86 protein-coding genes and 16 pseudogenes (1 of these 102 running past the window's edge) are annotated in these 115,343 nt (G+C 58.5%); 58 read left to right on the plus strand and 44 right to left on the minus strand.

Annotation, left to right across the window (positions count from 1 at the left end):
* Positions 1-136: 136 nt before the first annotated feature.
* Positions 137-472 (minus strand): hypothetical protein, encoded by a 336-nt coding sequence (locus G3N96_RS39050; RefSeq protein ID WP_241022440.1) that lies wholly within the window; start codon positions 470-472, stop codon positions 137-139.
* Between the two features lie 975 nt (positions 473-1,447).
* Complete coding sequence (locus G3N96_RS02560) at positions 1,448-2,395, minus strand: LysR family transcriptional regulator (RefSeq protein WP_174985390.1); 948 nt, start codon at positions 2,393-2,395, stop codon at positions 1,448-1,450.
* Positions 2,396-2,533: 138 nt separating this feature from the next.
* On the opposite strand from G3N96_RS02560, the gene G3N96_RS02565 reads away from it, so the two are divergent.
* Positions 2,534-3,514, plus strand: a complete 981-nt coding sequence (locus tag G3N96_RS02565; protein WP_174985392.1) for an amidohydrolase family protein — start codon at positions 2,534-2,536, stop codon at positions 3,512-3,514.
* Positions 3,515-3,849: 335 nt separating this feature from the next.
* Entirely contained in the window at positions 3,850-4,203 is a 354-nt protein-coding gene (locus G3N96_RS02570; protein WP_206136140.1) for a hypothetical protein, read from the plus strand.
* Here G3N96_RS02570 and G3N96_RS02575 read toward each other — a convergent pair.
* From G3N96_RS02575 to G3N96_RS02605, 7 genes are all read right to left on the minus strand, one after another.
* The gene (locus tag G3N96_RS02575; RefSeq protein ID WP_241022441.1) at positions 4,197-5,210 is read right to left on the minus strand and encodes an alpha/beta hydrolase; all 1,014 of its coding nucleotides are present in this window, start codon (positions 5,208-5,210) and stop codon (positions 4,197-4,199) included. The two genes, G3N96_RS02570 and G3N96_RS02575, sit on opposite strands and share 7 nt — an antisense overlap.
* Before the next feature lie 33 nt (positions 5,211-5,243).
* Complete coding sequence (locus tag G3N96_RS02580; protein WP_206136141.1) at positions 5,244-6,398, minus strand: acyl-CoA dehydrogenase; 1,155 nt, start codon at positions 6,396-6,398, stop codon at positions 5,244-5,246.
* A gap of 38 nt (positions 6,399-6,436) precedes the next feature.
* A complete protein-coding gene (locus G3N96_RS02585) occupies positions 6,437-7,759 on the minus strand; it encodes an MFS transporter (protein ID WP_206136142.1) in 1,323 nt (440 codons plus the stop codon).
* A gap of 10 nt (positions 7,760-7,769) precedes the next feature.
* Complete coding sequence (locus G3N96_RS02590) at positions 7,770-8,822, minus strand: porin (RefSeq protein ID WP_206136143.1); 1,053 nt, start codon at positions 8,820-8,822, stop codon at positions 7,770-7,772.
* A gap of 81 nt (positions 8,823-8,903) precedes the next feature.
* The gene (locus tag G3N96_RS02595; RefSeq protein WP_206136144.1) at positions 8,904-9,704 is read right to left on the minus strand and encodes an enoyl-CoA hydratase-related protein; all 801 of its coding nucleotides are present in this window, start codon (positions 9,702-9,704) and stop codon (positions 8,904-8,906) included.
* A complete protein-coding gene (locus G3N96_RS02600) occupies positions 9,701-10,921 on the minus strand; it encodes a CoA transferase (RefSeq protein WP_206136145.1) in 1,221 nt (406 codons plus the stop codon). Before G3N96_RS02600 ends, G3N96_RS02595 begins: the two co-directional genes overlap by 4 nt.
* Before the next feature lie 64 nt (positions 10,922-10,985).
* Positions 10,986-11,768, minus strand: a complete 783-nt coding sequence (locus tag G3N96_RS02605; RefSeq protein WP_206136146.1) for a crotonase/enoyl-CoA hydratase family protein — start codon at positions 11,766-11,768, stop codon at positions 10,986-10,988.
* 134 nt (positions 11,769-11,902) lie between these two features.
* On the opposite strand from G3N96_RS02605, the gene G3N96_RS02610 reads away from it, so the two are divergent.
* On the plus strand, positions 11,903-12,652 hold the full coding sequence (locus G3N96_RS02610) for a helix-turn-helix domain-containing protein (RefSeq protein WP_206136147.1): 750 nt from the start codon (positions 11,903-11,905) through the stop codon (positions 12,650-12,652).
* A gap of 329 nt (positions 12,653-12,981) precedes the next feature.
* Positions 12,982-13,983: an AraC family transcriptional regulator gene (locus tag G3N96_RS02615; RefSeq protein WP_206121406.1), complete on the plus strand. Its 1,002-nt coding sequence runs from the start codon at positions 12,982-12,984 to the stop codon at positions 13,981-13,983.
* Positions 13,984-13,992: 9 nt separating this feature from the next.
* Here the strand turns inward: G3N96_RS02615 and G3N96_RS02620 are convergent, their stop codons facing one another.
* From G3N96_RS02620 to G3N96_RS02665, 10 genes and pseudogenes are all read right to left on the minus strand, one after another.
* A complete protein-coding gene (locus G3N96_RS02620) occupies positions 13,993-14,730 on the minus strand; it encodes an SDR family NAD(P)-dependent oxidoreductase (RefSeq protein WP_206136148.1) in 738 nt (245 codons plus the stop codon).
* A 729-nt stretch (positions 14,731-15,459) separates the two neighbouring features.
* Positions 15,460-16,554, minus strand: coding sequence for a porin (locus G3N96_RS02625; protein ID WP_206136149.1), 1,095 nt, complete (start codon positions 16,552-16,554; stop codon positions 15,460-15,462).
* Positions 16,555-16,763: 209 nt separating this feature from the next.
* Positions 16,764-17,464: pseudogene (locus G3N96_RS02630) on the minus strand (Asp/Glu racemase).
* Positions 17,465-17,545: 81 nt separating this feature from the next.
* Complete coding sequence (locus G3N96_RS02635) at positions 17,546-18,919, minus strand: MFS transporter (RefSeq protein WP_206136150.1); 1,374 nt, start codon at positions 18,917-18,919, stop codon at positions 17,546-17,548.
* Positions 18,920-18,930: 11 nt separating this feature from the next.
* Positions 18,931-20,070, minus strand: a complete 1,140-nt coding sequence (locus G3N96_RS02640; protein ID WP_206136151.1) for an FAD-dependent monooxygenase — start codon at positions 20,068-20,070, stop codon at positions 18,931-18,933.
* 21 nt (positions 20,071-20,091) lie between these two features.
* A complete protein-coding gene (locus tag G3N96_RS02645) occupies positions 20,092-20,577 on the minus strand; it encodes a thioesterase (protein WP_241022442.1) in 486 nt (161 codons plus the stop codon).
* Positions 20,574-22,241: an AMP-binding protein gene (locus G3N96_RS02650; protein WP_206136152.1), complete on the minus strand. Its 1,668-nt coding sequence runs from the start codon at positions 22,239-22,241 to the stop codon at positions 20,574-20,576. Before G3N96_RS02650 ends, G3N96_RS02645 begins: the two co-directional genes overlap by 4 nt.
* 21 nt (positions 22,242-22,262) lie before the next feature.
* On the minus strand, positions 22,263-23,144 hold the full coding sequence (locus G3N96_RS02655) for a VOC family protein (protein ID WP_174985423.1): 882 nt from the start codon (positions 23,142-23,144) through the stop codon (positions 22,263-22,265).
* Between the two features lie 63 nt (positions 23,145-23,207).
* A complete protein-coding gene (locus G3N96_RS02660) occupies positions 23,208-24,491 on the minus strand; it encodes an alpha/beta hydrolase (protein ID WP_206136153.1) in 1,284 nt (427 codons plus the stop codon).
* A 130-nt stretch (positions 24,492-24,621) separates the two neighbouring features.
* Positions 24,622-25,347, minus strand: a complete 726-nt coding sequence (locus tag G3N96_RS02665; protein WP_174985427.1) for a TetR/AcrR family transcriptional regulator — start codon at positions 25,345-25,347, stop codon at positions 24,622-24,624.
* A gap of 937 nt (positions 25,348-26,284) precedes the next feature.
* Between G3N96_RS02665 and G3N96_RS02670 the strand changes: the two genes are divergently transcribed.
* Complete coding sequence (locus tag G3N96_RS02670) at positions 26,285-27,784, plus strand: helix-turn-helix transcriptional regulator (RefSeq protein ID WP_206136154.1); 1,500 nt, start codon at positions 26,285-26,287, stop codon at positions 27,782-27,784.
* A gap of 134 nt (positions 27,785-27,918) precedes the next feature.
* Here G3N96_RS02670 and G3N96_RS02675 read toward each other — a convergent pair whose 3' ends face one another.
* The 4 genes from G3N96_RS02675 to G3N96_RS02690 are packed head-to-tail and all read right to left on the minus strand — an operon-like array spanning position 27,919 to position 32,131.
* Positions 27,919-28,680: an IclR family transcriptional regulator C-terminal domain-containing protein gene (locus G3N96_RS02675; protein ID WP_174985431.1), complete on the minus strand. Its 762-nt coding sequence runs from the start codon at positions 28,678-28,680 to the stop codon at positions 27,919-27,921.
* Between the two features lie 46 nt (positions 28,681-28,726).
* A complete protein-coding gene (locus G3N96_RS02680) occupies positions 28,727-29,563 on the minus strand; it encodes a VOC family protein (RefSeq protein WP_174985433.1) in 837 nt (278 codons plus the stop codon).
* Positions 29,560-31,245, minus strand: coding sequence for a bifunctional 3-(3-hydroxy-phenyl)propionate/3-hydroxycinnamic acid hydroxylase (locus G3N96_RS02685; RefSeq protein ID WP_206121409.1), 1,686 nt, complete (start codon positions 31,243-31,245; stop codon positions 29,560-29,562). The genes G3N96_RS02680 and G3N96_RS02685 overlap by 4 nt, the downstream gene beginning before the upstream one ends.
* 25 nt (positions 31,246-31,270) lie before the next feature.
* The gene (locus G3N96_RS02690) at positions 31,271-32,131 is read right to left on the minus strand and encodes a fumarylacetoacetate hydrolase family protein (protein ID WP_174985437.1); all 861 of its coding nucleotides are present in this window, start codon (positions 32,129-32,131) and stop codon (positions 31,271-31,273) included.
* Positions 32,132-32,983: 852 nt separating this feature from the next.
* Here G3N96_RS02690 and G3N96_RS02695 point away from each other — a divergent pair.
* Positions 32,984-33,405, plus strand: a pseudogene (locus G3N96_RS02695) (biotin carboxylase N-terminal domain-containing protein); the annotation flags it as partial.
* Here the strand turns inward: G3N96_RS02695 and G3N96_RS02700 are convergent.
* Both G3N96_RS02700 and G3N96_RS02705 read right to left on the minus strand, forming a co-directional pair.
* On the minus strand, positions 33,406-33,786 hold the full coding sequence (locus G3N96_RS02700; RefSeq protein WP_206136155.1) for a transposase: 381 nt from the start codon (positions 33,784-33,786) through the stop codon (positions 33,406-33,408).
* Between the two features lie 408 nt (positions 33,787-34,194).
* On the minus strand, positions 34,195-35,529 hold the full coding sequence (locus G3N96_RS02705) for a sigma-54 dependent transcriptional regulator (protein ID WP_206136156.1): 1,335 nt from the start codon (positions 35,527-35,529) through the stop codon (positions 34,195-34,197).
* A gap of 1,246 nt (positions 35,530-36,775) precedes the next feature.
* Here G3N96_RS02705 and G3N96_RS02710 point away from each other — a divergent pair.
* The gene (locus G3N96_RS02710; RefSeq protein WP_206136157.1) at positions 36,776-37,201 is read left to right on the plus strand and encodes a hypothetical protein; all 426 of its coding nucleotides are present in this window, start codon (positions 36,776-36,778) and stop codon (positions 37,199-37,201) included.
* 176 nt (positions 37,202-37,377) lie between these two features.
* Positions 37,378-37,563: a hypothetical protein gene (locus tag G3N96_RS02715; RefSeq protein ID WP_206121412.1), complete on the plus strand. Its 186-nt coding sequence runs from the start codon at positions 37,378-37,380 to the stop codon at positions 37,561-37,563.
* A 658-nt stretch (positions 37,564-38,221) separates the two neighbouring features.
* On the opposite strand, the gene G3N96_RS02720 is transcribed toward G3N96_RS02715, so the two are convergent.
* Positions 38,222-39,580: a helix-turn-helix domain-containing protein gene (locus tag G3N96_RS02720; protein ID WP_206136158.1), complete on the minus strand. Its 1,359-nt coding sequence runs from the start codon at positions 39,578-39,580 to the stop codon at positions 38,222-38,224.
* Between the two features lie 632 nt (positions 39,581-40,212).
* Here G3N96_RS02720 and G3N96_RS02725 point away from each other — a divergent pair.
* From G3N96_RS02725 to G3N96_RS02765, 9 genes are all read left to right on the plus strand, one after another.
* A complete protein-coding gene (locus G3N96_RS02725) occupies positions 40,213-41,403 on the plus strand; it encodes a low temperature requirement protein A (RefSeq protein ID WP_206136159.1) in 1,191 nt (396 codons plus the stop codon).
* Between the two features lie 263 nt (positions 41,404-41,666).
* Complete coding sequence (locus G3N96_RS02730) at positions 41,667-42,518, plus strand: oxidoreductase (protein WP_241022443.1); 852 nt, start codon at positions 41,667-41,669, stop codon at positions 42,516-42,518.
* 214 nt (positions 42,519-42,732) lie between these two features.
* Complete coding sequence (locus tag G3N96_RS02735) at positions 42,733-43,470, plus strand: SDR family oxidoreductase (protein ID WP_206136160.1); 738 nt, start codon at positions 42,733-42,735, stop codon at positions 43,468-43,470.
* A gap of 52 nt (positions 43,471-43,522) precedes the next feature.
* Complete coding sequence (locus G3N96_RS02740) at positions 43,523-44,422, plus strand: SDR family oxidoreductase (protein ID WP_174985449.1); 900 nt, start codon at positions 43,523-43,525, stop codon at positions 44,420-44,422.
* A 247-nt stretch (positions 44,423-44,669) separates the two neighbouring features.
* The gene (locus tag G3N96_RS02745) at positions 44,670-45,443 is read left to right on the plus strand and encodes an SDR family oxidoreductase (protein WP_206121415.1); all 774 of its coding nucleotides are present in this window, start codon (positions 44,670-44,672) and stop codon (positions 45,441-45,443) included.
* 85 nt (positions 45,444-45,528) lie between these two features.
* Positions 45,529-45,846, plus strand: coding sequence for a hypothetical protein (locus G3N96_RS02750; RefSeq protein ID WP_174985453.1), 318 nt, complete (start codon positions 45,529-45,531; stop codon positions 45,844-45,846).
* 97 nt (positions 45,847-45,943) lie between these two features.
* On the plus strand, positions 45,944-47,320 hold the full coding sequence (locus G3N96_RS02755) for an aldehyde dehydrogenase family protein (protein WP_206121417.1): 1,377 nt from the start codon (positions 45,944-45,946) through the stop codon (positions 47,318-47,320).
* A 296-nt stretch (positions 47,321-47,616) separates the two neighbouring features.
* Positions 47,617-48,822 carry a low temperature requirement protein A gene (locus tag G3N96_RS02760; RefSeq protein WP_206136161.1) on the plus strand — a complete coding sequence of 402 codons (1,206 nt, stop codon included), beginning with the start codon at positions 47,617-47,619 and terminating at the stop codon, positions 48,820-48,822.
* 27 nt (positions 48,823-48,849) lie between these two features.
* The gene (locus tag G3N96_RS02765; protein ID WP_206121431.1) at positions 48,850-49,401 is read left to right on the plus strand and encodes a DUF924 family protein; all 552 of its coding nucleotides are present in this window, start codon (positions 48,850-48,852) and stop codon (positions 49,399-49,401) included.
* A gap of 162 nt (positions 49,402-49,563) precedes the next feature.
* Here the strand turns inward: G3N96_RS02765 and G3N96_RS02770 are convergent, their stop codons facing one another.
* Positions 49,564-51,234, minus strand: a complete 1,671-nt coding sequence (locus tag G3N96_RS02770; RefSeq protein WP_174985459.1) for a GMC family oxidoreductase N-terminal domain-containing protein — start codon at positions 51,232-51,234, stop codon at positions 49,564-49,566.
* 358 nt (positions 51,235-51,592) lie between these two features.
* Between G3N96_RS02770 and G3N96_RS39055 the strand changes: the two genes are divergently transcribed.
* Positions 51,593-51,736, plus strand: a complete 144-nt coding sequence (locus G3N96_RS39055; RefSeq protein ID WP_241011400.1) for a hypothetical protein — start codon at positions 51,593-51,595, stop codon at positions 51,734-51,736.
* Between the two features lie 817 nt (positions 51,737-52,553).
* Entirely contained in the window at positions 52,554-52,892 is a 339-nt protein-coding gene (locus tag G3N96_RS02780; protein ID WP_206136162.1) for a hypothetical protein, read from the plus strand.
* 1,439 nt (positions 52,893-54,331) lie between these two features.
* Here the strand turns inward: G3N96_RS02780 and G3N96_RS02795 are convergent.
* Entirely contained in the window at positions 54,332-54,886 is a 555-nt protein-coding gene (locus G3N96_RS02795) for a TetR/AcrR family transcriptional regulator (protein ID WP_346778869.1), read from the minus strand.
* A 348-nt stretch (positions 54,887-55,234) separates the two neighbouring features.
* Here G3N96_RS02795 and G3N96_RS02800 point away from each other — a divergent pair, with 348 nt between their 5' ends.
* The 5 genes from G3N96_RS02800 (at position 55,235) to G3N96_RS02820 (ending at position 60,923) form a co-directional block, all read left to right on the plus strand.
* On the plus strand, positions 55,235-56,038 hold the full coding sequence (locus G3N96_RS02800) for an SDR family oxidoreductase (protein ID WP_206136165.1): 804 nt from the start codon (positions 55,235-55,237) through the stop codon (positions 56,036-56,038).
* 34 nt (positions 56,039-56,072) lie between these two features.
* The gene (locus G3N96_RS02805) at positions 56,073-57,194 is read left to right on the plus strand and encodes a DUF5938 domain-containing protein (RefSeq protein WP_174985465.1); all 1,122 of its coding nucleotides are present in this window, start codon (positions 56,073-56,075) and stop codon (positions 57,192-57,194) included.
* Positions 57,195-57,221: 27 nt separating this feature from the next.
* On the plus strand, positions 57,222-58,763 hold the full coding sequence (locus G3N96_RS02810; RefSeq protein ID WP_206136166.1) for an AMP-binding protein: 1,542 nt from the start codon (positions 57,222-57,224) through the stop codon (positions 58,761-58,763).
* 77 nt (positions 58,764-58,840) lie between these two features.
* Positions 58,841-59,716, plus strand: a complete 876-nt coding sequence (locus tag G3N96_RS02815) for a transporter (RefSeq protein WP_206136167.1) — start codon at positions 58,841-58,843, stop codon at positions 59,714-59,716.
* A 19-nt stretch (positions 59,717-59,735) separates the two neighbouring features.
* Complete coding sequence (locus G3N96_RS02820; RefSeq protein WP_206136168.1) at positions 59,736-60,923, plus strand: lipid-transfer protein; 1,188 nt, start codon at positions 59,736-59,738, stop codon at positions 60,921-60,923.
* A 407-nt stretch (positions 60,924-61,330) separates the two neighbouring features.
* Here the strand turns inward: G3N96_RS02820 and G3N96_RS02825 are convergent, their stop codons facing one another.
* On the minus strand, positions 61,331-61,927 hold the full coding sequence (locus G3N96_RS02825; protein WP_241022444.1) for a response regulator transcription factor: 597 nt from the start codon (positions 61,925-61,927) through the stop codon (positions 61,331-61,333).
* Positions 61,928-62,367: 440 nt separating this feature from the next.
* Between G3N96_RS02825 and G3N96_RS02830 the strand changes: the two genes are divergently transcribed.
* From G3N96_RS02830 to G3N96_RS02840, 3 genes and pseudogenes are all read left to right on the plus strand, one after another.
* Positions 62,368-62,691, plus strand: a complete 324-nt coding sequence (locus G3N96_RS02830) for a flagellar transcriptional regulator FlhD (protein WP_174985475.1) — start codon at positions 62,368-62,370, stop codon at positions 62,689-62,691.
* Positions 62,688-63,230, plus strand: a complete 543-nt coding sequence (locus G3N96_RS02835) for a FlhC family transcriptional regulator (protein WP_307873421.1) — start codon at positions 62,688-62,690, stop codon at positions 63,228-63,230. The genes G3N96_RS02830 and G3N96_RS02835 overlap by 4 nt, the downstream gene beginning before the upstream one ends.
* 116 nt (positions 63,231-63,346) lie before the next feature.
* Positions 63,347-64,424, plus strand: a pseudogene (locus tag G3N96_RS02840) (IS3 family transposase).
* 164 nt (positions 64,425-64,588) lie between these two features.
* Here the strand turns inward: G3N96_RS02840 and G3N96_RS02845 are convergent.
* Positions 64,589-65,110 (minus strand): annotated as a pseudogene (locus G3N96_RS02845) (ATP-binding protein); the annotation flags it as partial.
* A gap of 796 nt (positions 65,111-65,906) precedes the next feature.
* On the opposite strand from G3N96_RS02845, the gene G3N96_RS02850 reads away from it, so the two are divergent.
* The 7 genes and pseudogenes from G3N96_RS02850 (at position 65,907) to G3N96_RS02880 (ending at position 72,783) form a co-directional block, all read left to right on the plus strand.
* Complete coding sequence (locus tag G3N96_RS02850) at positions 65,907-67,502, plus strand: DUF2957 domain-containing protein (RefSeq protein WP_174985477.1); 1,596 nt, start codon at positions 65,907-65,909, stop codon at positions 67,500-67,502.
* Between the two features lie 71 nt (positions 67,503-67,573).
* A complete protein-coding gene (locus G3N96_RS02855; RefSeq protein WP_206136170.1) occupies positions 67,574-68,827 on the plus strand; it encodes a DUF2957 domain-containing protein in 1,254 nt (417 codons plus the stop codon).
* Positions 68,828-68,900: 73 nt separating this feature from the next.
* The gene (locus G3N96_RS02860; RefSeq protein WP_071332061.1) at positions 68,901-69,725 is read left to right on the plus strand and encodes an OmpW family outer membrane protein; all 825 of its coding nucleotides are present in this window, start codon (positions 68,901-68,903) and stop codon (positions 69,723-69,725) included.
* Positions 69,726-69,846: 121 nt separating this feature from the next.
* Positions 69,847-70,350 carry an activator protein gene (locus G3N96_RS02865; protein ID WP_174989822.1) on the plus strand — a complete coding sequence of 168 codons (504 nt, stop codon included), beginning with the start codon at positions 69,847-69,849 and terminating at the stop codon, positions 70,348-70,350.
* Positions 70,351-70,737: 387 nt separating this feature from the next.
* Positions 70,738-70,986 (plus strand): CsbD family protein, encoded by a 249-nt coding sequence (locus G3N96_RS02870; RefSeq protein WP_174989823.1) that lies wholly within the window; start codon positions 70,738-70,740, stop codon positions 70,984-70,986.
* 53 nt (positions 70,987-71,039) lie between these two features.
* Positions 71,040-71,411 (plus strand): phage holin family protein, encoded by a 372-nt coding sequence (locus G3N96_RS02875; RefSeq protein ID WP_174989824.1) that lies wholly within the window; start codon positions 71,040-71,042, stop codon positions 71,409-71,411.
* A gap of 424 nt (positions 71,412-71,835) precedes the next feature.
* Positions 71,836-72,783: pseudogene (locus tag G3N96_RS02880) on the plus strand (IS481 family transposase).
* Positions 72,784-73,313: 530 nt separating this feature from the next.
* On the opposite strand, the gene G3N96_RS39060 reads toward G3N96_RS02880, so the two are convergent.
* Together G3N96_RS39060 and G3N96_RS02885 are read right to left on the minus strand one after the other, a co-directional pair.
* Complete coding sequence (locus G3N96_RS39060; protein WP_254603412.1) at positions 73,314-73,541, minus strand: hypothetical protein; 228 nt, start codon at positions 73,539-73,541, stop codon at positions 73,314-73,316.
* Positions 73,542-73,813: 272 nt separating this feature from the next.
* Positions 73,814-74,313 (minus strand): annotated as a pseudogene (locus tag G3N96_RS02885) (integrase core domain-containing protein); the annotation flags it as partial.
* An 897-nt stretch (positions 74,314-75,210) separates the two neighbouring features.
* On the opposite strand from G3N96_RS02885, the pseudogene G3N96_RS02890 reads away from it, so the two are divergent.
* Positions 75,211-81,411, plus strand: a pseudogene (locus G3N96_RS02890) (ESPR-type extended signal peptide-containing protein); the annotation flags it as partial.
* Between the two features lie 6 nt (positions 81,412-81,417).
* Positions 81,418-81,591, plus strand: a pseudogene (locus G3N96_RS39820) (YadA-like family protein); the annotation flags it as partial.
* Between the two features lie 28 nt (positions 81,592-81,619).
* Here G3N96_RS39820 and G3N96_RS02895 read toward each other — a convergent pair.
* Entirely contained in the window at positions 81,620-81,844 is a 225-nt protein-coding gene (locus tag G3N96_RS02895) for a hypothetical protein (RefSeq protein ID WP_206122939.1), read from the minus strand.
* Between the two features lie 51 nt (positions 81,845-81,895).
* Between G3N96_RS02895 and G3N96_RS02900 the strand changes: the two are divergent.
* The 3 genes and pseudogenes from G3N96_RS02900 to G3N96_RS02910 form a co-directional block, all read left to right on the plus strand.
* Positions 81,896-82,045 (plus strand): annotated as a pseudogene (locus G3N96_RS02900) (integrase); the annotation flags it as partial.
* Positions 82,021-82,353, plus strand: a complete 333-nt coding sequence (locus G3N96_RS02905) for a porin (RefSeq protein ID WP_254603411.1) — start codon at positions 82,021-82,023, stop codon at positions 82,351-82,353. The pseudogene G3N96_RS02900 and the gene G3N96_RS02905, both read left to right, overlap by 25 nt.
* On the plus strand, positions 82,346-82,495 hold the full coding sequence (locus G3N96_RS02910; protein ID WP_174989826.1) for a hypothetical protein: 150 nt from the start codon (positions 82,346-82,348) through the stop codon (positions 82,493-82,495). The genes G3N96_RS02905 and G3N96_RS02910 overlap by 8 nt, the downstream gene beginning before the upstream one ends.
* A gap of 32 nt (positions 82,496-82,527) precedes the next feature.
* Here the strand turns inward: G3N96_RS02910 and G3N96_RS02915 are convergent, their stop codons facing one another.
* Positions 82,528-83,445, minus strand: coding sequence for a LysR substrate-binding domain-containing protein (locus G3N96_RS02915; RefSeq protein ID WP_206136171.1), 918 nt, complete (start codon positions 83,443-83,445; stop codon positions 82,528-82,530).
* 164 nt (positions 83,446-83,609) lie between these two features.
* On the opposite strand from G3N96_RS02915, the gene gtdA reads away from it, so the two are divergent.
* The 6 genes and pseudogenes from gtdA to G3N96_RS02945 all read left to right on the plus strand — a co-directional run bounded on the left by gtdA (position 83,610) and on the right by G3N96_RS02945 (position 88,843).
* Positions 83,610-84,653 carry a gentisate 1,2-dioxygenase gene (gene gtdA, locus G3N96_RS02920; RefSeq protein WP_206136172.1) on the plus strand — a complete coding sequence of 348 codons (1,044 nt, stop codon included), beginning with the start codon at positions 83,610-83,612 and terminating at the stop codon, positions 84,651-84,653.
* 97 nt (positions 84,654-84,750) lie between these two features.
* On the plus strand, positions 84,751-85,449 hold the full coding sequence (locus G3N96_RS02925) for a fumarylacetoacetate hydrolase family protein (RefSeq protein WP_206136173.1): 699 nt from the start codon (positions 84,751-84,753) through the stop codon (positions 85,447-85,449).
* Between the two features lie 25 nt (positions 85,450-85,474).
* Complete coding sequence (gene maiA / locus G3N96_RS02930) at positions 85,475-86,116, plus strand: maleylacetoacetate isomerase (RefSeq protein ID WP_206136174.1); 642 nt, start codon at positions 85,475-85,477, stop codon at positions 86,114-86,116.
* Between the two features lie 19 nt (positions 86,117-86,135).
* On the plus strand, positions 86,136-87,344 hold the full coding sequence (locus G3N96_RS02935) for a 3-hydroxybenzoate 6-monooxygenase (RefSeq protein WP_206136175.1): 1,209 nt from the start codon (positions 86,136-86,138) through the stop codon (positions 87,342-87,344).
* Between the two features lie 16 nt (positions 87,345-87,360).
* Positions 87,361-87,639: pseudogene (locus G3N96_RS02940) on the plus strand (HU family DNA-binding protein).
* Positions 87,636-88,843: pseudogene (locus G3N96_RS02945) on the plus strand (PDDEXK nuclease domain-containing protein). The pseudogenes G3N96_RS02940 and G3N96_RS02945 overlap by 4 nt, the downstream one beginning before the upstream one ends.
* Positions 88,844-89,220: 377 nt before the next feature.
* Here G3N96_RS02945 and G3N96_RS02955 read toward each other — a convergent pair.
* Complete coding sequence (locus G3N96_RS02955; protein ID WP_206136177.1) at positions 89,221-90,699, minus strand: sensor domain-containing diguanylate cyclase; 1,479 nt, start codon at positions 90,697-90,699, stop codon at positions 89,221-89,223.
* 234 nt (positions 90,700-90,933) lie between these two features.
* Positions 90,934-91,398 (minus strand): annotated as a pseudogene (locus G3N96_RS02960) (integrase core domain-containing protein); the annotation flags it as partial.
* Between the two features lie 22 nt (positions 91,399-91,420).
* Here G3N96_RS02960 and G3N96_RS39825 point away from each other — a divergent pair.
* The gene (locus G3N96_RS39825) at positions 91,421-92,785 is read left to right on the plus strand and encodes a porin (RefSeq protein WP_346778870.1); all 1,365 of its coding nucleotides are present in this window, start codon (positions 91,421-91,423) and stop codon (positions 92,783-92,785) included.
* Between the two features lie 98 nt (positions 92,786-92,883).
* Here G3N96_RS39825 and G3N96_RS02975 read toward each other — a convergent pair whose 3' ends face one another.
* Complete coding sequence (locus G3N96_RS02975) at positions 92,884-93,834, minus strand: LysR family transcriptional regulator (protein WP_206136178.1); 951 nt, start codon at positions 93,832-93,834, stop codon at positions 92,884-92,886.
* A 1,087-nt stretch (positions 93,835-94,921) separates the two neighbouring features.
* On the opposite strand from G3N96_RS02975, the gene G3N96_RS02980 reads away from it, so the two are divergent.
* The 5 genes from G3N96_RS02980 (at position 94,922) to G3N96_RS03000 (ending at position 102,846) form a co-directional block, all read left to right on the plus strand.
* Positions 94,922-95,983, plus strand: coding sequence for an efflux RND transporter periplasmic adaptor subunit (locus tag G3N96_RS02980; protein ID WP_346778871.1), 1,062 nt, complete (start codon positions 94,922-94,924; stop codon positions 95,981-95,983).
* Positions 95,984-95,994: 11 nt separating this feature from the next.
* Positions 95,995-99,153, plus strand: a complete 3,159-nt coding sequence (locus G3N96_RS02985) for an efflux RND transporter permease subunit (RefSeq protein ID WP_206136179.1) — start codon at positions 95,995-95,997, stop codon at positions 99,151-99,153.
* Positions 99,150-100,598, plus strand: coding sequence for an efflux transporter outer membrane subunit (locus G3N96_RS02990; RefSeq protein ID WP_206136180.1), 1,449 nt, complete (start codon positions 99,150-99,152; stop codon positions 100,596-100,598). Before G3N96_RS02985 ends, G3N96_RS02990 begins: the two co-directional genes overlap by 4 nt.
* Positions 100,599-100,755: 157 nt before the next feature.
* The gene (locus tag G3N96_RS02995; protein WP_206136181.1) at positions 100,756-101,361 is read left to right on the plus strand and encodes a TetR family transcriptional regulator; all 606 of its coding nucleotides are present in this window, start codon (positions 100,756-100,758) and stop codon (positions 101,359-101,361) included.
* A 275-nt stretch (positions 101,362-101,636) separates the two neighbouring features.
* A protein-coding gene (locus G3N96_RS03000) for an IS3 family transposase (protein WP_206136182.1) occupies positions 101,637-102,846 on the plus strand; the annotation gives its coding sequence in 2 pieces (ribosomal slippage) (positions 101,637-101,962 and positions 101,961-102,846; 1,212 coding nt in all).
* Between the two features lie 270 nt (positions 102,847-103,116).
* On the opposite strand, the gene G3N96_RS03005 is transcribed toward G3N96_RS03000, so the two are convergent.
* Together G3N96_RS03005 and G3N96_RS03010 are read right to left on the minus strand one after the other, a co-directional pair.
* The gene (locus G3N96_RS03005; RefSeq protein WP_206136183.1) at positions 103,117-103,557 is read right to left on the minus strand and encodes a Wadjet anti-phage system protein JetD domain-containing protein; all 441 of its coding nucleotides are present in this window, start codon (positions 103,555-103,557) and stop codon (positions 103,117-103,119) included.
* Positions 103,558-104,022: 465 nt separating this feature from the next.
* On the minus strand, positions 104,023-104,910 hold the full coding sequence (locus G3N96_RS03010; RefSeq protein ID WP_206136184.1) for an SDR family oxidoreductase: 888 nt from the start codon (positions 104,908-104,910) through the stop codon (positions 104,023-104,025).
* A gap of 99 nt (positions 104,911-105,009) precedes the next feature.
* On the opposite strand from G3N96_RS03010, the pseudogene G3N96_RS39065 reads away from it, so the two are divergent.
* A pseudogene (locus G3N96_RS39065) lies at positions 105,010-105,333 on the plus strand (helix-turn-helix transcriptional regulator); the annotation flags it as partial.
* A 56-nt stretch (positions 105,334-105,389) separates the two neighbouring features.
* On the opposite strand, the pseudogene G3N96_RS39070 reads toward G3N96_RS39065, so the two are convergent.
* Positions 105,390-105,815, minus strand: a pseudogene (locus tag G3N96_RS39070) (transposase); the annotation flags it as partial.
* A 72-nt stretch (positions 105,816-105,887) separates the two neighbouring features.
* Between G3N96_RS39070 and G3N96_RS03020 the strand changes: the two are divergent.
* Positions 105,888-106,064 (plus strand): annotated as a pseudogene (locus G3N96_RS03020) (recombinase family protein); the annotation flags it as partial.
* 183 nt (positions 106,065-106,247) lie between these two features.
* Here G3N96_RS03020 and G3N96_RS03025 read toward each other — a convergent pair.
* A complete protein-coding gene (locus tag G3N96_RS03025; protein ID WP_206136186.1) occupies positions 106,248-107,138 on the minus strand; it encodes a DMT family transporter in 891 nt (296 codons plus the stop codon).
* Between the two features lie 11 nt (positions 107,139-107,149).
* A complete protein-coding gene (locus G3N96_RS03030; RefSeq protein ID WP_206136187.1) occupies positions 107,150-108,205 on the minus strand; it encodes a hypothetical protein in 1,056 nt (351 codons plus the stop codon).
* A gap of 326 nt (positions 108,206-108,531) precedes the next feature.
* Between G3N96_RS03030 and G3N96_RS03035 the strand changes: the two genes are divergently transcribed.
* The gene (locus G3N96_RS03035) at positions 108,532-109,050 is read left to right on the plus strand and encodes a MarR family transcriptional regulator (protein WP_206136188.1); all 519 of its coding nucleotides are present in this window, start codon (positions 108,532-108,534) and stop codon (positions 109,048-109,050) included.
* Positions 109,051-109,170: 120 nt separating this feature from the next.
* Positions 109,171-109,383 (plus strand): annotated as a pseudogene (locus G3N96_RS03040) (contractile injection system protein, VgrG/Pvc8 family); the annotation flags it as partial.
* Here the strand turns inward: G3N96_RS03040 and G3N96_RS03045 are convergent.
* Together G3N96_RS03045 and G3N96_RS03050 are read right to left on the minus strand one after the other, a co-directional pair.
* Positions 109,358-109,663: a complement resistance protein TraT gene (locus G3N96_RS03045; RefSeq protein ID WP_241022446.1), complete on the minus strand. Its 306-nt coding sequence runs from the start codon at positions 109,661-109,663 to the stop codon at positions 109,358-109,360. The pseudogene G3N96_RS03040 and the gene G3N96_RS03045 overlap by 26 nt on opposite strands.
* Positions 109,664-109,914: 251 nt before the next feature.
* On the minus strand, positions 109,915-110,085 hold the full coding sequence (locus tag G3N96_RS03050; RefSeq protein WP_206136189.1) for a hypothetical protein: 171 nt from the start codon (positions 110,083-110,085) through the stop codon (positions 109,915-109,917).
* A 1,087-nt stretch (positions 110,086-111,172) separates the two neighbouring features.
* On the opposite strand from G3N96_RS03050, the gene G3N96_RS03055 reads away from it, so the two are divergent.
* The 3 genes from G3N96_RS03055 to G3N96_RS39830 all read left to right on the plus strand — a co-directional run.
* Entirely contained in the window at positions 111,173-111,652 is a 480-nt protein-coding gene (locus G3N96_RS03055) for a DUF2844 domain-containing protein (RefSeq protein ID WP_206136190.1), read from the plus strand.
* A gap of 121 nt (positions 111,653-111,773) precedes the next feature.
* Positions 111,774-112,382, plus strand: coding sequence for a hypothetical protein (locus tag G3N96_RS03060; protein ID WP_206136191.1), 609 nt, complete (start codon positions 111,774-111,776; stop codon positions 112,380-112,382).
* Positions 112,383-112,391: 9 nt separating this feature from the next.
* A protein-coding gene (locus G3N96_RS39830) for a matrixin family metalloprotease (RefSeq protein ID WP_206136192.1) crosses the window boundary here: on the plus strand, positions 112,392-115,343 show its 5' portion. The gene runs 909 nt beyond the window's last position; only the first 2,952 of its 3,861 coding nucleotides appear in the window; its start codon is at positions 112,392-112,394; its stop codon lies beyond the right edge, outside the window.

The raw sequence follows: 115,343 nt of genomic DNA on the forward strand, positions 1-115,343 counted from the left end.
TTCTTGAGCGCATCGCTGACCATCCGATCAACCGCATCGACGAGTTGTTGCCGTGGAACGTGGCGTCGGCGCTGCCGTCTACTGCCCACGTCGAACCCATCCGATAGCATCGCGCTCCCGTCGTCAACGACCTACGCTACGGTGCTGGTCGAGTGCTTACGAACAATCGCAGCGCGCCGTTGATCTGGCCCAGTGCGCGTACCAAAGGCTTGTAGGTTCTCTCAGAGTCGGGTTTGCAGCGAGCGCCACGCGACACGTCTTGCTTCCCTTGATAGCGCGATTTCGGCAGACCCATCCCGATGTCGCACTTGACCTGACTGAGGCAACCACTAGTCAGTAGCTCGCTGCCCTCGACAACGACCGTCTCGACGTTGCCATTGTCGTGCTGCCCCGTGATGTCAACGTCGATCGGCGCATTGCGAAGCGCAAGCTGTTGAAGAGTCGCATGGTCGCCGTCACGTCTGCGAAGCATGCGCTGGCTCGTCGCCTGTGCGCTCTGTGCCGCTTGCTGCGCTCGCGCGCGAGCCATGGATTTTGTTTCCACCGACGGAAGGGCCCGGCTTGTATGCGACGCATCCTCGATGCGTGTGCTGAGGCCGGATTTGTTCCGCGCATGGTACAGCGTGCAACGCAAATGGACACTATCATCGGACTTGCGGCTGCGAACCTGGGCAATTGGCTCGTACCGGAACCGCTTGCGTTTGAGGAAGCGTCGGACGTGAAATTCAGGCGACCTGCCAAATACGGGACGCCGGGGACATACGAAGTGGCACTTGCGTGGCGGAGTACAGACAGCAACCCAACAGTGGCGGCATTAGTGGATTCGTGCGCGATGTGAAGGCGTTAATCGATCATTGCGGTAGCAGAAGTGAAGGTGCCATCCGATACAGAAGTGACGTCTGACTGGTTGCGCCACGGAGGGAGCCAGTGACGCGTCATGGCCGACTGCCGCCTGATGAAGTTGCGGCTGCTGTCCCTTGCTATCCGCAGGATCACCTCTCGATCACCAGCAAACCGTGCCTACACTAGATACAAGGCCCAAATTCCCATCTTAAATCAACGGTTAGACATCGATGCGGCGGATTGTTGACGAACCCTATCAGACACCAGTCGCTGGCGTCCGTCACCTATTCGACTGGCCTGCGACAGGCCAGGTCGTGTCGGCCAATCCGGCCGGCATCGGTGCATGGGCGGAGCTACGCGGCGCGTCGGCGCTTCGGCCGTGCTGGATCGTACCGAGGCGCCGCAACTGCTCGACCGCATCGAGATGTTGACTCCGATCAGCTAAGGGACTGTAAGCTGGCCGCGATGGTGGTGTTTCCTTTCGTGGGTTCGGCGCGGCGCCGTTTTGACGGACTTGGGACCCATACTCCAGAACAGTGCAGCGAGAATTCCTTACAGAAGTGAAATGCATGTCGACCCGGTCAAGTTTCGATTTGCGGTGAATTCATGGCACCGCGCTACGACGATGGTCGCGAAATAATTCGTAAACGAGCGTGCGCAGCCATTGATGCCCTTCATCTCGCTGATAGCGTTCGTGCCAAAATTGAGAGATATCGACCGGCTCGATATCGAACGGAAGTGGGACAGCGCGTACGTCTGGCAGCTGGCCGAGCACGTACGCAAGACGGCTCGGAACACAAGCGACTAAATCACTTGCGGACACAATGCTTTCCAGGCCGAAAGAGTGTGCAAGCTGTATTGCGATATGGCGCGTGGTGCCAGATTCCGGAGATAGTGCATCAAGCGCTGCTTCGAAATTCGCATGGCTGCCTGCAGTGGGTGCATAGATGACATGGTCGGCTGAGAAGAATTGCTCAGCGGTGAGCGTCGGACCGATCGTCGGATGGTCGACGCGCACGAGAGCTACGTAAGTTTCGTGGAACAGCCGTTGCTGGTGGAAATCGGCATGTAGCCCGCTGAACATTCCTAGCGCAAGGTCGATTTCACCGAGCTTCATCATTTGCTGTGCGGCATCGAGTGGTAGATCGGTTGTAACAATGCGCAGGCCGGGGGCTGACTGATGCAGGTGTGCGACGAGAGGCGGTATGAAAATCGCTTGCCCGAGATCGCTTGTATATAGACGGAACGTGCGCGTTGATGTGGCCGGCTCGAAAGAGCGGCCCGCCTGCAACGCGGATTGCAGCGATGCAAGCCCCTCGTCGACGAGGACCGCGATCGCATCCGCGCGTGGAGTGGGTTGCATGCCGTCGGCCGTCTTAACGAACAACGCGTCGTCGAACAGCGCGCGCAGCCGCTTCAGAGTGTTGCTTACCGCTGGCTGCGTGAGATGCAGCACCTCTGCCGCGCGAGTTGTGCTTCGCGTCCGATAGAGCACATCGAACACCCGTAGCTGATTGAGATCGATGTTGTGTCGGTCAGAATCGTGTTCCATTGCGTCGATAGGTTGTAATAAATCCGGTGAATAGCGTCATTCGTCGCCGCAATTTCACATGGGACCGCAGTCTTCATATCCTAGCCGGGAAACGCTTCGCTAGGGTGGCGCGGCGTACAGGACATCTCGGGAGACACCATGCGAGACAAGATTGCACTCGAAGAGCACTTTGCTACGCTGGAAACGATCGGCGACTCTGAACATTATTTTACGTCTGATATTTGGCCGTCGAGACGCCGCCAACTGCTTGATGTCGAAGGGGAACGCATCGAGCGCATGGATGCGTGTGGTATCGACTATGCAATCCTGTCGCTGAATGCGCCGGCCGTCCAGGCAATCACTGATACGGATCGTGCGATCGACGTCGCTCGCCGCGCGAACGACCTGCTGGCCGAACAGATCGCGCGTCGCCCCGATCGCTTTGGGGCTTTCGCAGCGCTTCCGCTGCAGGACCCGGACGCTGCTGGACGCGAGCTTGAGCGCGCGGTGACTGAACTGGGTTTCAAAGGTGCTCTCGTCAATGGCTTCTCGCAGGTCGGCCACGTCGACAACGCGACTTACTACGATCTGGCGCAATTTCGACCGTTTTGGGCGGAGGTCGCACGTCTCGACGTACCGTTCTACTTGCACCCGCGCAATCCGTTGCCGAGCCAGCAACTGGCAATCGAAGGTCATCCATGGTTGATGGGACCGGCATGGGAGTTTTCGCGCGAAACGGGCGTTCATGCCCTCCGCCTAATCGGCAGCGGCCTGTTCGACGAGTTTCCGAACCTAACCGTCATTCTCGGGCATCTTGGCGAACTTGCACTGCATAACATCTGGCGCACTTCGCACTGGGCGTCAGCCGGTGGGAAGAATCCGATGGGTGTGAAGGCGAAGCGCACGTTCATCGATACGTTCCGAGCGCATTTCTACGTCACGACGAGCGGCAACTTTCGGACGATCGCCATGCGGAACGCGATCGATGAGATCGGCAGCGATCGCGTGCTGTTCTCGGCCGACTATCCTTTCGAGTCGATGGAGGAAGCGAGCGCATGGTTCGACGCTGCTGAGATTGGCGATAACGATCGACAGAAGATCGGGCGGGACAACGCGAGCCGGCTGTTCCGACTGGGTTGAGCCAAGCTGGTGTCGCCGATTCATCAGAACACCGTGGGGAAACATGGTGGCGCCCCGTCCGGGCGTCACCAGAATGAATTTGTTGTATAAGTAAGGGATTTGATCAGGCTGACCGGGTATGTTCACATACTGGGGCGTCGAGTCGTACCTAAGTCGGACAGATTGACATCGAATGGACCGCTGGGCCAGGCTAAGACGGCCGGCTCGGACGCAAGCGCCTGCTGGTCGGTTCGGTCCTGTCGTTCGGCTGGTAGAGTACGTTTCCCGTGGTAGCAGCGGAGATGCATGCTGTAGCGGTCCCGCGTTTTTTCACCGGGGTACGGTTCGGCGCCGCGATGTCAAACACAATCGCGATGACGTCTGCGTACGGTCCATGCATAGGCGATGCACCGGTCGTTACGACGATGTCTTGTTGCTTCACGTTCGGCTCCACGGCGGCGGGGTTCATCGTCGCGCACGTGATTACGCGTTACGGCTGGCATGGGATATCCGGCATCGACGGCGTGCTGCCGATCGCGCTCGGGCTAGTGATGCTCGCTGCGCCGGCCGAGTTGATGCGTTTCTTGGTTCATCCACACCCGTCGACCGCATCGGTTTCGGGTGTGCTGCGTGTATGTCTTTTGGCGTGCGAGCTGGCGCGCAGCGTGCTACCCGACCGCTACCGCCACAATAGTCCCTCCTTTCAGTGAACGCGAAAGTAACCACGGCACTCGTTCGAAATCCTACGGTGGGTCGAAAGGCTGACCTCGCTGCGTCGTTCATTCGAGTAGGAAGCGGCGCGCGCGTCGTGGCTGAGGCGGCGTGCCGTTTCGGATACGCGCGCGCCGGGCACGATGTCGAAGCCGTGCACGCCGCCGGGGAGCACGTGCAGTTCGGTCGGCACGCCTGCGCGAAGCAGGCGCTGCGCGTAGTCGAGACTCTCGTCGAGGAACAGGTCGAGCGAGCCGACCGACAGGAACGCGGGCGGCAGGCCGTCGAGCCGCGTGGCGCGTGCGGCGGCGGCATACGGCGATACGCCGTCGATGCCCGGCGCGTGACCGAGCAACGCGCTCCAGCCGAACCGGTTGTTGGCCGCATGCCAGACGAACTCGCCGGCATGCGGATGCGGCGCGCGCGTGCAGGTGCGATCGCCGAGCATCGGATAGATCAGGTGCTGGAACGCGAGCCGGTATTCGCCGCGGTCGCGTGCCAGCAGCGCCAGCGCAGCGGCGAGCCCGCCGCCCGCGCTTTCGCCTGCCACGCCGATCCGCGTTGCATCGATGCCGAGTGCATCGGCGTGGCGGAACACCCACGCGAGCGCCGCGTAGCAGTCCTCGATCGCGCCGGGAAACACGGTTTCCGGCGCGAGGCGGTAGTCGATCGAGATCAGCGCGCAGCCGAGCTGCATCACGAGCGACCGGTGCACCGCCTCGAGATCCTTCGCCGCGCCGCGCACGTAATCGCCGCCGTGCATGTGGACGATCGCCGGAAGCGGGCGTGCGCCAGCGTCGGGCAGGTAGACGAGGGCCGGGACGTCCGGCGCGCCGGTGGGACCGGGCACCGTGCGGCGTTCGAGCGTGCTGCCGGCGAGGTCGGGCGGTGGCAGCGGCAGTACGCGTTCGCGTGACTGCGCGAGGTTGTCGGCGCTGAGCGTGACGGTCGGCCAGGCCGCGAGCAGCGGGCAGATTTCAGGATCGACGAGATGCAGGGTATCCAACGCATGACTCCATCATGACGGTGGATCACGTGATCACAGCACGCTGCGCGCGATGACCCAACGGTGTACCTCGGTCGGGCCCTCGAAGATGCGCATCAACCGCGCTTCGCTGGCCATCTGTTGCAACGGCATTTCCTTCGTCATGCCCATCGCGCCGAGTGTCTGCATCGCATGATCGATGACGCTCGATGCCATTTCGGTCGCGAACACCTTGACCATCGAGATCTGCGTGCGCGCGTCCTGCCCGGCATCCACGCGCGCGGCCGCTTCGTAGGTCATGAGGCGGCACGCGTGGATCTGCGTGAGCGCGTCGGCGACCCACCACTGGACAGCCTGGCGTTCCGCGAGCGGCGCACCGAAGGTCGTGCGCTGTTTCGCATGGTCGCACAGCATCGCCACCGCGCGCTCGGCGCGGCCGATGCACCAGGCCGCCATTTCCAGCCGCCGGTTCGCGAGCCGTGCCTGCATCGGCGCGAAACCGGCGCCTTCCCGGCCCAGCAGTTGCGTGGCGGGAACACGGCAGTTCTCCAGCAAGATTTCATACGTGGACAGCCCGCCGATCATCGGGATCCGGCGTTCGATGATGAAGCCCGGCGTGTCGCGCTCGACAATGAATGCCGACATGCCGCCGCGCTTGCCTTTGCTTCGATCGGTGAGCGCCATCACGATCGTCCAGTCGGCTTCGATCGCATGGCTGATCCAGATCTTGCGGCCGTTCAGCACCCAGCCGTCGCCGTCACGCACGGCCGTCGTGGACAATGCGGCCGGATCGGAGCCGGCGCCCGGCTCGGAGATCGCCATCGCGGCACGCGTTTCGCCGCGTGCGTACGGGTCGAGATAGCGTGCGCGCTGCGCATCGTCGGCCACTTCGCACAGCATCCGCAAGTTCGGCGAGTCGGGCGGCAGGATGTACGGAGTCACGGTCGTGCCGATTGCTTCGTTCACGCCGACCATCGCAACGGCCGGCAGGTCGGCGCCGCCTGCATCGAGCGGCGCGTCGAGCCCCCACAGGCCGAGCTGTCGCGACCGCTCGTCGAGGTGTGCGCGCTCGTCAGCGAGCAGCCCGAAGCGCTGGCCGTCGGCCTCGCGCGCCATCACGGCCGATTCGAGCGGAATCAGTTCGTCCTTCACGAAGCGTGTGACGAGGTTCTGGATCATCCGGTGGTCGAGTTCGAGTTCGAAATTCATGGGAGTCGATGAGGGTGAGGGAGGAAATGCCGACGCGGTCAGCCCGCGTTCGGGCGAGACGATGCGCGGGGGCGCAGCGTGAAGCGCAATGCGATGGCACCGGCTGCGAGCAGTGCGGCGTTGAAATAGAGCCCGCCGCGCATCGACCCGGTGGCCGTGTTGAGCACGCCCATCAGGAACGGGCTCGCGAACCCGCCGATCGCGCCGGACATCGTGATCGCCGCGATCGCCACCGCCATCGAGCGCTTCGGCAGCGCGAGCCCCGGCAATACCCAGAACGCCGGTAACGCGGCGGCGTGCATAGCGACCGCGATGCAGAGAGCGAGCATCAGGTGTGTCGTGCCGGTGACGCTTGCCAAACCGATAAGCGCCGCTGCGCACACGATCATCGCGAACGCACCGTGGCCGCGCCATTCGCGCCGGCGTTCGGTGCGCCAGCCCATCCCGAGCATGCCGACGATGCCGCACAGGTAGGGCAGCGCGGAAAGCAGCCCGATCTGCATCGCACCATGCGGGCCGCCGCGATGCAGGATCACGGGCATCCAGAACACCAGCGCATAGCCGGCGGCCGCGATCGCGAAGTTGGTCGCGCACAGCAGCCAGAAATCGCGGTGCGCGAGCAGCCGGCGAGCGGTGTTTGCCTCCGGCTTGGCGGCTTCGGCCTGCGTGTGTGCAGCGCGCAGCGCTGCCTTGTCGGCATCCGACAGCCAGCGCGCGTCGTCCGGCCGGTCGTCGAGAAACCGAAGCGCGACGAAGCCGAGCACGCTGCTCGGCAATCCTTCCACGAGGAACAGCCATTGCCAGCCGCTCAAGCCGGCGGCGCCGTCGAAGTACGACAGGATGGCGCCCGACACGGGGCCGGCAATCATCCCCGCGAGGTACAGCGCAGTCATGAAGAGCGCGAAGGCCTTCGCGCGCTGCCGCGGCGGGTACCACGCACCGAGATAGAACAGGATGCCGGGGAAGAAGCCGGCCTCGAACACGCCGAGCAGGAAGCGGCACGCGTAGAACTGCGCGGGCGTCGTGACGAACATCGTCGCGGCCGAGCCGAGCCCCCACAGCACCATGATCCGTGCGATCGTCCGGCGCGCGCCGATCCGCACAAGCAGCGCGTTGCTCGGAATCTCGAACGCCATGTACCCGATGAAGAAGATGCCCGCGCCGAGCCCGTACACGGCATCGGAGAAGCGCAGCTCGGCCGCCATCTGCGCGTGCGCGAAGCCGATGTTGATCCGGTCGATGAACGACAGCGTGTAGCAGAGGATCAGGAACGGCAGCAGCCGGCGCGAGATCCGGCGGTAGAGCGCCGGCGTCGCGCCTTCGTCGGCGGCGGCCGGATGGGTCGAAAGGGTCGGGGTCATGGGCACTCCGTCAGAAGCGGTGAACGATGCCGAGCGCGAACACCTGCTCGGTGCCGCCCGGTGGCGGCTGCAGGCCGACGACGACCGTGTTGCGGGCGTCGCCGCCGTTCTTCATGTAGAGATAGCGTGCGTAGAGCGATGTCCGCTTCGACAGCGGATGGTCGTACCCGATGCCGAGCGCGGTGGCGTCGTTCGCGGAACCTTTCACGTCGCGGCGCACGACCGAGACGAGCATGCGATCGAGCGCGCCGACGTCGATCGACGCACCGGCGCTCGCGGTCGAGAACGCAGGCAGGTTGCGCGCCGTGCTGACGCCATAGAGAAACGCGGCGTACAGCTTGACGTGCGCGAATGCGTAGTTGGCCGCGAACACGTAGTGGCGGGTCGTCGACGGGGAGACGACGGGCGCCAGGTTGCCGGCCGACGTGTCGCCCTGGAAGCCGGCGCCGACGTAGAGCCCGCCGATCCGGTACTGGAGTCCCGCGCCGTAGTTGCGGCCGGCCTGCGTGGACAGCGCGTTCGGCGTCGGGAAGCCGTACGTGGCCATCACGCGCAGGCCGTTCCAGTCGGGGCTCAGATACGACACCGCCTGGTTGAAGCGCGGAATCGGCGGCGTCGTGTTGCTGGTGATCGTGTCCGTCGACGTCGCGAGCAGCGCGAGCGGCGACAGCCGTTCGTTGAGCCCGAACGGATCCCCGTCATAGGCGATGTAGAACGCGGGTGTGTATTGCCGGCCGAGCCGGAGGTCGCCGTAGCGCGTGTCCTGCAGCGATACGTACGCCTGCCGGTAGAACAGCGTGCCGCCCTGGAACGAGCCGTCGGCCGGCGAGAAGCCGCTTTCCAGCACGAACTTCGTCGACGTGCCGCCACCGAGATCCTCGACGCCCGTCAGCCCGAACCGGCTCGTCGACGATCCGCCGCCGCTTTGCCGCACGCTCGACAGGCTGCCGATGCGATCGAATTCGACGTAGCCGTCGACGATCCCGTACAGCGTGACCGACGACGCGTGCGCCGATGTGGCGCATAGCACGCACGCGCCGACCACGAATGCTTTCCGTTGCATGAAGGTGTCTCCGTCCATGTTTTTTCGCGCGCCCGCGTTCTGGGAGCGGTTGCGCGCGTGATGCCGCCTGTTGCGTCGGGCTCAGCGCCCCTTGAATACCGGCTTGCGCTTCTCGAGGAACGCGCGGGCGCCCTCGATCCGGTCTTCGCTCGCATAGACGTCGGGGCCGACGTCCAGCCGCAGCGCGGCGGCCACCGGCAGCCCGTGGCTGCGGGTCGCGGTTTCCTTGATGCGGCGAATCGTGAGCGGCGCGTTCCCGGCGATCGTCTGCGCGAGTTCGCGCACGGTGTCGTCGAGTGCGGCGCCGGGGACGACGCGGTTCAACAACCCGGCGCGCTGTGCCTCGTCCACGTCGAAGCGGCGGCCCGTGAACAGCAGCTCCATCGCGATCGCGCGCGGCAGCAAGCGCGGCAGCAGCACGCTCGCGAAGTTCGCGCCCATGCCGACGCGCGCTTCGGGCAATGCGAAGTACGCGTGGTCGGCGGCGATCCGCAGGTCGCACGCGAGCGCGATCTCGAAGCCGCCGCCGATCGCGTAGCCGTTGATCGCCGCGATGGTCGGCTTGCGCAGCTCGAGGATCAGCTCGTGCACGTTGCGTGCGAGCCCGCGCATCGGCTGCATCCCGCGCATTTCGGGGTCGCCGAGATCGACGCCCGCGCTGTACGCGCGTTCACCTGCGCCGCGGATCACGATGACGCGGATCGACGGGTTGTCGTCGAGCGTGACGAGTTCGTCGCACAGCCGCCGGATCGCTTCGGCGGACAGCGCATTGGCGACGTGCGGACGATGGATCGTCAGCCATGCGATGCCGCTTTCGTCGTTGCGCAGGATCGACGGGGCGTCGTCGCCCGTCAGCGAAGAGAACGAGCCGGATGGGGTCATGACGCGCTCCCGGCGGCGTTCGCGCGCGTGTCGTGGAGCACACCCGCTTGCCGCAGCGCGTCCCGTTGCACCGCGTCGATGCCGAGCGCATCGAGCACGGCGTCGGTGTCGGCGGCGAACGGTTGCGGCGGCCGGCGTATCGATCCGGGCGTGCGCGAGAGTCTGGCGGGGACGCCCGCGCCGGTGTACGTGTCGGTCTGGACGAACATTGCGTTGTGCGCGGCTTGCGGGTGGCCGAACGCATCGGCGACGGTGTTCACCGGGCCTGTCGCGACGCCGGCGTTCAGCAGCCGCTCGACGATGTCGTCGGCATGCAGTTCGGCGGTCAACTGGCCGAGCAGCGTATCGAGCGCATCGCGGTGTGCGACGCGCTTCGCGTTGGTCGCGAACCGCGGATCGCGCGCCAGCTCGGGCACGCCGAGCGTTTCGACGAGCCTCGCGAACGTGCGGTTGTTGCCGGCGCCGGTCGAGATCGGCTTGTCCTTGCACGGATAGACGCCGTACGGCGCGATCGCGCCATACACGTTGCCGGTCGCTACGGGCACGTCGCCGGTTGCCATCCAGGTCGTGCTGATCGGATGCAGCATCGACAGCGCGGTGCTGAACAGGTCGATGTCGACGTGCTGCCCGAGACCGGAGCGGGTCCGTTCGACCAGCGCGAGCAGGATGCTCGACACGGCGCTCAGGCCCGCCGCGAAATCGACGACCGGGAACGGCACCTTGAGCGGCATGCCGCCCGGCTCGCCGTTGATCGACATGAAGCCGGCGAGGCCCTGCGCGACGGCGTCGTAGCTCGGAAACCGCGCCAGCGGGCCGTCGGTGCCGTATCCGGAGATCGAGCAGTGGACGAGGCGCGGGAAGCGCTCGCGCAGGCAGGCTTCGTAGCCGATACCCCAGCGTTCGAGCGTGCCCTGCTTGAAGTTGTCGATCAGCACGTCGGCCGTGTCGAGCAGGCGGAACAACACGTCGTGCCCGTCCGGATGCGACAGGTCGAGTGCGAGGTTGCGCTTGTTGCGGTTGAGCCCCCAGTAGTAGCTGGAGATTCCGCTCGGCATCGCGGGCCCCCAGTCGCGCGTTTCGTCGCCTTGCGGCGGTTCGATCTTGATGACGTCCGCGCCGTGGTCGGCGAGCGTCTGCGCGCAGAACGGCCCCGCGTAGACGCGGCTCAGGTCGACCACGCGCACGCCAGCGAGTGCGCCTTCGTGACTGCTTGTCATGACGATGTTTCCTTCGATGTGGGATTCGGCTGGCCGGCATGCCGGCATGCGATGCGTCGCGGGTTCAACCGCGCGCGGCGAACAGTGCGTTCACGGCATCGCGGTGTTCGGGGGTGGCGTGCGCGAACGCCTGGTACGACGCCGACAGGTCGAGCAGCGTGTCGAGGCTCGCGTGGCGGCCTTCGCGCAGCAGCCGCTTGGTCAGGCGCAACGCGGTGCCCGAATACCGGGCGATACGGCCGGCCAGTTCGTGCGCGTGCGCAAGGAGGTCGCCATCGGGAACGACGCGCGAGACGAGCCCGCAACGCAGCGCCGCCGGTGCGTCCAGCGCATCGCCCGTGAACGACATTTCCGCGGCGACGGCGGCGCCGACGACCCGCGGCAGGAACCACGCGCCGCCGTCGCCGGGCACGAGGCCGAGGGCGATGAAGCTTTCGGCGAAGCGGGCGCGATCGGAGGCGATGCGGATGTCGCACATGCACACGAGATCGGTGCCGGCGCCGATGGCCGGGCCGTTGATCGCCGCGATGGCCGGCACTTCGAGGTGCAGGAATGCGTGCGCAATGCGCTGGATGCCGCGGCGATAGCTCGTCCGGATCGCGGCGAGGTCGTGCGAGCCCGATTCCATGAATGCGCGCATCGCCTTCACGTTTCCGCCTGACGAAAACGTGGTGCCGGCGCCGGTCAGCACCAGCACGCGGATCGACTCGTCGCGATTCGCGTCGTCACAGCATTCGGTCAGCGCATCGATCGCATCGTTGTCCGAAATGGCGTTGCGGGTTTCCGGACGATTCATCGTGACGGTCAGGATCGGTCCCTGCCGTTCACGGATCAGAAAGGCTGTCATGGTGTCTCCGAGTGTTCTGTACCGCGGGACTTCACGCCGCGGGCCGAAGCCTAGTATCGTCACGACGGTTGGCGGCGGGAAATTCCGTTCCACATATGTGGAAGGCTCGCCCGGTAGCGTGAGGAGACGGCTGGATGAGCAGAAACGTGGTCAAGAGCGCGGCACGCGTGTTTGAAGTGCTGGAGCTGTTCAGCGCATTGCAGCGACCGCTGAGCGTGCGTGAGATATCCACGCGCTGCGGCTATCCAGGCTCGAGCGCGGCGGCGTTGCTGACCAGCATGAAGGCGCTCGGCTTTCTCGCGTACGACGACGCAACGCATACGTATGCGCCCACTGCGCGGCTCGTCAATCTCGGCGAAGCGCTCGTCGATTCGACGGCAGGCAGCCGGCGGCACTGGCATGCCGTCGCGAAGCGGCTGGCGGTCCGCACGCGCGAGGCCGTCGTGATCGCGGTGCAGAGCGACCTGTACGTGCAGTACATCGATGCGGTCGAGGGCGCGCATGCGATTCCGATCCAGTTCTACGCGCCGATCGGCACGCGTCGCGAGATCTGCATGTCAGGCCTTGGCTGGGCCCTGCTGAGTCTCCAGCCGGACAGCGCGATCCGCCGGCTCGTGTCGCGCAGCATCCGCCGGCTCGGCAAGTCGGGCCGGACGATCGACGAGGATGTCGTGCTCGACAAGGTCGAACAGACGCGCCGGTGCGGCTATTCCTATTCGGCGCATACGGTCACGCAGGGTGCCGCGATGATCTCGATGGTGATCGCGGACGGCTGGAACGGCCTGCCGCTGGCCATGGGCGTGGCCGGCCCCGTCGAGCGGATCCATCCGCAACGGGACGCGATTCTGGAAGCGATGCGTGACGTATTGGGTGAGCGCACCTAAGAAGCATAACTTCCGAGCTGAAATTTCAAGATGTTCCGGCGAAATTCTTGATGGGAATCGGAATCGTTGCAGCTATAAGGATATCTGTTGTAAGCCCGACGCCTGGCATTGCACCATGCGAGAAGGCGGATTTTCAATTATTTGACGAACGTGTCAAAAAAACTATACTCAACTCAAAGTCGGGCTACAAGGGTTGCCGATAAGTGACGCGGCTAAAGGATAAATGTTTTGCGAGATCGGCATTGTGTGAAGCTATCCCGATGTGGCGCGGCTTGCATCGATGGCGAGTGTCGGTTCCCAAGTTCCAGTCGCGTCCACGTAAATTCAGCATGCTGACTCTACCTTCGGCGCGTCTCGCTGCGCGCTTCCTGGAGTTGTCTGTCAATGAGCTCGAAGCAGCTCATTCCGCCATCGCCAACCGGTATTGCAATTACCGCGTTTGCGCTCAGGCGGCCGATGCGATTGCACCGATCGTGCTGCACGGCGTGGAGTGCGGGCTCTTTGCTGTATCCACGCTGGCATTTGGGCGCACCATCGAGATCGAGCCCGACGACCTCGGCGCTTGCCTGCTCATTACGACGACCATAAGGGGGCGGGCGGGGATGACTGCAGGGCAAGCGCAATACTACGGCGGTGAGCCGGGGGCGACCGTCCTTAGCTTAGCGTCGGACTCGCCGCGGTTCCATTACGAACCGACGGCGGAGGTCCTGAAGGTCCAGCTTGATCATCGGCGCGTGTCCGCAGCGTGCTGGCGCATGATGCGCCATCCGGGCCGCGCGCCGCTACGTTTCGAGATTGCGATGCGCGATTCCCATGCATTGACGCGATGGTTCATGCTGCTGGATTTCGTCGTGACGACGCTAAACGAAAGTGATGCCGTACTGAGAGATTATCTTGCGCCGAGCGTCGAGGAAATGCTTATCGTAACGTTGCTTGACACGCAACCTCACAACTACACGGCTGAGTTACATCGATCGAGCGGCGTGATTGCTCCCAAGCAGTTGCGTCGAGCTGTCGAGTTCATGGAGGCGCGGCTTGGACAGGCGCTGACGCTCACGGAAATTGCCGCGGCGGCGGATTGCAGCATCCGGTCGCTATCGCGAGCGTTCAGCGCATTCCGCCAAACGACACCGATGCAGCACTTGAACCATCTGCGACTGGAAAAGATACGTACCGAACTGATCTCGAACGTCGGTTCCGCGGCAACTATCTCAACGATTGCGCTGCAATACGGGTTCACTCATCTGAGTGCATTTAACCTGCAATACCGGCGGCGGTACGGCGAAACGCCATCGCAGACCCGTAGGCGGGCGCGCGATAGCTCGGGCTAGCAGTCGGGGTCACGAGATTTTGTACATTCCCCCGTCGACTGCCAGTGCCTGGCCGGTCACGAAGGCGCCGTCGTCGCTGGTGAGAAACAGGATCGGCCCGACGATATCTTCAGGCGTCGCGAAGCGCTTGATAGCCTGCTGCTGCCATACGCTCCGTGCAAGCTCGTCTGGAATGCCACTCGTGCCGGGAGTGCGAGTGAGTGCCGGCAGGATAGCGTTCACGGTGATGTTGTCGCCGGCCACTTCGTTGGCGAGCCCACGAACGAAACCGATAACGCCCATTTTTGCCGCCATGTAGTGGCTGAGTCCCGCGAGCGGCGTGCCGATCGAATTCGACGAGAAATTCACGAAGCGTCCCCACCGGTTCGCACGCATCAGCGGGACGAATGCCTTTGCTGAATGGAAATGCGAATCGAGGTTCACTCGTAGCGTGCGCGACCACAGATCGAAATCGAGATCGTCGAACGCAGCGAACGGATAAATGCCGGCGTTGTTCACGACGATGTCTGCGCGTCCGTAACGTTCGTCGACCGCCCGCGCGAAACCGATCCATGCCTTTGCGTCGCTGACGTCCCCGGTTAGCATAAGCGGATCGCCGCCGATCAGCGCACGCGTTTCTGATGGGGCGTCGAGATCGATCAACACCACTTGCGCGCCGCGCGCTGCTAGACGCGTGGCGACTTCTTGCCCGATTCCGCGGGCGGCGCCAGTTACGATAGCCACCCGCCCTTCATGGGTGTTGTTCATGACATCCCCTTCGATTTGAGGTTAGTAAAGGACCGCAATGAGTTAAAGCAGAAATAACGCCTCGATCGAAAAAGCATCGAACTCCGCACCGTTCCAGAGTGCCAATTCGCGTTGCTAGTTGGCCGTCACGAACCAAGCCCGGCGACTCACTTATTTGATGCTCAGACCAATCGCGACCACCCGATGACGATTGCTCCAAACCGCCGGGCCGTCGTCTTTGTCCGGCCAGGAGTCTGAACCGTCACATGGCCACCCACACCGGGGGGTAACTCCGATTTGGCGACCCAGCGGAGTGAATTGGCAGCATATGGGTATGCATGGTTCGTCCGGTTGTATAGGCGCCCCGATTTTTTGCCGGCGTCGCTTGGTGTCCACATGCCGTCGATGAAATGACCATACTCGTAAGGAAATCCTGCGCTTGCATTCGCGTTTGATGGAGCATTCTCGGTCATTGAGATCTTTTCCTGGATACTGTCTGTTCGCGGGTTCCGCGCTCGAGGCTCCTCACATGAACTGCGGTTGCTCACGTCAGACGTCAAGGTAGGCGCGTGCGGACTATGTCGCTACCATCCGCTGGCCAGCGCCAATACATTCTTGCCAAAACGTGGTTCGCGCCGCGCGCAAACCCCGGGTGCCCCGGAGAGGTGGGGAAGAAGCGAGGGGCTCTCATAGACAATCGGCTTCCGTCTTCCCGGCCACGTATGACAGCAACAAAGGGACGCCGCTACGTCAGAACTTCTGCTGGACGCCAATCATGGCGCCGAGTTGGTTCATACCTGTCCCCACCGTTCCGCCTGCGGCAACTGGGTTGGCCGCCAGCTTGCTGTTGAACATGTACGCGACCGACGTATAGGCGATCGTGCGCTTCGACAACGCGTAGTTCGCGCGCGTAACGAGCAGCGTTGAGTTTGCGTCGTGGCTTCCAGCATCGCGGCTGCGCTGCAGGTAGCGGACGCCCTGGGCGTCGACGGAAAAAGCCGGCGTGACCGAATATGTTGCACCGGCGAAAAAGATGTCCGATTGCAGGTGGGAGGCGGCCGATATGTTGTTTCGTATCCAGCCGATACCGAGCTTGGCCGTGCCCGCGACCAGGTAACCGTCGATGATATTCCGCGTTGCAGTGGATGTGCTTCGATTCAATGGAGCGGATGCTCCGGTGCCGCCTCGCATCACGTCGAAGGACGCCGCCACGCCGAAAGTAGCAGTATCGTAGGCGACGAGCGCGGTGTATTGCCGGCACGCCAAGATGTCCCCTGCTACCTGTCCGGCGCAATTTGTCGCACTCGGTCCCGCGGGGCCGGCTGCGTCTCGACCGAAGCTGTATGTGGCTCCGACGGTGATGCCGCGGAAGTGGCCGAAGTAGCCGATAGCATTGTCGCTGCGTGCATTCGGCAGGTACCCGTCGAGCACGTACAACGAATGAATAGACGGCCCGATTACGTCGGCCTTCGCCAACGCGTAGGTTGTCATGTTCATCTGCCGGCCAAGCGTCAATGCACCGTAATCGCTGTCGATCCCAACGTTGGCCTGCCGGCCGAATAGGCGGCCGCCGTAATTCAGTGCGCCGGTGCCTGGCTGGAACCCCGATTCGAGCACGAAGAACGCGCGGTAGCCACCACCAATGTCTTCAGTACCCCTAAACCCGAAGCGGGAGGGTAATTCACCGGTCAGAATGGGCAAGCCAACCCACGATCCATCATGTGGAGTCGCGTGGTTGTAATAGGATATGCCCGTATCGACAATTCCGTAGAGCGTGACGCTGCTTTGCCCGTATGCGAGCCCTGACGCCGCCGCGAACACGGCGGCGCTCCATTTGATTTTCATGACGGTTTTATCTCCATTCTGGCGTTGCAACGCCTTGTTTAGAATATGTTTACTTCGCATGCGCGATCGGCGCTCTATTCGAAAACACTTGTGTGCGCCAATCAATTTGTAGGACTGGATTTGGCCCGGACGAGCTGGTCGGATCGGTCGCCGCTCACCCGAAAAATGTGGCTTCATAACGGCCGGAATGCAAGCTCGCGTGCGACGAATCAGTGTGCCTGCAGCAGAGCGCCCGCGTCAGGGATCTTGGGTGCCGGAACCAGATGGTCGGGCATCCGGCGGACGGTACACATCGCGGTGGAGACCGTCCGAATCCCGGTCGCATCATCGATGCGTCGGACAGCCGGCAGCGACTGCATTTTTACGCAGGCGGACGAGACGATCACGTCAGCTCCCGCTGTATTCAAACGCTTTACGTCGTTCAGCAATTGCAACGGATTCCGCCTACCGACTTCGAGGTTGTCGGGAATCTCGAATCAGATCGCATCGACGACCTCGATGCCCCTCGAGCTCGATGTACTGGACGACGAGGTTGGTCAGCCGCTTCACATACGGCGCCATCAGCGCGATGCGGCATGCACCCAGCATCTTCAGTCCGTCCAAGAGCGCCGGCAGACGTCATTACCGGGACCAGGCAATGATTGGCTCGCGCGACCTGTGTCAATCGACGTTCGGTCATGCGGTGATAGCCGAGGCCCATGGACACGATTGTGAAGAGGCATGCCGTGCTCATCACGTCCACGCGCGCGTCGGTGAGTTCGGCGGCACAGCGCAGGGCTCCCCTCTCCATCGCGGTCAGTTCCTCCTTTGCGACCTTGTACATACGCATGCGGCGCGAATGGAAGGTGAAGCGCTCAGCCGAACGGACAAACTCGCGAGCGCGAAGCAACGCCGGAATCTCGGTATCCATCGTCGTGCTGGAACTGGGCACGATCTGTCTGTTGCGGAAGTGTCTGGTCAAGGTATGGTCCTTTTCGTGCGGTGTGCAGGGTCAGCTGCGGGAGGCGACGTCGCGTGGCGTTGGTTCAAGCGTTTGTGCCCGACCCGGCAGGTCGCCGGCTCGCCAGAAGGCGAGAGTTGCGAGTAGAGCCGCGACGCACGGCGCGGCCGCCGCCATGAGTAGGCTGGAGGACGGCCAGTTCAATCGCACAAGTTCGCCGCCAACTACGGGGCCGAGGATCGAGCCGAGGCGGCCTACGCCGAGCGCCCAGCTCATGCCAGTGGAACGCAACGCGGTCGGGTAAAACACCGCGGCTAGCGCATTCAGCGCGGTTTGGCCGCCGAGTACACCGAAGCCAGCGATCGCAATGGCGATGAAAGCGCTCGTCAAGGAGCCGGCCACCTGACCGATCGCGGCGACCGCCAGCGCCGAGCCGATAAAGGTCAGCGCTAGCGTGGGCCCGAAGCCGTACCGGTCCACCAGCCAGCCGAGAAGAAGGTTACCCGCGATGCCCCCGACCCAGAAGACCATGCCGGCGAACACGGCCTGAGAGGTGGTGTGTCCCGCACCGTTCATGATCATCGGTAGCCAGTTTGCGAGAAAGTAAACGGCCAGCAAGTTCATAAAGTTAAGGACCCAAAGCAGCGCGGTGCCAGTTCCGAGCGCATGACGGAATAAGTGCAAGAAAGGCATGCCGGCGGCTTTCTTCTCAGGAACGAAAATTTCGACGTGCGGGCCAATTGCGAGCGCGGGATCAATGCGTCGCAGAAGTGCTCGAACGCGGTGACGGCTGCGGTGTTGCATTGCCATGAACTGAGGCGATTCAGGCATACCCACAATCATCGCGATGGCCACCAGCAATGGTGCAGCTGCGCCGACGATAAACACGGATCGCCAGCCGAATGCCGGAATCAGCGGCGCGGCTACGGCGCCACCGATCGCGCCGCCGACGATGAAGCCAGAGGAAATGATCATCATCGTCGTAACGCGAATGCGCGTCGGGCTGAACTCCCCAGCAAGGGCGACCGCGTTCGGGATAATTGCGCCCATGCTCAATCCTGCAGCGAACCGAAGCAGTAGCAGCTGCGGCACTGAGCCAGCTTGGGCCGTCGCATACACGCTCGTCGCAAGGAATGTCATGGCGCCGATTAGCACCGGCCGTCGGCCGATGCGGTCCGCCACGGGGCCGAGTAACAGCGCACCGATCGTCATGCCGACAAGGCCCGCTCCGAACACGTGTCCGAGGTCGGCACGGGCGATGCCCCATTGTTTGATGATGGCGGGCGCGACATAGCCGATTGCCTGCACGTCGAAACCATCAATAATTAGGCATAGTGTGCAGAGGCTTAGTACGAAATACTGCAGAGCCCCGAGACGACTGCTCCCGATAACGTCGGCAACATTGATTGTGGTTGTCTTGGTCATAGTATTTTCCTTTATTGCGCGCGTTCCTGAAGCGTGTCGTAGGCGTCGACAAACAACGGGTCGCGTCGCCGAAGGTCGTCGCGGGTCACCTTTTCGGTTCGGCACATGTAGTCATAGGCGAAGCTGACCGGGTCGAGATGCAACTTGCTGGCGACGCTCTCGTACCAGTCGAGGCTCTTTGCCGCCGCGCCTAGAAAGCTGAACGACGCGGGCCGGCGCGCTGCCTCGAAGGCAGCGAACGCGGCCGGTAGGTCGCATGGCGTCGCCGCTATTGCACGGTGGAGCGCGATCGCATCCTGCATCGCCATGCGGGTGCCGGAGCCGAGCGAGAAGTGCACAGTGCGCAATGCGTCGCCGAGCAAGACAATATTGTCGTGATGCCAGTTTGCGGTGTTGACGATGTTGGCTTCGAACCAGAGCGAGCGGTTGGTCAGCAGTACATTGCTGCCCAACTCGGAGCGGAACACGTCGGTGCAGAACCGACGGCTTTCGTCCTCGCTGGCGTGGTCGAGCCCGGCACGGCGCCACGTATCGGGGTCCGTTTCGATCAAGAAGGTCGACAGGTCGGAGCTGTACTGATAGCAATGCGCAATGAACACGCCGAGCAGCGTTTCGCGAAAGATCAGCGAAACGGGATGGAAGAGCTGGTGCGTTCCGTACCACGCGAATTTGTTGCGGCGCTGAACGAACTGCGGGCGAAAGTGATCGGCCAGTTGAGTGCGTATCGAGCTGTTGCCGCCGTCGGCAGCCACCAGCATGTCGCAGTCGGCCGCGAGCGCGTGCACATCCTCGATGCGCCGGCCGTATTCGATCCTGATACCTTCGCGCTCGCAAGCACGCTGCAGGACTCGCAGCATGTCGATGCGCGACGTGCGCGAAAAATGATTACCGTGGACCTGAACATGAGTGCCACGGTGAACGATTTCCATGTAGTCGCAACGTTCGTGATGCGCGATGAATTCGTCGAAGAACGTCAGATCGGCTTCCTTCAGGAACGACAACCCGATATCGGAGAACACTACGCCCCAGCCGTAGGTCGCACCCTCCGGATTCTGTTCATAAATCGTGACGCGATTAGATGGATTGTATTTTTTGGTTAGTAATGCGAAGTACATGCCGGCAGGGCCGGCGCCGACAATGTCGATTTTCATGATGCGTTATCCTTGACGAATTCATTCGAAGTGGCGCCGGTATAATCTCGCTGGTGGTCTAGCAACGCCTGGCGGAAAGCGGGCGGGATAACGATCGAGCTGCGCTCGTCGTGCGCGGCGCATACGGTTGTGCGGCGTGCGGTGAAGGCGTGCGTTGACGGCGGTCGGGCGTTGCGGCGTGCGGGACGCGATGTCCAGCATGTACGAACGATTGCGCACGTCCGCCACTCGCGTGGTCATGTCGAATTCGTCGTCGGGTCGCAGCGCGCCGATGCAATCGAAGGACAGCGCACGGCTTGGCGTGCCGAAGCCGAGTGCGCGTTGTGCACACTGTGGCGTACCGCCGAGCAACGCTCCGGAGAGCAGTTCGCCTGCGCAGATTACGAAATCGGCGAAGGTGGCGGCGTCGACCACGCAGGCGGGCTCGCATCCGTTCCATTTCATTCGACGGCGCACCGTGGGCGGCCGTTCGCCGATCAGGTGTTCGATTGGTGCGGGCGCGTTCATTGTCCAGCTTCCTGCGCGATGAGATCGACGATGATCCGTTTCATCGCAGGCTTATCGACCTTCCCCACGCGCGTGACGGGAAATGCGTCGATTACCTCGACTCGCTCGGGGCACTTGTACCGGGCCAGGCCCCGCTTAACGAGGAACCGCCCGAGCGCCTGCACGTCGGGCGCTTGCATGCCCGGGCGAGGGATGATGAAGACGCAGCCTTTTTCGCCATAGAACGGGTCGGGCATGGGCACCAGCTTGGCGTCGGCGACCGACGGATGCTGACTGATGTGGCTTTCGACTTCCTCGCAGCCGATCTTTTCGCCGCCGCGGTTGATGTTGTCCCGCAAGCGCCCTTCGAACGTGTAGTAAAGCGCGCCGTCCACTTCATGCGCGGTTGCCATGTCCCCTGTGCGGTAGAAACCGTCGGACGTAAAGGCTTGCTCGTTGGCCTCCGCGTTCGCGAAGTACCCCGTAAGCGTCGACGGCCCGCGGAAGCATAGTTCGCCGATCCGGCCGCGTGGGACGGGCTGTTCTGAGCCTGGTTCCAGCAAACGGATCTCGTCATCGTCGCACCCGGAGCGCCCTTGCGTCTGATGTCGTACCCGGTCTGGAGCATCGGCCGGCGAGCCGAGCAGTAGACCTTCCGTGGTACCGTACAGGTTCGAGCACGGCACGCCCAAGTGTGTTTCCAACGTATCGGCGCGGCTCATCGTTGCGAACAACTCGAGCGACGACAGATCATGCCGCGCGATATCTGCATAAGCCATCAGTTGCGGTGCGATCGGGCCGATCGACAGCGCATGCGTAATACGGTGCCTGCTGATTAGGTCGAGCATCATCGGAATGTCGACCTGTGGCATCAGAACGACCGGCAGTCCGATGAGCACCGCTGGAATCAGGGCGTAAAGCTGGCCAGCGTTGTGCACCAGTGGCAGTGACCAGATCAGCCGGCTGTTAGCGTCAACGCGATAACGTCGCATCCAACCCGCCGAGTGGCCGAGATACTCGGCATGGAACCGCGGAATGATCTTGGGGACGCCCGTCGTGCCGCCGGAGAGCTGGAAGCTGAGTACGTCCGACAAGCCGATCCGCACACGCGCTAGGCGTTCGCGCGCTTGCCCGAGCGGTATGCCATCGATCAGCGTCTGCATAGCGACTGCGCCAGCATGTTCGCCGCGCACGATCACCCGATGCTCAATCCACGGATGACGCGCCGACATCGATTCGGCGAAGACCGGCAGGTCGAAGCGGGGGCTGAAATCCGCCTGAATGAAGTAGCCGCGTGCACGGGATAGGTGCGACAGCTGACCGATTTCGATCTCGCGATGCTGCGGTAGCGAACACACCGGCACGATGCCGGCCTTGAAGCAGGCGAGCAGAGCGATTGCGGTTTCTACCGTAGTACCGAGTTGAAAGATCGCACGGTCGCTTGGGGCGAGGCCCAGCGCGAGCAATGCGGCACCGAGGCGTTCGGTGGCCTCGTCGAGTTCGGCGAAGCTGATCTTTCGGTCATGACCGACAAACGCGAGTCGATCCGGATAACGCAGTGCGGTGGCGCGCAGTGCGTCGCCGACGGTACTGGCGATCCACGCGCCGCTGGCGAGTGCCGCTTCAGCACGGATTCGGCAGGGATAAACGACACCGCTAATCGGTTGTTCGATTCGTATCTCCATTATGTCTCCTCTCGCCGCGGCTCAGGACTGTAACGGTGCGATGCGTACGATGTCGTGGTCGTACTGCTCAATGCGCCCGTGCAAGCCGCCAGTGAGCATGCTGTACCAAAGCGCGGGCTTGAAGCCGAGCGCGCGGCGCTCGAACTCGATCGGCCCGTCGGCTTCGATAGAATCGTATTCTTCACCTTCGTGCACGCGGCAATTGGGATGCTGCAATGCTGTGCGCACCAACGGCGCGAATTCCGCCACGCGGGGCACGGAGATGCGCACCGGCGCGGCGGAGGCATTGCCGCGTTCAGCGACCAGCTCCGCCTTGCGGTTCCATATCGCGTCGATGGTATCCATCGGGCGACCAGCCGCGCGTGCGGCGTCCTCCAGCGTCATCGCCGCTTCGAGTGTGAGCTGTGCATCGGTGGCATCAACAGTTGTCAGCGAGCGCAGCTTATGCGTGAACTCCACGAAGTAGCCGTTGGGATCGCGTACGTAGACGGATTCGATCACTTCGTGCCGGGTTTCCATCGATACGTCGAGCCCTTGAGCATCGAGATGTCGCTTCCACGCGCGTAGCTCGTCCGGGCCGTCGACAAGCCACGCGGTATGTGTGGCGTCGGCGACATGATCGTCTGGAAGCGGGCGAGCGGTCGTGCGTGCCGGGATCTCGGCTGGCTCTTCGCTGCCGAGGTAGTAGAAGAACGCGATGGTGCTGCCGTTGCCGCTGTCGAAAAAGAAATGCAGGAAGTCCGGGTGCGTCGCAGGTCCCCAGCCGCGTGCGGAAATCACGTGCACGAGCGGCAGCCCGAGCTTGTCGCGGTAGAACTCGACGGTTTCACGCAGTCGCCAGGTGGGCCGTGCGGTGTGGTCGACACCGTGTAGCTTTAGCGGGGGAAGAGGGTGAGCATGCATGACTTGTGTCGTCCATTGAAAGTCGTGATGACGAAGACGGGCCGGGAACAGCTGGCTGTCCGGTCAGGGCGAAAAGTGCTCGCTCAGCCATAGAGCGAGCAGACGTCCCGCCTCGAGCCGCCCGGGCGCTTCGTGTGCGCTCAACGCGCGGCCGTGGTGATCGCCGCGTACGCGGTGGTGGCGTTTGGATGGTGACGCGATCGCATCGACGATGGTCTTCACGTCGCTCGGAAAGCACGCTTGGTCGCCGGTGTATTCGATGATGAGCACAGGCTGGACGATCGAGCGCGCAGTGCTGGCCAGTGACGCGTTGGACGACAGCGCCGACCAAGTCGAAAGCCAGCTCTCCGGTGTGCACTGCCGTGCAAAACCGACCGCGCCGTAGTTGGACACGTACGGATCGGCGCCCCACAGAGAGCCGAACTTGCGATCCGACGCATCGAGGCCGAGATCGAAGCAGCGTAGGTCGGCGTCGGTGCGCCAGATGTTGAAGATCGGCGTGTGCGCGGCGACGCGCCGGTCGTCTGGTTTGACCGAAATGCCGCTCGCGCCGTTTTCCTTTACGCGCCGACGAGCGTCCTGACGACGTGCGATCAACGATCGCGCGTACGCGTCGAGGCGCGCTACGCGTGCACGCTGTGCCGCGCGATATCGGTCGACAAATTCAGCGCTATAGCGGGTGTTGCCTTTGCCCAAGTACCCATTCGCCGGTGACAGGGGATCGAGCGACGGATCGACGGAGAGCGGATCGTTCTCGTTCGAGACGCTCGGATCAATGCAGTTGAGTAACAGCGCACCCTGCCCGGGGTGCGGACCGACTAGCGCGAAACCGTCGACGGTGGGCATGTCGAGTTCGGCGAGCTGTGTTATTCGTCCGCCAGGCGTGCATGCAATGCGCTGCGCGCCCGGCAGCTCGGACTGCTGCACATAAAGGGCATAAAGTCCGGCGCCGCCCGAATTGCCGAGCAGCACGATGCGCCGGAACCCTGCCGCGCGCAGGTATTGCAGCCCGGCGGCCACGTCGTGCAGCGCGAACTCGTGTTCCAGCCGCAGGTCGTTGCCAACAGCGCGCGGTGACTGCGACCACGCAGCGTAGCCGGCGCCCACGATATCCGGAATCAGGTAATGGCAGGCCATGAACTCGCGCGGATGCATCACGCACACCACCGTGTCCGTCGCGATCGGCGGACGGTACAGTGAGCCGCCGGTGGCTGCTTGGTCGGCGGTGCGCAGCACGACGTTCGTCGTGACCGTGCTCGGCGGAACGTCACGCGGATTCCAGTCAGCGTTTAGAAAGCCTGCGATGGCCTGGGCGGTCGGCTTGCTGGATGAAGGCAAATCGTTCATCGGACGAATCGCGCGTGCGCGCTCCTGACATTGACCATGCGCCAATGCTAGGGAGTGTTGACGACTACGTCAAATATTTGACGTAGATGTAAACACTAACTGAAACGCAGATGAGAAACTCGCGGCTGGTCTAGTCCTTACCGCCGAGCAGCGTGTTCTCGAGCGTGGAGAGCGCGTCATGCATTTCCGTCAGTGCACGGCGAATGTCAGCGCGTTCGTTCGAAGGCCGGGCGCTGTCGTCGGTCTCGACGCAGAGCATGCGCAGCCCGAGCGAGGCGATGAGTTCAGCAACCGCTTCGGCAGACTTTTGCCTGCGGGTATCGAACCACCACGCGGACCAGTTGCACATCCCGATGATGGCGAAAGCCGCTATGTCGGCGTCGACGGCTTGGAATGTGCCAAGGTCGATACCACGCCGGATGACGTTCACGAAATTGTTTCGCACAGCTCGGCGGGCAGTCTGAGCGGCGGCGCGCTGCGGATCCGGCAGGCTGCTCTCACTGCGTTCGACGACGCGAAACTGCAATGGGTGCGAGAGGATAAGGCCAGCGTGGCCGAGGATGAGCTGTCGAAGTCCCTCCTGTGGCGGAAGCTCTGGGCGTTGAGCGACAACTTTCGTGAGATCGCTCGCGCGCTCAGTCACGTCGCGGGTGAGCGCTTCAAGCATCGATTCCTTGCTAGGAAAGTAGTAGTACAGCGCCGTGCGGGTCATGCCGACCGCGTCTGCAATATCGTTGATATTGGTACCGCCGAAGCCTTTTTCGATGAACAGCAGCGATGCGGCATTGAGTATGGCCTGCCGCTGAGCGTCGCTACGGGTCGGGCGCGATTTAGCCGGGGCTGTCGTTTTGCTCATGCGTAGTTTGGGAGGAGTCGCTTCAGGTTGACGAATGTTAGCATCGGCCATCGACGCGCCGGAACTAGCGGCCGGTGTGCACAACAAGCAAGCGATGCAAGTGGCGGCGTCGGTCGTTAAGACTGCGTCCCACACTCGACCGGAAGTCGTGGGGCTGCGCGATTGACGCATGAAGCACGCAGGGAGTGCGCGTCACGAGGACAGCCGCGTGCACAGCGGCCTTCGTCTCCAGCGTGCCTGTCACCGCGACGATACGCTCGCTCGTTTTCACGCTGATGTCAAACTTCGTGCCACCAGCCGTTGCCAAGTCAGCCATCAACCTCGCCTCGATTCCCATTTTCGTGGGGAGAGTCCAGATGAGGCGGTAGCTTCAACCGGTCGATGCAAACGCTCGATCGAATCGTTCAGCCGGCGTATCGAAGTTTAGTGTCTTGCGTGGACGTTCGTTGAGCCGTCGCGCGATAGCGTTGAGCTTGGCTTGCTCCCTAATCAACCTACCCAATCGAAGTTCTGGCGAGGTTTCCCTGACGAGTTAATCCGGCATTGTGCCGGTCACTAAACGGCGCTTTCGTGGAGGTGTCCTGCACCTTGGTTTTCTTGCGTTGCTTGAAAGCGAACCATACGGTGGCGGGATATCGATGTGCTTGAGGACGAGCATCGCGCAAATACGCGGTATCGATTAGAGCGTTTGCATGCACGACGGAACCCGTTAGTGAAAGCAGTGCATGGCCCGATCGCTATGATCGGTACGCGCGTGGCGCAACTCCGTTTGGTGAGGAGCCGCACGGTATCGGTGCGGTATGTGCTCGTACTATGTGGATAGTCGGTCAATGCTTCGCGACAGGGCCTGCGGCGTGTGATCAATTTCGGGCTGTGACCGGGCGTCCCAGCACAGACGAACGGCGGATACTAAATCGGCGATAGGGAAAATACTTCAGTGAGCGAATTGACAGATGAGCAAACGCTGAAAGAATATACCGATAGGCACCAACTGCACCAGATCATCGCGGGGCTCACCGCGGGTGTGATCCTGGTCGAGCCTGACCAGCGGATCGTCTGGGCGAACGACGCCGCGCTCGCGATGCACGGCGTGACCGAGCTGAAGGCGCTCGGCGCGACCGTCACCGATTACCGCGAGCACTTCCGGCTGCGCTACCGGAACAACCACCCCGTGCGCGATGGCCACTATCCGATGGATCGCGTGATCGCGGGCGAGGAGTTCAGCGACGTGACGGTCGAAGTTGAATCGGTCGCCGACGAAACCGTGAGTTGGGTCCACCGCATCCGCAGCCTGGTGCTGACGAATGCGGCCGGCGAGCCCGATTGCCTCGCGCTCGTGCTGCACGACGCGACCGAATGGGCGAGCGCCGAGGAACGCTTCGAGCGCACCTTCAACGCGAACCCGGCGCCGGCGGTGATCTGCCGGCTCGACGACCTGCGCTACGTGAAGGTCAACCAGGGCTTTCTGGACCTGACCGGCCACGCGCGTGACGACGTGCTCGGCCGCTCGGTGTACGAGATCGACGTGCTCGACCAGGCCGACCGGCGCGACCTCGCGATCGAACGGCTCGGCGAAGGCGCGACGATCCCGCAGATGGAGGCCGTGCTGAAGCGCGCGGACGGCAGCACGAAGGCCGTAGTGGTCGCCGGGCAGCCGATCGACATGAACGACGAGGCGTGCATGCTGTTCACGCTCATGGATCTAGAGCCGCGCAAACAGGCCGAGCGCGCGCTGCGGCAGAGCGAGGAACGCTTCGCGACGGCGTTCCGGATGGCGCCGGTCGCCACCGCGATCGTCACGGCCGACCGCTTCGAATTGCTCGACGTGAACGACGCGTTCGCCGCGATGACGGGCCACGCGCAGGACGACCTGCTCGGCAAATCCGCGGACGAGATCGGGCTGTGGGCCGAACGCGGCGCGTGGCAGCGCATCGAGGGCCAGCTCGCGCGCGACGGCAGCGTGCGCAACGCCGACGTGCAGATCCACACGCGCGAAGGCGACGTGCGCGATTGCGTCGTGTCGGCCGATCCCGTCGCGATTCACGGGCGCGACTGCCTGCTCGTCGCGCTGCTCGACATCAGCGACCGCAAGCGCACGGAGATGGAGCTCGTCTACGCGATCGAAACGGCGATGCAGGATGCATCGTGGTTCAGCCGCACGCTGATCGAGAAGCTCGCGAACGTGCGGCGTGCGAATGCGCCGGATGCGGGCGCCCAGCTGTCGAACCTGACCGCGCGCGAGCGCGACGTGTTCGACCTGCTTTGCCACGGTCTTGCCGACAAGGAAATCGCCGGCCGCCTTGGGCTTGCTCCGAACACCGTGCGCAATCACGTCTCGACGATCTACGCGAAGCTCGACGTGCACAGCCGCGGCGAGGCGATCGTGTGGGCGCGCGAACGCGGATTGGTTGGTGGGGCCGGCATACGCGGTAATTGACGTCTTGAGTGGATCGAGCGTAATTTCAAAGATGGTGGAAGATGCGCAGGCAAGTGCTTTGTTAGCTCTTACGTTCAACGGACCGCTAAATCTCAATACAAGGCGACATCTGTGATTTAAGCGGCACGTCCAATTCAGACAGGGACTCCATTGTTCACAAGCACTCCCTCGATCTCTCTGGCACCTGCACTTACAAGGGTCGCTAGTCGACCAACCACACGTTCCTCTGTCGTGTGCGGAACGACATAACTCAGACTGCCGATTGCGGTCCGGGCTTCGTTCAGGATGGGGGCTGCGATACCGGTTCTGCCAGGGTCAACGTCAGAGTGTGTAACCATGCACGCGGACTTACGCCACGCCGCGAGCGTATCGCGAAATTCTGCGAAGGACGTTCCCAGACCCGCCTGTTCAATTGCGCGCACGTGCTGGGCATAAATCGCCTTCATGCCTCTTGCCGGTTGATTGGCGAGAATAACCTTCGACGTGGCACCGAAGAATAAAGGCATCGGCCTCCCGCGCTCGTAACTAACAGGTTCTTGCGGTCCGGTGGTTAGGACTTGATGAATGCACAGGACACAATCTGCGGCGGGCCGGCAAAGCAAAATCGCAGATCCGTCTGGGGCAAATTTCGATAGGTCAGCCATGACAGGTCGAGCCGCTTTCAACAACGGATCCGTCAATTGAATTTGGCGATCGAGCTGAACGATTGCCGGTCCGAGCCCGTAGTGCCCTACGGTGGCAGCTGCAACGAGTCCCGCCTCGTCCAGCGAGGCGAGATAACGATAGGAAGTAGCCAACGAAACCGAAAGTGCGGTGGAGATCTCCTCCGCTGTCCATACCGGCTTATCGATTGAAAACAGTTTCAGTACTGCAAGCGACCGATCCGAAGTACTCATGATCCTAGGTGTCAAGATTCGTTGGCAGTCTATTATCGCGTATGATTTAGCTACGCATCCATGCTCGCCCCCAGCTATTCAGCGTGCGTTCACTTGCAGGCCACACACCAGCTGTAGAATCGATCGACACTTGTTGCAATTCTGCCGAGAACTCTAGACGGTTGCCATCAGGGTCGGTGACCATAAAGAACAGATTGTTGCCGGGGCCGTGGCGTCCCGGGCCGAAGAAAATGGGGATCTCAGCTGCAGCGAAACGATCGCCCCAATCCCGGATGTCGTTCCACTCGTTCGTTTCGTAACAGTGATGATCCCATTCATTGCGACTACCGCGAAAGAATGCAAGCGTGTGGTGATCGTCGTCGGAACGCAGGAACACTGCGGCTGCGCGCGAATCGTCGCTCACCACCTCGTCAGATACAGTAAAGCCAAGCTTGTCGACGTAGAAGCGCACTACATCGTCCAGCTCAGTTGTCTGAAAGACGCAATGTTGAAGACGTGCCGGCGCTCCCGAATGGGGCAGAGTGTGGCATGCGACACCAAACGCAGTTTGGCGTCCCTGCGGGTCAGCCACTACAAACGAGCCCGGTTCCAGCAAAGGATCGTGTAGTGGTTCGCATGCGATATCGTTTGCCGCAAGGCGGCATCTTAGAGTCTGGAGCTGAGAGTCGGTGGAGATCCGATAGGCGGCGTAAGCGAGATCTGCGGTCGCACCCGGTCGAATCAATATCGATCGACGTGGCCCCGATAACAAGCGGAGCTCATTGAGTGGTGTTTCGGCGCAATCCATCATCTCGCAGTAGAAGCGGGCCAGCCGCTCCGGCTGGGGTGAATCGACGCAAAGATGGTTTAGTTGAGCCGGGGTTTCTTTCTGCAGGCTGGTCATCGTGATATCCAGTTGATTGCTGGTGGTAACGTGATGGATGAGTCGTCGGGAGATACCCCCGGTACGCTGATAGTGGCATCGACGCCCAACACCGTGGCGAATTCGTCAGCGAATGTGTGCTCTTGTGACGGAAGGAATGCGCCCGCAGCGTAACGGTCTGGCCGTAGCACAATGACCCGGTCGCAGTTGTGAGCGAGCGCGTTTACGAATGCAGAGTCGTTGCTCACAGCTACGGTCCAGCCACGCTGTTCCAGCATGCGTTCCGACACGCCGTTGGGCTCAGGAAGAATCCATACAGTTGCGGCGCCTAGATGACGCCAAAGTTGATGAGCGGGCCGCAGGCTGGTCCCGACCGATGGTCGTCCAAAGCGGAGGAGGGCAAAACGTGGTCCAAGAAGATCATCGAGCGGCATCGATCGACCGCGGGACGTCACGAATGGTTGCGGAAGCATTCGCCCCCGAACGCTGTGACGCCCGAGTTCGTCAATAGGTCCGAGCAGTCCGCAGGCATACCTTGGTTTCGGCTTGAACTTCATTTGCAGAAAGTAGTCGCGGACAGGTGGTACGTATGCTGCGATCCGGAAAAACGACTGCCATGCCCATGCGCTGCAGCGCGACTTCGGTGCCATGACCATGCCTAGATTCAGCGCCAGGCGAATTAGTGCCCATGCGTGCTTTCGACGCTCGATCTCGTATGAAAGAAGCACTGATTCCGGCAGTTGCCCGCGCACGACGGCGGATAGCTTCCACCCCAGATTGTGCGCATCACGTACACCACTGTTCATTCCTTGGCCAGCATAGGGTGGGGTCAAGTGCGCAGCGTCGCCGGCCAGATAAACTCGGCCGACTTGCCAGTGCTCCGCTACTCGTGCATGGAAGGTGTAGACGGTTTTGCGCACAATGTCAGTTTTTCGACTCCCTCGAAACGGGAACAGCCATTTGCGAACCTGTGCTTCTGTTACGACGTCGTCTGCGGACTCGTGCGAGTGAATGAGAATTTCGAAGCGGCGAGTTTTGTGTGGACCGGGAACGTCAACGACTGCCCGGCGGGGATCACAATAGACCCGCATCTGAGAGAAGCTGTCGTCGTCATTTTCAGTATCGATCACTAGCCAGCGAGACTTGAACGTCGAGCCCACCATCTTGACACCCAGTAGTCCGCGTATGGGACTACGGCCGCCGTCGCATCCTACAAGATATCGAGCCCGTATTGAGAGTGCGGTACCGTCGGGGCAACGGACAGTGGCATGTACTCCGTGTTGCTCTTGGTAGAACGATTCCAAAATATGGCCGAATAGTGCTTGCACGTTCTTGAATCGATTCAAACCTTCATGGACGGAGGCTTCAAACAACGGCTGCCTGAACGCGTTACGGCGTGGGTAGCCATATTCGCTCGCAGTTGGCTCAACACGTCCAAAGCACCGGCCACCTACACGGGTCAAATAGTGCACACCATACCCAGGAACGACGTCCCGCATTACGGGCTCTATCAAGCCGATTGCCTGCATGGTTCGCAAGGATTCGTCATCGATGGAGACGGCCCTGGGTTCCGCTACGGTACTAGTCTTTCGGTCAAGTAAGATGCATTCGATCCCGTCTTGCCCGAGGACGTTAGCGAGCGAAAGACCGGTGGGTCCACCGCCGACGATCAATACGCTAGTGTTGATTTCTTTGAGATCCATTCGTTTTCTCCGCCGTCGAATTGGCTCAATCTGCGGGCGCCTCATCAACAATATGGTTCCGCAGTGTGCCAATACCGGAAATTTCGACCTCGACTACGTCACCCGGCTTCATCCATAGGGGGGGCTGACGGAACGCGCCCACTCCACCGGTAGTTCCGGTGATGATCACGTCGCCTGGATTGAGCGTCGTGAAGGTCGAGCAGTATTCGATTAGACGGGGGACGGAGAAGATTAGATCGTCTGTGGTCGCTTTCTGAACGATTTGGCCGTTGAGCCTTGTGACGAGAGTCAAAGTCGACGGATCAGGAATCTCCTCCGACGTCGCGAGCCATGGCCCGAAACCACCGGTGGACGGGAAGTTTTTCCCAGGCACAAATTGAATACTGTGCTTCTGCCAGTCGCGCAGGCTGCCATCGTTGTAGCAGGCGTATCCGGCGACATAGTCAAGCGCGTCTTTGGCTTTGATGTGACGCGCACGCGCACCGATGACCACCGCGAGCTCACCCTCGAAGTCCAAGCTGTGAGATGTAGACGGTCGGACAATTGCTTGGTTGTGGCCGGTTTGCGAGTCGGCGAACCGTGTGAAGATCATAGGCCAGATGGGCACGTCTCTACCGGTCTCTTGAACGTGACTCAAATAATTGATTCCAACGCAGAGGATCTTTGAAGGATCTGGCACAACGGGCAGGAAATCCACGGAATTAATCGCATGCGTCGCTACCTGAGTTTCCGCCCACGCGCGGACACGATCCAGCGAGCGTCGTTCCAGCGCGGATTTCAGGGTGTGACCGACATCGTCGGCAATCGGAGCAACATCAACGATATCGCTATCCCGCACAAGGCCCCACGAGCAACGCCCGTGTTTGCTAAAGCTAACTAGATTCATGGTCTCTCCGTAGACGTTCCACGGAGCATAGTGTTGCATTTTTCTCTAAATATGAGAAATTATGGTATACGAGTAGTAAAAATTATCCCATAGTGAAAATTTAGGCATGAATGATGCTGAAGAATGGTCTACGCTGTCCCGGTCGATGGCGAGGACCGGGTGTCAGAAACAGGCGCCAGATGGCGCTGCAGCATGCATGCCGTTCTTGTCGACATGGGCTGGCCGACGCACGAGTCAGTCGAACCGATTTAAGACCCGGGGCGTGTGCCGATGCTATGTGCCATCCGCGGGTGCTTTGTTATCCGGTTGTTTCGGGGCAGGGATGCGATTCTGACCGACCGGCGATTGAGCCGGGCTCAGCGACGCGGCGACGCGAATTGTGCGTGGGCGGGAGGCGTTCCGGGCCACGACTGGATGGATTACGCGTCGCCTTTCGATCGCCACAATTGACACCGTTGCGGGGTGAGTAGTGGTGTGCCCCCGTACACTGAACGACGACAAGCCGAACTCTCTCCCGATTGCCATCCTGGTTGGGCGGGGAATGTTATTTGTCGTCGTGATGTCGAGAGTGAATGTCGGTCAATCTGATGAATCTGTTGAGCGGCGAATGCGGGGACGATGCAATCTTGAACGACATACGTAACAATTCCCGAACTGCTTCACTGACTAAGCGGGTGGAAGAGGGCGCGTGGGAAAGCCAAATGCAACGATGAACCATCTATGGATGGCGTGACTACAATCTCCATTCAGTCCATCCCGATTGCGAACCATTCGGAAATCTCGATTCGCGTGACCCGTGTCGCTGCCGAGCTGAACGTCCACATGGTGGCGATCTAATCGAAGGGAGACCGCCTGGCGGTGCATCGCTTCGCGGTGACGAATGCTACCTGATCGGATAAGGCAAGAAGCCGCTCGCCGCGCATCTCGACATCGACGGCATCCTGGGCGTCGCACGGCAGGTCAACGTCGACGCGATTCACCCCGGCTATGGCTTCCCGTCCGAGACCCCCGGAATTCGCGCAGACGGTAAATCGATGAGGGCATCTGCAGGGTCGACCCGTCGCCGGACGTGATGCGCACGCTTGGCAACAACGTGGCCGCGAAACGCGGCGATCGCCGCCGGCGTATCGGCGATGCCCGCGACCGCGTCGCTGCCGGACGATCTCACCGCATACGAGAATCAGGCTGGAGAAGTCGGCTATCCGCTGATACTGAAGGCGAGCTGGGGCGGCGGGCGCGGGACGCGGGTGCTCGAGAGTGAGAGCGAGAGCGACCTAGATACGAATCGACGTTTTACCGTGTCGAATCTGGATTGAGCCGAATGGCATGTCAGTCGCGGCTGGCTCCTCAATCGCTATCGATGGCTGAGCGGGTGGCAAAGAGGAATCGCTGACGACAACCGGTAACATTGCTGTCTCTGGACGCGCCTCATCCGTTAGCGGGCCTTGCGCATGGAGGCGACGCAACGCCGACACCTGATTGGCATTGATGCCGTTCTCGCGAGCAAGACGGGCGACCGACGCGCCGGGCTCGAAAGTCAGTGCGACGATGGTCCACTTCCATTCGGTTGGGTGTCGGCGAGTTTGCTGTTTTGACGGGATCTCGACTGTCTGAGTCACTCCGTCCACAACGCCTATCGTGGGCACGACGGTCATTCGCGTCCTTCGCCGGAAATCATGGCATTCGTCATCGAACGCTCCTAGACCGTACTGGTCTTGCGCTTACGAACATGACTTCATCCGAGATGATCGACCGCGGAGAGAATGAGCGCCGGTCGGCTCCTGCGGCTTCAGTGCGCTGCCATTGCTGGTATACGTCGGTCGGTGCCGACAGCCAGAGAGTCAGAGAGAGTTCCCACCAACTCCACTTTCTTACCGGGCGCGACATTAATCCCCGATCACCGAACGTCACGCTACCTTCTCCCGGGGTGTTCCTCATCGACATGGTCACGGATGTAAACGTGTGACCATTCAATTGCGCGAGCGGTGGTTGCGCAAGTGTCGCTGCGGAAAATGTTTCTGCGAGAGGTTGAATTGAAAACATCACCCAAATATTCGATATTATCAACTCGTTCGTTCGATAGCGTATAATTCCATCCACCGATACAGTGTGGCCCGTGACACGCCAAGTTCGCGGGCGGCCCTTGATACAAGGCCACCATTTTCTATCAGTTTATTTTCGATCATCTCGCGCGTTACGGATTTGTGCGTGACAGGAGTGGATTGAGGTTCGATCGCGGTCTTGTCAAGTTCAAGATCACCGGCGGTAATGAATCGGCGATTCGTCATGACAAGTGCGCGACGGATCCGATTGATCAGCTCCCGTACATTACCCGGCCATTCGTAACTATGAAGGGCGGCAATGGCATCCGGAGATAGCCCATAAACACGTCCACTTCCGTCACCTCGAAACTGATTGATTACATGATGTGCTAGAAGTTCGATATCCTTTCCTCGCGCGCGTAGCGTCGGTTGTTCAATTCGTAAAACGCATAACCGATGATATAAATCGGTACGAAAGTTTCCTTCTTGTGATGCTTTCTCGAGATCAACGTGAGTCGCCGTCACAATCCGAACATCGACCGAAATGGGGCGCGTGGCACCCAAACGAAAAATATTGCCATTCTGGAGAAAGCGTAGCAAGCTCACTTGGCTTTCTAGCGGCAAGTCGCCGATTTCATCGAGAAACAATGTCCCGTGGTTGGCAGTTTCGATAAGCCCAATCTTCGAGGCGGACGCGCCAGTGAACGCTCCCCGTTCATATCCAAACAACTCAGACTGCAAGAGATTAGGTGGAATTGCCCCGCAATTTAATGCGACAAACGGTTGCGAGACACGGGAAGAGCATTGATGTATGGCCGACGCGGTTAATTCCTTGCCCGTACCTGTTTCGCCATAGATATGTACTGGCGCGTCACTTTTGGCCATCCTATAGATGTAGTTAAATAATTTCAACATGGGATTACTTGCTCCAATCATGCCGAATTTTGAATGATGATAATTTGAAATGTCTTGTGAAAATAAGCGCTCCATTCCATATGCGCGTTCGACGGTTTCGATGATTTCCTGATTTTCGGTTGGTATGGTGATGTAATCGAAACAATGGGTTTTTATTATGTTCAAGACGGTTGTTTCTATCGACTGTTGCTTATCAATAATCGCGACCCATCCAATGTTATCAAATTCCAAGCAAAATTCATCAATTTCGACCAGTTCATCGGCCGTTGAGTTTTGTAGATCTAATATCCCTCCTTTGGTGGATTTGTTTATTCTATTTATTTTGCTTGAATCTTCGATAAGTATGACTTTCCAGTCATTTCTGGAGAGTTCTTTGATTAATGAGGTGTCTGGTTTTCTTGTCCAATAGATTACTTCTCTTGATTTTGTCGTGCCCGGCATTTTAATATCTCTTTGTTGAGGTTTTGGGTATAGTGTTTTTTTGATTTCTAGATATTTTTATGATGTTGTTAAAAATTAAATATTTCCGTTGATTTGGGTGACCGGTTGCGGTGATTCGGTGTGGTTCGTTTTTCAATGAGCTTCGCAAGTAGGGAGTGAGTTGTGTTGTAATTTTAAGTAATCTTAAAAATAGTGTGATGTATTGCAATTCGCGCACGCTAATTTTAGCGCCTTGGAAAGTGAGGCGATGAATGTTTGGTGCCATCGCCGCCGCGTTACATACTCAAACTTGTTCGTCACACTATTTACTTGTTGGTCGCTATATCCCGAGCAAGTGAAGTCGACGGAGAACAATGATCGTAGATCCAAGATTTCGACAGGAATTTTAGAAATTATGAGAAGAGCGCTCATGATCATCTATGATCGGTTCGAATCCGAGGTTAACGATTCAACGTATCGTTTCGATTCGCCCGAGAGACTTCAAATCGTAGGAGCAGATTCCTCCCTGTCGAGCAGGTCCAGAAATAGTGGGAAATCCGATTCGTATATCCCCGCATCGAACCGGAGGAGGTTGCCTAAGAAGAATTCGCGATAATCGGCTCGATCGCTGTTTCGCAATCGTTGTCTGATCCCCAATATTCTGTATCGGCTTCATGCACGCCTCACGGTCGTAGGTCGTCTGCAATCGTAGGATGTAATCGCCACGCATCGCGTGTTAACCAATTAAAGCAGAATTCGATGGGGATGATGTAGGTTGGATACATATTTGTCATTTTCAATTGTGGTAATTGTTTGTAGAAAAGTTAAAGCACTGCGCGCGGCGGAAATTTTAGAAATTTGTGAAATATAAAATCCTGACGTTTTGTAATAAATATGTCCCATTTTATTAATGGGCGTGTGAGCGCGCTCTGAGAAGAACGTATCGATCCTGTCTCAATCAAGCTATCTGTGTTCTAGTATGTAAATAGAGGCGTCGTTGCATGAATCGGGCGAGCAAGGGGAGCAATAGTTGTTGACGCGCAATGGCCGGTGCGGCGACCCTGTTAACAATGCGGGTTCCCGCGCAGATTTTCGATTTCTTGCTTCGACACGACGCGCAGGAACTAGCGCAAGAGGAGCGAATCGAGGGCGCGCTACCGTATCAGGAACTGATTGGCCTAGGACGCTCGCCCGATCAACTGAGGTAACGTCACGATGAGGGTCGATTAAGCCGCACTTACAAACATATTAGATGCCGAGCCGGCGCTTGGCCGTTCTTGTCTGTACCGCGACGCTGATCCAAGCGCCGCCGGGCCTCAGGACCGTGTACCGTATGTCGCCGCGTTTGTTGCAAGGCTTCTCGCAAGGCCTGCTCGAGATAGCTTTCGCCACCTTGCTCGTGCTTAACTACGTAGGCGGGCCGCCGCACACAAGCGATAGAAGTCCAGCTGCAGATCGTTGGCGACGACGATTGGACGGCGCGCAAGCATGGTTATTGGGAGCGTGGCACATCGCACTAGTGCATCTCAGGCTCGACCCGGATACCGGTCAGGTGCGTGCTATGCTGTTGACGCATCAGAATGTCAACGATGGTGGCGACTTGGCCGAACTGCTCGGTCAGATTCCGGGCGACGAACGAATAAATGTCGTCGGCGGGACGGGGCCTACGACACCAAACCTTGGCATGCCGTGATCCCCTGGTGCAGCGCAACGCCCTTGATTCAGCTGCACGAAGGCGCTGCTCGTCGGCCGGCAAATACTTCGGGCGGGATGTAGTGTAACGACGCAGTCAGTGCGATCGCGCGATGCGTTCGTCGCGAATGGAAGAAGGAGAGCGGCTACCATCGGCGCTCGCTCGCGGAAAACGGAATGTATCGCTACAAGACGCTCACGGGAAAATTGCCGGTGGGTGCGGCGCATCGAATCAAAGGCGACCGAGGTCGCCATTCGCACGGGCGGGTTCAACCGCATGGCGGACTTTGCAACGTCCGCAATCCCGTCACATCCGATGAAATCAAGAACATTGGCCTTGCCTTGTCGTCACGCCCAATTTAAGCACAACGCCGTATATAGGTGCTCACTTAAACCGCAGAGCGAACATGCTACTGAATATTTTCTCTGGAACCGCCCAGCAGGTGTAATTCAGTTTAAGGCAGGAGCGTTCGGAACTGTCAGCAAAGGCAGGAGATTCTTCTCATTCGAGGGAGAGGATTGCGGTGGAGTCGGCCGGATTCGCGTAGCGGTCCGATAGCCGCGGATGCGGGTTGCAATCTCGGGCTCAAGGTTTTCCACGTTGCGCGTGAAGTGCGAGTCGTTGTCTGGGAGCTATGCGGGTGGGCTCGATGGGAGGAGGTCATTCGATCAGTTTCGCTAACCGTGTCATTATCCCAAAACTCGTCGATCAAACTGAGCAGGATCGAGGACGTCGAGAATGGAATGTGGACAAACGCGTCCTTGTCCGCATTCGCAGCAGAAGCGTACATTGCTGCCCATGTCACGGTGATGTGTCAATCAGATGGTGCCAAACTCCTTGCCGCGGCAAGAAAGTAGAAGGCGTCGGCACCTCAACTCTAATTATTTCTACCTCGATGTTTATTTGCCGACCAGACTTCATGAATTTAAGAGGGGCTTTGAAATAAAAAAATTTATCGTTATTTTTATGACTATTCATCCGACAAAGCATTTTTCGTCGGAGATATTTATTCGAAATTTCCTAGTCGGTTACCCTGTCATCATTTTTCGCCGTGCGTCCGGAAAAAGCGGCGCGTCGAATTTCGCTTGGCGTTGCGCCAAACTGATGCTTGATGGCGGTAGCCAAGTAGCTTTGAGTTCCAAATCCGCAGTTCATGGCAATTGATAAAATACTGTCGGATGTGTTTTCTAGAAGCCATCGAGCGCGCTCGAGCCGCCTTTCTATCACGTATTGTTTTGGCGTCCGGGCGAACTGAATTTTGAACGCCTCGACAGTCGCGCGTTCGCTCATTCCTAAAAATCGACTGACTTCACTTGTATCAAGCTTGCTCTCTAATGATTGATCGATGAACTGATTAATAGTTTCTCGGTTAAATTCTTCAAATGTAGAACTAGTTGGACTCGAGGGGTAATTCACCGCGTTGGGGTTTCGGCGATAAGTCGAGCTTGGCGGTTCGCCAAAGCGTCGAATGTATTGGCGAACGAAACGGACTGAGATGGAAAATCCATGCGCCAATAAAATTTCAGCGAAACGCTGTGTGTCGCCCCCACGCAGAAGTGCCTTGTTCACTTGTACAAAGCGGGCGTCGTCGTGTAACTCCGCATATGACTTTCCTCTTACTCTGCGTATCCCGTGCTCGAGCGCTTCGCTAGGAACGCCAAGTGCATGGGCAACGGCGCCAAGTGTCTTCCAGTGCATTGGAAACGCTTCAATCATTCTGATCGCCTCGCCAGTTTGAGCGTCGGAGGTGCACGATTCGCGATTGAACAATGCACTGTAGTTGCTGAAGTGGCCAGTAACGACAATTTTGAGCATGTGTTCAAGCAGTCCCTCAATTGCCAGATCTGGAACCGGCGACATCCTCATCATACTTCGTAGGCAACTTGCAGCGATGTTCCACTGCGCGCTTACCTCGGGCGCGATCGGTTGCAGCGAGAACTTGATCGGATCAGTTGCAGGCTGACCAATCCATTGAGCAATGAAGCGACGGACCCGCTCGGCATCGATGATCACAGAGAGGTGCCCGAAGCCATCCGGACCCGTCGAGCAGAACGATCGATCCGACGAGGAGATAGGCATAACATCACCGGGAATACAGGCCCCGTCGCTAGAACCTCCCTCGTACTTTGCTTGACCACGGCGGCAGGAGAGGAACAGATAGTTAGGCCGCGTCTCCGTCGACCGGAAGTGAAATGGCATCAAATAGTCTACGTCATAGATGCCGATACCATTGCGCTCAACCCCAGTCATGGTTACTTCACGGTGTGTCGCATGCTGCGCTGTAAACTGATTGTCGGCATAGATTCTTCCAATGAAGTCGGAAACTTCGTCAGGATCGAAGCTATGGAAGCGATGTTTGTTGAGAAGGTAGTCGCTCATGATGCCGGAAGGTCCACGAAATCATCAATTTACTTCAATGCTAGCGCATTCCTGAAGACGCGATGGTGTGGTTTCGCTACACCTGGGTGAACTATCGCACAGTCTGGTGACTCCATCTTATAAAGATTGTCTAGGTGCAGTCGCGGTACGAACCAAACGCACAGGCGTTCGACGCGTTGCATTAGAGGAATGGTGCATCGAAACATCAGACAATTAAAACCGTAGTTCGATGCCCCGCCTCATCATCCCAGCTGCAGCGTCGCGAATTAACATTTTCATTTTTTAGCGCGTCTAAATTTGAAAGGTTTTTTCGGGTCAGTTAACTACTATCTCTAAACAACTGCTTGTCCTGCGTTCATCTATATGTCTAATCATATGAATGTCTGACGTCGATGTATAGATTCCTCGGGCAATTAAGTGACGGGATGATGAAACGAGGGGCGGCAGCGTCGAGCAATTGCATCAATTCCAACTATTTTTAATTTTTAATGAGGCGGCATGATTTGTATCGGATATTTTGTGGAGGGAAATCGGACTCAACCAAATTCATCATCGTTCTGAACGAGAAGTGGGGCGGCCGTGTGGATTCCGGTGCGATTTTTCGGATTCGCGTAGGTGATTGGAAGGTCTGCATGGGTATCAAGCAAAACATACATAGATTGTTAGGAGTGGGCGGCGAACGTTATATTCAAATGATCGGAAGCAACATTATTTTTGATCTGATGTTGGTATTTTCGCTTATGCAAATCGGTCATGCGCTGCAGAGAAATCTTGCGTGGAATGGTGCCATAATCTCAGTGATCTTATGCATAACCACATGGCGTGAATGGCGTTACGCCGAATGGGTCGTTGGGCTGATTAAGGTTGAGGCGAAACTGTGGCGCGGTTCGGGAATTGTATTAATATCGATTTACTTGGTCGCCGCAATAGAAATTTCGAACGCTTTGGAGATGGACTGTTCTAGATTTGTCTTCTTCTATGTGCTGTTTCAAATTTCGAGAATTGCACTGTCTTTTCGGCTCGTGAGCGAGACAAATTCAGAAAATTCAGAGGGCGGGTGGGCATTGAAGTGGGCATTTGTGACCCCTATTTTCTGGATTATCGGCGGCACCATTGGTCGCGACACTCGAGCGATTTGGTGGGCTATTGCAGCTATTTACGAGGTTGCTCCAATAAACTCCGGTTGGAAGGTGTTGGATTGCGAATTCGTAAAGGGGGGCGGATGGAGGGAATTAAATCGAAATTTCATTGAGCGTTACCAGTTGCTGACGATAGTGGCCTTCGCAACGGCGATAGTATCAGCTGTGGCGGTGCTGGATAACACGAAACATCGAAGCATAGAAGACGTTGTGACATTTGTGGGATCGGTCGCCGCAGTGATGGCTATGTGGGCGTTGTATTTCGATATTTCAAAAAGTGATGCTGCGGGCTTTATTTGTTATTCAGCGAGGCCGAGTCTTGATGCTTCCGCCATTAATCGGATTCATGAAATTATGGTGTCTGGAATTGTTATTGCTGGGATTGGGGGAGGCGTTTCGGTTGTCAATGATAATATTGATATTGGTTTTGCGCCGCCAATCTGGTTCTCGATCGGATTGATGCTTTATATGGTGGGAGGCTGGTTGTATAAATGGTTGATCTATAAGTCGAGATCAATTTGTTACATAATGATTGTTTTCGTCCTTGTTGCTGCAATTATGGTTGGGTGGACGGAAAAATGGTGGTTTTCGTTTATTTTAATGAGCATGCTTTCGGCCGCCGTCTGGTTCGAATCAAGAGTTGCGAACCGACGTCGAGTAATGGTGGAGCGAATCTTTTCGTAAAACGATAATTGCCAGTGCGAGATTGAATGCTTATTTAATTGCGAGGCGACTGGTGTGCCGAATTTAGTAGAGGTGTCAGCGACGATCGGGACAATTATCGTTGGGGCGGCAACTGTGGCTCAGTGCCAAGAGCCCAAGGTGCAAACAAGGAGGCGATTGTTCGCAATTCGTGGATAGTTCATCTCGACTAGGGCTGTTCGTTGGCGGCATAACTCTCGTTACACTCGTGTCACCTCAAAACCTCATATGGGATGGAGTCACAAATGAGCGATTCGACTATGGATGGAAAGGTTGTGCTGGTTACGGGTGTGTCATCTGGTCTTGGGCGGGAACTGGCTCAACAGCTGCTGGCGGAAGGTGCGAACGTTGCTGGCACGGTGCGCAGCTCGGAGCAGGTCGGCGAGTTTGAGCGGCTGGCTCCTGGTCGTGCTTTTGGTCTCTTGATGGACATCACCGACTCTGAAGCGGTTGCAACTGGTGTCCGACAAGTACTCGATAGGTTTGGTCGTATCGATGTACTGGCGAACAACGCCGGTGTTGGCACGGTTGGTGCCGTAGAGGAAACGACTGAGGCGGACGCCCACCGAATCTTTGACGTAAATTTCTTCGGGGGACTTCGGTTGATTCAGGCGGTGTTGCCGACTATGCGTCGCCAGAAGTCGGGGCATATCGTCCAGTTCTCGTCGATTGCTGGGTTCGCAGGGTACCCCGGGTTGGGAGTTTACGCGGCAGCCAAATCGGCCACCAGCGTGCTCGGCGAAGCGCTTGCTGGCGAACTCGCGCCTTTAGGAATTCATGTGACGATTTTGACGATTGGCATCTTTGAGACGCAATTTGCAGGTCGCTCTTTGGCGTACGCATCGAATCGAATCGACGACTACGCGGATACGCCGGCGGGCCAGTTTCGTGGTTTTATTGGTCAGCTTCAAGGAAAGCAGCCAAACGTTCCTCATAAGGGGGCGAAAGCGATCATTAAGCTTATGAAATCCAAGAACCCGCCGGTGCATTTCGCACTTGGTGCAGATGCGGTGGGAACCATGCTCGCTCGGGCAGAATCGATCGAGAACGAAATTCACGAATGGGAGGAAGTGTCGCGATCGACGCAACGAGATTGATCGAGAGGAGGTTAAGGTTGTTCGCGTAAGGGTTACAATTTGTTAAATTGGAATCCTTAATATTTGGATCTCGTAGTTTTGGTAAGGGTCATTGTCGGTGTGAGGGTGCTGAGCGCGTTATTTGATACGTGAATTAAACGCTCTGAAATACCACTGAATTTTTTTGGTCAGCCGCGGCGCGATGTAAAGGAAGCTGACGTTTATGGAGAGCATCATGAGTACTAAATCTCAAGTGGCAGTTGTTACCGGCGCATCGCGGGGCATTGGAGCAGCAATTGCTAGGCGTCTCGCCGAGGACGGATTTTCTGTTGTTATCAACTACGCAGGCAAAGCAGCGGAGGCTGAGGAGATTGCAGGTGATATTGAGCGGGCCGGTGGAAGGGCGATCGCGGTACAAGCTGATGTGGGCGACCCGACAGCTGTGGCACGGCTTTTTGACGTTGCTGACGCTACGTATGGTGGCGTTGATGTGCTTGTAAACAATGCGGGCATCATGAAGCTGGCGCTACTGTCGGAAAGCGATGATGCACTTTTTGATAGCCAGATCGCCGTCAATCTGAAGGGAACGTTCAACACACTCCGCGAAGCGTCGCGTCGGATTCGCGATGGTGGTCGAATCATCAATCTTTCGAGCAGCGTGGTCGGACTCAAGCCGGAGACTTATGGCGTGTACACAGCCACAAAGGCAGCAGTCGAAGCCATGACCGGTATCCTCTCGAAAGAGCTGAGAGGGCGCTCGATTACTGTCAATGCAGTGGCGCCTGGTCCGACAGCCACCGCGCTTTTCCTGAATGGGAAGTCGCCGGAGTTAATTGAGCGCATGTCGAAAATGAATCCGCTCGAACGTCTTGGAACACCGGACGACATTGCTAATGCAATAAGCTTTTTAACAGGCCCGAATGGTGGCTGGATCAACGGGCAAGTCCTGCGCAGTAATGGCGGAATGGTTTGAGTGAAGCCTCATTTCGCTGACCGATCCCTCTCGATTATCAAGGAACATCATCATGAGCAAGACTATACTGATTACTGGGGCATCCAGCGGATTCGGCCGTCTGGCAGCTGAGGCGCTAGCGCGGGCGGGACATACAGTCTACGCGTCGATGCGCGATACAAAGGGTCGCAATGCCCCTGTTGTTGAGCAAATGGCGACGTACTCAAAAGAGCATGATGTCGATCTGCGGACGGTTGAGGTCGATGTCCAGTCACAAGATTCTGTCGATGCTGGGGTTGCGCAGGTCGTCGGTGAGGTCGGCCAACTCGATGTTTTGGTGCACAACGCAGGCCATATGGTGTTCGGACCAGCGGAAGCATTCACACCCGAGCAATACGCTCACTTGTATGACGTCAATGTGCTGAGCACGCAACGTGTAAATCGCGCGGTACTCCCGCATATGCGGAAAGTGGGAGAAGGCCTGCTGATATGGGTATCGAGCAGCAGCTCGGCAGGGGGCACGCCTCCATATCTGGCGCCGTACTTTGCCGCAAAGGCCGCGATGGACTCTATTGCGGTGCAGTATGCACGCGAACTGTCCCGTTGGGGCATCGAGACGTCAATCGTAGTACCTGGTGCGTTCACCGGCGGCACGAACCATTTTGCCCACGCAGGGGCACCGGCGGATGACGCTCGCGCCGCAGAATATGACGCCGGTCCATATCCCGGTTTCGGCGACCAGGTACTGAAAGCATTTGCAGAAATCGTACCGGCAGACGCCGATGTTGGGGAAGTGGCGCAAGCCATTGTCGATATCGTCGGCATGCCCTTCGGGAAGAGGCCTTTCCGGGTGCATATCGATCCGACTCAAGACGGAGCAGCCGTCGGGTTCGCCGTCCTCGATCGTGTCCGTGCCGAGATGCTGCATCGCGTCGGGCTCTCTGATCTTTTAAAGCCTCGCGCCAAGGAGTGAGTCGGCACATTTGCCGAAGCAAGGGGGCTCGGTGATATAGGGCGGATCGAGTTGGTCGCGCTGAGCTCCTATTGCAAGTAAACGTGGTAGTTAAATGCGAGCGCTAGATTGGCGTCAAAGAGCGAAAGCATTACGGAAACTTTCCGAAGCTCATGCAGGATACTTCTAGCTAGGAGTTTGGGACCACTGGGCGTGAATTTCTAAATCTGACGAACGCGTTGCGCGTTTGTCGACTCTGGAGAACGAAATGGCGAACCACGAAATCAAAGGTAAGACAGTATTGATTGCCGGAGGCGCAAAGAACCTTGGCGGGCTAATAGCGCGTGATCTGGCAAAACATGGTGCGAAGGCAGTTGCGATTCACTACAACAGCGCGAGCTCCAAGGCGGAGGCCGACAAGACTGTTGCCGACATCAAGGCCGCCGGTGCAAAGGCGGTTGCATTTCAGGCGGATCTGACGAGCGCCAGTGCAATGGAGAATCTGTTCGCCGATGCTGTCGCTACCGTCGGCCGCCCTGATATCGCGATCAATACTGTAGGTAAGGTTCTCAAGAAGCCGTTCACTGAAATCAGTGAAGCGGAGTATGACCAGATGAGTGCAGTCAACGCGAAGTCCTCGTTCTTTTTCTTGCGTGAAGCGGGTAAGCACGTAAATGACAATGGCAAGATTGTCACGCTAGTCACAGCACTGCTCGGGGCATATACCCCGTTTTACGCTGCATATGCGGGGACGAAGGCTCCGGTTGAGCATTACACGCGTGCAGCTTCAAAGGAATACGGCGAACGAGGGATTTCGGTCAATGCTGTCGGCCCGGGCCCGATGGATACGCCTTTCTTCTATCCGGAGGAGGGTGCTGACGCGGTAGCGTATCACAAGACGGCGGCCGCGCTCTCGAAGTTCTCGAAAACCGGGCTCACGGATATCGAGGATGTGGTGCCGTTCATTCGCCATCTCGTCTCCGACGGCTGGTGGATCACCGGCCAAACGATCCTAATCAACGGCGGGTATACGACCAAGTAACTCGGGATCGTCCACGACGCGTCCGGTATGGGCGGCGTTTGGCCCACGCCGGATGTGTGACGATCCTCCGACTAGGAATGGCAATATGGACACCAGCACACTGTCTCATCCCGTTGTCAGGAAAGCAATCGAAGCCTTGCAACAAGGCGACAGAGCCGGATGGCAGGCGCTGTTCGCCGAAGGCGCTGAAATGTATGACGATGGCAGTCCCCGTGATTTGTCTGCGTTCAATCGAGAAGCGATTGGTTCGGAGCGGTTTACGAAAATTGATCGGGTCGAGAATGACGGTCTCGAGGTCTTCGGGCGATTTCACTCGGATAAATGGGGTGATTTCAATACGTACTTCAAGTTTTCGATCGACGCAGAGGGTCTGATTTCTCGCCTCGACATCGGGCAAGCCTGAGCAGACGAACGCAGGCAATCCCGCAATTTATGTGGTTACGTTACACACCGTAGTCCGGCGCACGTGACGTTAGCTTCAACTTCAAGAGATTACGATCATGTCGAATCCATACCAGGCGGTGCTCGACGCGCAGCGTGCGCGTTTTGATTCGGACGTTACCAAGACCTACGAATGGCGCATTCAGCAGCTCGATCAGATGGAGCGAATGCTGCGGGAGAATCAAGACGAGTTGTGTGAGGCTCTTTACCAGGATTTTGGCAAGCCACCGTTCGAGCAGCTCTTCGAGATCTCCGTGCCAACTGGTGTGATTCAGTACTACCGCAATCATTTGCGCGAACTGATGGCGCCTCAGAAGGTCGCGATTCCATCCGCATTGGAGGGCGATGGAAACGAAGGGATGGTCTACAAGGAACCGTACGGTGTGACGCTGGTCATTGGGCCATTCAATGCGCCGATTCTGCTGCTTCTAGATCCGGCTATCGCGGCACTTGCCGCTGGCAACACGGTCGTCTTGAAGCCGGCCAACACGACACCGGCTACGGCCGCGCTGCTCAGCAAACTGGTGCCGTCATACTTCGGATCCGAAGACGTTGCAGTTGTGACGGGCGGGAGGCAGGAAATTAGCGCGTTGCTAGAACTTCCGTTTGACTTCATCTTCTTCACCGGAAGCTCCGCGGTGGGGAAGGTCGTGATGCGCGCAGCCGCCGAACATCTAACTCCTGTCCTGCTCGAGCTTGGTGGGCAGAATCCATGCATTATTGACGAAACCGCGAACCTCGACATTGCCGCCGACCGAGTTGCATGGGGACACAATGCAATTTCGGGGCAATGGTGTATCGCGCCGGGCTATGTCTATGTGCACGAATCGGTGGCAGACGCCTTTCTCACGCGCCTCAAGGCGTCGATCCGGAGAATGTACGGGGACGATCCGCAGCGAAGTCCTGATTTCGCGCGGATGATTAGCGAACATGACGCGGAACGCGTCGCATCTTACATTCTCGCAGATAAAGTTGTGCACGGCGGGCGTTTTGACGTCGCCGCCCGTTACGTCGAACCTACATTGCTGTATCCATCAACGTGGGACGATCCAGCCATGCAACAGGAGGTTTTTGGTCCGGTGTTGCCCGTGCTGCCTTACAGCAACCTTCGGGAAATCGTGGGTATTATTAAGCGCAAGCCTAAACCGCTAGCCTGCTACATTTTCAGTAAAACACAAAAAAATATCGACTACGTACTCAATGCGCTCTCGTTTGGTGGCGGTTGCGTAAATCAGACTAACCTACATTGCTGGATCGATAGTTTGCCATTTGGCGGCGTTGGTAACAGTGGAATGGGAAAATACTATGGTAAAGCTGGATTCGACGCTCTTAGCAATACAAAGGCTATGCTGATTGGAAATCCCGATTCGGTGCTCGACGTATTTCCGCCATACAAAGGAAAGGACATCGGAAAGATGCTCAGTGTATTTGCCTGATAAGGGGGCGCGATGCATACAGTTTGGACAATTTTCGCTGGAATTTTGCTGTTGATAGTATTTTTGTTGTTTGGTCGACTTTGGGGGGCACATGTCGCAGAACTTAGCGTTGCGGCGCTAGTTTTTATACCATCCTGGGCTGTGTTGTCGCTGGCCAATCTTTGGGTAGGAGTGCATCGAGCCGGTTATGGTGTCCGCGAAGAATTGCCAGTACTTGCGATCGTGTTCAGTATTCCAGCCGCGATTGCTGTGGCTACAGCTTTGCTATTCCTACGAAAGTGAATGGGTGATGCGCTATGAGTATTCAATCTAGCGGGCATCCGCTCATGCGCAAACGTAACGGGCAACACGCGCGCGTTACGTACGAGGAATTATTCTTCGATCTAGTGTACGTGTTTGCCGTAACGCAGTTGAGTCATTCACTACTGCATCACCTCACGCTCACGGGCGCGCTCCAGACGCTTATTCTATGGTTTTCGGTCTGGCTTGGCTGGCAGTATACTTGTTGGGTGACAAATTGGTTTGATCCCGAGCGCCCGGCAATTCGCCGCCTGATCTTTGCCACGATGCTGGGCGGTCTGATAATGGCAGCCGCAATTCCGGATGCATTCGGCACGCGCGGTCTTCTGTTTGCTGGTGCATACACGTCGATGCAAGTAGGCAGAACCGCGTTTATCGTGATTCGTCTGGAGCGAGACCATGCGTTGTCAGCAAACTATCAGCGAATGCTCGGTTGGGTTTCCATATCCGCCGTGCTTTGGTTGGCTGGTGGGTTGGCGGAACGCGAGACACGGACAATTCTATGGCTTGCTGCTGTATTGTGTGAGTATGTGTCACCGATGTTTGGTTTCGCTCTGCCGATCCTCGGACGTTCTCATACACGCGACTGGACCATTGAGGGCGGGCATCTGGCGGAACGTTGCCAGTTGTTCGTCATCGTCGCGCTAGGGGAGGCGGTACTAGCGACGGGTGCTTCCCTGAGCGGAGAGTCGATGTGGAAAATTGAAACGCTCTCCGCTTTCCTCAGCACTTTCGTTGGCGCACTTGCTATGTGGTGGCTCTATTTCGGTACTTCGAGCAAAGATGCGAGCGCTGCGATTGCCCATTCCAACGACCCCGGGAGAATGGGGGCCTATTTTCATTATGTGCATGCGGTTCTTGTCGCCGGGATAATCGTCACGGCAGTCGGAAATGACCTTGTGTTGACGTATCCCGATACGCGATCTAAGTTTGCTTATACAATTGCTCTGGTGGCAGGTCCCGCGATTTATATACTTGGCAGTGCCATTTACAAGCGAATTGTTTACGGTGTCATACCCCGTTCGCACATTGCATCTGCGATAGCTCTTGGCGGTTTGGCAATCTGTTTCGGTGACCTGGGAACGCTGGAAATGGGGTGGGCTACAACCGTTGTTCTATTGGTTGCGTCGTGGTGGGAAACGCGGGTTGGTCGCCAACAATATGCTTCTCAAGATGGTTCGAACTTGCTGGAGCATGATTGAAACCAAAGTTTTGAAAAATCAAATATGATGTACTCCTCGGAAGTGCTTTCAATATTGGATGTAATTTCCTTCTGGAGAGAGGCCGGTCCGTCATTATGGTTTGCAAAAGATGCGTCTTTTGATAATCGCTTTAGACAACGTTTTGTCGATGCTCATTATGCCGCTGCCCGACGCGAACTCGATGACTGGCAAAGTAATGCGTATGGATTATTGGCGCTGATAATACTGACTGACCAGTTTCCCCGTAATGCTTTTCGTGGAACTGCGCATATGTATGCGACCGATGGTCTTGCGCGACATTTCGCGACGCTTGCGTACGTCCGTGACCAAATGGCGGCGGTGGAGAAACCGCTCCGCCTGTTCTTTTGTCTACCATTCGCGCATTCAGAAGAAATTTCTGATCAGCGCATATCTGTAAAGCTTAATGAAAGACTGGGGCAGCCTTGGTATTCGCACGCATTGGGGCATTTTGATATTATCGAACGGTTCGGTCGTTTCCCGCACAGGAATCCGCTTTTAGGGCGCCAGACTACGCCCGAAGAGGCCAAATATCTGGCGGACGGTGGGTTTTCAGGTTGAGATGGGTCTTGAAAACCGGCCACGTATGCCATTTGATATGAGCGCTTGATAAAGCATTCTGAAGTTGCACCATTGCCAGGATTGTCGGGTGGCCAACTCTGTTCCGTCTCGATTTGAGTGCAGGGGACAGGGCAGCCACGCACGGGATCCCTGTCCGACTTTCTACATCATTGCCTTGACTCGAGTTTGCGTTTTTGACTTGGGTACGACTTTCCCCGTTATGAAGTCCGCCGCGCGTTCGGCCATCATCATGATCAACGCATTGGTCGGCCCGCGGATGATGCGGGGAATCGCCGATCCATCGACCACGCGCAGCCCACTCACTCCGCGCACCCGCATCTGTGTGTCGACGACGGCCGCTGCATCGCCGTCAGCGCCCATACGGCACGTGCCGACCGGGTGATGAAGGGTTATCGCGATACGGCGAATGAATGCGTCGACGTCCGCATCGCTTTGCACCTGTGCGCCAGGCGCAATCTCTTCGCCGATGAACGGGCGCAGCCCGGCCTGGGCGCCGATTTCCCGCATGCGCCGGAACATCTCCCGCGCAGCGGTGCGATCCTTCTCGGTCGTGAGGAAGTTCTGTTCGATCCGTGCATGCTCGGCCGGATCGGCCGACTTCAACGTCACGCGCCCGCGGCTTTCCGGCGTGAGGAATATACCTTTGATCGCGAACGAGTCGGAGTAGGCTCGCTTGAATGGCTCGAAGTATGGCGCCGCGTTCATCGCGCCGGCAGCGAGAATCAGCTGAACGTCGGGTAGCGAAAGATGAGGCTGACTTCGAACCAGGCCGAGTGCGGCGGCGGGAATCTTGCTTGAGAAACCGTTGCCGCCTAAAAGCGTGCGCGCGACGTCGAACACAATCCGATCGGCCCGCATCATTCGGTGGAGCGGGCCGGGTTCCTTGCGGCTCCAGCGTAGGTCGAACACGATGTGGTCATGGAGATTGGCCCCCACACCGGGCAGTTCGATTTGCGTTCGGATGCCGTGCGCGCGCAGGTTGTCGGTAGCGCCGATGCCGGATAGCATCAGGAGTTGCGGTGAGTTGATCACGCCGCCGCAGAGGACAACTTCGCGGCGCGCATCGGCGCAGTAGTTAGCTCCACCACGGCTATACTCGATTGCGGTGGCGCGGGGTGTGCCCCTATCAGTGCCTAGAACGATCCGCTTAGCCAGTGCGCCTGTAACGAGTGTGACGTTGCCGCGCTCAAGCGCCGGGCGGAGGTATGCAACTGCGGCACTGCATCGGAGGCCATTGCGGATGGTGGCCTGCATTGGTCCGAAGCCTTCGACCGATTCGCCGTTGTAATCATCGTTTTCCGAGTAGCCGCACGCATGCGTCGCCTTAAGGAAGCCACCGATCAATGGGTCGCGATAATCAAGTCGGATCACGGTAAGAGGGCCGCGACCGCCGCGCAAAGCAGATTCCCCACCTTCCCAGGATTCCGAGCGCTTAAAGTACGGCAGCACCACGTCGTACGACCAGTCCGTCAGACCGAATTCGCTAACCCAACCTTCGTAGTCCTCGCGCGCGCCGCGTGCATACGCCATGCCGTTGATTGACGACGAACCACCCACTACCTTGCCGCGCGCGCATTCGATGCGACGGCCGTCCATTCCCGGTTCTGGCTCCGTACAGTATCCCCAATCGTAGAGCCGATTCTTCAAGATCTGGCCCCATGTGAGCGGTACCTTGATGTACGGTGATCGATCCTGCTCGCCGGCCTCGATCACAAGGATGCGGACGTTCGGGTCCTCACCGAGTCGGTAGGCCAACGCACAGCCAGCTGAGCCTGCGCCGACGATCACATAGTCATACGTATCGGTCTTCATCGCCGCTCCTCGGGCTTCCACGGAACCGACCGATCAGTTTGTACTCGCAGCTCAGGATTTCTGCGAACGGAGAAAGTCTCTTTCGAATGAACCACGATGCCTCCAAGACGGGCCCACACTCTGGCCACTAGGTTGGTTCCTTCGATTGTGCGCAACCTGAACTATATCTTCAAATAGGAAATAGAGTGGGGTTTGATAGTTCGTTAAGTATGGGAGATGTCCTTATGCGCAGTCGCCATCCGTCCCTTACGTTTCAAAGACTCGAGGATTTTTGCACGTTCGTAGAGTTTGGGAGCGTCCCCCAAGCGGCGGTCAGCTCTGAGTGGCGCAACCTTTCGTCACTGCGCATATACGGAGTATGGAGAGGCGTCTCGGTTATGCGGTCTTGAAGTGCGCCGGGCGCAATATCGCGCTCACCGAAGCCGGTGAACACACTTACCGTTGGGCGATCGAGGTAATCAAGCGCACCCGCGAAGTCGATCGCGAACTCGTCGCTTTGTGAGGGCGAAATTGGGAATGTGCGGTTGCCACGTCGATGTCCATCGGGTCCTATGAACTGCCGCCATTGATCGCGAATTTTCATCGTCGACAGCGGCGCGGCCTTGTGAGAGACCAAATTATGACGCCTTAGGCCGCAGCCAATGCGACACGGGTGGCCACGTGCGATTTTGCGGTAATTCAGGACCCTGATGGTCTGACAGCGCTGCCGCTATGGCGTGACGAACTCATACTCGTGACAGGCGCTCCGAGCTCGAGGGCTGGACAGAAGGCAGAGACGCTTGACTTCCGTCGGATCCCATTCGTCAGTACACCATGCAATCAGCGCGGCGCGAGTTGGAAGAGGCACTGATGCGCGAGCACGATTTGGAAAAACGCAATGCCGTAACGGAGCTCTGGCCCCGGGAACCAATGAAATGCGCTGTCAGACCAAACCTTGGTGTGAGCTTCGTGTTCGAATCTGCAGTGCGCTCAGACGTTAGTCGCTGCGAGTTAGTAGTCCTTACTCATACCGATATCTCCATGAGGGTGCCAATTTATCTGGTTCATCGCGAAGATAAGCGCTTTGCGACCTTTCAGACCGAACTGGTCCAGCTCATCCTGGACTTATCCTGGCCCAATACTGTTCGTAATTCATCAGATCACAAGAAATTGAGTATATAAATAATCGGAAATGGATAATAGACGGTGTTCGACTCGATCCTACGATTGCAAGATGTTTGCGCAAACGCCACACGTGTCTGACCGCCGAGTGTAAGCATCGATGGATGCCGGAACGTGATTGCGTAAGTCTTCGTCACACTAGAATCAGGTCCTTCATCATGCATACTCTTCACAACCATTCCGGTAGCCGCGCGCCGTTAGTAGACGATGCCGGCCATCTCCAAGAGGCGACGGGCCCTGCGCTCGTCGACTCTCTAGTTTGTGCGAACCGCATCCTGTTCGACCTGGGCATCGTCGATGCCTTCGGCTACGTCAGCGTCAGCCATGACAAGGATCCGCAATGCCACCTATTGGCGCGCGACATGGCGCCGGGCACCGTTTGCATCGACTACACCATCGAATTCACGCTGAGCGGACCGCATCTGCGCTCGTACCCGGCGACACCATGCTGGCGAAGCCGCCCGAACGTCGCCGCTATCCGTGCTCGTGCTTGGTGAGGTCGCGCGTGACACATTCCCGGCCTGCGTGTTCAACATCGTCAACGGCATGGGCGCGGAGGTCGGCGATACACTGGTGCGCCATCCGAAAGTGAAGCAGCTTGCGCTGATCGGGGCCGTGCCGAGGGAGCTAGTGATCCCAGCGCAGTGCGGCCGAAGTCAGGGGCAAGCACGTGACGCTCGAGCTAGGGACAAGAACCCGATGATCGTGTTTCCGGATCCGGACGCAGCGGCGGAGAGTGCAGTGTGCGGGACGAATTTGTCTTGACAGGGCCGTCGCGTGAATCCAATTCGCGGCTGCTGTTGCTCGACTACATTTACGACGACGTACTCGCGCGTGTCGTCGAGCGCGTGGCCCCGATCCGCGCCGGTGATCCGATGTCACCCGACACGAGTATGGGTCCGATCAATTCGCGCAAGAGATACGACCACGTGATGAGCTTTCTCGAGTCGGCGCAGACGCACGGTGCGCGGCTGATGACGGGCAGTTCGTCAACCGCAGCAACACGCACATCCTTGGCGTGGCTTGGGGCGGCCTCAAGAACAGCGGTGTCGACTGGGAAGAGGGCGCGAGGAAATGTACCGTAATGTCGAGAAGAAAGTCGTCAACGTGGTGGCGTGATGGACTTGACTTACCGCCAGCCGAATCTAACGTCGAGGCCGTCGCTCAATGGTGGAAGTGATTCGCGCGGCACCATCGGGGAATACTCGTGAAAAAGGGTGTTCGCGACGTTCTTCTTCTGCCTGCTGGCCAATGCGATCGCGCCGGTCGCAGGCTCAAAACTATCGCTAAGAAACCCGATCCGTCGCATTGATCGGCGAGGGCGGTCAGAACATTCCTCCCCACTGCGTGCTAGAACCTTTGTGGGCTCGTGGCGCGGCATCGATGTGACGCGCCTCGGCCAGTAGGTGAAAAGGCAAGAAATAGACTCTACGACTCGATCGACATTGACCATTAGTTCACGAGAAAACTCTTCGCGACGGGCTACCGCAAGACAAAGCGCCAAATGATTTTTGAATTCTGCAACGGACTAGAATGTTAAAGAAAGCGCTCTTGTGATCGTTTGGCGAACTATAGAGGTCAATTTCAAATTGCGCTCGTGGCTTGGTGGAGATCAAGAGTAATGCAACAATTGGCGAGATCGATTGACGTGCCGTTACGTTCCAAATGGTTCTTGGCCTCCTTCTCACGCGCTTCTTTCAGATTGGCAAGTCAGTTCGGTTCATCACTTCGCCAAAATATCATGCGACCCGATGCCGCCGACGCGAGTCGAGTTAAACCGAAACGCGTGCAACAACTGTGGATATTTCCGAGGTCACGTATCTCACAAGAAGTGCAAAATTGCCGAGAGTACTCAGAGGTATCAACAACGAAATTTCGTCGCTGCGATTATTAGAAATCTGCTTATTAATCGTTTATAACTCGATCTCGGCAGATACTATCCAAGCTTCGGCAACAGGACTCGGACCTCCTCAATTAAGTCTCGGACGGCGTTCGGATCATCCGACACGTGCCGGAGTAAGTGCTTCTGGAATAATCCGTCGAGCAGTGCATACGCGGCGCTTGACGAAATTGAGACCGTTTTCCCGCCAAGTTCCGCATAACGTGTGATTACGCGCCACACCATGTCTTCGAGGCTCTTGTCAATCTCAGTAACAACGTCCCGAAATGAGGTCTCGAACAGCGCCTGAGCCCTCAGGTCATACCAAAGGCTATGCATTTGCGGCTCATTACGAATTGTCTCTTCAAGCTTACAGAGGAAGCCTTGCATCAATTCGTCCTGCGACTGCGCGGCTTCCACCACCGCATCATAGCGTGTCGCGCACTGTGCTTTGAAATGGCGAATGCTACATCGGATGAGATCTAGCTTGTCTTCAAAATAGTAGTGCAGTACCGCGTGGGTGTACTCAGACTTTTGTGCGATCTCGCGCAAACTCGTTTTCGCATATCCCAGCTCCGACAGAGTTTGTAGCGCGACTTCCGCGAGTTCCACGCGGCGTGCCTCGTACTTATCTATCGGGTCACGCCTCGATCTGGCAGAACGTTGTTTCGCCATCACGCGTCCGGTCTCAGCCTGCCTCATCATCCTTTCGTTGCCTCGCATCAATCACAACAATCACATCGCATGTGCCCAAACTCGCATGCGCCGTATGAGACCTAGCCCACAGTGTGCAAAGCGAAGATGTGCATGTCAAGAAAAAGCGGACACCTGTAAAAAAAATTCTTGACATTCGTGCAAAGAAATCTAACCATCTGGTAAAAATAAACTTTCCAGTTGGTTAGGCGTTGTGGAGGCGAGCCGGCGACCCCGTCCGGCAATCTTTGGAGCGTGGAGGGAGACATGACAAATGGAAGGCTTCACGGGCGTAAAGCTCTAGTGACTGGTGGCGCGCGCGGCATTGGTGCCGGTGTGGCGCAGGCACTTGCACAAGAAGGCGCGGATGTACTTCTTGGTGATGTGTTAGTTGACGTTGCAACGCAAACTGCGCGCGGTATCGCACAGACAGGCACACGTGTGGGCGCGGTGGCACTTGACGTTACCGACGATGAGCAGTGGGCACTTGCTGTCAATGCGATGGTTAGTGAGTTGGGAGGGTTCGATATCCTGATTAACAACGCTGGTATCGAGATCACATCGCTCATATCCGACCTTCGGGCTGAAGATTTGCGTCGGATGTGCGATATCAACATTGTCGGAGTCGGCCTCGGGCTGAAGCATGCATTTGGGGCAATGCGCCCCGGCGGAGCCGCCGGACACGGTGGTGCAATCGTCAATGTGTCATCAGTCGCCGCGACGATCGCATATCCCGCAATTGCGGGATATTCCGCCACAAAGTCTGCGGTGGATCGGATGACTCGGGTAGCTGCAATGGAGGCAGGCAAGCTCGGTTACGGAATTCGAGTGAACTGCGTATATCCCGGCCTTACCCCAACCGAGATGGGGATGAATCTCGCGTCGGACATCGTCTCGAATGGCCTCGCCCCAGACGTCGGCAGCGCAGTGTCGGCAGTAGTTGAGCAAACGCCCCTCGGGCGTCTTGCGACGGTTGAGGAGATCGCCGATTCGATCGTATTTCTATGTTCCGATCATGCCCGTTTCATAACCGGTATCGGTATGCCGATTGACGGCGGCATGGGGATGTGAATCGGCAAGCGATGATTACATTAATGGGGGAGTCATGAGCAACAAGAAGCCCGTAGTCGTCTATGGAGTATCGGGGTATACCGGCCGTCTGGTCTGCGAATATTTGCGCGAGTACAACATACCGTTCATTGCCGCTGGGCGGGATAAGGCGAGAGTCCAGGAGGTGGTCGAAAGGATTCCAGGTATCGAAACTGCAAGCTATGACGTCGTAGGTGTCGAGCACAATATCGAAGCGCTTACAGAACTGTTCAGCGGTGCACGCTTTGTAAGCAACATGGTGGGCCCTTTCATCAAATACGGATCGGAAGTGGTCCAGGCGTGCCTTGCCGCCGGTTGCCATTATTCAGATACCACCGGAGAACAAGATTGGGTAATGCTCGCGAAAGAACGCTGGGGTGAAGCATTTGCGCTGAAAAAATTGCTGCTCGCACCGGGCATCGCACACATGTATACAACGGGCGAGATTGCTGCGCAACTTTGCCTTGAGGTACCTGGGCTCGATACGCTGGACATACTCACGCTGTTCAGTGGATTTCCAACCACGGCATCGGTCGCCACCATCTTCACAATCCTAAAAGCCAAGTGGCACTATCTCGAACAGAACGAATACAAGGAATGGCCTCTCTCCACGAAATTTGATGTGGTGATTCCCGGGCAACACGGTTTGGGTCTAGCGTTACCTTGGGGAGGGACGTGCCATCCGGTCTGGTTCAAAGACGATCCCCGAGTGGCAAATGTAAAGGTCGCGGCAGGAGTATTTGCCCGCGAAGTGATGGAAGGGGTCATCGCTACGGTGAAACTCTATGAAGAGCAGATCAAGACACTGCCGCTGGAGCAACAGGAAGAGGCGCTCGGCAAGGTAGCGGCATCGGTACAGAGCGGTATGCCGCCGCGCGAGAATCCTCGCGTCAATCGCTCAATTGATTCAGTTTATGCGTCCGGCCCACTGGGGCGTGCTCACTGCGTAATTCACGGAAACAGCAACTACAAGCAGACAGGACTGTTGCAGGCCTATGCGGCAATGTCATTACTACAAACGTCACCGAAGAGAATTGGTTTCGCGTCCGGGTGCCAGGCATTTGGTCATCGCGAGTTGCTCGGGCAGTTGCGCAGTTTTGGTTTAGTGATGAAACCTGTTCTGACTATTGAAGACTGACGCACCGCACTTATCGGGAGGATCGTCATGCGTTTGACCCGTTATCTCGACAAGGGGGCGTCGCTCGGCGCCGATCAACCTTGCCTTGTCACCGAGGACGAGACGCTCACATATGTCCAGGTGCAGCGTCTGACTTATCGAGTCGCACGCGCGTTTGTACGCGACGATGTCGCTGCCGGTGATAACGTTGCCATCCTGTCTGGCAACGATCCGGTTGCGTTTTCGTGCGTATTCGGTGTGGCTCGTGCAGGCTGTGTCTGGTGTCCAATCAATCCCCGCAATGAAGTTGCCGAGAATGGATTTGTACTCGCAAGCTTCGAATGCCGTGCTCTTCTGTTTCACTGCAAGTATGCGGTGATGGTCGAGAAAATGCTGCCATATCTGCCAGCACTACGGTTAGTGATCTGCCTCGACGCAGCGCTACCATTCGCGCGGAGTCTCCATGACTGGCTCGGCGATCTGCCCGACACACCCTTCGAGCGAGAACCTGTAAACGACGTCGTGATGTTGCCTGGTACGGGTGGTACAACAGGAGTACCAAAGGGTGTCATGTTATCCGAGCGCAACTTAGAAACGATGACGGCACTGACTTTGATGAGTTACCCGTTCGACGGCCGGCCGGTCTATCTTGCCTTCGCACCACTTACGCATGCCGCTGGCGTGTTGTGCTTCCCGATTATGACACTTGGCGGTCGAATCGTCGTAATGCGGCATCCGGACGTCGGCGAGTTTCTCGCTGCAATTGAACGCGAAAGGGTTACGCATACCTTCCTACCGCCGACAGTGATCTACACGCTGCTTGATCATCCCAAATTGCCGTCAACGTGCATCGATTCGTTGCAGTGTTTCTGGTATGGGGCCGCGCCCATATCTGTCGATCGTCTCTTAGAAGCTCTTGAGCGGATCGGCCCAATGGCTCAGTTGTTTGGCCAGACGGAGGCGCCAATGATGATATCAACTTTCCCGCCTGAGGAGCACTATAACGCCGACGGCACAGTCGCCCTTGAGCGACTAGGGTCGGCAGGGCGGCCAACACCACTCGTCGAGGTGGGAATCATGGACTGCCGAGGCCGACTGCTACCTACAGGGGAGAAAGGCGAAATTGTTGTACGAGGGTCATTGGTAATGAAGGGTTATTACCGAAACCCCGAAGCAACAAAGGAAGTATCGGCTTTCGGTTGGCACCACACCGGCGACGTAGGTTATCTTGACGCAAACAACTACTTATTCATCGTCGATCGTGCGAAGGACATGATTATCACGGGAGGTTTTAACGTCTACTCCATTGAAGTCGAGCAGGCGCTGCTTGCTCATTCGGATGTTCGTGATTGTGCGGTGATCGGAGTGCCGGACGAAAAATGGGGTGAACGAGTAGTTGCAGTTGTCCAGCCACGTGACGGTAAGCAGATTGACGCAGAAGCGTTGAAAAATTTCGTAAAAAAGAGAATTGGAAGCGTCAAGACGCCGAAACAGATCGAGATTTGGGACGATCTCCCGCGGTCAAAGGTCGGCAAGATATCTAAGCCAGACGTGAAAGTGAAGCTTAAAAACGAGTCAACGCCGGGATAGAAAAGCAGCTCTAATAGATTCATGAATTATAGTTCACGAGTCGACCATTTCGGAGCACTTATTAAATGGAGTGAGACATGAAGGTGAAGTTGACGCCGTCAACTCTGGCCGTATGTTCTCTGTTGGCGTTCTCGAAGGCCGCATCGGCAATTGACATCTTTCCGGCCGATTACACGGTACTGCCGCCTGGAACCACACTTGCGCTTGGCTACATCGGCTTTACACCAAGCAGCAATTTTCGGCTTGATGGAGTTGGCAGAGTACCGGACTCTAGTCTTGACCAAACCGTCGGTATCGCTCGGGTGCTGCACTACACCCAGATCGGCGGGGTTCCTGTGGCGTTCCAGGCGTTTCTTCCATTCGCGAAGCTGACCGACGTGAAAGTTGGCGGCAGCCCGCTGCCGACCAACAACGGGCTCGGTGACCTCACATTTGGCGCAACTGCGTTCCTTGTCAACCGTCAGGATCCTCAGTACGGAACAACCGTTGGGTTCACTGCATATTTCTCCGTACCGACCGGGAAATATGATTATGGCCGAGTTGGAGCCGGTGCTGGAACAGTTGTGTTCACACCGCAGCTTGGCGTTATCCAAGGATTGGGACGGAACCTCTTCCTCGATGTGGCCGTCGACGTTGCTGCTCAACCAGGGCACGACAACAGCGGTTACCGCATTTCGGTGCGACCGTCGATCGAATTGCAGTCCTACCTGCGATACCAGTTCACCCCGGCAACATCAGTATCGGTCGGTTACGCGGGTAATTTCGGTGGAAAGCAGTATGTGAACGACGCCTACACAGGACAAAAGACTAGCACAAGTCAATTGAGACTGTTTGCGAGTCACATGCTGACGCCGACGTGGCAAGTTGCCGGCATGCTCGGCAAGGCAATCTCAACAGAGGGCGGCTTTAAGAACAGTTACAGTGTGCAGCTGCGTGTGATGAAAATCTTCTAAGCTCGCAAAGGAGTACGACATGAATCGTCGCGTGAATGTCATTGGGGTTGGTATGGTACCGTTCATGAAACCGGGTGCAAGCCTACAGTATCATCAGATGGCTACGATAGCCGCGCGGCTGGCACTCGACGACGCAAGAATCTCGTACGAGGAGATCGAGCAAGTCTACGCCGGTTACGTTTATGGTGATTCGACCTGCGGCCAGCGTGCGGTCTACGATATTGGTATGACGGGCATACCGGTCATCAATGTCAACAACAATTGTTCAACGGGCTCTACCGCGCTATGGCTTGCAAAGCAGGCGATCGAAAGCGGTGCTGCCGAATGTGTGATGGCGGTCGGATTCGAGCAAATGGAAAAGGGCGCGTTGACGACAAAGTTTAATGACCGCGATTCGCCCCTTGAGCGCCATCTCGCGGTTGCAGATTCAATTCAAGGCGGGACATCTGCTCCGCTCGCCGTGCGAATGTTTGGGGGCGCAGGAAAGGAGTATATCGAGCGCTACGATGTCCATAGAGAGACGTTTGGGATGATCTCGGTAAAGGCACGCAAGCACGGAGCCCGCAACCCTTATGCCTTGTTCCGTGAACCACTCGACTTAGACCAGGTAATGAACTCCGGTGAGATCTTCGATCCTCTCACGCGGTTCCAATGTTGCCCACCGACCTGTGGTGCCGCTTGCGCGGTGCTATGCTCGGACGAATTCACGAAGCGTCATGGGCATCCGCGCACTGTTTATATTGCGGGGCAAGCAATGACCACGGATTACCCGAGTAGCTTCGAGCCGGCATCAATGATTCGGATGGTCGGGTTTGACATGTCAGCCGCTGCGGCGAGACAGGTTTATGAGCAAGCCGGAGTCGGGCCAGAGGAGCTTGACGTCGTTGAACTGCACGATTGCTTCACAAGTAATGAGCTGATCAGCTATGAGGCGCTGGGACTTTGTCCCGAGGGCGGTGCTGAGCAGTTTATTCGTGATGGCGACAACACATACGGCGGCAAGGTCGTTACCAATCCATCAGGCGGACTGTTGTCGAAAGGGCATCCGCTAGGTGCAACTGGACTGGCGCAGTGTGCGGAACTAGTCTGGCAATTGCGGGGGGAGGCGAACGGTCGGCAAGTCGAGGGCGCGCGTTTGGCGTTAGCTCACAACATCGGACTGGGCGGTGCGTGCGTCGTGACTATGTATCGTCGAGACGTAGGGTGAGCAGATATCTTGGTAGGGTGCGCCGTTCATATACATATGCCCGCTAGCCAAACAATGCCAATTTGGCCGCGGAAGACGCTTATCGAGCGTTATGCATGGTGCCGCTAGAACCTTGCTGCATTCGTTCGCTATTGACTCACTAGCGAGGCTACCCGTGAGCGCTGGGCATGGTCGGTAGCGTCTCAAATGTCATAGCGATCGCCAGCAAATTGGGTTCCATGGAGTCCGTATCTCAAAGACACACGAACCAGAACAGTAAGACGTTTCTGCTCAGTACTTTAATCGCGTTGTGTCGGCCGAGTGTGTTTAAAGCCGTGATTAAAGTGATTAAATAATATCAATTATCAAAATATCAGTGGACTGGTTCGCAAGTGCGGCATTCAGCGCTCCTCGTAGAAGAAGCGGACTCATATCAGGCCCGCTAATCGCCCTACGGTCGCCGCTTGTGTGCGATTTTTTACTTTCAGCGCTTTGAAAATCGCGGTAATGTGCGTCTTGACCGTTTTTTCAGATATCCCGAGCGTTCTAGAGATTACCTTCGTAGGCATTCCATCACCAAGACATCTTAGTATATCAACTTGACGCGGCGTTAATTGCGAGACCTGGGAGAACAAAGGCGCCGCACGCTTTAGTAGCAGCGGAGGTACATAGAGCTCACCGGTGAGGACCATCTTTACGGCAGAGAGTAGCGTATGTGTATCGGCAGATGTCGGCACATAACCAAAGGCTCCTTGCGCAAACGCAGCACGAACATCTTCGGGTTTCTCAGAGGGCGACAGTACGATTATGCGAATATCTTCCCGCGAATGTGTAATAGACGACAAAGAATTCAAGTCATTGATTCCATTTCGTTGTATATCGAATATTACAGTATCAAGATCTCCGTCCGATTTTAGGGTCGTCGCTGCTTCATCAACATCATGCGCGTGACGGACAATCACCTTGTCATTGTCCTGACGCAGCAGGGCGGTGATTCCGTCTCGCAAAATTGGATGGTCACTCATGATTAGTATCTTCATAAAATTCAAATATCTCGCTGATTCATTTTTAAAAAGTTGCCACGTTTATGCGACCTTTTATGAAAGTCCTAGGACCTTTGGACGATCTGCGTCGCCCTATTGGTCTGATTTACAACTGGATCCGCTTCATCAAAACTGGTTTTGCGGTGAGTCATATGTATCGTAGTGCTAATTGTCTGATTAGTGGATTTTTTTGAAATTTTAAGAAATTGAAAATTTATATCTTCGAATCATTTTAACATTGACTATACGTCAAAATTCATGTGATCGCAGCATTATGGTTGCGTGGATATTTTTATGTTGCGAACTGGTATCGAATTAATTGATTGATGAAGGCGGAATTGAATAATATCTGTTGTTAATTGCCGAGATAAAAGGCTGGCCTTATTAGATTGATTCGGCTCAACTTGCAATCAAGGTTTATTATGAACATTCTTGACGAACACGATGCTATAAGAGATCTGAATATTTCTTACCTATGGTTGGCCCAAAAATTACTGAAATCAGATCGTGCGATGGCGATGTTTCGACTCGGTGTGACGCCGGAGATTGCCAGCGTAATCGAGGAGCTTCCCATAAAACGAATGATGAATTTGGCCTCCGCGGGGCAGCTCGTGTGTGTGTTGCGTTTGAATCGATGTGGAACGTTTCTGGCGCTCTCGAAATCACATGCGTCTGCCGAAATCGCCCACTTACATGCTGCAGCAGCACTCGCAAGTTCTGAGCCACACGTTCAGGATGCTACGTGAATAGCGACTCAAATTCGGATGGCCTGGTCCATGGCGCGCAAGATATTCTAGATGCCGTGGCAATGATTCGTTTGGGTGCTCGTCCGCAAATGCTAGAGATCGAGCTAGCAATGCCACGCGATCGACTTTTGAGGTTATATCGCGAGGTGAGAGGAGTGTCCCCACCAAAAGGCTTGCTTCCGTTTTCAAGCGATTGGTACTTGACTTGGATTGCGAATATTCATGCGTCACTGTTTTATACTATCTATAGTTTTTTACGATTCAAAGCCAAGTGTTCTAGGGTAGATGCTCTGGTGAAGGCATACAGCCTGTACAGTGAACGGTGCTATGTTGCAGGGTGTTGTACGTCTCTCGACATGACAAGGGCTTGGTTGCTTATTCGCTTTGTCGAAAATGGAGATCTATCGTGTACGAAGTGTATTGAGTGCGGTGCGAAGTTCATCGCTTACCGTCACGACACTCGTCGCAAACGGGTCTGTGTGTCGTGTCGACCGCCAGCACGCGCTGGCAAACGTACTAGTGGCAGTCGAAAGCGGTAGTTGAACTTGAATAGAAACGTAGAAATAAAGATGGTCGACAAGATTCTCGGCGACGTCTCCCCCGATTTGAGTAGCGCGACGATTTAGAGTCCAATCAAGTAGTCAGGAGATTGGACATGAGGAAGCGGTTCGCCGAAGAGCAGATCATTGGCTTCCTGCGGGAGGCGGAGACGGGGATTCCGATCAAGGAGCAGTGCCGCCGGCACGGCTTCTCGGAAGCCAGCTACTACCTGTGGCGCAGCAAGTTCGGCGGCATGAGCGTGTCCGACGCGAAGCGCCTGAAGGAGCTGCTGGCCGAATCACTGTTGGAAAGCGAGGTCACGCGCGAGGCGTTGCGAGAAAGGTGATGAGCGCCCCTTCACGCCGAGAGGTGGTGCGCCATATGACGCAGCGAGGCCTGAGTGCACGTCGGGCCTTGCAGGTTATCGGCATGAGCGCCAGCGCCTACCCTCATCAGCCCGCTCCGGATCACAATGTGTCGTTGCGCGCTGAGATTGTGGCACTGGCTCAGCGGCATCGCCGCTACGGCTCGGGGATGATTTATCAGAAGCTGCGGCAGTCGGGCCAGAGGGTGAATCACAAGCGGGGCGAGCGGCTGTATGCAGAAGAGAAATTGCAGGTGCGCCGAAAGGTGCCGGCCTCGGACCGTCAACCACTGTGGAGGCCGTCAGCGGCCAACCAGGCCTGGTCGATGGATTTGTGTTTGACCGAACTGCGGAAGGCCGCGTGATCAAAAGTTTGACCGTGGTCGACGAAGCAACGCATGAGGCTGTGGCCATTGTGCCGGAGCGTGCAATCAGCGGGCATGGGCTAACGCGCATTCTGGATCGCGTGGCCGTGCATCGCGGTTTGCCGCAGGCGATTCGGACCGGTAACGGCGCGGAGTTTTGTAGTCGGGCGATGCTGACCTGGTTGCATCAGCGGGGCGTGAAGTTGTTTCTGATCGAGCCGCGCAAGCCGAACCAAAATGCCTACATTGAATCGTTTAACGAGCGCTTCCGGGACGAATGCTTGAACGAACACTGGTTCACCAGCCTGTCGCACGCCAAGGTCGTGATCGAGGATTGGCGTCGGGAATATAACGAGGAGCGGCCGAAGAAATCGCTGGGCGGATTAACGCCCACATCCTACGCCCGGAAACTGGCGGAGAAAGCGTTGCATTCCCGCCCGGACTCTAAAGCCCAGTGCTACTGAAAACGGGGGGCGTCGTCGGCACGACAGACCTGTGAGACCAGGTCCGCAAGACAATGACCACGCTAAAGCGACTCCCTACATTGTCACTTCGAGTGGGTGTCATCCTCGGACGTAATTTCCCCAGAAGTGTCGAAGTAAAATTCCCCACCCTGTTCGGACGGTGATCAACCGGCGACGTGATCGAATGGATTCCTTCGGGGGCGGCCCGGACGCCGGCGAGCCGGTTGAGCGGGCACCGGGTTCAGGGAAGATGGACGGTTGCGCAGATGGTCCGGCAGCAGATCGGCGTGTTCTCGCAGGCGGTACGATGTGCCTTCGATTTGCACGACGATCGCGTGGTGCAGCAGCCGGTCGAGCAACGCCGCAGCCACCACGCTGTCGCCGAACACGTCGCCCCATTCACCGACGCTGCGATTGGACGTCGGGATGATCGCGCAGCGCTCGTAGCAGGCGTTGACGAGCTGGAAGAACAGATTGCCACCGTTGGAGCCGATGGGCAGGTAGCCGATCTCGTCGACGACGAGCAGGCTGTTACGGGCAAGGAAGCGCACGCGCTGCGCCAGGTTGCCCTCTCGCTCGGCCTTGGCCATCGTGTTGGCGATCTCGGCCAGCGAGCCGAAGTAGACGCTCTTGTCAGCGCGCACGGCTTCCGCGTCCATCGCAATGGACAGGTGCGATTTGCCCGTAGTGTGCTGAAATATCGCTGACTTCACAACTTCCTGTCTCTAAAGGACTCTCAGAAATCTTAGCTGACGTAATGCCGATTCCTACTGGGCCAACTCCAGTCGCTTCCATCGCATGTGACCAAAGAGATTGCGTCTGCAATGAGCAAAGCTCTTGCCATCGAAACCTTAAGTGCTCGAAGGGGACATAAGGAGGTCGAGATTGACGGCGGCACGAGTGCTTCAATATAAACGGGGTTAAATGCAATTCTGTCGATAATCATGATGGCATTGATGTGGGGACGTTAATTTGAAAGTAATACGTTACATTTTTTCTAGAAAATGTATTTTAAAAAATAATACAAATACTGCCGCTTTGGGTTCCTGAGATAATTCTTAGTCTTGGATGGTGGGGTGTGTTTGAAATAACCATTGCCTCGTTACGTGCCTTGCGTCATCCGGCGTTCCGTTGTTTGGAATCTTTCGTCCATTTACATGATCGGGCTGGCAAATCATAGTCGCGTCAACAAGGCCGTCGCATATAAAGAGATCGATTCGCCAAGAGGTTGGGGAAAATATATGGGTGTTCGTTATTAGGCAGAATTGCGAGCCGATTTCCGTCATGCACGGGAAAACGGATGTCTTCTTCGACAGATGGAAAAAGCGCAGGTAGATTTCATACGATTTTAGAAGGGCACCTTCACGACGCGGCTCTCTGGAGTCGGGACGAATGCTGTCTCGCTGAGAGCGTGTGTAGCGGTGATTGTTGGGCTAGGGGCCGTTAGGGGCGGAGGTATTCGCGCCCGATGAGGAGCGAGCAATGATTGTGATACCTGCGTGGAAAAGGCTAGCAGTGATGGGGCTGGTATTGGGACCGTTCATTTCCGCTTGCGGCGGGGGGGATGACCCTGGGCCGATTAACGTGCCGCAGTGCTCAGGCGCCGCATGCGGGCCTAGCGGCGCGGAGACTACGCCACCCGTTTTAACAAAGCTATGTCCGGACGCGCTCGATTACACGACGACGTATACGGGGGGGGCCGGCAGTGGCGAGTACATCAAAGTGAAATTCAACACGACGAATCTCAGCTATCAGATGCAGTTCGTCGACTCGTCGGTACCGACCACGGCAGGACAGATCAACAACACGCGCGCTGGTCTGACGATCAGCGGCGCGTTCCATCACCCGACCAATCTCCCAACACCAGAGCAGAATCGCTGCGCGTTCGTGCTCGACAGTGGTGCAACGAGTGATGGTGCGTACGCGATAACGATAAATCGCTCAGATCCTCCGATGCTGTTCGTCGGTAAAGGGATCGTGGGTGGCGGGATTCCAGGTGCCACAATCGCCTTTTCGGGCATCGAACTCGTACCGGGCGTGGTTCTCGGAGCGGTGCCGTCGCGGACGTTTGACTTCTACCCGTTCATCGGGTTTAGCAGCACCGAAACGGATTTCGAGAAGGTGGCCGGCGCGTACAACGAGGTTGGCCTTCATCTTTCGCCGACTGGCACCTCATTCCAGACCACTGTGCCGCAGGGTTGGCAGCCAGACGTCGTGAACTGGAACCAGACGCTCAATGCGGACGGCTCGTGCACGATTACGCAAGACAGCGACTATTCCTGTCAGACAACCGGTATGCCATGGACGTTGCGCAAGAACACGGACGGTACGCCAGACAATGTGTTTGTCAGTCACCCGCAAACGGGGATGCCGTATCCGTCGGCAGGACAAGAGCAACCTCTCGTGATTCTTACACCAAGTCAGGCGCACGGAGTGATGATCGTCGGAAAGCTGAACGGTGCGTTGGTGCCAGTTGTCATTCGAGTCGGATTTTCTTATGCGGCAGCTAATAACCCTCTTGCGTCGGTGGCTGATGCGGAGGTGGGCATTTCAATACTTACACCTGCGAGAGCCGTCGAGAGCAACGTGTTGAAAGGCGGATTTATCGGTGCGACGAGCGCCTCGGCATGTGGTGTCGTTACGTCCAATGGGCCGTCGGGGGCACCTGGAAATTCGGGGCCGAGCTTCGACAGAAATAAGTCACATCCAGACCTACCGGGCAAGTACGATGGCACTTTCTTTTTGCCGGCGGCAGGTAACTGTTCGGACGGCACTGCGGTGTCGAGTATCGCGGCAAACTATACGTCGGCGCTCTTCCAAGGCAATTCGGCTGCATTGATCGATCCGCAAACGTCATCAGTGACAGCACAGCTTGGGTTGGACTATGCACAGGTATCGCCTGGGAAAGTCGGAGTTACGGCCAACAGCGACTTCATCGCGAAGGGCGCGAACGGAAACTTGGCGATCTTCAAGAAGGGCGATACGGGCTGGATCGTGACGGCCGGCAACGTCTACGCGATGGTCGTCAACAACAGCCAGGTCAACCCGTTCTTCACGGTCGGCGCGTTCGTCCAGTAACCCTGCATTGAACACGTAAAACCGGCGGCGCATGCGTCGCCGCCGGCGAATCGAATTTCAAGAGGATTCCTATGAATTTGAAGCAATGGATGGCAGCGGCGTCGCTCGCCCCCGTGCTGGCCGCCTGCGGCGGCGACGGCGACCCGCCGCCCGCACCGGTAGTTCGGCTGTGCCCGCAGACGATCGACTACAACACGGTGTTCGTCGGCGGGTCGGGATCGGGCGAGCTCGTGAAGGTGCAGCTCGACACGACGAAAATGACGTACCGGATGACGTATCTCGCATCTCCGGTGCCGACCACCACGGGCACCGTGCAGCCGACCCGCGACACGACGCCGGCCAACGTGGTCGACGGCACGCTCGCCGACGAAACGGGGCTGCCGACGGTGAAGCTGAACCAGTGCACGTTCCGGATGCAGAACGCGAGCCTCGACCCGAACCGGCCCGCGCGGCTGTTCCTCGGCGAGGGCGTGCTGGGCGGCGCGATTCCCGGCGCGACGATTCAGTTCGACGGCGTGATCGGCGTCGGCAAGATCACGAAGACGACGTTCCCGTACTACCCGTTCATCAGTTTCTCGTCGCTGGAAACCGACCTGACGAAGATCGCCGGCAAGTACAACCAGCTCGGCTATCACCAGGTGCCGTCGCAGAGCTTCCAGCCGGTGGCGCTCGACCAGCAGGTGACGATCAACGCGGACGGCAGCTACGTCGAGACCGACAACTTCGGCAAGAAGAACGGCGGGCAGCCGCTTGCATCGAGCGCGACCGTGAACCAGCCGTTCACGCTGCGGCCCGATGCGCCGGCGTTCCAGTCGCTCAACTACCTGCCGCAGATTCCGCCGACGCTCGCGGCGGTCGATCCGGCGAAGGCCGGCAAGGGGATCCTGATCGTCGGCAAGCTGCGCAACCAGCTCGTGCCGATCTTCATCCGCACGGGTGCAGCCAACGCGGACCTCACGCAAGGCCCGCCGAGCGCGGACGACGAATCGGGCATCTCGTTCCTGAGCCCGCAGACGGCGATCGCGCAAGGCTCGCAGAACGGCGAGTACACGGGTGTCGACAGCGCGTTCAACTACCGCGCGACCGCGCTCGTCGGCGCGCAGGCCACGCTGCTCGATCCGTTCAATGCGTCGCAGGCCGCGCTCACGCGTGCGCTGAATCTCGACTACACGCAGAAGGTGCCCGGTGTCGTCACGACCGTGCATGCGGATGCGGCGTCGGGGCCGGCGACCGGCAAGTTCGTGTTCACCGGCGGCGTATTCGGGTTCCTCGACATGAACGATACGAGCAACCCGTACTTCACGGTCGGCGCATTCGTGCAGTGACGCACGCCTGGATGGAGACACGGTGGCGCCGCGCGCAGATGCGCGGCGCCCGGACAGAATGAGGGGAGACTTCATGAAGAAGCTGATTGTCGCGGGTGTCGTCGCAGGCGTGTCGACGCTCGCATCGGCCCAGCAGGCGGGCGACAACGTCGCGACGCTGGGCTGGCTGCACATCATGCCGCAGGATTCGACCAACGGGCTGACGACGAATCTTGCCGGCATGCCGATCAATGGGCCGTTGCGCCTGCCCGGGTCGTTCACGTCGCCGGGCACGAGCCTGACGGTCAACAACGCCGATACCGTCGGCCTCACGCTCACGCACTTCTTCACCGACCATATCGCGGTGACGTCGGTGCTCGGCGTGCCGCCCGAGTTCACGCTGACCGGGCACGGCTCGATCCGGCCGCCCGGCCCGGCCGGTGCGCTCGGCAGCGTCAACATGGACAACCCGGCGAACCAGCCGGCGGTGAAGAACGCGCGGCAGTGGAGCCCGACGATCATTCTGCAGTACTACTTCAACTCGTCGACCGCGCGGTTCCGGCCGTTCGTCGGGATCGGCGTGGCCTACAGCTGGTTCAGCAACATCGAACTGAACGGCAACTTCGCGAAGGACATCAACGAGAACCTCGGCAGCGTGCTCGCGGCCGGCGCAGGCAAGCCGGGGCCGACATCGGTGGAGGGAAAGGCGTCGTCGTCGTTCACGCCGGTCTACAACGTCGGCGCGAGCTATGCGATCGACAAGCACTGGGGGCTCACGGCAACGCTGACGTACATGCCGCTGAAGACCTACTCGTCGCTCGTGATCAAGGCGGCCGACGGCTCCACGCTGGCCACCACGCGCACGCGGCTGAAGGCCGATCCGCTGATCACGTTCGTCGGGATTTCCTACAAGTTCTGAGCCGACCGGTGCGCATGACGCGCGTCGGCGGCTTCCTGCGACTGGCTGGCCGGACCTTTTCGGCCGGGAGGTCGCGTTCCTGGCGGCGTGCCGCCATTTGTGAAGAGAGGGGGCAGTTCAAATGAGCATTCGCAAAATCGTATCGCTTGTTGCTGCAGTGGCTTTCACCGCGGTTTCGGCCGCGCCTGCTTTCGCAGTTACCGTTACGCGGGCCGACGGTCAGCCGATGAACCCGAACGGCGAGCCTTTTTCCGCGTCGGGCATCACAAGCCTCAGCAAAGGGTCAATCAACGCGTCCTGTACGTCCACCTTCAACGGAACGATCACGTCGACCGGCATCTTAACTATCACGTCGACGACATTCGCGGGCGGTGCGACATGCGGCCTAATTAGCGGCAGTGCAAGTAGTGGGTCGCCGTGGACCGGTCAAGCAGATAACACGACGCAACTTTCGATCAATAACGCTCAGGTGAATGTTACGTTGCTCGGCACCTGCGGTCCGAGCAAGGTGGTGACGGCATGGAACGATCCGAGCTCTTCGTTGACATTCAACAATGCTGTATTGACGCCGGACTGTACGGTCAGCGGGACTGTTGCCACGTCACCCAAGTTCCATGTTCAGTAACTGTTTGATTAGCCGATGAGGAACGGCGGTCGACGCGCGCGTGGCGGTTTTCCGCTATTTCGGAAGACCGTCCGCGTACCGACCCCTTCGTATGTTGGCGCGTTAGCCCTCGAGTGAGTCGGAGACTCGTCCGATACTCGGAAAGTACACGCAGAGGTTTCTGTTCGACAGTGAAGGCAACGTGCAGGCGGCTGCATTGTCGTGCCCCCCACAAATGCACTAAGGATCCCAGTGCATTTGAATATGATTCGCGATCCTATGCTGTCTCTATACTTTCTCATAGGAAATCGGATGATGTTGTCGATGTAGTAGAACTGTATCTAGGTGGGTTGAGAGCTCGATTTTGAGAGCTCGATTTGGGTAATACAATTGAACCGGAGGTCGAATATGTTTGAAAAAACGGACGGTATCGTACGCAATCTGGCTGGCAAGGGACAAGAAGCGGTCGGCGACGCGGTCGGCGATCCCGAGATGCAGCTTGAGGGAAAGTTGCGTCAAGTGGCCGGCAAGGCTCAGCAATCTTACGGCGAGGCGCTTGAACAGGTGCGCGACGTTACCGCCAATAATCCTGTCACGACACTGTTGACTATCGCGGCGGTGAGCTTTGTCATCGGTGCGCTTTGGTCAAAGCGTTGATCGGCCGTTGCCCATCGGCACGCGGTGTGTAGTGGCCTGCACCGGAGCACGCCATGATTTGGTTCTCAACAATGAGGAAGTGGCAGAACGTCGCGCGATTTTCGGTTTTGCGCTTGTCTGATTACGCGAGCCTTGCAGCAGTCGAGTTCGATCTGGCCAAACGGCGCTTCTTGCGAGACTTGATACTGTATGCAGTGCTCGGACTAAGCGCTATGTTCGGGCTTGCGTTCGTGTGCATCGCAGCGATCGTCAGTGCCGCGAAGACGCCGTACTTGATCGAAACGGCGTGGACCGTGGCGGGATTCTGGATATTTGCAGCCGTTGGCACGTTCATTGTCGTGCGCACACGCGAAGAGCTTGGCACATTTTCCGTTATCGGTGACGAGTTGCAGCGTGACATCCAAGCCATTAAGGAGCGCCTTTGATGAAGCGTAAGAATGGCGATGCCTCGCTGGAATCAAAGCGTCGGGCAATCCTTGCTCACATGGCCGCAACACGCGCCGAATTGTCAGCGTGTTGTCACTTAATCGAAGTGTTACAGCGGAAATCACGCTCTGGTCAGGGGATAGGGTTGCCGTCCATAGCCGGTCCAACAGGAACGGCCATCGGTGTGGCGCTTGCTGGCTGCGTAATTCTAGGTCCCCGACGGGTTGCGATGACCGCGTGTCGTGCCGCCCTAGTCGCCCTTATCGGGAGGGCCTCCCGAGAGATTGTGCGCTGAGTGGAGGATGCTGAGACCCGGTCAAAGCTCGTCGCGCGCGGCTACTGATATGTGTGATTCATAGACATCGTTTCAATTAAAATGAAGCGATGGACTGACAAATCGCCGCGCGATTACGTTGGGTACGCATGTATCACGAGACCGGCAATGCCGGCCTCGTGTGCGCGGGATGTGGCATATCTCGACCGACACTTCGCAGATGGCTACGCCGCAATCAGGAAGCTGGAAAAGCGGGGCTCCAGTCTCGCATCCGTCGTCCACGCCGCAGCTCCAACCAGTAGGTTTCCGCGGCTGATCGGGCGACGATCCTCCGATTGCGTGTCGAACGCAAAGGCGCACGGCGTATCCAGGATGATTTGCGACTGCACGAGCAACGAGAATTATCTGTCGCGACCATTCGCCAGATCTTGAGCGAGGCGGACGCAAAGCCGTTGATTCGATCCAAGCGACCGGCGCAGCCGAAACGCTATATCCGACCGGTGCCTGGAGACCGCGTCCAGATGGACACGATGAGAATCGCTCGAGGTGCGTACCAATAAACGGCGATCAACGACTGTTCGAGATTCCGGGTACTGGCGATATACCCACGCAGAAATGCCCGAAATACGCTGCTTTTTCTTGATCGCGTGATTTAGGAGATGCTGTTTCCGATCCAGCGTATCCAGACCGACCGAGGTGTTGAGTTTTTCGCCGAGTCGGTGCAGCGGTGCTTGATGAGCGAATGCATCAAATTCCGACCGATCCTGCCACGCTCGCCACACCTCAATGGCAAGGTCGAGCGTTCACAGCTCACCGACCGCAACGAATTCTGGTCGCATCATCCGCCGACCAAGGATGCGATCGACCAACGCATTGAGGAGTGGCAGTTCGATTACAACTGGCGGCGCCCGCACGGCTCACTTGGTGGTAAGACGCCCATCGACCGTATCGCGGAGTTGGGCGCAGTCACACCTCTCGCGGAGGAGGTGGGCGGTGCCTACGACGAATCGAAAGAGCGAATTCGACACCGCGAATGGCGCGTCGACAAGACTCTCTCCGAACATCACCGGCTCGTGCTGGAGTTCGCGTCTCCCTAACGGGGCCTCGAGCTCCGGCACGCAATGGAAACGGCGCACTAAAAAGTGAAACGATGTCCGTGAATCGCACACCTGATAGGTTCTTACGCTCACCGAGCGAAATACTCAGTGAGCCGCTCGGACGCTGACGTCGCTTCGTCAGCGCGCTTTTAGCATTGCGTCGGCAAGCTTGTAAGCGCTTGCCGCTCTCTTGGATTCATAATCTGCGATTGCTGTAATGTTGCGTCCGGCATCCCTTGAAAGCAATCCTTGAAGGGCTGTGGCTGCAAAGAAGTCTCGCAAATCCGCAATCCGGTTTTCTCGTTCCGGTAGCGTCGTTGTTCCGGACCTGTCCGAATTCGGTTTGCAAGGGACACGCGCCTCATTGGAAAGCACTTCGGTTGAGGTGTTGGCAAATAGTTCATCGAATGGTAGCCGCATATGTTTTACTCAGTGAGTATTTTGCGCTGGACAACGGAAAGGCGAGCGTGATAAATAGGGCACGTTTGTGGTGCGGCCATCATCTCGGCGGTTGGGCGCGCCTCGGCGCGTCAGCCGTTATTGCGAAGTTCCTCCGGCGTGCTAGCGGCTTTTGCCTTTTTCGCCGCGTGATGGTGACCGATTGCGCATCCGGCAGCGGCACCCACGACGCCATGATGACCGGCAACATGGCCTGCTACACCGCCCGCCGCTGCACCTTTTAGACACCCAGCGGCGCTAGCCGACGCCGCAGCAGCCAGCAGAGTGGCGCAAATCATTGCACTGGATAGGACCTTCACGTTGTACTCCGGTGGGGCAAGGATATAGTAATTTGCAATAGTCTGATCAATGCTTGAAAACGCAGCCCTATGCGGAAAGCGCATTGCGACGGGGCCTAGCATAGCGGCCAATCAAGCGTGCTGAAGCGTTCGAGTAAAGTACCGGCAAATATGGCTGCGTTGACGATGCATATTGCCTAGGTTGTGTGGTGCGTTCGTACTATGACCATTAGTTCTCCCTTCGCCTACTGGCAACTGATTGTGGAATCGACCCTGTAATGCCGGAAACCGCTTCACGCTAAAGTAGTTGAATCTATCGAGCGCCCGAACCCGCGAGGCGAGCGGTATTTCAGCGCGCTGTGGGGCTGCTTCTCCTTGTAATGCTCGAACGCGACGGCCAAGTTTTTTGCAGCAGTCGCCGCGTCCGACATCAACTAACAGGCGGCGTAATCACGTTTCATGGTCTTCGCGAAACTCTCGGCCATACCGTTACGGGCCGCACGCCAGCATGGTCAATGGCTTCAGGCCAATGTCCGTCGCAATCCGGCGCGTGTCGTCGACCGTATAGCCCGAAACGTTGCTGGTCAGCCACTCGATCTCGGACGATATTTGCAGTTTCTCGGCAAACCGATTTTGCCCTGCCGCTAGCATCACGTCGCGCACGATGTCACCCGTTGTGGCCCGCCGTCATAGCCGCCAAGCTCACGGTCTCTCGGTCGCAGCACTCCGACGCGAACGTCACGCGCGGCGGTTCGCCGTTGTCACATCGGAACTCGAAGCCGTCCCGCTGGTCGCCCGCGCGACGGCCATCCGCCGGGCGAAGGCGGCGACGAGTTCGCATGAAATGGCTCATCTGGTCGGACTGAACATAGACGCGGCTCAAGCTGTCGATACAGCCGCCCGGATTCCCTTTTCGATACGAACGCTACGGTGTTTAGCGCGCCTTCTGAACGTTGGCCTTTGGGCTTGAGCTGGTCGACAGCATACCACCCAATCGCAACGTTTTCGGGGCCTCATCACGTCGATCTTGTGTAATTTCGTGCGTGCGGAGATTCGGCGCAGATCCTTATGTCAGGTAATCTCGCATCGCCAGTTTACGTTTCGAAAGTACAACCGCTTGAGCTAGGTCGAAAAATCTACATTGATGACATCTGCATCCCTTGCTCAAAGACCGTGGAGGGCATCCAATCTATCGAATCGCGATTGGCTGAATGCAGTGGCGTAGACCTTATGCGGCCTGGTGATCGGAAGCCATTTTTTTTGCGATGTGCAAAGATAGATTAAACGTTTGCGGGGGTGTGATTTTCAATTGAATGATTTTTTATAAAAACAAAAAATGATGATTATTTTAAAAAAATACACAAATTGATATTACTGGCGGTGTGGTTATATTATAATCATTGTAAAATTTTAAGTTTTTAAACATTTGTAAGCCGATTTAATATTAATTGGCAATACCATGCCTGAGTGGCGTCATAACCTAAATATTGGCAAGGCCTTAATTGTTGCCAATGTAACTGTAAGGTATGGCGTCGCAATATTGTCGGCATCGGGGCTCATACATTGGAGATGTGTATTAAGTGTGATGTGAGCGTATCGCTTTGAATGAAGTCAATAATTAATAATCCAAATCAAATCGATTTAATTTGTCGATTTGAATGAGGGTGATTTTGCGCGGTTTGGGGTGGACATGAATAAAGTATTCAAAGTTATCTGGTGCAAAGCTAGTGGAAACTACGTTGTCGCATCCGAGCATGTGCGCGCTAAGCAGGGGAGGGCACATTCATCTCGGACCTCCAACATCATGGAGATGCTTGCAACGAGTCGGACGTTTGCAATCACGCTTGCAATAGGATCCTTATTTGGCGGAGGAATTAGTCCCGCGCCCGTTTTCGCTGGTGTAATAAACGGAGGTGGCAATACGACTGGCTCCAACTCGATTGGTGCTTCGGGTTCTACAACCGGAACGGTAGGCAACAGTTATATTGGCTCTTCGGGGCAAGGCGTCGCAATCACGGGCGACGATGACTGTTTGAGTCTGAGTCCTTCCAAAACTGCACTAACCACCTCAAACGTCGCATTCACGCTTGGAACGACGTCACAAACAACCGATCCTGGAGTTGCATGGACCGGGGTGCCAGCGTACAACATTACATGGAACGGGGTGCCGATCGGCTATTACAGCGGTGCATCGGGAATTTCTGGTGGCGGGGTGTCACCCGCGGGTTCCCAGGCAACGTTGGCATGGGGTTTCAATTCATTTGCCGGTGGCTGTGGTAATCGGGCATTTGGTATGGGATCGACCGCCATTGGTATGAATAATCTCTCTGGCCTGGCTGGTTCCACAGCTCTGGGTATAGCCAATACGGCGTCGGGCGCAGGCGCGATCGCGATTGGATTGTTTAACACAGCGTCTGGAACGGGTAGCACTGCGCTCGGAATTGGGGCGCAGGCGATCGGAAATGGTTCAGTTGCTCTGGGCTTTGGTGGAAATGGCGACGCCACGAATGCGACCATTGCGAGTGGAGCAAACGCAATCGCCATTGGAGGAGATACAACCAAAGGCGCGCAAGCAACCGGAGCAGATTCGATCGCACTGGGAAGCGAGGCTAACGCCGGAACGACGAGCGCAATTGCAATCGGTACTTCCGCGACGACTTCGCTGGCAAACAGCGTGGCGATCGGTTCCGGCAGCGTCGCAAACGCGACACACTCGACTACGAATTGGACAACGGCGAACGGTGTATTTCGAGGCGCAACCTTCACCGTTAATCAGGCACCGACTAATGGAGTAGTCGCTGTTGGAAGTAGGCAGATCCAAGGTGTGGCGGACGGTGAGATTTCTGCGACATCAACTGACGGTGTAAACGGGAGCCAACTTTATAAGCTTGCTCAAGCAGCGGCAGCAGCGTCGACGCATTACTACAGCGTGAACGACGGTGGTCCACAAAGAGGAAACTATGCCAATAACGGGGCAACGGGGATTGACTCCGTTGCTGCGGGCACCGGGGCGTCCGCAGCTTCGCAGAATGCCGTTGCCCTTGGCAACGGCGCTTCGGTTGCAGCCGGGGCAGACGAGGGGGTGGCCATTGGGAATACGGCAACTGTAAAAGGTACTGGGACCTATGGCATTGCAATAGGTAATGGAGCGATATCGAGTGGTTCAGAATCGATGGCTGTCGGCCTTTCCGCGACTTCCAGTGCGATGAGTTCGACAGCAGTCGGGTTCGGAGCAATCGCGAATGGTTTTAGCGGTGCGGCGTTTGGAGCCTTGTCGACCGCAAGCGCTGACTTCAGCACGGCATTTGGAAATTCTGCGACTTCGAGTGGATATACCAGCACGGCTCTTGGTGGTGCTTCGGTGGCGGCGGCGCAGTTCGACCTTGCTGCGGGGGCTTTCGCAGTCGCCAATGGCGGTGCGACCGGTAACGCAACTGCGGTTGGAGCGAATGCAACTGCAACTTCTGGGTATGCGTCTGCGGTGGGAGGGTACGCGACCGCATCAGCCACTGGGGCGACCGCATTGGGATCTTTTGCGACGGCTGCTGCAACAAATGCATCGGCAATTGGCATCAATGCAACTGCAGCAGCAGTCAATTCCGTTGCCGTAGGTAGTTCAACCATTGCGTCTGGTGCGTCTGGGGCGGTTGCGCTAGGTTCTTCGGCAACTGCAAGCTATGCGAACAGCGTCGCGATTGGTGCGGGCAGTACAACAGGTGCGTCAGCACCGACAGGGTCAGGTTACATCACAGATCAAGCTGCGCCGACCTCGGAAGTATCTGTGGGTGGCGGCACCGCAGTGACAAATCGTCGTATCACTAACGTAGCCGACGGCTCCGCTCCTACCGATGCAGTGACAGTTGAGCAACTCAGTACAAGCAACGTCAGTCTCTCGACTGGCATCGCTGTGCTGTCAACTTCCATGTTGACGGGCTTCTCATCGACTAACAGCGCAATTTCCTCGCTTTCGACCTCCACGTCGACCGGCCTCAGCACGGTTGCGACCACGACGAACAATCTTGGCAACAGCGTGGCGTCGGCACTCGGTGGGGGCGCTGCGTACAACCCGACGACCGGGACGGTTTCCGCGCCGGCGTACACGACTTACAACGCGGACGGCACGACGTCGACCGTCAACAGCGTTGGCTCGGCAATCGATAATATCAACAATCAGGGCATCAAATACTTCCACGCGAACTCTACCGGCGCCGACAGCACCGCGACTGGCATCGACGCTGTCGCCATCGGCCCTGGTTCAGTCGCCGTTACGAACAACTCCGTTGCGCTCGGCGCCAACTCGTTGACCGCCCCGGCTAACCCGACAAGCAGCGTAACCATTAACGGCGTTACGTTCAGCGGATTTGCTGGCGCCTCGCCGGTCGGCACCGTTAGTGTCGGTGACCACAACAAAGAACGGCAGATCACCAACGTCGCTGCCGGCCAGGTAACGTCGACCAGTACCGACGCGATCAACGGCAGCCAGCTGTATTCGGTCGTCCAACAGGTTGGTACTGCAACCAGCGCCATTTCGTCGCTGTCGACGTCGACTTCGACGGGTCTGTCGTCGGCTAACAGCTCGATCGGTTCGCTCTCGACCGGTCTCTCGTCGACCAATAGCTCGGTCACTTCGCTGTCGACTTCCACGTCGACCGGCCTGTCGTCGACAAACAGCTCGATTGGTTCGCTGTCCACGGGTCTCAGCTCGACGAATAGTTCGGTGACTTCGCTGTCGACCTCGACCTCGACGGGGCTGTCCTCGGCAAACAGCTCGATCACGTCGTTGTCGACCTCGACGTCGACGGGCCTCTCGTCGGCCAACAGCTCGATCGGTTCGCTCTCGACCGGCCTCTCGTCGACCAATAGCTCAGTCACCTCGCTGTCGACTTCGACCTCGACCGGCCTCTCGTCGGCTAACAGTTCGATCATGTCGCTGTCGACTTCGACGTCGACTGGTCTGTCGTCGGCAAACAGCTCGATCACGTCGTTGTCCACCTCGACGTCGACCGGTCTGTCGTCGGCCAACAGCTCGATCGGTTCGCTGTCCACGGGCCTCAGCTCGACGGATAGTTCGGTGACCTCGCTGTCGACCTCGACCTCGACAGGTCTCTCGTCGGCAAACAGCTCGATCGGTTCGCTGTCCACAGGCCTCAGCTCGACGAATAGCTCGGTGACGTCGCTGTCGACCTCGACCTCGACCGGCCTGTCCTCGGCAAACAGCTCGATCGGTTCGCTGTCCACTGGCCTCAGCTCGACGAATAGTTCGACTACTTCGCTTTCGACCTCCACGTCGACGGGTCTGTCGTCGGCCAATAGCTCGATCACCTCGCTGTCGACCTCGACCTCGACCGGCCTCTCGTCGGCCAACAGCTCGATCACCTCGCTGTCGACTTCCACGTCGACCGGCCTCTCGTCGACCAATAGCTCGGTCACCTCGCTGTCGACCTCGACGTCGACCGGTCTGTCGTCGGCTAACAGCTCGATCACGTCGCTCTCGACGTCGACCTCGACGGGCCTGTCGTCGGCCAATAGCTCGATCGGCTCGCTCTCGACCGGCCTCTCGTCGACCAATAGCTCGGTCACCTCGCTCTCGACTTCGACGTCGACCGGTCTGTCCTCGGCTAACAGCTCGATCACGTCGTTGTCGACCTCGACGTCGACGGGCCTCTCGTCGGCCAACAGTTCGATCGGTTCGCTCTCGACCGGCCTCTCGTCGACCAATAGCTCAGTCACCTCGCTGTCGACTTCGACCTCGACCGGCCTCTCGTCGGCTAACAGTTCGATCACGTCGCTGTCGACTTCGACGTCGACTGGTCTGTCGTCGGCAAACAGCTCGATCACGTCGTTGTCCACCTCGACGTCGACCGGTCTGTCGTCGGCCAACAGCTCGATCGGTTCGCTGTCCACGGGCCTCAGCTCGACGGATAGTTCGGTGACCTCGCTGTCGACCTCGACCTCGACCGGCCTCTCGTCGGCAAACAGCTCGATCACGTCGTTGTCCACCTCGACGTCGACCGGTCTCTCGTCGGCTAATAGCTCGATCGGTTCGCTGTCCACGGGTCTCAGCTCGACCAATAGCTCGGTCACCTCGCTGTCGACTTCGACCTCGACCGGCTTGTCGTCTGCTAACAGCTCGATCACCTCTTTGTCGACCTCGACCTCGACCGGCCTCTCGTCGGCGACTAGCTCCATCACGTCGCTGTCCACGTCGACCTCGACCGGCTTGTCCTCGGCGAACAGCTCCATCATCTCGCTGTCGACCTCGACCTCGACGGGCCTCTCGTCGGCCAACAGCTCGATCGGTTCGCTGTCCACCGGCCTCAGCTCGACGAATAGTTCGATGACCTCGCTGTCGACTTCGACCTCGACGGGCCTGTCGTCGGCGACCAGCTCGATCACCTCGCTGTCGACCTCGACCTCGACCGCGATCAACGCCGCGAAGACGCACTACTACAGCGTCAACGACAACGGCACGACGCAAGGCAACTACGACAACACGGGCGCAACGGGCACCAACGCCCTCGCGGCCGGCGTGAACGCCAGCGCGGCAGGCGCCAGCAGCGTCGCGGTCGGCGACGGCTCGAACGCGCAGACGGCGGGCGCGGTCGCCATCGGCCAGAACGCATCGGCAACGGGCGGCAAGGCCGTGTCGATCGGCTCCGGCAACACGGCAACCGGCGACGGCGCGGTCGCGATCGGCGATCCGAGCATCGCAACGGGTACCGGCGCGGTGGCGATGGGCGCGAACGACACGGCGACCGGCAACGGCGCAGTGGCGCTCGGCAACGCGAACACGGCCAACGGCGCGAGCGCACTTGCACTCGGCAGCTCGAACCAGGCCACCGCGGACAACACGATCGCGCTCGGCAACCAGGCCACGGCAAGCGCCACCGGCGCGCAAGCGTACGGCTCGGCAGCGCAGGCAACCGCCGCCGACGCACTCGCCTTCGGCACGAACGCACAGGCCAACGTCGCCAACTCGATCGCACTCGGCGCGAACTCGGTCACGAGCGCCGCGAACCCGACGTCGAGCGCCACGATCGGCGGCGTTACGTACCCGTTCGCAGGCGGCTCGCCGGTCGGCGTGGTGAGCGTCGGCGCACCGGGCCAGGAACGCCAGATCACGAACGTCGCCGCGGGCCGGATCTCGGCCAGCAGCACGGACGCGATCAACGGCAGCCAGCTCAACGCGACGAACAACGCGATCAACACGCTGTCGACGTCGACCGCGTCGAACGTCGCGTCGCTGTCGACGGGCATCAACTCGCTGTCGACCGGCCTGAGCGCGACGAACAGCAACGTGGCCTCGCTGTCCACGTCGACCTCGACCGCGATCAACTCGCTGTCGACGGGCCTGAGCGCGACGAACAGCAACGTCAACTCGCTGTCGACGTCGACCTCGACCGGCATCGGTTCGCTGTCCACCGGCCTGAGCACGACGAACAGCAACGTGGCCTCGCTGTCGACCGGCGTGACCAACATCAACAACCAGTTGAACCAGTTGTCGACGACAATCAACAACAGCCAGACGCATACCGCCAACACCATCGGCATTGCTGCTGACGTGAACGGAAAGGGTACCGACGTCCCGACCGTCACCGCGGGTTCAAATTCGGTATCGATCGGCGCGAATTCGACGGACGGAGGCCGTCAGAACGTCGTGTCGGTCGGCAGCGACCAGCAGCAGCGCCAGATCATCAACGTCGCGCCGGGTACGCAGCCCACTGACGCGGTGAACGTCCAACAGCTCAATTCGGGGATGAGCAATACGTTGAATCAAGCAAACAACTATACAAATAGTCAGGTCCAGAGTCTCCAAAACAGTCTTGACTCTGCTCGCAAAGATGCAGATGGTGGGACCGCGGCAGCAATGGCGGTGGCCGGTCTTCCTCAACCGACCAGTCCAGGAATGAATATGGTTGCATTAGCCGGCAGTGTGTATCGAGGTCAGTCCGGTCAGGCGCTTGGGCTCTCAAGGGTCTCAGAGAATGGACACTGGGTCTACAAAGGAGCAGTCACTACGAATACTCGCGGCTCGTACGGCGTGGTCGTTGGGGGAGGATATCAATGGTGACGACCATCCGGCATCGAATCGCGAGTACCTACGGCGGGCGAGAGTGCAGCGTATATGTTGCCAAATTGCATAAGGCATGTACCAGACGGCAAAGCAGGGTATCGCGGTTGTCGGCGCGGTGGCGTTGGTACTGCGGCTCGATCCCGGGGCCAACTTCGAGATGGATATCGGCACGTCGACTTTCGTCGGTCGGGAGGCGATGGCGATCAATATGCACGAACAGCATCACGGAGAACTCGAGAGCGTCGATCAACGGATGCTTCGGCGACGGTCAAGAGGTTGTTTGGCGCTGGCACGCTTAATGCGTCGCAAGGCCATTCTTCTCGCCGACAGGGCGATCATCGAGCGCGACCGCGCGCTGTCGTCGCTCACCACCGATGACGCGATCGCACACCGGGCATTCCTGCGTCGGCCCACGCCGCGCGAGTGGTGGATCGGGCCGTCGCGGCCGCGGCGCAGGGGCTGGATGCGGCGTCCACGTATTCGAAGGAAGAGGGAATCGACAACGGGCACCTCGGCACCCGCAATGTCGGCGCGGGCGGACGCTATACATTCGGCGACTTCGCGCTCGACGCGCTGTACGTGAATACGTGTACCACGCTGACGGGCGCGCACGTCGACACCTACGATATCGGCGGGCTGTACCGGTTCGCGCCGGATTTCTTCGCGTATTCGAACTACCTGTACGCGAAGGGCAACCGGCAACTGGAGCGGCAATCACTCGAACCAGGCCGGCATCACGCTCGATTACCTGTTGTCTAAGAAGACCGACATCTACATGAGCGCCGTGTATCAGCGGGCGAGCGTCGGCCAGGACATCATTGCGTCCGTGTGCGGCACGTTCACGGCATCGTCGGGCGCGCGGCAATCGGTGTTGCGAGCTGGTGTGCGCATGGTCTTTTGAAGGGGCCGCCGTACCGGTTTGAAATTGCTCTGTCACCGATTGAGTTGGCCGCACAGTCGTAGGCACTCGATCGTCGCGGCCACGGCCGCGCGATTCGCGTTGTCGGGGTGCCAGTACATCGACACCGCGCCCTGGCCCTCGAGCTGCATCGGCAGGATCCGGATCGCGTTCAGTTGCGCGAAGCGCTGCGCAGCGCGATGCGACGCCACGCCGAGCAGGTCGGTGTTGTTCAGCAGCGTGAGGTTGAGGATCGACGAGTTCGATTCGACACAGTGTGGCGGTCGTACGCGGCCGGCGGCCGACAGCGCGGCCTCCAGCGCGTTGTGCACGGGCGTGCCCGACGGCCACACGATCCACGAGTAGGCGAGCACGTCGTCCCAGCCGACCGACGTCGCACCGGCGAGCGCGTGGTCGGGCCGCGCGACGAACACGACCGGATCGACATACAGCGCTTCGGCGTGCAGCAGCGGATCGACGGATGTCGACCCCGAGCGGCCCACGACGATATCCAGTTCGCTGCGTGCGAGTTGCGGCATCAACTGGTTCATCGTGCTTTCGGTCATCCGGACCTGCGCGCGCGGCATCCGTTTCAGCAACTGCGACACCGCGAGCGGCACGGTATCGGCCGCCGCCACGCCGGACGTACCGATCGTTACGAGGCCGCTGCCGCCTTCCCGCAGCGCGGCCATGTCGTCGCGTGCGATGTCGAGCTGCGCTTCGACACGGCGCGCATGCTCGATCAGCGCTTCGCCGTACGGCGTCGGCCGCAGGCCGCGCGCATGCCGCTCGAACAGCGGCAGCCCGACGTCTTCTTCCAGTTCCTTCAGCCATTTCGACAGCGCGGGCTGCGTGGTGGCGAGCGCGACCGCCGACTGGCTCAGATTGCCGGTGCCGGCAAGACTCAACAGTACCTGCAGATGCCGCAGTCGCAGCCGGTGGGTCCAGTCCATCGCATGCCTCGTCGCGAGTAGGTATATCCAGAAATATATGAATTAGATGATTTGACCATTTTACCGGGTATGTCTGGGTCGAATATAAATCTCCTAACGGACTGCCGCATGGTCCTCGCCCCGACATAGCGCCGACGCCGATCGGCCGACTCCAAGGAGACATCATGACGACCCACCCGGACGCGTCGCGCGCCGCCTACTACGCACGGATCGCCGAACAACGCCTGGCGCCGCTGTGGGAATCGCTGCACAACCTCGTGCCGAAAACCCCGCAGCCGGCCGCGCAGGCCGCGATCTGGAAGTACGCGCAGGTTCGCGACCTCGTGATGCAGGCCGGCAGCGTGATCAGCGCGGAAGAAGCCGTGCGCCGGGTGCTGGTGCTGGAGAACCCGGGGCTGCCCGGCAAGTCGAGCATGACGCCGACCCTGTACGCGGGCCTGCAACTGATCCTGCCGGGCGAGATCGCGCCGAGCCACCGGCATACGCAGTCGGCGCTGCGCTTCATCGTCGAAGGGCGTGGCGCGTGGACGGCCGTGAACGGCGAGCGCACGACGATGCATCCGGGCGACTTCATCATCACGCCGTCGTGGGCATGGCATGACCACGGCAACCCGCCGGAAGAAGCGGGCGGCGAGCCGGTCGTGTGGCTCGACGGGCTCGACATCCCGCTGCTCGCGAATCTCGACGCAGGCTTCGCGGAGAACTACCCGGAAGCCGTGCAGCCCGTGAATCGTCCGGAAGGCGACAGCTTCGCGCGCTTCGGCCACAACATGGTGCCGGTGCGGCATCGCGCGAGCGATCCGACGTCGCCGGTGTTCAGCTACCCGTATGCCCGCACCCGCGAGGCGCTCGACGCGCTGTACCGGAACGGCGAGCTCGATGCGTGGGACGGCGTGAAGCTGCGCTACGTCAACCCGGCGACGGGCGGCTGGCCGATGCCGACGATCGCCACCTTCATGCAGTTCCTGCCGGCCGGTTTCGACGGCCGCACGTACCGCAGCACCGACGCGACGATCTACTGCGTCGTCGAAGGCCGCGGCACCGCGCACATCGGCGGCAACGCATTCGAATTCGAGCCGCACGACATCTTCGTCGCGCCGTCGTGGGCGCCGGTGCGGCTGTCGGCGTCGTCCGACAGCGTGCTGTTCAGCTATTCCGACCGGCCCGTGCTGTCCGCGCTGAACCTGCTGCGCGAAGCGCGCGACTGACGCCGGCCGGTTTCGACGATTCGTTTCCCGTTTCTCGTTTTCCGCGCGTCGCTGCGGCGGCGCGCCCCCTTCATTCGTATTGACGCTGGAGCCATTCATGACTTTCGTTTTCCCGCCCGAAGCGCCCGTGGCGCTCCCTGTCGCCGGCAGCGACGCACAGTTCGCGGTGCGCCGCGTGTATTGCGTCGGTCGCAACTACGCGGCCCATGCACGTGAAATGGGCTTCGATCCCGATCGCGAACCGCCGTTCTTCTTCTGCAAGCCGGCCGACTCGATCGTGCCGGTCGCGTATGGCGAAACGCTCGATCTCGCGTATCCGTCGCAGACGCAGAACTATCACTACGAAGCCGAACTGGTCGTGGTGATCGGCAAGGGCGGTTCGGACATCCCGCTCGAGCACGCGCTCGAACACGTGTGGGGCTACGCGGTCGGCCTCGACATGACGCGCCGCGACCTGCAGATGAAGATGCGCGAGATGGGCCGGCCGTGGGAAATCGGCAAGGCATTCGACCGCTCGGCGCCGATCGGGCCCGTGCATCCGGCGAGCGACGTCGGTCACTTCGAACAGGGCGGCCTGTGGCTGACCGTCAACGATGCGACGAAGCAGAAGAGCGACGTGTCGCACCTGATCTGGTCGGTCGCGGAAACGGTGGCCGACCTGTCGAAGTTCTTCCGCCTCGAACCGGGCGACGTGATCTTCACGGGCACGCCCGAAGGCGTCGGCGCGGTGGTCGCGGGCGACGTGATGAAGGTCGGCGTCGAACGGCTCGGCGAACTGACCGTGCGCGTGGTCTGACGTATCTTGATCAAAAGGCGACATCGTGCAACTGCATAGTTTCTTCAACAGTTCGACGTCCTACCGGGTGCGCATCGCACTCGCGCTGAAAGGGCTGTCGTACGACACGCTGCCGGTGAACATCCGCACCGGCGAGCATCGCGAGGCGGCGTACGTAGCAAACGTGAACCCGTCGGCCGCGGTGCCGGCGTTGGTCGATGGGGATTTCCGTCTCGGGCAGTCGCTCGCGATCCTCGATTACCTCGACCAGATCCAGCCGACGCCTCGACTGATTCCGCTCGAACTGCGCCATCGTGCCCGCGTGCTGGAGCTCGCGACGCTGATCGCATGCGACATCCATCCGGTCAACAACCTGCGCGTGCTGCGCTATCTCGACACCGAGTTGAAGGTCACACCGCAGCAGAAGACCGCGTGGTACCGGCACTGGGTCGCGGAAGGGATGGCCGGCGTCGAACGGCTGCTCGCGCGTGCGGACGAGGGCCCGTGGTGCTTCGGCGACACGCCGACGCTCGCCGACGTGTGCCTCGTGCCGCAGGTCGCGAACGCGTTGCGGATGGATTGCGACCTGAGCGCGTATCCGCGCAGCCTCGCGGTGTTTGAACACGCGCGGCACGAGCCGGCATTCGAGGCCGCGCAACCGCAGCGACAACCGGATTACGTCGCGTAACACGAAGCAGGAGACAGACATGGGCGAGACAAAAGACAACGGCCGGCGCGTGCTGGTAATCGGCGGCGGCATCGGCGGGCTCGCGACGGCGCTCGCGCTCGCGCGCCAGGGCATCCGCGTGAAGCTGCTCGAACAGGCCGATGAGATCGGCGAGATCGGCGCGGGGATCCAGCTCGCGGCGAACGCATTCAACGCGCTTGGCGCGCTGGGTGTCGGCGAGGCCGCGCGCGGCCGGGCGGTGTTCACCGACTGGCTGCAACTGATGGACGCGGTCGATGCGCGCGAGGTGGCGCGAGTCGATACGGGCGCCGCGTACCGCGAGCGCTTCGGCAATCCGTACGCGGTGATTCATCGCGCGGACATTCACCTGTCGATCTACGAAGCGGTCAAGGATCATCCGCTGATCGAATTCCGGACGAGCACGCAGGTGTGCGGCTTCGAGCAGGACGACAACGGCGTGACCGTGACCGACCAGCACGGCGAACGTTATCGAGCCGATGCAGTGATCGGCTGCGACGGCGTGAAATCCGCGATCCGTCAAGCATTGATCGGCGACGCACACCGCGTGACGGGCCACGTCGTGTATCGCGCGGTGGTCGACGTCGACAACATGCCGCAGGACCTGCAGATCAATGCGCCGGTCGTGTGGGCCGGCCCGCATTGCCATCTCGTCCACTATCCGCTGCGCGGCGGGCGGCAGTACAACCTCGTCGTCACGTTCCACAGCCGCGAGCAGGAAACCTGGGGCGTGCGCGAGGGCAGCAAGGAAGAAGTGCTGTCGTACTTCGACGGCGTCCATCCGCTGCCGAAGCAGATGCTCGACCGGCCGACGTCGTGGAAGCGCTGGGCGACCGCCGATCGCGATCCGGTCGAACGCTGGAGCGAAGGCCGCGCGACGGTGCTCGGCGACGCCGCGCATCCGATGACGCAATACATCGCGCAGGGTGCGTGCCAGGCGCTCGAGGACGCGGTGACGCTCGGCGCGGCCGTGGCCCGCACCGATGGCGACTTCGAGGCCGCGTTCGCGCTGTACGAACGTGTGCGGATTCCGCGCACCGCGCGCGTGCTGTATTCGGCGCGCGAGATGGGGCGGATCTATCACGCGAAGGGCGTCGAGCGGCAGGTGCGCAACGGGCTCTGGGTCGGCCGCACGCAGGCGCAGTTCTATGACGCGCTCGACTGGCTGCACGGCTGGCGCGCGGAGGATTGCCTGAAGACGGTCGCATGACGGAACCGAGGGTTACTTGACCAAGCAGGAACTCATCGATGCGATCGCAGCGGACACGGGTGTCAGCAAAACCGACGCAAGCAAAACCGTCCAGGCAATCTTGGGCGCGATCACGGACGCAGTGAGTCGCGGCGAATCGGTACAGCTCATTGGTTTCGGCGTGTTTTCGCAGGTGCAGTGAGCTGCCCGTACGGGACGTAATCCGATGACGGGCGCGGAGATTGCCATCCCGGCCGCGAAAACCGTGAAGTTCACTGCCGGCAAGGCGTTCAAGGACGCGGTGAACGCGCTGTGACACAGTGCGATGTCGGGCAGGCCGCTTATGCCGGCCTGCACCGTGAAATTGCTGATGTAGTCGCGTCGGCGCGCGAAGCGACAGCTCGCACGGTCAACGCCCTGATGACGGCGACATATTGGGAGATCGGGCGACGAATCGTTGAGTTCGAGCAGGGCGGGGAGGGGCGTGCCGCTTATGGCGAGGCGGTGATCCGCCGTTTGGGAACCGATCTGTCAGAGCGATTTGGTCGCGGCTTTGGACGGCGCAATCTCGCACAGATGCGCGTCTTTTATCTGACGTGGCTTGCGGACCGGATTGTGCAGACAGTGTCTGCACAATCCACGCCCGCCCGGAACGTCCCGACAGCGTCTGCAAAATCAACCAAGGCAGCGGCGAAGGTGCCGACTGGCGTGGCGTTTGAGCTAAGTTCAATCGCTCAGGCTTTTCCGTTGCCCCGGTCCGCCTACGTTCGCCTCCTCGCGGTGAAAGCGAAAGCTGCTCGCAACTTTTAGGAAACCGAAGCGCTGCGTGAGGGCCGGCCTGTGCGACAGCTTGACCGTCAGATCAGCAGTCAGCTCTATGAGCGGCTGGCGCTGTCACGCAACAAGGCGTCCTTGCTCGGAAAGGCGGCTGAAGCGCAACCCGGCGATCTTCTATCGCCTGAGGAGGCGATCTGCGATCCGTTTGTCCTCGAATTTCATGAAATGAAGGACGAATATTCGGAGTCGGATATCGAAGCGGCCTTGATTCAGCATTTGGCTGACTTCCTACTCGAGCTCGGTGATGACTTTGCGTTCATAGGTCGCCAGCGGCGTCTACGGATCGATGACACTTGATTTCGAGTCGACCTTGTGTTTTTTCACCGGCGCTTGCGACGCCTGCTCATTATCGATCTGAAGGTTGGCCGCTTCAGCGATGCGGACGCGGGGCAGATGTATCTCTACCGCAACTACGCGCATGAACATTGGATGAAGCAGGGCGAGAACCATCGGTCGGTTTGATTCTATGTGCTGAAAAAGGTGAGGCCGAGGCGCATTATGCATTCGACAACCTACCGAACAAGATACTCGCAGCGGAGTATCAGACGGTTCTCCCGGATGAGGCCACTTTCGCGCGAGAATTGGAGCGTACCAGAATCGAACTGGAAACTGGAGCGCCGTGGCCGCAAGGCGTGACTTCCCGTCCGAGGGATCCGAGATGCGGGCATGCGTGGAGTCTGTGAATCACACACATCAGTCAACGCATTATGCGTTCGCTTCGAAGCAACCAGTGGTTTTCTTCGTGAAGTCGGCAACCGACCTCTGCTATGCAGGCGCCACTTCGATGTGGCAGCAGGTGCGCCATCCGCACCTGGTGGCATTCGATCCAGGGTCGCGGACATGGCGTTGTTGTATGCGGAGATGATTTGCAACCTCGACCCAGCGTGACCCTCTTGATAGCAATGAACAGTGCGAAGAAAAAAGCCCGCATAACGCGGGCAGGCAAACACACATTGTGCACACCGGGGAGTGTGACGACTTCAGCGTAATTCCACCATGATCAAGCGGGTAGGTTGGCTAACCCGAAATGAGATGATGCGCGGCTCGATCGGAGGCCATATCATCCGGCGTGTTTGATACTGGCAATTTTATTGCGACCCGTCGCCTTGGCGTAGTACAGCGCCTCGTCCGCCGACTTAATAATCGCGCCGGGATCCGCGTCTTGCTCAGGTGTCCAGCTTGCCAGTCCGATACTGGCGGTGACGCGGCCATATTCGCTGCCAGCGTGCTCAAGTTCCAGTTCATTGATCGCGACGCGAATTCGCTCGGCGATCTGCGCGGCGCCGTTTTCCGGTGTATCGGGTAGCAGCACAACGAACTCCTCGCCACCGTAGCGGGCCGCGACATCCGTCGGCCGGCGGATTGCGTCGCCAATACACCGCGCGACTGCCGCGAGCGCATCGTCACCCGCCTGGTGCCCATACGTGTCGTTGTAGGCCTTGAAGCGATCTACATCGACAAAGAGCAACGAAAAGACGGATCGGGTCCGCCGTGCCCGGCGCCACTCCCTGTCGAGGAATTCCCCGAAGCTACGGCGGTTGCTCAAACCCGTGAGGCCGTCTGTCCGAGCCAGCAAGATCAGCTCGGATTCCGCTCGCTTCCGGCGCCGGAGCTGCGTACTGAGCAATACAGAAAGTGCAATGAAAGCTACGCCAAATACCGCAACCAGTGCACCGATGGTCGTTGCACGGCGGCGCCAGGCCGAATAAATGTCCTGTTCGGCCTCGGCGACCAAGAGAATCAGCGGCCGGTTGGGCAGCGTCTTGAAATAGTACAAGCGGCGAACGCCGTCGATTGACGCTTTCTCGATAAAGGAGCCCTCGGGCGCGCTTCTGAACCGACGGAAAGTCGCGGCGTGGTTGATGTCCCGCCCGACGGTTTTCGTGTCGTACGGTTGGCGCATGACCATGATGCCGTCGGTGCCGATCAGGGAGATCGAGCCGTGCGGCCCTAATGCTATTCCGGCGAACAGCTTGTGGAAATACTCGAGATTGATCGCAATCAATGCGATACCGGCGAACGAGCCGTCTGGGTTCGAGATGCGACGGGTCAGCGCAATGCTGGGCGTGCCGCCGCGCAGGCGTGATTCGAATGGATCGCTTACGTAGAGTCCGACGTCGTCTCGATCACGCTGGACGGTGAAGTATTTGCGATCAGCGAAATTGCCTTGTCGAGGCACGTCGTTCTGCGAGTCAAGCACGATGTTGCCGTGTGCATCGAGCACCAGCATGGAGCCCAGATATTGGGCCGTCATCGCGTGATCGAACAGCACGCCCCGGCGCAGGGCGGGGGAAGCTGCCATGACGTCCGGACGTCGAAGACCTTGTATAACGGCTTCGAGCGAAAGGTTGTAGAGCTCGAAGTTGCGGGCGATGTCGCGTTCAGCGACGAGAGCAAGATTATGTGAAGTCTCGCGCGCCCGATCGAGCGCATCGTTCCGACTCTGGGATAACTGCAATATGCAAAGGCCCATTAGCGCGCACGCGATTATCACCCCGATGGCGACGACATAATGAGGCGCTGACGAGCGCGGTTGCATCCGTTTCCTCGTTGGAGGGCGCAATCGCGCCGTCATTGTTGATTTGCTTTCCGAATACTAAAAAGAATAACGTGCATTACGCAAGCGAGGCAGACCCTGAGCCAGACGAATGCGGATTGATCTGGGTCAACTGCTGCGACGATCAAGAAAGTCAACATTTACCGCCTAGCGGCCACCCGGCCGGCACGTAAGGGGAAGCCAGTTAGTGAGGCTAGCCCAATTTCCGTCCCAGTCTTAGTTGGAAAATTCCGGCTCTTCGGGGTGGGCCGAATCGGCCCGATCGATGCACTGGCGGGCGAATTCCGCCGGTGTCATCCACTGCAGCGCAGAGTGAGGGCGCGCCTCGTTATAGTACTCGCGCCAGACCTCGATTTTGCGTCTGGCATCCTCCAGCGACAAGAACCAATGCGCGTTGAGGCATTCCTCCCGGAAGCGTCCGTTGAAGGATTCGTTCTTCGCATTGTCGGTCGGCTTGCCAGGACGAGAGAAGTCAATCTCCAAGCCATTCTCGTACGCCCATTTGTCGAGCGCCTTCGAAATGAATTTGCTGCCATTGTCTGCCTTAATATAGCGGGGAAGCGGACGATGTTGCGCAAGTCGGGTCAGCGCAGCGACAACGTGCTCGCCACGCAACGAGCCGTCGACTTCAATCGCCAGGCATTCTCGCGTGTAGTTGTCCACGATCGTAAGCGTGCGCACGGGCGCATTCAACTCGAATGCCGTGTCGGACACCAGCCCGACCATCGCCGGCTTGCAGGGCAAGGCGATGCTGGCACTGGGCGGCGCCGCCGGTAATTTCCAGGCCGGCCGTCAGTATTCGGCGAGCTTGAAATACACGGTCGGCAATCTCCTGATCAGCGCGGGAGTCTATTCCGGCAACAGTGGCGGTACCGTGTCGACGCCGATCCCGAAAACGGCCGAATTCTGGGGGCGCGCGATCGGCGCAACCTACAATTTCGACGTCCTGAAGGCGAAGGCGCAGTTCGTCAACTACAAGGTCGCGCAATCGTACGATTCCAACGTCTACAGTGCGGGGCTCGACAGCTATGTCACGCCGCAACTGAATCTCAACGGCGGCATCTATTTCACCGGTGACCGGAACCACATGGCGAATCATTCCATCATGGGCGCTGCCGGAGCCACCTACAACCTGTCGAAATGCACGGCGCTCTATGCGCAAGTCGCTGTCGTGAACAACCACGGCAAGATGAATACCGGCATTACGGCAGACGGCGCGCTGTCCGGCGTTCAGGGGACGACCGTTGTTGCCGATATCGGTATCCGCATTTCTTCTGATCGGCGGGTGTCGGCAGGGTGGATATGTCGGGGTGCACGATCGCGCGCGTTCGAGGCGGTAATCGCCCTGGGGCACGCGACATGCGCTTGGTATACTTCGACATCTTCCCGCCTTCGATGTCATTCCCGCATGCCCAGCTCCGATACTTCGACCAAGCGCCAGCCCGCCGCCAAACGTACCAGAGGACGCCCGTCGGGCACCGCGCACGTGGGATTCGATTCGCTGCTGCGATGTGCGCGGCAGCGGTTCGCCAAGCAGGGTTACGCTGCGACGAGCGTGCGGGAAATCGCGGCACTGGCCGGCGTCGATCCTGCCTTGATGGCACATCATTTCGGATCGAAAGAGGGGTTGTGGACTGCGGTCGTCGATCAATTGGCCGCGCAGCTGGCGCCGTTGATCGAGATGACGAAACAGCTGCGCAACAGCCGGATGTCGCCGATCGAACGGATCAGGCAGGCATTGACACTGTTCGTCGACAACGTGTTCGCCAACCCGGATATCGGCATGTTCTTCTCGACCTCCACGACGGAGCACGGCGAGCGCTTGAACGTACTCGTGGAACGGTTGCTCCGCCCCTATCGTGACGCGCTCGTTCCACTTCTCGAAGATGCCATCGAAGCAGGAAAGATGAAGTCTCGCGATCCCGAGCTGATGCACGCGATGATCGTGAATTCGATCAGCACTACGATCTCCTACGGCCACGTGTTCGCGAAGTTTTCAACGCTGCCCGAGCACCCTGAAAAATTCAAGCAAGGCGTCCTGGAGATCGCCATGGGGCTGCTGCGATAGTACGGCAGCTCTGACAGCCGTGTCGCAAGGTCACGGTGGCGTGTGACGCACGGACGTCACGGGACGGCGGCGTCATGACGCTGCGCGGGCAGCGGCCGTCACGCGACCTCCGCGGTTGCCTGGTATTTCGCCGGTGCGGGGCAGTGCGGTGCGCTGGCCGATTCGTCGAACGTCGCCAGCAGATGGTCGATGAAGGTTCGCACCTTGGCGGGCAAGTGGCGACGGCTGGGGTAGACGATGTCGAACATGGGCGCGGGCGCCCAGTGATCCGGCAGGACTCGCTTCAGCGTGCCTTTCTCGAGTTCCCGCTGAACCAGTGCCGGCTGGATCAACGCGATTCCTGCGCCCGACAGGACCATCTGCATGAGGAAATCGATATTGTTGGCCACGACGGTCGGATTGCGCGTGATCGTCACGGGGCCGTCGGCAGTGTCCAGTTGAAGCTTGGATTTGCCGCGATGGGGGCCCGAAATCGCGAGGTAGGCATGTTCGGCCAACTCATTCGGGTGCGTCGGCTCGCAGCGCCGCTGAAGATAGTCGGGTGATGCACACGCGATGAGCGGCGCGCTGAAGACTGCTCGTGCGACGAGGCTCGTGCACGACAACGTCGACAGGTCGAGGATGCCGGCATCGTATCCGTCCGCGACCAGGTCGACAGGGCGATCGACGAGCACCGGAACGATAACCACCTCCGGATACGAATCGCAATAGGCACGCAGGCAAGACAACAGGTGCCGCAGCGAAAGGCCGACGGAGATAGCTACACGCAGGGTTCCGGACGGCGTTTGCGTGGTCACCGATACCGCGTGTTCGACTTCGTCGAGCTTCGTCAAGATTTCGCTGACACGCGTGTAGTACGTCTTACCGAAATCCGTGAGCGACACACTCCGCGTTTTGCGAACGAGCAGGCGCCTTTCCAGTTGTTCCTCGAGCCAATTGACGCGACGGCTGATCATCAATTGAGAGACGCCGAGGCGGGTGGCCGCACGGATAAAGCTTCCGTCATTCACGACCTGTACGAACGACCGCATCGATTGAAGTTTGTCCATTTCGGGTTCGGAATTCAGGCGTCGTTTCCGCCCCAGGCAGTCGCGCCTTGCAGTCGACGCGCTCGGCCTGTGCATGGGAATGGGAATGGTCGTCGGCATCGCATGTCAACAATATTCAACGTTCGTTGAATAAAATGATATCGCAAAAATGACCGTGGGTGAAGCGTGCCCACGGCCGCTTCCCGCCGTCATGCCCTCCACGACTGGTTATCGCGTCGATCCCGCCGACGCCACGGGCCGGCGGTAGCGCTGTCGACACGCTCGCCAGGTTCGACGCCGATCGTTCGTCCGGGCGGTTTGATCGCTGAAGTCCTGTGCCTGCTGGAGCACCTAGCGTCTCGGTGCCCCGATCTGAGTGGCGCTTCTATCTGCCTGCGTGTTCCGCCACGCGAGAGCCGCCTGCCGTCTGGCTTGGCGCTGCCACGAGCGCCGTTACGTCGCATGGCGTGACGACGGAACGGTTGACAGAGCTGCGGCGGATGCCCTACCATCGCAATAAATCAACGAGTGATGAATAATGTTCAGCCATGAAGATTCTGGCCGTTGGGGACGGATAACACAGAGCGCTCTGCTTCCGCCCCGGCACGACAGGCGACCGAGCCCCCCGGCTCCATGCCCGCCACGCCGGGGGAATGTCCCCTCGCATCGCTCGCTCATTCGTACGAGTGAGTCGTTGCGTCGGGTAGCGCGTTAGCGGGCGGGACGTTCTAGACCGTTAACGTCATTTCTTATAAATCAGTACACCTACTGAACTGGTGGGAGTCATGCTGCGCGCAGAAATCGTCGAATCCAGTGCTGCTTGCCGATATGAGGTTGCGAACGGCGGATCGTATGCACGTCGCACTGCCGGATGCGTCGGACAGGCGTCCATATGGATAGACAAACGGGACTTGTCGTTCAGCCCGGCGCGCGGAGGGATTTCCCCACTGGCTGCCGGTTTCGCAACGTTGAGATAGAGAAACATGAAACGAACAGTGAGGGATGTTGTATGTACCGGATGATCATTCCCAAGAGGCGTGCCTTACTCGCGACGTGCGTCGTCGTCGGATCGATGGCCGTCGCCGGGTGCCAGAAGAAGGAAGCCGCCGTGGCGGCCGTCCCCGAGGTCGGCGTGGTCACGCTGCAGCCGCAGGAGATCACGCTCAAGTCGTTGTTGCCGGGGCGGGCGAATTCGTGGCGTGTCGCAGAGGTGCGTCCGCAGGTCAACGGCGTGATCAAGCGGCGGCTCTTCGTCGAAGGCGAGAATGTCAAGCAGGGGCAGCAGCTTTACCAAATTGACGATGCGCCGTACAAGGCCGCGTACGAGAAGGCGCGGGCCGCGCTGGTATCGGCGCAGCATCTCGCCGAGCGCAATGAAAAACTGCTTGCCGATAACGCGGTGAGCCGCCAGCAGTACGACGATTCGGTGTCCTCGTACCGCCAGGCGCAGGCCGATCTCGATACCGCGAAGGTCAACCTGGACTATACGAAGGTCTACGCACCGATCACCGGGCGCATCGGCCGCTCGCTCGTGACGGAAGGCGCACTGGTCACGAACGGCCAGGCCCAGTCGATGGCCGTCATCACGCAGCTCGATCCCGTCTATGTCGACGTGACGCAGTCGTCTTCCGACATGCTGCGCCTGCGCAAGGAACTCGCAGACGGCCAGTTGCAAACGGTTAGCGCAGGGGCAGCCAGTGTCGGGCTGTTGCTCGAGGACGGCACGTCTTATGCGCACGGCGGCACGCTGAAGTTCTCCGAAGTCAGTGTCGACGAAGGCACGGGTTCGGTGACGTTGCGTGCCCAGTTCCCGAATCCGGATCACCAGATCCTGCCGGGCATGTTCGTGCGAACGAAGCTCGACGAAGGCGTCAAGCGGGACGCGATCCTGGTGCCGCAGCAGGGCATCACGCGCGATACGACCGGCACGCCGGTGGCCTGGGTCGTCGGCGCCGACGACAAGGTGCAACTGAAGCAGCTTGCGGTGGACCGGACGGTCGGCAATACGTGGCTCGTCCGCTCCGGGCTGAATGCGGGCGAACGCGTGGTGACCGAGGGCGTGCAGAAACTGCAGCCGGGCATGAAGGTGGTCGCGGTACCGGCGACGAACGTCCATGTCGACCTGGGTGATGCGCGCATTGCCGCGCCGTCTACAGCAAACGGCAGCTAGTCGGAGCGCGCATGTCACAGTTCTTCATCAGGCGCCCCATCTTTGCGTGGGTGATCGCCATCGTCATCATGCTGGCCGGTTATCTGGCGATTCGTTCGTTACCTATCAACCAGTATCCGAACATCGCGGCACCCGCGGTGTCGATTACGGTCAGCTACCCGGGTGCGTCCGCACAGACGGTTCAGGACACGGTCGTCCAGCCGATCGAGCAGCAGCTCAACGGCCTCGACGGGCTGCGTTACATGTCGTCGGAAAGTAATGCCGACGGCAGCATGACGATCGTCGCGACGTTCGACCAGGGCACCAACCCCGATATCGCGCAGGTCCAGGTGCAGAACAAGCTGTCGCTCGCGACGCCGCTTCTGCCCCAGGAAGTGCAGCAGCAGGGGATTCGCGTCGTCAAATACCAGATCAACTTCATGATGGTCGCGGCGCTCGTTTCCGAAGACGGGAAGATGTCGAGCGGCGACCTCGGCAACTATCTGGCGTCGAACCTCCAGGATCCGATCCTGCGGACGAAAGGGGTGGGCGACTACCTGCTGATGGGTTCGCAGTACGGGATGCGGATCTGGCTCGACCCGGCGAAGCTCGACAGCTATTCGCTCACGCCGCTCGATGTCACGAACGCGATCCGGTCGCAGAACGTCCAGGTGTCGTCGGGCCAGCTCGGCGGCCTGCCGACGCGGCGCGGCGTGGAGCTGAGCGCGACCGTGATCGGCAAGGTGCGCCTGCGTACCGCCGACGAGTTCAAGCAGATCCTACTCAAGGTGAATGCCGACGGTTCGCAGGTCAAGCTCGGCGACGTCGCGACCGTGAGCCTCGGGCCGGAGAACTACTCGATCTCGAGCATGTACAACGGCAAGCCGTCGGCCGGTATCGCACTGCGTCTGGCGACCGGGGCGAACCTGCTCGAGACGGTGGAATCCGTCAAGAAGCTGCTCAAGGAACAGGAACCGCTGTTGCCGCCGGGCGTGAAGATCGTCGTTCCGTACGATACGTCGCCGGTCGTTCATGCGTCGATTCACGAGGTGGTCAAGACGCTGATCGAAGGCATCGTCCTCGTGTTCCTGGTGATGTACCTGTTCCTGCAGAACATCCGCGCGACGCTGATTCCGACGCTGGCGGTTCCGGTCGTGCTGCTGGGTACGTTCGGCGTGCTTGCCGCGTTCGGCTTTACGATCAACACGCTCACCATGTTCGGCATGGTGTTGGCGATCGGCCTGCTGGTCGACGATGCGATCGTCGTTGTGGAGAACGTCGAGCGCGTGATGACCGAGGACGGGTTGAGCGCGCGGGACGCGACCAGCAAGTCGATGGGGCAGATCCAGGGCGCGCTGGTCGGCATTGCGATGGTACTGTCGGCCGTGTTTCTGCCGATGGCGTTCTTCGGCGGGTCGACGGGCGTGATCTATCGCCAGTTCTCGATCACGATCGTGTCGGCGATGGCGCTGTCGGTGCTGGTTGCACTGGTGTTCACGCCGGCGTTGTGCGCGACGATGCTCAAGCCGGGCGATGCCGATCATCAGGCGAAGAAGGGCTTCTTCGGCTGGTTCAACCGGACGGTCGACCGGGGTACCGACCGCTACGAAGGTGCAGTCGCGGCGATCCTGCGCAAGAAGGGGCGCTACATCGTCATCTACCTGCTGATCGTGGTCGGCATGGGCTTCCTGTTCACGCGCATTCCGACGGCTTTTCTGCCGGACGAAGACCAGGGGACGTTGTTCGTCCAGATCCAGATGCCGGGCAATGCGTCGGCGGAACGGACCGAGGACGCGTTGACCAAGGTGCGCGACTACCTACTGACGGACGAAGCGGATGTCGTCGAGTCGGTCTACACCGTGAACGGCTTCAACTTCGCGGGGCGCGGGCAGAACTCTGCACTGGCATTCGTCGGGCTCAAGCCGTGGGCCGCGCGCAAGGGTAGCGACACCACTGTATTCGGGCTTGCACAGCGTGCGGGTACGGCGTTTTCGAAGATCAAGGACGGCATCGTGATTCCGATCGTGCCGCCCGCGATCATGGAGATGGGCAACTCGCAGGGCTTCGACGTGTACCTCCAGGACCGTAACGGTCAAGGCCACGACGCGCTGATGGCGGCACGCGACCAGTTCCTGAAGCTCGCGCATGAAAACCCGCTGCTGGCCAACGTTCGCCCGAACGGCATGAACGACGAGCCGCAGTTCCACATCGATATCGACGATGAAAAGGCGCGTGCGCTGCAGGTCAGCATCGCCGACATCAATGACACGATGACCGCCGCCTGGGGTTCCCAGTACGTGAACGACTTCGTCGATCGCGGCCGTGTGAAGAAGGTGTATGTCCAGGGCGTGCCGGATGCACGCGTGGGTCCCGAGGATCTCTACAAATGGTATCTGCGCAACAGCAGCGGCCAGATGGTGCCGTTCTCGGCGGTCGCGTCGGGGCACTGGGAATACGGTTCGCCGAAGCTCGAGCGGTACAACGGCATCCCGGCCGTCGAACTGCAGGGCCAGCCGAAAGCCGGCCACAGCTCGGGCGAAGCGATGCAGGAGATCGAGAAGATCGCGGCGCAGCTGCCGAACGGATTCGGGCTGGCGGTCACGGGGCTGTCCTATGAGGAGCAGTTGTCGGGCTCGCAGGCCCCGGCGCTCTATGCGCTATCGATCCTGATCGTGTTCCTCTGTCTTGCCGCACTGTACGAGAGCTGGTCGGTGCCGTTCTCGGTGCTGATGGTTGTGCCGCTCGGCGTGATCGGCGCCGTGGTCGCCACGCTGGCGCGCGGCCTGACGAACGACGTGTTCTTCCAGGTGGGCCTGCTGACGACGGTCGGCCTGTCGGCGAAGAACGCGATCCTGATCGTCGAGTTCGCGAAAGAGCTGTACGAAAAAGAAGGCATGTCGTTGATGCAGGCGGCCGTTCAGGCGGCGCGGCTGCGGCTGCGCCCGATCATCATGACGTCGATGGCGTTCGTACTCGGCGTGCTACCGCTCGCGATCTCGAACGGCGCCGGCTCGGGCAGCCAGCACTCGGTCGGCACGGGCGTGGTCGGCGGGATGATGACCGCGACGTTCCTGGCCATTTTCTACGTGCCTCTGTTCTATGTGCTGGTGACGGGCCTGTTCTCGCGCGGCAAGACAGGCAAGGCCGACAAGGCCGACGACATCGACAAGGTTGACGAGGTGACCGCATGAATATCCTGAAACTCGCGGGGTTGCCTGCGGCGCTGCTGGTGGCGAGCTGCACGATGATCCCAACCTATCATCGTCCCAACCCGTCGGTCGCCGCGCAGTATGCGGCGGCCGCGCAAGACCTCGCCGGCAAACCGTCGGCCGCGGAACTCGGCTGGCGCGACTTCTACACCGATCCGCGCCTGCAGGCGCTGATCGGCATGGCGCTGGAAAACAACCGCGACCTGCGCGTGGCCGTGCTGAACATCGAAGCGGCGCGCGCGCAGTACCGGATCCAGCGGGCGGACCTGCTGCCGACGCTGTCGGCCAGCGCGTCCGGGTCGATCCAGCGGCTGCCGTCGGACCTGTCGACGACGGGGCAGGCCGGGGTCACGCGGTCCTACGACGTCGGGGGCGTCGCATCGTACGAGCTGGACCTGTTTGGCAAGATCCGCAGCCTGACGGAGCAGGCGATGCAGACCTATCTGGCGACCGAAGCCACGCGGAAGGCCACCCAGATCAGCCTGATCGCCGAGGTGGCCACCGCGTGGCTGACGCTGCAGGCCGACCAGGAAATCAAGTCGCTGACGGCCGACACGCTCGCCAGCCAGCGGGCGTCGCTGAAGATCGCCGAATCGGGGTACCGGAACGGCACGTCGTCGCTGCTCGATCTGCGTCAGGCCGAGACGACCGTCCGTGCCGCGGAAGCGAATCTCGCGCAGTACGACCGGCAGGCGCGGACCGACATCAACGCGCTGACGCTGCTGGTCGGCGCGCCGCTCAACGACGCGCTGCTGTCGCGCGAATCGTTGGCGACGGTGCGGCTCGACGAGGATCTGCCGGCCGGGCTCCCGTCGGATCTTCTCGCGCGGCGGCCGGACATCATGGCGGCCGAGCGTCAGCTGATGGCGGCCAACGCGAACATCGGCGCCGCCCGCGCGGCGTTCTTCCCGAGCATTTCGCTGACGGCCAGCGGCGGCACGGCCAGTGCGTCGTTGCGCAACCTGTTCGATCCCGGCAGCGCGGCGTGGTCGTTCGGGCCGACGATCAGCGTGCCGATCTTCGACTACGGGCGCAATAGCGCGAACTTGGCCGTCTCGAAGGTCAAGCGCGACATCGAAGTCGCGACGTACCAGAAGGCGGTTCAGACGGCGTTTCGCGAAGTCTCCGATGCGCTCGACGGGCGTGCGACCTGGGGCCAGCAGGAAACGGCCCAGCGCCTGCTGGTGGAGGCGAGCCAGTCGGCGTACCGGTTGTCCGACGTACGCTATCGCGAGGGTGTCGACGGCTACGTGAACGTGCTCGTCAACCAGCGGTCGCTGTACGACGCGCAGCAGAATCTGGTGAAGGTTCGACTGGCGCGGATGACGAACACGGTCGATCTCTACCGCGCATTGGGCGGCGGCTGGCAGGACCGGACTGTGAAAGCCGACGTGCCGACCGGGCAAGCCGCGAATCCGCCGGGTTGACCCGTGTGCTGATGTAAAGCAGGACACCGTAACGGGCCCGTTACGGTGTCTCAGGACGCGTGCCACGACACCCGGAGCACGCAATCGCATGCCCTTGCCGGGCCTCTGCGATGTGACAGGCGAACCATCCCGATGCGGATGGACGTTCGGAAACGTTATGGTAAAACGAACCCGTGAACAGGCACAGGCGACACGGGCCATCATCGTCGAGTCGGCACAGGGCGTGTTCTTCGATCATGGCTTCGCGCATGCGTCGCTTGAGGAAATCGCCCGCCGGGCCGGCGTCACGCGCGGGGCCGTGTACTGGCACTTCGAGAGCAAGCTCGACGTGCTCGATGCAATCTTCGTCGATGCGGCGATTCCGCTGGATCCCTTCCTGATTACATCGCGACACGATGCCGAGCATGACATCGACGCGCTGATCGATGCACTCGGTGCGTGCTGGCGGATGGCGACACGTTCGAAACTGTCCCGCCGCTTGTACACGCTGTCGTACACACGATGTGAAAACGCAGTGGAAACGGCAGCCTTTTGCGACCGGGTTCGTCAGGCCGCGTGCCATGCCGAACAGTGCATTGAAGCTTGGGTGCATCGTGCGATATCGATCGGACAGTTGACGAGCGAGCGCGAACCGGCAGCGATTGCCAGTGTGGTTCACGCCACGCTGAGCGGATTGCTGCACCGGGAATTGACGCGACCAGGGCGTCGCAATCCGGACATGACTGAAATCACCGAAATCGTCCGAACCTTAATTCAAGGATAAATGCGTCAGACGCGCAGCGAATGGTGTTGTGCGCGTTCGCAACCGAATCCGGCTTCCCCCGCCGTCCTCGGGGGCAGCAGTTTGCTGCTCCGATACATTTGCACATTTTTGCGGAGAGAAAATTTGAATGAGCGTTTGCACGGCAACCCGCTGCATCGAACGCGTACAGTGGGCGAGGTGGCTGGACAGCCCCCTGAAACACCGGACACAGCCTCTCACTTAAACTAGCGGGTAGGCATAAGACTGTGTTTTTGACTAACACCAGGCAGGAAGTGATGGAAGTGTTGGCGGGCCCGGAGCGTCGCCGGCGCTGGACGGCGGAGCAGAAGCTGGCCATGGTGCGGGAGAGCTTCGAACCGGGGAAGTCGGTTTCGATGGTCGCGCGCCAGCATGGCGTGAACCCGAACCAGCTGTTCCATAGGCGCAAGCTGTACCAGGACGGGAGCTTGTCGGCGGTCAAGGCTGACGAGGAAGTGGTCCCCGCATCCGAGCTGGCCGATGCACTTAAGCAGATTCGCGAGCTGCAGCGGATGCTCGGCAAGAAGACTATTGAGAATGAGATTCTCCGCGAAGCAGTCGAGTATGGCCGAGCAAAAAAAGGATAGCGCACTCGCCCTCGCTGCCGGAGGACGACCAGTGAAACTGGTTTGTGAAGTTCTCGGCGTGTCGCGCTCGAACGTATCGGCACGACTGTCGCGTCCGGCGACGTGGCGCGATGGCCGTCAATCTCGGCAGACCGACGATGCGAGCGTAGTCGAAGAAATCCGCCGGGTCATCGGCGATTTGCCCAGCTATGGCTATCGCCGGGTATGGGGCTCGCTGCGCAATGAACGCATTGCTGCAGGACGGGTGCCGTTCAATGCGAAGCGCATCTATCGCATCATGCGAACTCATGGTCTGATGATGCAACGTCGTCCAACTCCGCCTCGGCCGCAACGTCGGCACGATGGCAAAGTGGCCGTGGCGCGCAGCAATCAGCGATGGTGTTCGGATGGCTTCGAGTTCCGCTGCGACAACGGCGAACCGTTGCGGGTGACGTTTGCGCTGGACTGCTGCGACCGCGAAGCGATGAGCTGGGCGGCTACGACAGCAGGCCACAGCGGCGACATCGTGCGCGACGTGATGCTGGCCGCAGTGGAAAATCGGTTTGGCAACGAATTGCATACACCGTCCGAAATCGAGTGGCTGAGCGACAACGGTTCGGGCTACACGGCCGACGAAACGCGCCGGTTCACAGCGGCCATCGGCCTGAAACCATTGACCACGCCGGTGTGTAGCCCGCAAAGTAACGGGATGGCCGAGAGCTTCGTGAAGACGATGAAGCGCGACTACGTTGCCTTCATGCCGAAGCCGGACGCAGCGACTGCTGCACGCAACTTGGCCATCGCGTTCGAGCATTACAACGAGAAGCATCCCCATAGCGCGCTGAAATACCGCTCGCCTCGCGAGTTCCGGCGCTCAATGGATTCAGCAACCTTAGTGTGACGCTGTGTCCGGGATTACAGGGTCAACTCCAGCAAGTGCGCTGAATAATAGAGGGCTGTCACATAGCAGCCTTTCTTTCCACTGAACGTGAATCGGCTTACCTAGCTGGTGACTATTGCCCCTGCAATTTTTGCTGACTTGCCGGGGCGGTCTACCGGTCATTGGCGCAGTTCGCCAGCGCAACGGGTATTCTACTGTCGACCACCAGGGGTTCCTGTTCCAACCAAAGGCGCTTCCGAGCCCGATTCTTTACGAGTTTTGGCGCTTCGCTTAAGTCCAGTTTCTAGGCTCAACACACTCGGTCCCAAAGTCGGGTATGAACCATTTCAGGTTCGGGCGATGGTCTCGTAGTCTCAAAAGGATGCGTACGCCATTGGGATCGAGGTCGCCAAAATGAACAATCGGCGTCTCGGGATCCACCCGGGCAAGTAAGTGCACGACAGTAGTAGCGTCCCAGCCTGGGACATGCGCGATGAGCCGTCCATCCAGTTCAGGAAGATCGCGCCAGGCGCCTCGGTTTTCCACTAATAGCACTGCCCGCAGTACGCCTTCAAACGTAAATCCATCCAGGAAGGTTCGCTCGGGGATCGGTGCTTCGCCGAGCAAACGAGCAAGGTCACACAGATCCAGCGTTCCTTGTGCGGTTCGCGCGCAAAGTCCGCGTGGTGGACGCAACCGCAGCAGACCATCATGTGGTTTCAGTGTCTGCAAGTGCTGCTTGCCGCCGTGGCGTTAGGTTCGCTTTGGTGTGCGGTGCGGCAAGAGCAATTGCTGTGCGACGCGCAGGAGCAGTTCGTCACGGACTTCGTGGCAGCCTGGAACAAAGTGACGAATGCCGATCTCTTTGATCAGGTAGTTCGAGCCCAATAGATGCGCAGGCGCGGTTGGCTAGCAGCCGCGCCCGATGAGATTACAAACCGCTTTTCGTCACGAGGCGGTCGTCGACGTCCACTCGACGCTTGAGCAGAAAGCCGACATCATGTGCAATGCGACGGGAACGGCTTCTTGCTGGTGACGGCTGTTGAGCGACGCAGTGCTGAATGCGGCAGCGGAGGGCGACACGGGCCGTGCCGTTCCCAGACTTGGCGCACCGCTGGAACGAGTAAGCGGGCGAAGGCCGCGAGGTTTTCGTGCCCGCTTGACGTTCTCGCAACGTGGCTGGATGCGTCGTACGACTCAGGCGTACTGCGCCTGCGCCAGATCAGACAGAAGCGATGGCCCAGTCGGTCTCCAGCTGAGACGCGCCTGCGTCAGGGCGCTGGAGGCAGGCATGTCCATTCCGGCGAACATGCCCATCCAGCCGAAGTGGGCTTGCGCCCCTCCAGCAGCGATGGACACGACGGGCAGGCCGAGGCCTCGGCCGAGCGCTTCCGCAATGTCGCGGCTGCGGATGCCTTCTTCGCCCACCGCGTGATATCGCGCACCCGGTTCCGCGTTTTCGATCGCGAGCCGGTAAAGCCGCACGACGTCGGATAGGTGGCCCGCGGGCCAACGGTTGCGCCCTTCGCCGACATATGCGACAGCGCCTTTTTCACGAGCGATCGCGATCAGCGGCGTGACCAGTCCCTGCTTGTGCGCGTCGTGGACCTGCGGCAGGCGCAGCACGGACGCGTTGACTCCGGCGTCGAGCAGCGCCTGTCCCGCGAGTTCCGAGCCGATGCGCGGATTGGGATGGCTCACGTTGAACACGTCTTCACGCGCGAGTTCGCCGTGCGCGCCGCTGCCGACGCCGGTGCCCGAGGTGACGAGAAGTGGCCGGTCCGAGCCGCGCAACACGGAACCGAGCGCGTCGATCGCGCGCTTGTCCTTCTCACAGTTTTCCTGGAAGCGTGAGAAGTCGTGATCGAACGCGAGGTGGATCACAGCGTCGACGTTCGCGGCGCCGCGTTTGAGGCTGTCCACGTCTTCAAGCGTGCCATGGTGCGGCTCGGCGCCGGCCTGCCGGAGGGCTCGTGCACCGGCGTCGGACCGGGTCATCCCGATGACCTCGTGCCCGGCGCGAATCAGTTCAGGAACAAGGGCCGAGCCGATGAATCCGGTCGCGCCCGTCAAGAAAATGCGCATTACTGACTCCCGTCTGGTGTTGACCTGCGCACTATCTGTCGATTTCTTATTCCGTTAAAGTAGTGACATTATCATGATAAAAGCGGTAACAGGATACCCATACCCGTCAGTTTGCCAAGATCGCTCGGCGAGCTCCTGAAGAGCCGCCGCACCCGGCTTGACGCCGCGAGCTACGGTTTTTCGGGGCGCCGCCGAACGCCTGGCCCGCGCCGCGAAGAAGTGGCCCAACGCGCGAATATCAGCCCGACGTGGTACACATGGCTGGAACAGGGACGCGGCGGGGCACCGTCCGCCAGCGTGCTGGAACACATTGCCAGCGCGCTGATGCTGACCGACTCCGAGCACGAACATCTCTTCCTGCTCGCGCTGGGTAGGCCGCCGGAAGTGCGATACCGAGCTGTCAGCGACGTGAGTCCACGGTTGACCACGCCGTCGTCGTGGACCTTGACCCGCAGCGCATCGAAGAACACCACCGGATACATCGTCTCAAGCGGTAGGCTTTGCCAGCTCAACGCCTCGGCCATCACCTCGTCGGTGACCGAACTGATGAAGTCGGGAGACACTTCGGTGCCGTAGCTCTCGGCCAGAAATGCCTGAATCTCGCGCACGCTCATGCCGCGGGCGTACATCGCGATGATGCGTTCGTCAAAGCCAGTAAAGCGGCGCTCACGCTTGGGAATCAGGATCGGCTCGAAGCTGCCGCCGCGATCACGCGGGACGTCGACGCGGGCCGCGATCGGTGATGACCGTCTTGCCGCTCGCGCCGTTGCGCTCGTTGGCTTGCCCGGCCGGCTTGGACTGGCCCGACGGGTAGCCAGGTGCAGATTCATCTCGGCGTCCATTGCGCGTTCGGTGATCGCTTTGTTGAACGCCAACATCAGATCCTGGACCTCGGTCGGCGTCATCGGCCCCTTGACCAGTTGGTCCAGCAGTTCCTTGGGCAGTTCAGGCAGCGGCCCGCGGGCCGCTGCCGCTGCCTGACGCGCGACAGTTTACCTTTTCTTCTTCATCGGCATACGCTCGTCGTTACCAAGCTGGATCGACTGGTCCGCGATACAACTGACGTGCTCGCGACTGTCGAGCAACTGGCCAAAATGGGTGTTCACGTTCATTGCCTAGCTCTCAAGGGCGTCGATCTGACCAGCGCATCGGGAATCTGCAGTGATTTTAAGGCGGGGCAGCAACTGGCGGAAAATAAAGACGCCAACCTCAGACGCCTACCGCGCGAGATGCTCGCCGATTTATTGTTGGCGGTCTTTCCCGTGAAGAGCGTAGCCAACTTAAGCCCGATTGCAATCTTTACCAATAAAGTATTACGTTTGAGAATTCTCCACCCACTACGCCTTTGCTGGATGAGGCTCGACTGTGCCCGAGCTGCGTGTGATGGCGATAGAAGAGGCAAGGATCATCAGAAAACCTATGAAATTCTGGAAGCTGATGGTCTCGGAGAGAAACAGCACCGACATTGACGCACCGAATATCGGGGTTAGGCATAGCAGAATGGCCGATAAGCTTGTGGGTATATATCGCATTCCCCGTAGATAGAAGTAGAACGAAAGTCCGTACGACAGCGCGCCCGACGACAGTGAATAGAAATTGAACTGTTCGAGTTTGAACGAAAGGCGGCTTGTCCCCGCGAGGTATCCCAGAACGAGCAACACGCAGAAGCTCAACTGCCACAAGAGGAGTGACTCAGGGCTGTTTTTCCCGCTGACAATTCGCGAGGATAAGGTGACGTATGCGGCCGCGAAAAATGTGCCGAGCAATACTAGCCAGTCTCCCGAGTTGATCGATATGCCTGCGAAGATGCTCTCCTTTGTCGTTACGAGTACCGCACCAAGCGTTGCTAGGCAACCCCAGAGCAATACGTTAGGCGACACACGGTCGCGGAAGATGGAGAAGGCGAGCCCAATGATCATTAATCCCTCCATCGCTTGAAGGATTGTGGCGTTGATTGCGCTCGTCTTGCTCAACCCGATCAAGACGAGATAGAACGCCACGCCGGGTTCCAATATGCCGAGCCACCCGTGCTTCCATTCGCGTAGGGATAGCTTCCGACCGAGCACGACGAGTAGGAGGATGCATCCCCATGCGGCGATCAACTGAATCGCAAACAGCGTTGTTTCGTTAACGTCGCGAAGGCTACGCTTGCTGAGGACCATCCCCCCCCCCCAACAGAGCGTGGCCAGTATGGTTAGCGCCACACCTTTTTGTTTGCTCGATCGCATGTTCGTGGATGTTAGTAGATCAGGTCCGGCGAGTTAACTGCTCGGATCGGCGGGAACGGATTGAAGTAGATGGCCTCGTGGTCGACGGGATATCCGTGAAACATCCCGAAATCGATCGAACCAAGTTCGCACTGTCGCGCGGTAAAGTATTCGATCGTCAACCACTTCCAGTCCTCGATGCTTGGATCGCCGAGCGCAGTCGGCACTTCCGTTAGGCGCCGGGGAATCAGGATGTCAGTGTGGTAGCGCGCAGTGTAGTTCGCGATCGAGAAATTTTCGGGGACCGTCGATGGGCGCAGCCCAAATGGGCAGGTGTTCTTCGGGTCGATGTTGTGCCAACTCGTTGTGGCTGCACTCGGTGCGCTGATTCCGCCGTTTCCGATCGACTGCCATGCCAATCTGCGGATGTCATCGACCGCTTCATCGACGTTTTTGAATACGCCTTTGCTTACAAGGTTGTTTGCGTAGTGACCGACCGCATTGATCGATATCAATGCACCGCCGGGGATGCGGCGATCATGGTTGGAGGTCAGGTGAGCAGTTGTATGGAAAAAGTTGATGCCGGCCTTGAAGAGATACAGTTTCTCGTCCACCTTGAGCGGTGCAGCCTCGGTGTAGATCACGTCTGGCTGAATCGGTCCAAACTCATGAAAGATGAGATCGGAGAAACGAGTGAAGATTTCCAGTAGCTGAGCCGACGGCGGGATGCGGCTCAGCTTCTCTACGTTCAGAAAATAGAGAACAGCATCGCTCTCGCCGCGCGCGCATTCGTCTTTCCACTCGCGTCGGCATCGTCTGAGATACTGCTTGAGGTATTCATCTCCCCTCGCGATATCTTGCTCATCAACGACGACGACCGAGATTTGAATCCCTCGTTTTCCGGATGACCCCAATCGGCCTAGGATGCACGGCTGGTACTTCTTTGCCCACGAAAACAATATTTCTTTCTTCTCGCTCTTGGTGGTTGACGCAAACAGTTTGCGGTTGGTTTCATCAATATCCGGGCCATACGAAGCATGCTCGCCTTCGTGGTATGGCGCTGTGCCGATCAGCTCAAACAATTGCATGAAATTCCCCAGATTGCATTGCGAAAGGCAGCACGTCCCCTCACCGCCCTGCGGGGCAGTGTTCGTGGCGTAAAAGATTTGCTAAGCTGGTTAAGTGCTAAAGCGCGGCGGCGCACCCGAATGCGCAGAACAGCGGGCGTTCCGTGGTAGCCCGTGGATGGTGGGTATGGTTGTGAGGAGCGACTTCATCAAACTCTCCGCTAGTGCAGCCCCGGCGCTATCCCGATTGTCGGCGAGCAATTTTTTCCGACTGTCTCGGACGACGGAATTGTGTTCTGTACAATGACGATATGTGCGTCGTACATACACATACTAATTTGACCTTTATGGAAAAGCAACGGCTCGACAATTTACTCGGCGCGCTTTCGTTGGCGCTCATGGATCGGCTCCGGGAGGCGATCGTGTCAGTCTCCGAGTTGAGTGAGACCGCGGTCTTCGCGCTGGTGCTGTTAAGCCAGCGCCCGGCCGTGACGATTGACGTGCTGGCGAAGCAACTCGCGCTCGCTCACTCCACGGTGGTTCGCCTGGTTGAGCGATTGGTCGAGGATGGCTACGTCGAGCGGAGCTCGGGTACTGACCGGCGCGCAGTGCTTTTGTCGCTAACCCAGGCGGGCAGAGATGTTGCCAGCATGGTTCTCGATGCACGTCGAAAAGCGATCGGGACGCTGACCGATCATCTGCCGGAGGCCATGCAAGTTGCATTGGTCGGAATTTGCGAGCATCTCCTCGAGCGAATGTCGGTTGACTCGTTAACGTCGGTTCGAAATTGCCGCCTGTGCGACGAAAAGGCGTGCGATCTTGAGCGCTGTCCCGTCGAGAAGAAGTATCGACTTCAGGTGTCGTGATGAACTCAATACCTATCTCGGATGCGATCCGTTGACCAATCGGGCGTCGGCGTACGACACCGAGTTTCAAAACTCATTGGTTCATCCCCGTGACTAAGAAGCGGCCATCTTCGAGTGCGGATTCAGCGGGTCACGGCCCCGTTTGCGGTTCCCGTCTATCGTCCGGTCCACGGTTTCGTGCATCGGGTCGCCTATTGGGGTGGAAACGGTGGTCTTTCCACGTCCCAGATCGAATTTTCGTCGGCGCTGGTCTTCCTTGAGAAAACCCACAACGAAGAAGGCTGGCTCGAGAAAGACGCCCGCGAGATCATTTCCGACGTGCTTGATCGGTATGGCCGCACGTCAGACACCGGTAGTTGTCGAATACGTTGTCGTCGAGCACGCCTCCGACAGCCGAGCCGGCGACAGAGCAGGCCGCGCTGCCGAGCAGCCCGGCAATGACGGCACCGGCCAGTCCCCCGAACACTGCACCTACCGGTCCACCGATTGCTCCCACGGTGGCACCTGCTTCAGCACCGGATAACGCCACGGCGACGCCACCGGTTGCACCAGCGGCGCTGCCGATCGTGCTGCCAGCGCGTCGGCCGATATTGAGCGTGTCGATGCGCGTCAAGCCGCAATGTGGACAGCCATGTGCATCCGCTGGAGGCGAGGCAGCTTCCTCCGCCAAGGGTGTGGTGCATAGAAGAAGTAGTCGCGCGGCGGCTCGCGACGTGTTTCTGGTGCGTATGACACGGGCTCGAAAAGCGGTTCGTCAAAATCGGGCGATGCGAACGACGGATGAAGGGATCGCGCGCGGTTCGACGATGCAGCGGTCGATCCACGAAGGACGCCCAAAGCATGATCGGGGTACGGTGCCTGCGCTTACCACTCATCGTGTTCGTCGATCGAAGGAAACGACGAGGGAGAGGGCGCTGGGGTTTGAGGGGGCGTTGGTCGCTTCTTGGTCGCGAGCCAGTAGCAGCCGAGCGCGAACATCGCGACGCGTATGAGAGCCAGGCCGATCAGCACGGCGGCGTACAGGGTGGGATTCACAAAGTCTCCTGAACGAGGTGCGCCAATGCGAAAGTGCATCGGTGGAACGGCCGTAGCTGGCTGTGTTCAAGAAAGTGATATGTAGTTAAAAAAACTAGACCGAGAGCACGATGTGTTTGGCCAAATAGGTCATATGTCTATTGGTGCCAACGACGGAATATACGGGCAGTTAGAATTTATGAGGCGCCGGGAGCGATGAGAAATGCCGTACGGTCGCGACTCGCGATCACTTGCCCACTGCCACTCCACGTGGTGCCGGTTTCCGGGTCCACGTATTGCGCAGTTGGCTTGGTTTGCCTTTACAGACTTTGGGTCTCGCAAATTTCGTGAGATGTGGTTTTAAATTCGGCGATCAGATACTTGACCTCCGCGATCGAACCTCGAGCGTCTGCAAGCCGGGTGTCAAGAATACCGAGTTCGAGCAGTACAACGAGAACCCCATCGCGCCTGAAATACTGCTCGGCTTACGAATTCCTGCATTCGACGGTTTCGGCGCCCTTAGTGTGATGCTGTGTCCGGCGTTGCACTTGCATCTCCGTGCACCATTTGAGTGTGCACGTGACGATTGCATCAAATCTGCTGTTATGACCTGCATTGTGTCGAAAATAGAAATAATAGGGGGTGTCAATTTCATAGCCAAAGTTGTATCATCAGACAAATATATGGTAATGTTTTGAAACATCGTGGTCGCCTTGGAAATTTTTTGAAACATTTCTACGCAATTCGTCCCGTTGATCATGTAGCGAAATCCTCAAATGACCATTCGCTCGGTTGAGTTAGGAAAGGTGCAAGGCTTATCAATTTTCAATATACGCGAAGTGAGCCTTATTCCTCTTGACAAGAGTTCATTCGGTTGACTGCAGCTTCAAAGCCGAAGGAACTGTAGTCTGGCATCAACCAATAAATAGCAGCTCTCGATGTAATAGAAAATTCAGCGCAGAATTACTCTGAGAATGACTTTCGCTGCGTATGTGAGTGAATTTCTGTGAGAAAACGACATTGCGTATTTTGTCGTTAATGCGCGACAGCTTTTCGGGCGAGAACGATTATTTTTACACCAGCAGCACTTATCATTGGAAATCGGGGAATGAAAAAGCGAATCTCTATCCTTGCAGGATTTATCTCTCTCTCCGCAATTCTTTTTGCGTTATCGAGTCCGGTGCGCGCGGAACTCGGAGCGGCTCCCCGGCTTCCTGCATCCGGGGAAACGTATTCAACGACAAATAATTCCAGTTATTCAGTTAGACAGACAAATTTGATCGGTGGAACCGTCTTGCGGGAATATATCGACCAATACAACACAGTGTTTGCGGTCGCTTGGGATGGACCAAATGTTCCGGATTTGGCCTCATTGTTTGGAATATATTTCAACGAATACCAAAAGGCGCTGCAGGATTATCAGGCGGCGTGTGAGCAATCTAACTATCGGTCTTGTCCGCGAGGCGTAGTTAACCTTCAATTGAGTGATTTTGTGAGCCATCAAGGCGGACACATGCGCTCGTTCTATGGGCAAGCATGGTTGACGGATTATCTTCCGACAGGCGTGCAGCCAAGTGCGATCTGGTGAGAAAGTCTTGTGATTGTTTGTAAGACGTGGGCTTGGCTATTTCCGACCATGTTTAGGCTGGCTTCGATTTGAAGGGATGGGGATGCCAATGAGAGTGGGGGAAAGTAGATTGAGGAACCACTTGCAAAAAGTGATGTTGATTTTTTGTTTCTGCTTGCCGATATTTTACGCGAACGCAGAGGTTGAATTTGGGGGCAAAGATGTTGCACCTCCGACAACAGCTGACGACGTTCTGAAAAATATTCTCGCCATTGTCGATCACGGTGATCTTGGGGACGTGAAGTTTTATTCCGAAAAATTGGGCGTTGTTATGAAAGGAGATGGAGTCGGTGAAGTTCGAATTCCTGACGCGCCGTGTGGATTGTCATCGGATAAAACATACAGAAGTGGAGTTGGGCAATATTTTTACTTCTCAAAAATCCCTTGGTATTTTTCTTCTTATGATGGGATAAGGAGTTGGTGCGACAGGCCGTATCGAAAGGAGTTTAAGCAGGATGGGGAGGTTGAGATTTTTTCTCGTGCTCGATTCGATCAAAGCAAGATTTGCATCTCTGAAGACAATGTAAAGAGATTTTTTAAAGACGGAAGCTACTCTCTTGACAGGGGTGTTTTTGAGATGAGCTATACGTCACCAAATGTTGGTGGCATAACTTTGGAAATGGCTTCAACGTCGCAAAAACCGCAATGTCTAATTTACGTTGGATTTCATCAAGTCAAACGTGTGAAATAGGGAAATTCTGTGGCTAATGAATCTTTGAAGATTACTGGGCAAGAAACACTCTGGCAATTCGTGAAGCCCCCAACCTCAGAGGAGTTGGGTCTGATAAACGCAAGTCCACTCTTGGTTCAACAATTAATCGATTATCAAAAATCGATCGAGAATGGGACTGCGTTGCCGATCGGTGTGCTTCGTGGCTCCGAGGGAAATAATCCAGATAGCTCGCAGACCGTGCCTTTAGCGGGTCATAACGGTGGGGTGATTCTTCAAATTCAACTTGGATCAAATATTGTTGGCGGAAGTGCGGGTTTTTTCATAGAGAAACTGAGCTATGAAATGGGGCACGTCGTAAATTATCATAACGATAAGCAAACTTATGGTGCGATGACTGCTTTCCCGGGAGGGAAAGACGATGGAATAATTGCTGGATTGGTTGGAATTACTACCGAATCTGAATCGCTTGCCAATAATTATGCGGTCCAGCAGCAAATTCAGGCGAACACGAAATCAAGCAGTAATCCAAATGGAATTCGTATTTCATTGTCGGGCGATGAAGTATCCGGGGGGAAACTTCAATCGGCACTTGATGCAGCATACGCCTCCGAAAAGGCGGCGGGAGCAACGGATCCATCTCAAATCCTGGCTAAGCTGGCGCACACGGTTGGCCCCATGATGGATTCGTTTCCTGCGGTAAAGATCAAGGATAATCCAGATGGAGAGGAAAAGTTTGTCAACTTCTTCCATTATTATTCCAACAATCCGAGCTTAATGCGAGGTTATTTCGACCTAGCGTCGACATCAGGCTCAACGGGAGCTCAAGGTGTCCAGTTACCGGAAACGTCGGGCGTCAATTTTATCTACAGCCCGTCTGGAGGGACACCGCAATCAGCTACGATTCAGTATGTGAACGGCGAAAGCAAGACGGTACGATTTGACGCTTCGCAAGCGGTTATCGCCGTCGAACAGTACAGCACCAGTCAACAACTAGTTTTCAAGCAAACGTTTAGTCGTGATGTAAATAGTTTGTTGACAGCGATCACGACGACGGATGGAAATGGCAATCCGGCAGATATTAAGGTGCTCGGCACAGCAGCTGCGCTACGGGACCGCGGTTTGACGGCGTTGGCCAGTGCCCTGGAAAATGTCTCATCAACATCACTCGCATTGGCCGGCAGTTCAGCCAAGCTGTCGGCTTTGTCGGCACCCTATAGCAACTTTGATGCATACACGGCCAAGGTCAACGCATTTGGTGCGGCGCTGCGTGATGCATTGAATTCAGTAGATGTCAACAGCCTGACACCTGATCAGCGGCAATTGCTGGCTACATACAAAACGGACATGGGATCGCTTGGCCGTTTGTTGGTGTGGGGCCGTCTGACCAATAATTTTGATGCTACCACGCAGAGTTTTGGCCAAAAGTTGGGTGTTATGGCCAATGCGGTTCAATTTTTGGCGTTTCAGGCCAATGGTGCGGCACGCCCAGCTGACTGGCTGACCTCGGTTCCTAGCTCTTCTGATATTGGTACGTCGGTACTTCTGGGTGGGTTGCGAGCCAGTCTGTCGGCGGTTGCGCCAGGGACAGTCAACACCTACTCGGTTCTCGATACGCTCGTAGCCGGACGTCCCGCTTGGGAAGCATATGCAAAACAATCGGGTCAAAATCCCAGTTCTTACTGGATGACGGTAGCGGCCCAGATGGGGCTAAAGACGACTGTTGCGGACGTGTCTCGGATTCCGGCATCTTGGTTGGCTATCCATGGAGATTTGGCGTCGGCCAGTGTTGCGACTCTGCAAGACGGTAGTTTGATCGCCTGGTCAAATGAAGGGCTCTATGGAATCAACGCGAACAATTCTGGCTTCGAACTAATGGCCTCGCGTACCATCGACGGCGCGCCTGCCATTGTTACTGTTATCAGCGACACCTCAGGACGTCCTACTGATGAAACAAGGTTTTTGCCATCAGGCGTTGTTGGTTCGCACTCTTCGACAGTCTATGACTCAAGTGGACGGAAAGTTAGTACAACAGCTTGGGGGCTGGGATCTTCGACTAATGTGGTTATTTCTTATGGCGCAGACGGAAGTCGGATTGAGCAACAGTTTGCAAAGGATACCGGAAAGCTTCTTTCCGCCAGTTATTTTGATGCGAACGGTGTGGAAACTAAGAATATCGAGAACGGTGCCAACGGTGGGGTGAAAACGACAGTTTTCAACACAAGCAACAACACCGAGGTAACCACCGAAACCAACGCTACCGGACAAGTCATTCAAATTACGGATTGGACTAGTGGGCAGCCTAAGGTGTCGCACTTCGAATATCTCGGCGACGGCGGGCGCAGGGTAACGGTGCAGTATCCGGGGGGGAATACCATTCAAAATGTCAAGCCTGACGGGTCTTCGACGGTTGAGGCATATACCTACGACGGTGTATTGGTTGCGCGCACTCAGTATCGTACCGATGGCACAGTGCAAACGACAGATTTGTACAATCGAGCCAATAAAATTTTCGAAACGGATCGTTTTGATGCTAGGGGTGTGCTCAGTCAAAAAGACAATTTCAATGGCGATGGTAGTTTGGCAAAACAATCGTTCTATGATGGCGCAGGCAATCTGACTCGGACTCAAGGGAACAATGAAAATGGAATTTACGTTATAACAACGTTTAATCCGGACGGGAGTTCCTACACAGTTAATCCGTCGGCACCGCCTTCAGGAGGCCTCCATTGGGGGCCTGCACCAACTCGACCAGTAACGGTATTTCAACCCCCAAAGCCACCGTCCATGAGTACATATCCGAATCATGGGGTGTATGTTCCGGTTGGAGCGCAAGTGTCACCGAATGGAACAGTTGGGCCGGGGCCAGATGCCTTTCTCCCGTTGCTGCCGCCCAATCCATTGCGTGATCTTTACCCGCCGAATCCGTCAACAATGCCGCCCAACAGTGGCGGTAGTCCGGGTGGTGTCGTATCGATTCCG

Source organism: Burkholderia sp. Se-20373, assembly GCF_017104705.1.
GTDB lineage: Bacteria > Pseudomonadota > Gammaproteobacteria > Burkholderiales > Burkholderiaceae > Burkholderia.

Bases quoted from the DNA above. Each gene is read 5' to 3' on its own strand.
- G3N96_RS39050 (WP_241022440.1), bottom strand. From the start codon at position 472: ATGCTTCGCAGACGTGACGGCGACCATGCGACTCTTCAACAGCTTGCG.
- G3N96_RS02560 (WP_174985390.1), bottom strand. From the start codon at position 2,395: ATGGAACACGATTCTGACCGACACAACATCGATCTCAATCAGCTACGG.
- G3N96_RS02565 (WP_174985392.1), top strand. From the start codon at position 2,534: ATGCGAGACAAGATTGCACTCGAAGAGCACTTTGCTACGCTGGAAACG.
- G3N96_RS02570 (WP_206136140.1), top strand. From the start codon at position 3,850: ATGTCAAACACAATCGCGATGACGTCTGCGTACGGTCCATGCATAGGC.
- G3N96_RS02580 (WP_206136141.1), bottom strand. From the start codon at position 6,398: ATGAATTTCGAACTCGAACTCGACCACCGGATGATCCAGAACCTCGTC.
- G3N96_RS02585 (WP_206136142.1), bottom strand. From the start codon at position 7,759: ATGACCCCGACCCTTTCGACCCATCCGGCCGCCGCCGACGAAGGCGCG.
- G3N96_RS02590 (WP_206136143.1), bottom strand. From the start codon at position 8,822: ATGCAACGGAAAGCATTCGTGGTCGGCGCGTGCGTGCTATGCGCCACA.
- G3N96_RS02595 (WP_206136144.1), bottom strand. From the start codon at position 9,704: ATGACCCCATCCGGCTCGTTCTCTTCGCTGACGGGCGACGACGCCCCG.
- G3N96_RS02600 (WP_206136145.1), bottom strand. From the start codon at position 10,921: ATGACAAGCAGTCACGAAGGCGCACTCGCTGGCGTGCGCGTGGTCGAC.
- G3N96_RS02605 (WP_206136146.1), bottom strand. From the start codon at position 11,768: ATGACAGCCTTTCTGATCCGTGAACGGCAGGGACCGATCCTGACCGTC.
- G3N96_RS02610 (WP_206136147.1), top strand. From the start codon at position 11,903: ATGAGCAGAAACGTGGTCAAGAGCGCGGCACGCGTGTTTGAAGTGCTG.
- G3N96_RS02615 (WP_206121406.1), top strand. From the start codon at position 12,982: ATGCTGACTCTACCTTCGGCGCGTCTCGCTGCGCGCTTCCTGGAGTTG.
- G3N96_RS02620 (WP_206136148.1), bottom strand. From the start codon at position 14,730: ATGAACAACACCCATGAAGGGCGGGTGGCTATCGTAACTGGCGCCGCC.
- G3N96_RS02625 (WP_206136149.1), bottom strand. From the start codon at position 16,554: ATGAAAATCAAATGGAGCGCCGCCGTGTTCGCGGCGGCGTCAGGGCTC.
- G3N96_RS02635 (WP_206136150.1), bottom strand. From the start codon at position 18,919: ATGACCAAGACAACCACAATCAATGTTGCCGACGTTATCGGGAGCAGT.
- G3N96_RS02640 (WP_206136151.1), bottom strand. From the start codon at position 20,070: ATGAAAATCGACATTGTCGGCGCCGGCCCTGCCGGCATGTACTTCGCA.
- G3N96_RS02645 (WP_241022442.1), bottom strand. From the start codon at position 20,577: ATGAACGCGCCCGCACCAATCGAACACCTGATCGGCGAACGGCCGCCC.
- G3N96_RS02650 (WP_206136152.1), bottom strand. From the start codon at position 22,241: ATGGAGATACGAATCGAACAACCGATTAGCGGTGTCGTTTATCCCTGC.
- G3N96_RS02655 (WP_174985423.1), bottom strand. From the start codon at position 23,144: ATGCATGCTCACCCTCTTCCCCCGCTAAAGCTACACGGTGTCGACCAC.
- G3N96_RS02660 (WP_206136153.1), bottom strand. From the start codon at position 24,491: ATGAACGATTTGCCTTCATCCAGCAAGCCGACCGCCCAGGCCATCGCA.
- G3N96_RS02665 (WP_174985427.1), bottom strand. From the start codon at position 25,347: ATGAGCAAAACGACAGCCCCGGCTAAATCGCGCCCGACCCGTAGCGAC.
- G3N96_RS02675 (WP_174985431.1), bottom strand. From the start codon at position 28,680: ATGAGTACTTCGGATCGGTCGCTTGCAGTACTGAAACTGTTTTCAATC.
- G3N96_RS02680 (WP_174985433.1), bottom strand. From the start codon at position 29,563: ATGACCAGCCTGCAGAAAGAAACCCCGGCTCAACTAAACCATCTTTGC.
- G3N96_RS02685 (WP_206121409.1), bottom strand. From the start codon at position 31,245: ATGGATCTCAAAGAAATCAACACTAGCGTATTGATCGTCGGCGGTGGA.
- G3N96_RS02690 (WP_174985437.1), bottom strand. From the start codon at position 32,131: ATGAATCTAGTTAGCTTTAGCAAACACGGGCGTTGCTCGTGGGGCCTT.
- G3N96_RS02700 (WP_206136155.1), bottom strand. From the start codon at position 33,786: ATGACCGTCGTGCCCACGATAGGCGTTGTGGACGGAGTGACTCAGACA.
- G3N96_RS02705 (WP_206136156.1), bottom strand. From the start codon at position 35,529: ATGCCGGGCACGACAAAATCAAGAGAAGTAATCTATTGGACAAGAAAA.
- G3N96_RS02715 (WP_206121412.1), top strand. From the start codon at position 37,378: ATGTATCGCTACAAGACGCTCACGGGAAAATTGCCGGTGGGTGCGGCG.
- G3N96_RS02720 (WP_206136158.1), bottom strand. From the start codon at position 39,580: ATGAGCGACTACCTTCTCAACAAACATCGCTTCCATAGCTTCGATCCT.
- G3N96_RS02725 (WP_206136159.1), top strand. From the start codon at position 40,213: ATGGGTATCAAGCAAAACATACATAGATTGTTAGGAGTGGGCGGCGAA.
- G3N96_RS02730 (WP_241022443.1), top strand. From the start codon at position 41,667: ATGAGCGATTCGACTATGGATGGAAAGGTTGTGCTGGTTACGGGTGTG.
- G3N96_RS02735 (WP_206136160.1), top strand. From the start codon at position 42,733: ATGAGTACTAAATCTCAAGTGGCAGTTGTTACCGGCGCATCGCGGGGC.
- G3N96_RS02740 (WP_174985449.1), top strand. From the start codon at position 43,523: ATGAGCAAGACTATACTGATTACTGGGGCATCCAGCGGATTCGGCCGT.
- G3N96_RS02745 (WP_206121415.1), top strand. From the start codon at position 44,670: ATGGCGAACCACGAAATCAAAGGTAAGACAGTATTGATTGCCGGAGGC.
- G3N96_RS02750 (WP_174985453.1), top strand. From the start codon at position 45,529: ATGGACACCAGCACACTGTCTCATCCCGTTGTCAGGAAAGCAATCGAA.
- G3N96_RS02755 (WP_206121417.1), top strand. From the start codon at position 45,944: ATGTCGAATCCATACCAGGCGGTGCTCGACGCGCAGCGTGCGCGTTTT.
- G3N96_RS02760 (WP_206136161.1), top strand. From the start codon at position 47,617: ATGAGTATTCAATCTAGCGGGCATCCGCTCATGCGCAAACGTAACGGG.
- G3N96_RS02765 (WP_206121431.1), top strand. From the start codon at position 48,850: ATGTACTCCTCGGAAGTGCTTTCAATATTGGATGTAATTTCCTTCTGG.
- G3N96_RS02770 (WP_174985459.1), bottom strand. From the start codon at position 51,234: ATGAAGACCGATACGTATGACTATGTGATCGTCGGCGCAGGCTCAGCT.
- G3N96_RS39055 (WP_241011400.1), top strand. From the start codon at position 51,593: ATGGAGAGGCGTCTCGGTTATGCGGTCTTGAAGTGCGCCGGGCGCAAT.
- G3N96_RS02780 (WP_206136162.1), top strand. From the start codon at position 52,554: ATGCATACTCTTCACAACCATTCCGGTAGCCGCGCGCCGTTAGTAGAC.
- G3N96_RS02800 (WP_206136165.1), top strand. From the start codon at position 55,235: ATGACAAATGGAAGGCTTCACGGGCGTAAAGCTCTAGTGACTGGTGGC.
- G3N96_RS02805 (WP_174985465.1), top strand. From the start codon at position 56,073: ATGAGCAACAAGAAGCCCGTAGTCGTCTATGGAGTATCGGGGTATACC.
- G3N96_RS02810 (WP_206136166.1), top strand. From the start codon at position 57,222: ATGCGTTTGACCCGTTATCTCGACAAGGGGGCGTCGCTCGGCGCCGAT.
- G3N96_RS02815 (WP_206136167.1), top strand. From the start codon at position 58,841: ATGAAGGTGAAGTTGACGCCGTCAACTCTGGCCGTATGTTCTCTGTTG.
- G3N96_RS02820 (WP_206136168.1), top strand. From the start codon at position 59,736: ATGAATCGTCGCGTGAATGTCATTGGGGTTGGTATGGTACCGTTCATG.
- G3N96_RS02825 (WP_241022444.1), bottom strand. From the start codon at position 61,927: ATGAGTGACCATCCAATTTTGCGAGACGGAATCACCGCCCTGCTGCGT.
- G3N96_RS02830 (WP_174985475.1), top strand. From the start codon at position 62,368: ATGAACATTCTTGACGAACACGATGCTATAAGAGATCTGAATATTTCT.
- G3N96_RS02850 (WP_174985477.1), top strand. From the start codon at position 65,907: ATGATTGTGATACCTGCGTGGAAAAGGCTAGCAGTGATGGGGCTGGTA.
- G3N96_RS02855 (WP_206136170.1), top strand. From the start codon at position 67,574: ATGAATTTGAAGCAATGGATGGCAGCGGCGTCGCTCGCCCCCGTGCTG.
- G3N96_RS02860 (WP_071332061.1), top strand. From the start codon at position 68,901: ATGAAGAAGCTGATTGTCGCGGGTGTCGTCGCAGGCGTGTCGACGCTC.
- G3N96_RS02865 (WP_174989822.1), top strand. From the start codon at position 69,847: ATGAGCATTCGCAAAATCGTATCGCTTGTTGCTGCAGTGGCTTTCACC.
- G3N96_RS02870 (WP_174989823.1), top strand. From the start codon at position 70,738: ATGTTTGAAAAAACGGACGGTATCGTACGCAATCTGGCTGGCAAGGGA.
- G3N96_RS02875 (WP_174989824.1), top strand. From the start codon at position 71,040: ATGATTTGGTTCTCAACAATGAGGAAGTGGCAGAACGTCGCGCGATTT.
- G3N96_RS02915 (WP_206136171.1), bottom strand. From the start codon at position 83,445: ATGGACTGGACCCACCGGCTGCGACTGCGGCATCTGCAGGTACTGTTG.
- gtdA (WP_206136172.1), top strand. From the start codon at position 83,610: ATGACGACCCACCCGGACGCGTCGCGCGCCGCCTACTACGCACGGATC.
- G3N96_RS02925 (WP_206136173.1), top strand. From the start codon at position 84,751: ATGACTTTCGTTTTCCCGCCCGAAGCGCCCGTGGCGCTCCCTGTCGCC.
- G3N96_RS02935 (WP_206136175.1), top strand. From the start codon at position 86,136: ATGGGCGAGACAAAAGACAACGGCCGGCGCGTGCTGGTAATCGGCGGC.
- G3N96_RS02955 (WP_206136177.1), bottom strand. From the start codon at position 90,699: ATGCAACCGCGCTCGTCAGCGCCTCATTATGTCGTCGCCATCGGGGTG.
- G3N96_RS02975 (WP_206136178.1), bottom strand. From the start codon at position 93,834: ATGGACAAACTTCAATCGATGCGGTCGTTCGTACAGGTCGTGAATGAC.
- G3N96_RS02985 (WP_206136179.1), top strand. From the start codon at position 95,995: ATGTCACAGTTCTTCATCAGGCGCCCCATCTTTGCGTGGGTGATCGCC.
- G3N96_RS02990 (WP_206136180.1), top strand. From the start codon at position 99,150: ATGAATATCCTGAAACTCGCGGGGTTGCCTGCGGCGCTGCTGGTGGCG.
- G3N96_RS02995 (WP_206136181.1), top strand. From the start codon at position 100,756: ATGGTAAAACGAACCCGTGAACAGGCACAGGCGACACGGGCCATCATC.
- G3N96_RS03010 (WP_206136184.1), bottom strand. From the start codon at position 104,910: ATGCGCATTTTCTTGACGGGCGCGACCGGATTCATCGGCTCGGCCCTT.
- G3N96_RS03025 (WP_206136186.1), bottom strand. From the start codon at position 107,138: ATGCGATCGAGCAAACAAAAAGGTGTGGCGCTAACCATACTGGCCACG.
- G3N96_RS03030 (WP_206136187.1), bottom strand. From the start codon at position 108,205: ATGCAATTGTTTGAGCTGATCGGCACAGCGCCATACCACGAAGGCGAG.
- G3N96_RS03035 (WP_206136188.1), top strand. From the start codon at position 108,532: ATGGAAAAGCAACGGCTCGACAATTTACTCGGCGCGCTTTCGTTGGCG.
- G3N96_RS03055 (WP_206136190.1), top strand. From the start codon at position 111,173: ATGAAAAAGCGAATCTCTATCCTTGCAGGATTTATCTCTCTCTCCGCA.